The following is an 83,294-nucleotide window of genomic DNA, read 5'->3' as shown; positions in this document are numbered from 1 at the left end:
GTTTTTCCGTGCCGAATTCTTCGAACAGCAGCAGTTGTTGCGTGTACGGCAAGGCCCCGAACAACGGGCTGGGCTTGCCGTTGGTGGGGATCTTGAACGATGTCTGCAGGGCGGGCGGCAGCACGTTTTCGGCCCGGGGCGAGTTCCGGTCGCCGTACCCGCCGTTGGGATAGGCGATGGCACCCTGGTTGGTGTGCGGCAAGGTCAAAAGGGCATCCAGCGCGGCCTTGGGGTCGGCCGGCGGATTGGTAAACGCCGAGGGGTCGGTCGGTAGGGGGGGGCCGAAGTCATCCAGCGGCACGGCCTCTGCCGTGGCCAGGGAAAAGAACATCGCACAAGGCAGACCTGTTTTGCGCAGCAGATGGAGCGAATTGCTTGAGTGTGTTGCGCGTTTCATAGGTCACCCCTCGCTTGATGTCCCGCCGTCTCCATGGCCGGGACGACTGCTGTTTTTGGGCTCAAGCAGGGGTGTGCAACTAATGAGCCATTACCTGGCCAAGAAAAGATTCAGGTCAACGAACCGGTTTTTCCGGGTATTGCAGCCCAAAGAAGCGGGGGGGCAGAGGGGGATATTCCTCGAGTTTGGTGGTAAACACCCGGATGGGTGGGTGAAGAACCCCATTTCCGGGGGACGTGGCGGCCCCGGTCTGAGACTTAGGTCTGATATGATTGAGCAATTACAGGTTGAGCAGAACACCATGAATCGTCGCAAGAAACTGAATCAGATACTCAAGGCCAACGCGAAAAAGGCCAGTGCCAAACTGGCACCGAAAAGCAAGGATAAATACATCAGCAAGGCTGACCGGTTGAAGCTGGCTGCCGAATCCGCTCAAGATCCTGTCGTTGCCTGCGAAAGCTGATCCCGGCAGCCCAGCCCCCTGAACCAGCGGGGCTTTTTATCACCACGCACTCAACGAATACCGGTGCCCGCCATGGACTCCGGCACCCACTGCGCCGTCGATAAAGGCTCGATGTAGCGGATGCCGCCGTGAGGGCCCACTACGCCATTGATGTTGTAGGTGCCTTTCGACAGGTCGTAGGTCATGAACGGGGTGGCATCCGGGACCTGCTTGTCATAGCTCTGGCTGAAGAAGGCGAAGGACCCGCGATAAAGCTGGCCACGGGTGTCGTACTGGTCGGAGGCGACCGCTGCCCAGGTGTCTTCATCCAGGTAAAAGCGGCGCTTCTGGTAGATGTGCTTGGCACCGGGCTTGAGGTTGCCCTCCACGACGTAGACCCGGTGTTTTTCCCAGCGTACGAAGTCCGGCGCAATGAAATTCGGCGTGGTCAGCGATTTGGCTTCGCGAGCGTAGGTGAGCTTGTAGGTATTGTAGGGCACGATCATTTCCTGCTTGCCGATCAGCGTCCAGTCATACAGCTCGAGTGCACGGGCGGTACCGGGGTTGGGCGTGTCGTAGGCCAGGATCGAAATCTGTTTGACCCGGCGCTGGGCCGGCATGTACTGCCAGGCACGGCCGGGACGCTGCAACGGGTTGGTGGCGTTCTTGAGCATGATCGACTCGCCGGCACGCCGCGCAGGTCCGGTGTAGGACAGCTTCAACTGGTAGTAGATGTCGGAGTTGTTGATCGGTTTCGCCATGTTCTCGTAGATCGGGAAGGAGACGAACGCCTCGCCGGTGACAGCCAGGCTCGCCACGCCGGCCGTGTCGACGCTCCAGGAATCGTACTTGGAGTGGATGTTGACGCCCTGGTAACGCAGCAGGAAATTCCACATGGCCTCGGCGCCCGATTGCGGAATGGGGAACGGCACACCGGGCAGAACGTTGTCGAACGCTATCCCGCCGTTGAGGGACCGGGCGTTGGTGGCGTTGCTGCGACTGTTGTCGAGCACCGCCTGCGGCAGCGATGCGGTGCGGTGGGTCGGGTACACGTCGACGCGAAAGCCGGGGTAGCGCTTGGCCAATGCGACGGTGGTGGCGGTGAGCATGCCTTTGTAGGCATCGACGTTCCTGGCGTTGATCACCAGCAGCGGCTGTTCGCCGGCAAAGGGATCCGGGCGCATGCTGTCGCCGGACTTGAAGCTTGCGGGGGCAGTGGTCAGGCCACCGCTGTAGGGCGGAATGGAGCCGTCGGCATTACCGGCCTTTTCGGCCCCCACCCACGTCAGGCTGGCGCCGAGCCGGGCGGCTTCCTGGTTCGATACGGCGGCATGGGCATCGATGGCCAGCGCCATGAGCGGCACGGCGGCCAGAAGACGTTTCACTAATTTCATATTGTTATTCTCCTGCCTGGCGTACCAGGCAACTCGTGACACAGGCGCAACGGTCGTATCCGTCGGCTCGATGCCAGAGACTTTTTAGTGCCTCCATTAAAAAGCCCCCGGGTCGGGGGCGCTTTTCATTCGACGACAGTCCCTTGGCTATTGATGACAGGCTCCTTGTCGAACCGCTGAATCGGTTGTCTCGGCCAGGTCATTGCGAATAACTTGTGGCCTGTCTCAAAGTTGGCTTTAAAGTGAACAAATCGTTGAAAAAAACAGCTATAAGTTTTAAATGACAGTTTGATGGCATATTGATATCGGCCGGTCAGCACGTATCGGCAGTTTTCTGGCTCAGGGAGCCCTGATGAGTTTTCGTACATTGACCGACTCCCGACGGCAATCGAGCCATGGCGAAGTTGCCGCACTTCAATCCACAGTCAATCCGGATACTGTCGGCATGGCTTACGCTGGCAACGACGACACGATCGAACGCTTGCTGGACGCCGCGCGCAACTGGACCCATGGCACCGCCTGGGTGTTTTACCGCGCCGGTGAACAAATGCATCGGGTCGGGCAGGGCGACCCGCAGGTGCAATGGCCTTCAAGCATTGCCAATGAAGACTTCGACGCCTTTTGCCACGCCTCGAACCTGCACCGTTGGCCGACCGGCAAAGGCGAAAGCGTGCTGGGTTGGCTGCTGGCACCGCTCAACGATGCCGCAGAGCCGGCGCTCGCCGGGTTTGCCCAGCGCCTGGGCAACCAGTTGCAGACCGACACCCTGGCCCGTGCGCAGGTCACCCAGCGTGTGCTCTACGAAATTACCTACCTGGCCAGCTCGACCCGTGACCGCTCGGTGTTCCTGGTGGGGGTCCACCGTCTGCTGGCCAGCCTGATCGACGCCGAGAACTTCTATCTCGCGCTGTATGACCCGCACACCGGCAAGATCGATTACCCGTACTACGTCGACATCATTGACCCGGAAGCGCTCGAAGCCGAGAACTACGAATACCTCGATCTGTCGCACATGTCGCTGACCGGCCAGGTGCTGACCTCCGGCCAGCCATTGCTGATCGACGCCGCCGGGATTCTCGCAGCGCAAGCCGAGCGGCGTTTCTACTGTGTGGGCGAGCGTCCCGAGTACTGGATGGGCGCGCCGCTGAAAAATGCCTCGGACGACGTGTTTGGCATGCTGGCCATGCAGGTCTACGACGTTTCCCGCACCTACAGCGCTGAAGACCGTGCCTTGTTCCTGGTGGTGGCGCGCCACGTGGCCATGGCGCTGGACCGGATTCTGCACCGCGAGGACCTGGAACAAACGGTGATGCGTCGCACCCTGGAACTGTCGGCGCTCAACGACGCCTTGAGGCAGGAAGTGGCCGAGCGCGAGCGTGCCGAACATCTGCAGAGCGCGCTGTTCCAGATTGCCGAACTGTCGAGCAAGCCCGGTGACATGGCCGAGTTGTTTCAATCCTTGCATGGCATCGTCGGTGATCTGCTGTTCGCGCAGAACTTCTACATAGCGCTGTTCGACGACGCGACCGGTGAAGTGACGTTTCCCTATTATGTCGATGAACGCCAGACCACCTGCCCGGCGGCACGCCGCGGGCGCCGGGGCTTGACCGAGTACGTGATCCGTCAGCGCCGGCCTTGCCTGATCGACGTCGGCGAAGCTGAGCGACTGTCTGCGCAGGGCGAGATCGAACTTGCCCAGGAGTCCGTACGCTCGCACTCGTGGCTGGGCATTCCGCTGTTCGAAGACGACGTCGTGCGGGGCGTGCTGGCGGTACAAAGCTATACCGCGCAGGTGCGCTATACCCAGCGCGACCAGGAACTGCTGACCTTCGTCTCGCGGCACATCGACACCGCGTTGTCGCGTCGCACGGCCGCCGAAGCGATCCATGCCGCCAACCTCAAGCTCGAAGCCCGGGTGCAGAGCCGCACCCGCGAGCTCGATCATGCCAATGCCAAGTTGCAGCACGAAAACGCCCACGATGCACTGACCGGGCTACCGAACCGCACCTACCTGCAACAGCGCCTCAATGTGGCCTGGTCGCGTTTTGGCAGCGAAGGCGGGCATCTGGCGGTGATGTTCATCGACCTCGACCGCTTCAAGATGGTCAACGACAGTCTCGGCCACCATTTCGGCGACTTGTTGTTGATGCAGGCCGCTCACCGCTTGCGCGGTTGCCTGCGGGACACCGACATGCTGGCGCGCCTGGGCGGCGACGAGTTTTCGGTACTGGCGCCCGAAGCGCCGCTGGAGGTGTTGATCGAAATCGCCGAGCGCATCCTGGTGGCGTTCGACCTGCCGTTTTTCATCAACGGCTATGAGGTTTTCTCGTCCTGCAGCATCGGCATTGTCAGTGCCGACACTCAGTTCCACCACGAGCCCGCCGACTTGCTGCGCGATGCCGATGCGGCGATGTACCGGGTCAAGAGTGCCGGGCGCGACAGCTACGCGGTGTTCAACCAGGAAGTGCGCCGTGAGGTCTCCGACCAGGTCGAGCGTGAAGGCGCCTTGCGCAACGCGCTCAAGCGCACTGACGAACTGCTGCCGTATTTCCAGCCGATCGTCAGCGTCGAAACCGGCGAACTGTTGGCCCTTGAAGCGCTGATCCGCTGGCACCAGCCGGGCGGCCGGGTGATCGCGCCGGGCGAGTTCCTGCCGGACTTCGAGGGCCTGCGCCTGATCGGTCGACTGGACCTGTACATGCTGACCAGCATTGCCGCGATCCTCGCTCAACCCGAACACGCCAACTGGCCTGCGGTGCACGTCAATTGCTCGAGCTACAGCATGACGCGTCCCGATTTCGCCACTGAAGTGCTGGCCCTGTTGGCGCAGCACGGGGTCTCGCCCTCGCGGATCTGCCTGGAATTGACCGAAGGCGCGCTGGTCGCCGAGCCGGCCATCGCGCGCCAGACCATGCAGCAGCTGGCGGACAACGGCATGTCGGTGGTGCTCGATGACTTCGGCGCCGGGTTTTCGTCCTTGAGCTATGTGCATCAGTACCGATTCAGCGGTTTGAAAATCGACAAATCCTTCATCCTCGAGCTGACCACCAGCGCCCGCAGTCGTGCGATCGTCCGGGCGATCGTGCGCATGGCCGAATCGCTGGACCTGAGCGTGGTGGCCGAAGGTGTCGAGGATCAAGCGACGCTGGAGTTGCTGCGCGAAATGGGCGCAGGTCAGGCGCAGGGTTATCATTTTGCCAAGCCGATGGCACTGCAAGCGCTGTTGGCAAGTTCACTGCTCGGTCCCCAGGGGTAGCCTGGACCGGAATGGCTTCACCGTTGTCTGCTGGCTGGAGCATCCGATGCCACCCATCATCACGCCCCTGGTGACGCTGTTGGTTCTTTGCCTGGCGCTTGACGTGTCAGCCCAGAGCAACGGCTGCCCGGCCGGCGAGAAGCAGGTGTGCCTGGACGGCTGCATCTGCCTGCCAGACATGGTGCCCGAGGACATCTACCAGATCGCGACGCCGGCCCTGGCGCTGTGGCTGACCCAGGCGCGTGCCGAAGCCGCCAGCGCCGGCACCCAAGCCATTCCACCGCACATCCGCGAGCAACTGCTGGCCTGGTACGACCCGGGCGTGCTCGATGCCGCGCGCTACAGGATCAGCGACAACGGCCAGTTCAGCGCCGCCACCGCCATGCTGCAAAACCCCGATATCGGTGCCGTGACGCTGATCGACGTCATCCTCTTTCGCGACCCTCAGGCGGCAGAACAGGACGTCGCGCTCTGGGCTCACGAACTCAAGCACGTGCAGCAGTATCAGGAGTGGGGGGTCGGGGGATTTGCCCAGCGCTATACCCATGACTTCGATGCCGTGGAGGCACCGGCCTATGCCATTCAAGCCGAGGTCAGGCGGTCGCTGCGCCAGGTGACTGACTGAACCTTGCCGATCCATCCCATGTACTACCCCTTTGGGAGTACTCACTCCGAGTGATAGGAAGTTTTTCTGCGATCCGCATACTTGTCAGGCCTTTGACAAAGTCATCCGCCTCCTGGCCAGGACGCTTTTTTTACCTGATAGGTCTGATAATGAAAGTTGAGCTCGTACAGTTGGCGTGTCGTGATGGCGATGTCGCCTACAACCTGGAACGCATTCTGCGGGCGATTGCCGAAAGCGCGCCGGGCACCGATATCCTGATGTTCCCGGAGTCCTACATCACAGGCTTTCTCGACCACCATAATATCGCCCGGCTCGCCGAGCCCGTTTGCGGCCCCAGCGTCCAGGCCATCTGCGCTGCCGCGCGGGAACGGGATGTCGCGGTGGTCGTGGGGTTGATCGAGCGCGATGGCGAACGCGAACGCTTCTACAACACCACGTTGTTCATTACCCCAGAAGGCGTGGCACTGAGTTATCGCAAGACTCATCTGTGGGTCGGCGAACCGGGCCTGGTGCTGCCTGGCGAGCGGTTTTCCACGGTGCAATGGCGCGGCGTGCGTATCGGCTTGTTGATCTGCTACGACATTGAATTCCCCGAAGGCGCGTGCGTTTTGGCGGCGCTCGGCGCGGAGCTGATCCTGATCACGGACGGCAACATGGAGCCCTACGGCCACGTGCACCATACCGCCGTCGCCGCCCGGGCCCAGGAAAACCAGCTGTTCGCCGCCATGGTCAATCGCGTCGGCGAGGGCGCCGGCGAAGTCTTCGCCGGCGGCAGCAGCGTCGTCGACCCGTTCGGCAGGCGGCTGTTTGAAGCCGGCGCGCAGGAGTGCCGGCACGTCGTCGAACTGGACATGACGCAGATCGCCGAGGCACGGGCGCGATATGACTACCGCACGGAAAAGCGCTTGAAATTGCAGGGTGCATTCGATGAGCAGCCGGACGGTCTGCGTGAGTTCCTGATTCCCTGAGCCACGAACGCCGACTCGAGTTTGCATAAAAACAATATGGCGGCGATTGCCGATCGATGGCCAATTCGCCAGGAGCACCCCATGAAAGCAATGCGTTTGCTGCACCTTGGCCTGTTTACGTTGTGCGGGCTGGGCACGGCCGTCAGTTGGGCGCAGGCCCCCAGCGTTAACCTGTACAACTGGTACGACTTCATCGCCCCTGAAGCGCCCAAGGAGTTCGAGAAGGAAACCGGCACGCCCATGGTGCTCGATACCTTCGACAGTTCTGAAGTCATGCAGAGCAAATTGATGGTTGGCCGCAGCGGCTACGACGTGGTGGTGGTGACGAACAGCGCGCTGCCCAACCTGATCAAGGCCGGCGTCCTCGAGGAACTCGACGGCAGCCAATTGAGCAACCGCGCGCACCTCGATCCCGAGATCCTCGCCAAGGTCGCGCAGAACGATCCCGGCAATCGCTACGCCATCCCCTACATGTGGGGCACCACGGGGATCGGCTATGACGTCGACCAGGTGACCAAGGTGCTCGGGGCGGCTGCCCCGGTGGATTCCTGGGACCTGATCTTCAAGGAAGAAAACATCGCCAGGCTCAGCGAGTGCGGCGTCGCGATGCTCGACTCCCCCAGCGAGATCATTCCGATCACCTTGCACTATCTGGGCTTGCCGCCGGACAGCAAGAACCCCGAGGACTACGCCAAGGCCGAAGCGCTGCTGCTGAAGATTCGCCCGTACATCACTTATTTCGACTCATCACGGTTCATCACTGACCTGGCCAACGGCAACATTTGCGCCGTGGTGGCCTGGTCCGGCGGGGTGTACGACGCGAAGGTCAACGCCGAACGCGCCAACAACGGTCGCCGCCTGGCCTACAAGATTCCGCGCGAGGGCTCGTCGGTGTGGATGGAAACCCTGGTATTGCTCAAGGACGCCCCGCATCCGCAGCAAGGATTGAGCTTCATCAACTACATGATGCGCCCCGAGATCATCGCCAAAAGCTCCAATTACCTGGGCTATCCCAACGGCAACAAGAGCGCCACCGCCTATGTCGACAAGGGCCTGAAAAGCAATCCCGAGGTCTACCCGCCGGCCGCAACGCTGGCAACGCTGTTCCCCGACCAGCCACTGCCGCTGAAAATCGAGCGCCTCCGCACCCGGGTCTGGAGCAAGGTCAAAAGCGGCACTTGAGACCGGCTGAAACTCACACTGCCGCGAGCGCTTCATGCAATCCCGGGAAACCCCGACGACGCAATCCTTGTAGGAGCCGGCTTGCCGGCGATGGACTCAAGTGCGCCGCGTTTATCCGGTTTATACGCGTCATCGTTGACGACCATCGCCAGCAAGCCGGCTCCTACAAAAGTCCGCGTCAATCCCGGGAAACCCCGACGACGCAATCCTTGTAGGAGCCGGCTTACTGGCGATGGACTCATTTCCTGTCCCATCGCTTGAGCGCGCAAGGCAACCCCGGTCTTCATCCGCACCCCGAGAATGGCGAGCACGAGATGCGTGGTTTTCATGCGGGTCGTTCTTGATGGATCGTTGAGAAATTCAGGGTGAAAAACCACAGCATCAGGGCCGTCGCGCTGATCAAGGCGCCCAGCAGGCTGACGGCTGTCCAGCCCCACAGCGCATAGACCTGCGTCGCGGCCGCGGCGCCCAGGGCACTGCCCACCGAGTAGAAGCACATGTAGGCACCGACCATGCGGCTGTGGGCGTCGGGTCGTGCCGCAAAGACCAGGCTCTGGTTGGTGACGTGTACAGCCTGCACGGCGAAATCCAGCAAGACCACACCGCAAACCAGCGCGATCAGTGACGACTGGGCAAAACCGATGGGCAACCACGACAGCGTCAGGATCGTCAGCGACATGCCGGTCACGCGTTGCCCCAAACCCTGATCGACCCAACGACCGGCTCTTCGGGCCGCCAGGGCTCCGGCGACGCCGGCCAGGCCGAACAGGCCTATGGCCGTGTGTGAAAGCGACAGCGGCGGGGCGCTCAACGGCAGCACCATGGATGTCCACAGCACGGAAAAAGCGGCAAAGATCAGCAGGGCCAGCAAACCCCTGATGCGCAACACCGGTTCGGTCAGGAACAGCCTGAACAGCGAGCGGATCAGTGCCGGGTAGGTGTATCGACTGCGCGCAGGCACTGCACCAGGCAGCACCTTCCAGAACACCGCCGCGAGGGCCAGCATCAATCCCGAGGACACGAAGTACACGGCGCGCCAGCCTGCAAGGTCGGCGATCAGCCCGGAGGCAAAGCGCGCCAGGAGAATCCCCAGGACGATGCCGCTGGTGACGAAGCCCACGGCCTGGCCACGTTGTGACGGCGTCGCCAGCACGGCGGCATAGGCCACCAGTACTTGCACCACCACCGCCAGCAAACCCACAAGAATCATCGCCCCGAGCAGGGTCAGCCATTGCTGTGCGGCGCCGACCGCCGCCAGCGCAATCGCGGACAACAGCACTTGCGTCAGCACCAGGGCCTTGCGGTTCAACAGGTCGCCCAATGGCACGATGAACAGCAACCCCAGCGCGTAACCGACCTGGGTGGCCGTCACCACGACCCCGATCATCGATGGGGCAACCCCCAGGCTCAGGGCCATCGAATCGAGCAAGGGTTGAGCGAAGTAAACGTTGGCGACCGCCAGCGCGCAGGTGACGGAGAACAGTAAGGCAAGTGACGGGGAAAGCCCCGGGGACTGCGTGACGAAAGGGCGGATGGCGCAGTCGCAATCGACTGTCATATGAGTCTCCGAGGCGCTAAACTGGTTTCAATTAAAAACTTGATTGGATTGTTGCTGAATCAGGTTTCATAATGCAACCACTTTGCTCGGGGTCCCACGATATGGCCGAAGACACTTCATCCCAGGGCAGCGAATGCCCGGTCGCCAGAACACTCGAAGCCATTGGCGATCGCTGGTCGCTGATGATCATCCGCGACGCATTCGACGACATCCGAAGGTTCAGCGAATTCCAGAAAAGCCTGGGGGTGGCCAGGAACATCCTTGCAGCACGCCTGAAAACCCTGGTCGAGGTCGGTGTTCTCGACGTTCAGCCGGCGTCGGATGGCAGTGCCTACAAGGAGTACGTGCTCACGGACAAAGGCCGGGAGATCTTCCCGGTGGTGGTCAGCATGCGCCAGTGGGGCGAACGTCATCTGTTCAGGCGCGAAGAAACCCGCTCTGTGTTGCTGGACAATGCGTCCGGCCAGACGCTGATGCCGATGGAAGTGCGCTCTTCGAGCGGTCACACACTCGGGCCGTTCGATTGCCACCGAGTGCGAGTGGTGGCCGACGAGTCGTAATAACCGGGAATACTGCAGTCACTGTTGCATTCCCAACAGTAGTTCAACAGCAAGTGTCTGGCTGGCGATTGCATTATTCACTGAATTTTATAACCTATTGATATGTAACGATTAAATCTCATGGCATGGATCATGCTCTATCTGGTCAAGGCTTCGTACCGACAGTCATTTCCAGGACTGTGCGGCCGTTGGCGGAGCCACCGTTAGAGTGAGGAATCCATGTCAGTTTCAGCCGCCTACCCGATCAATCAACCTTCGGCCCACGTGATCCGTGACGATGCCGAGGCCATTCGCATTGCCCATGAAGTCGCGGCGCTGTTGCAGGTCGGCGCCAGCGAGCGCGATCTGACGCGCCAGGTGCCGGCCGAAGTGGTCGACGCCTTTTCCAACAGTGGGCTGTGGGGCATTACCGTGCCTCGGCAGTACGGTGGCGCCGAGGTGTCTTATGCGACGCTGGCGCGGGTCATTGCGATTGTCTCGGCGGCCGATCCTTCCCTTGGCCAGATCCCGCAGAACCATTACTGCCTGCTGGAAGACATCCGTTTGCAGGGCAGTCACGACCAGAAGCAGTTCTTCTTCGACCTGGCCCTGACGGGAAACCGGTTCGCCAACGCGCTGTCGGAAACCGGCGGCAAGAACGTGCAGGACATCCGTACCCGCCTGGTCGCGGACGGCGAGGGCTATCGCATCGATGGGCGCAAGGGTTACTGCACCGGCTCGCTCTATGCCCACTGGCTGGGCGTGTTGGCCCTGGACAGCGAAGACCGCGCTCAGCTTGCTTTCGTGCCGCGCCATGCCGAGGGTTTGCAGGTGGTGGACGACTGGGACAGCATCGGTCAGCGCACCACATCCAGCGGCACCGTGCTGGTGGAGGGGTTGTGGGTGCCGGCCTTCAACCTGTTCCCGACTTACCGCTCCTACGAGCGTCCGACCCTGGCCGGGCCCTTTGCGCAGATCACCACGGCGGCCATCGATGCCGGCATTGCCCGTGCAGCACTGCGTGACACCATCGCCTTTGTGCGTGAGCAGGCACGGCCATGGATCGACGCCGGCGTGGAGAAGGCCAGTGAAGATCCATTGACCATCATTCAGGTCGGTGCCCTGGACATCCGTCTGGAGGCCGCCGAGGCGATGCTCGAGCGTGCGGGGCTGGTGCTCGACCAGGCCCGCTCGGCGCCCGATGAGCAGTCCGTCGCCGAGGCATCGCTGGCCGTGGCCAGGGCAAAAGTGTTGACCACTGAAATCGCCATCGAGGCCAGCAACAAGCTGTTCGAGCTGGGCGGCACGCGCTCGACGCTGCGCAAGCACAATCTCGATCGCCATTGGCGCAACGCGCGGGTCCACACCCTGCACGACCCGGTGCGCTGGAAGTACCACGTGATCGGCAACTGGTTGCTCAACGGCATCAAGCCGCCTCGCCATGACTGGTCCTGAGGACGCGCAGATGCCCAAGCAAATTCGCCTCAACGCCTTCAGCATGAACACCGTGGGGCATTTGTCGCCCGGCCAGTGGCGGCACCCGCGCGATCAGTCGACGCGCTACACCGACATCCATTACTGGATCGAACTGGCGAAAACCCTGGAGCGCGGCAAGATCGACGGGCTGTTCATCGCCGATGTGCTCGGCGTCTATGACGTCTACCAGGGCAGTGCCGACGAGGCGCTGCGCAGTGCCGCGCAAGTGCCGGTCAACGATCCGTTGCAACTGGTGCCGGCCATGGCTGCGGCGACTCGTCACCTGGGGTTTGGCGTGACGGCGTCGGTGTCGTTCGAGCATCCGTTTCCGTTCGCCCGGCGCATGTCGACCCTTGATCACCTGACGTCGGGGCGTGCGGGCTGGAACATCGTCACCTCGTACCTGAGCAGTGGCGCGCGAAACATGGGCCAGCAGCGGCAGTTGTCCCACGATCAGCGTTATGCGCTGGCCGAGGAGTATCTGCAGGTCTGCTACAAACTCTGGGAAGCCAGCTGGGAGGAGGGCGCGGTGCAGGCCGACCGCACCAGTGGGGTATACGCCGATCCGCGCAAGGTGCACGGCATCGCTCATCAGGGCGAGTTTTTCAGCGTGCCGGGCTTTCACCTCAGCGAGCCGTCGCCACAGCGCACGCCGGTGATCTACCAGGCCGGCGCTTCGAGCCGTGGCCGGGTCTTCGCCGCCGCCAATGCCGAGTGCGTGTTTGTCGCCGCGCCGAGCAAGGCGGTACTCAAGCAACAGGTCGCGCAGTTGCGTGCGGCGGTTTCGGCTGCCGGACGTAAAGCCGATGAAGTATTGGTTTTCGAGCAGCTCACCGTCATCGTCGCCGCGACAGACGCCGAGGCCCTGGAACGCCTGCGCGAGTACCGCGAGTACGCCAGCGCGAGCGGCGCCCTGACATTGATGTCGGGCTGGACCGGGATTGATTTCGGCGAGTACGCACCCGATCAGGTGCTGCGTGAAGTGCCCAGCGATGCCATCCAGTCGGCTGTAGAGGCGTTCACCCGCGCCGACCCGAATCGAACCTGGACCACCGCGGAAATTGCCGATTACTGTGCCATCGGTGGCGATGGCCCGGTGCTGGTGGGCTCGGCGAAAACCGTGGCTGACCAGCTCCAGGAGTGGGTCGAGGAGACCGATGTCGACGGCTTCAACCTGGCCAGCGTGGTCGCACCCGAGACCTTTGAGGCGGTGGTCGACCTGCTCGTGCCGGAGTTGCAGGCACGCGGGCTGTTCAAGCGTGAATACGAAGACGGCACCCTGCGCCACAAGCTCTTCGGGCAGGGCGATCGCCTGTCCGCGCCGCATCCGGCGGCGGCCTTGCGTGTGGGAGAGCCGCGATGAACGAATGGTTCACTCACGTCAATTGGGGCGAAGTGGCCGAGGCTTGCCTGGATACGTCGAGCATGCTCGGCGTGGCCCTGGGCTGCACGGTGTTGCTCGGCTTGCCGCTGGGGGTGCTGTTGTACCTGACGGGCCAGCGCCAGCTGCTCGAATCGCCCAGGCTCTACCGGCTGTTGTCGGTGGTGGCCAACGTGCTGCGCTCGATGCCCTTCATCATCCTGCTGATCGTGCTGATCCCGGTCACTACCCTGGTCACCGGCACATCGCTGGGCGTGCGCGGCGCGATTCCGCCATTGGTGGTCGGCTGTACGCCGTTCTTTGCCCGGCTGGTGGAAAGTGCCTTGCGCGAAGTCGATCGCGGCCTGGTTGAGGCCGTGCAATCGATGGGCGCCAGTACCCCACAGATCATCCTGTTTACCTTGTTGCCTGAAGCCCGGACCGGGCTGATCGCCGCCGTCACGGTCACCGCCATCGTGCTGGTGGACTACACCGCCATGGCCGGCGTGGTGGGCGGTGGCGGCCTGGGGGACCTGGCGATCCGTTTCGGTTACCAGCGTTTCCAGACCGATGTGATGGTGGTCACCGTGCTGCTGCTGATCCTGTTGGTGCAGGCATTGCAGATGAGCGGCGATCGCCTGGTACGGCATTACACACGGCGCTAAGCGCCGGACCTACCCGAACGCAGTAGCCGGGTACCGCTGCTGCAGGCCCTACGTCCACCTCACGACGGCCACTTTCCGATCATTCTGGAGTCATGAGCATGAAAAAGACCCTGGCCGCCCTCGCTGCCGTTTTATCCCTGAGCGCCCACGCCAACGAAAAACTGGTGGTGGGCGCTACCCCGGTGCCCCACGCGGAAATTCTCGAGTTCGTCAAACCGGCGCTGGCCAAAGAAGGTGTCGATCTGGATATCAAGGTCTTCAGCGACTTCATCCAGCCCAACCTGCAACTGGCCGAGAAAAACCTCGACGCCAACTACTACCAGTACCGGCCGTTCCTCGATGACTTCAACAAGACCCGGCACACCGATCTGGTGCCGGTCGTGGGCGTGCACATCGAGCCGTTCGGCGCCTATTCGACCAGGATCAAGAAACTCGCCGATCTGCCCGAAGGCGCCAGTGTCGCCATCCCCAACGACCCGGTGAACACCGGGCGCGCCCTGGTGTTGTTGCACGAAGCCGGGTTGATCAAGCTCAAGGACCCGAGCAATACCCTGGCGACGCAACACGATATCGTCGAAAACCCGCACAAGCTGAAGATTCGTGAACTGGAAGGTGCGTTGCTGGCCCGTGCGGTCAGCCAGGTGGACCTGGCCTTCGTCTTTGCCAACTACGCACTGGAGGCCGGTATCGACACCAACAGCGCGCTGATCGTCGAGAAGGGCAAGGACCTGTACGTCGAGTTCCTGGTCGCCCGACCGGACAACATCAATGATCCGGGTATCCAGAAGCTGGCCAAGGCACTGAACTCGCCGCAGGTGCGCGACTTCATCCTGACCCGTTACAAGGGCCAGATCGCTCCCGGTTTCTGATTGGCAGCAGGCGTGCCGGCGGTGCCCTGAGGTGCCGCCAGCACGCGCTTTAGCGCAGGCCCCGCAGGTATCGGGGCATGCTCACTTTTGTTTGTGCAGGATTTTGTTCATGGTCAGTTTCAATCCACAGGCCCTGGCTGCCGCCGTGCATATACGCTTGGTGGGGCTGGGCAAGCATTACCGGGTCGGGCAGCAGGACGTGCAAGCGTTGCACGACATCAACCTGGACATTCGCCGCGGTGAAGTGTTCGGCATCATTGGTCGCAGCGGCGCCGGCAAGTCCTCGCTGCTGCGCTCGCTCAACCGGCTGGAGCAACCGAGCAGCGGCCAGGTACTGATCGAGGGCGAGGATATCGTCGGTTTCGATCGAGCACGTCTGGCAGGCTTGCGTCAGCGCACCGGGATGATCTTCCAGCATTTCAACCTGATGGCCTCGCAAACCGTCGGCGACAACGTGGGGTTGCCGCTGCGGCTGGCGGGCATCGGCCGTGCCGAGCGTGCGCGAAGAGTTGACGAGCTGTTGCATCTTGTGGGACTGCAGGACAAGCGTGACGCGTACCCGGCGCAGCTCTCCGGTGGGCAAAAGCAGCGGGTCGGCATTGCCCGTGCATTGGTGTTGCAGCCGGATCTTTTACTGTGCGACGAGGCGACCTCGGCACTCGACCCCGAGAGCACCCAGGCGATCCTCGCGTTGCTGCGCGATATCAATCGCCGCCTGGGGCTGACCATTGTGCTGATCACCCACGAAATGGAAGTGATCCGCGATCTCTGTGATCGTGTGGTGGTCCTGGAAAATGGTCGGGTGGTCGAGCAGGGCGATGTCTGGCAAGTGTTCGGTGACCCGCGACACGACGTCACCCGCTCCTTGCTTGGCACGCTGCAGCCTGCCGTGCATGACGCGCCGTCAGAGTCCGGGGCGCAGATCATGCTCGATCTGCATTACACCGGTGCCAGCGGCCACGAACCGGAGTTGTCGGCAATCGCTGCGCTGTTCGGTTGCCGGACGCACCTGGTGCAAGGCGGCATCGAGCGCATCCAGGGCCGGGCATTGGGCTGCCTGCGGGTGCGCGTGGAGGCTTCCGGTGGCGGGTTGGAGGCGTTGCTGCAACGGGCGCGACAGATCGCCGATCGGGTCGAGCGGGCGGGCGCGTGAGTCTGCCTTTGGCGGCGGCAGTGCCGGACAGTCATATCGATAGCTGGAGAACCCGATTGTCCGGCACGTCATCGACAACGCGGCGCTTGTTGACCACCAGCTCGCCGATGGCAATCAGGCGTGCGCGGGTGACGTTGCGCGACAGACCGAGCAGGCTGGCGGTGTGCACCTGGTTGTGATGGCAGAACTGATACGCGGCGCGCAGCAAACTGTCCTCGACCTTCTCGTACAGCGCGCCCTGGTGTTCTTCGAATAGCCGCCTGAATGCGCGATGCAGCAGCGCCTGGGCTGACTCTTCAGGGTTATTGACCTTTTCTTCCTGGCGCTCGATACGCAAGTTCGACAGGCGCAAATCCTCCTGTCGTACAAGGCCGTCGCGGCAGATCAGCAAGGTGTGGTGGATGACGTTTTCCAGCTCGCGAATGTTGCCGGGCCAGCCATAGCCGGCCAGCTTGCGTTCGGCGTCGGCGCTGAGGGCAATCTGTCCATAGCCCAGGCGTTCGCTGTAGGTACGGATGAAGTGGCGGGTCAGCGGCAGAATGTCGCCGGGGCGGTCACGCAGCGGATGCAAATGCAGGCTGACCACGTTGAGCCGGTAGTAGAGGTCTTCGCGAAAATGCCCGGCGTTGATCGCTTTCTCCAACTGCACATTGGTTGCGGCCAACACCCGTACGTTGATCGCAATGCTCTTGCGCGAGCCCAGCCGCACCACTTCACGCTCTTGCAGCACGCGCAGCAGCTTGACCTGGATGGGCATCGGCAGATCGCCGATCTCATCGAGGAACAAGGTGCCGCCGTTGGCCTCTTCGAACCAGCCGGGCTTGGCGCTGATGGCGCCGGTAAAGGCGCCTTTCTCATGGCCGAACAGTTCGGCCTCGACCAGGGATTCCGAGAACGCGCCGCAGTTGACGGCCACGAAGGGACCCTGGCTGCGGCGGCTGAGATTATGGATATGGCGGGCGACCAACTCCTTGCCGGTGCCGGTTTCACCGATGATCAGCACACTGGCCTCGCTTGGCGCGACCTGCTGCAAATGGGCGAGCAGGGCCTGCGACTTGGGGTCCTCGAAAACCTGGGCGGTGGCCCGGATCGAGGTGGCCAACGATGGGGATGGGGGCAGAGTCAGCAGTTGCATGGGCTCCCTCGCTCAGGAGTAGAAAGTGGGAGTGGTGCGGTTCTGGTTCAGCGCCCAGTCCCCCAGCTCGTGAATTTTGTAGTCCACCGGGTCATGCAGTGTCTGCGTGCGCAGGTTGCGCCAGTAACGGTCGAACCGCAGCGAGGCGTGAGTCGCGCGCGCCCCGGTGACTTCGAACAAACGGCTGCACAGGTCGAGGCCGGTACGGGTCGCCGCCACTTTGGCGCAGGCGATCGAGAGCGCCAGTTGCGCACGCTCTTCGCTGCCCAGGCTGTGTCCCTTGCGCCAGGCGTCGTCGAGTTGCGCGGCGGCGCGTTCAACCAGCACGCGCACGCTTTCCAGACCGACCCAGAACTCGCCGTAGTGGCGCAGGATGTAGGGGTCTTCACTGACGTGGCGGGCCTTGGAGGTGAACCACGGGCGTCCTTCCTTGAGCGTGTACTGACGGGCTTCCTCGAAAGCCCCTTCGGCGATGCCAAGGAAAATATGCGCGAAGTGCAGCTGGGCGATCAGGGGGCGCAGGCAGGCGAACGGGGTACTCAAGGGGCCCGGATCAAGCAGCAGCTCCGACTCTTCCACCCGTACCCGTTCGAATGTTGCGCTGCCGCTGTCGGTCTGGCGCTGGCCCATGTTGTCCCAGTCGCCGTGCAGGGTGATACCGGTGCGGCCACTCGGAATGGCGGCGATCAGCAGCTTGCCGCCGGCACTTTCGTCGACCGCCGAGGCAATCAGCATTTCCGAGTCGCTGGCCCCGGAGCAGAAACTTTTCTTGCCGGAAAACTCACGCCAGCCATCGAACTTCTTCACCACGGTGCGGGTGTCGAGCGGGTTGAGTGCGTTGCCCCAGAACCAGTTGTTGCGCGCGGTCTGCTCAAACCAGGGTTGCCATTGCTCGGGCCTCGAGAACAGACGCACGGTGGCCAGCATCAAGTGCTGGAAACCGAAGACGTGGGCGATGGAGCTGTCGACCTTGGCGAACTCGCGGACCACGCTGAGTGTCTCGCTCCAGTCGGCACCGAGGCCACCGAACTGGGTGGGGATGCTCAGGGCCAGCAGGCCGCTGTGGCGCAGGGCGTCGCGTTCGGCCTTCGGCGTGCCGCCGAGCTCGTCCCGTTCGGCGGCGGTCTCGGCAAAGGTAGCGGCCAGTTTGCGCGCGATCTGCAAGGGGCTGAGGACAGCAGTCTGTAGTTGGGTGCTCACGCGCAATTCCTCGATAGTTCTGGGGTGACTGCCAGGTGGGTCGTTGGCGACAGGCTCATGCGGTTTGTGTCCGTGGCAGGACATCGTTGGCGATCATTTCGCCAAAGGGTCCGGTGAGATTGGTCACGCCGCGACCTGCCAGGCTGGCATAGGGTTCGGGTAACAGGGGGAAGACCAGCTCGGCAAAGCGGTAGGCTTCTTCGAGGTGCGGGTAACCGGAGAAGATGAAGCTGTCGATGCCAAGGTCGGCGTACTCCTTGATGCGTGCCGCCACCTGTTGCGGGTCGCCGACCAGTGCCGTGCCTGCGCCACCGCGCACCAGGCCGACGCCGGCCCACAGGTTGGGGGCGATTTCCAGGTTGTCGCGGCGACCGTCATGCAGGGCGGCCATGCGCCGCTGGCCTTCGGAGTCGAAGCGGGAGAATGACTTTTGCGCCGCGGCAATGGTCTCGTCGCAGATGTGCTCGATCAGTCGGTCGGCGGCCTGCCAGGCGTCTTCGGCGCGCTCGCGCACGATGACATGCAGGCGGATGCCGAACTTCACGGTGCGCCCATGCCTGGCTGCCCGGGCGCGGACATCGGCGATCTTTTCAGCCACCGCGGCCGGCGGCTCACCCCACGTCAGGTAAACGTCCAGTTGCTCGGCCGCCAGGTCATGGGCCGCGTCCGAAGAACCGCCGAAATACAAGGGCGGGTAGGGCTTCTGCACCGGTGGGTAGAGTGCCTTGGCGTTTTCCACCTGGAAGTGCTTGCCATGGAAATCCACGGCTTCGCCTTGCAGTACACGGCGCCAGATCTGCAGGAATTCATCGGTGACTTCGTAACGCTCGGCATGGCTTTGGTGGATGCCATCGCCACGGTTTTCGTCCGGATCGCCACCGGTCACCACATTGATCAGCAAGCGCCCGCCGGACAACCGGTCAAGGGTGGCGGCCATGCGGGCCGATACCGTCGGCGAAATGATCCCCGGACGAATCGCCACCAGATAACGCAGGCGTTCGGTCAGCGGGGTCAGGGCCGAGGCGATGACCCAGGAATCCTCGCAGGAACGTCCGGTCGGAATAAGCACCCCGTAGTAACCCAGGCCATCCGCCGCCTGGGCAATCTGCTTGAGGTAGTTGAGGGTCACCGGGCGAGCGCCCTGGCTGGTGCCAAGGAAGTGCCCGTCACCGTGGGTCGGGAGGAACCAGAATACATTCATCGTCATGCTCCTCAGGCGCTCTGGCGCAGGCGTTGGTGGCTGCTGAAAAAGGGCAGGGCGCGTTCAACGGCCAGACCGATGCGCGCCTGCAGCAGGTCGCAACTGATGCGGTAATTGCTGAAGTCGGATTCGCTGGCGTACACGCCCAGTGGCAGGGTCAGCGCCTGGAAGAAGCTGAACAGTGGCCGCAGTTGGTGATCGATCACCAGCGCGTGGCGAGGGCTGCCTCCCGTAGCTGCGAGCAGCACCGGCGTATCGATCAGGGCGTCCTGGTCGATCAGGTCAAACAGGTGCTTGAGCTGACCCGGGTAAGAGCCGCGATAGACCGGCGACGCGACGATTAATAAGTCGGCGTTTTCGATGGCTTGCAGTTGTGCCTCGATTTCGTCAGGCAGCTCTTTGCGGCTGAGGGCGCCGCCCACGTCGCGGGCGAGATCGGCCAGCTCGATCACCCGGCCAACAATATTCAGATGGCTGGCGACCTCGTCGAGGATGGCCTGGCTGAGCACCTGGGTACGCGAAGGACGGTAGGCACCGCCGGATACTGCGATAACGTTCAAGGGGGCATTCATGGGTTCGATTCCTGTGCTGTCGCTCTACAAACAGAGTCGGTGGCAGTACTCAGCAAGAACCGAACCAGTTTTTATCTATATGAAACCAAAGGGTTTTATTTGGTTTCTTGGGTTGGTGTGTTGCTGCCGGGCAACTTTTGTTGAAGTGCTGTTGGCCAGGGAACACTTGTGAGGTGTTCCATTTCGGACAGTTATAGGGGAATGTTTATATTCTTTAAAGGAATCAAATAGCATTTTGATATTCGATAAAGTTTTATGTGGGTGATTCAATCGAGCAATGACACCAGCTGCGGTTCGATCGTTTGGGCGTTTATTTGAAGCAATGCCAACGTGACAGGCAACTTGAAGCGTCGACGCCCGGCGCTACCGGGATTGACGAACAACCGCTCACCGCGCCATTCAATGCACGGCTTGTGCGAGTGTCCGGTGATCACCAGCTGGATGCCGTCATCGAGCCTGGCCGCCACGTCGGCCATGTCATGCACCAGCAAAACCGTCCAGCCATTGAGCTCCAGGCGCAGGCAGTCGGGCAACTCCCGCGCCCAGGGCGCGTCCAGATCGTTGTTGCCGCGCACTGCATCCACCGGCGCGATCGCGGCCAGTTGGTCGAGGATCTGCGCGCTGCCGATGTCGCCCCCGTGAAGAATGCGCTCACAGCCTTGCAGGGCGGCAAGGGCTTCGGGGCGGAGCAAACCGTGGGTGTCGGAAATGACGCCGATTTTCATTGCAGTCGACTCGAGGGGCATAGTGGCACGTGCCGGGCTTTGAAGTCGGGTTCTATCATGACCGTTGGGGGAAACACCAATAACGCAACACTTGTAGGAGCCGGCTTGCCGGCGATGGACTCAAGTGCGCCGCGTTTTTCCTGCTTACCCGCGTCATCGTTGACGACCATCGCTGGCAAGCCAGCTCCCACAAGGACCGCGTCAATCCCGGGAAACCCCGACGACGCAGAACCTGTAGGAGGCGGCTTGCCGGCGATGGACTCAAGTGCGCCGCGTTTATCCTGTTTACCCGCGTCATCGTTGACGACCATCGCCGGCAAGCCGGCTCCTACAAGGGACCATGTCCACGCTGCCGTCCACGCCGCCCCCTAACTCAGGGTAATCGCCCAGGTGATAAAGCCGGCAATGCCGGTGGTACAGGTCAGCGCAATCAGGAAAAGCGCATCGGTCAGCTTTTCCAGAAAGGGACTGCGCTGCATTTTTCGGGTGCGCAGCGTCCAGTAGGACAGCAGGGTGGTGATCAAATACAAGATGGCGTTGATCGCAAGAAAGTCATCACCCAGCGAGTTTTCACTCCTCAACGTGGTGATGACCTGGAATATCCCGATCACCGTGATGCAGACGCCCACCATGGCGGCGGAGGCGGTGAAGACATGAACGCAGATGTCTTCATCGAGACTGACAGGCGACTTGTTCTCGCTCATCGGGTGTCACCCCTTCAAGGGTCAAGACCGATATCTGCATCCATTACCCCGGACGCCACTAGCTTTGTGGCACTACCCGCGCTTCGTTGCCGGAACCCTCGACATAAACGTTCATGCCTTTTTTCAACGCGGGGTTGATCGGCTGGGTCACCTGGACCAACACGCCGCTGTGGGTGCGGACGATGATCTGCTGGGCGTCCATGGGCTGATCATATTTTTTCTTTTCGACGTAGTTGCCGCCTACACCGCCGGCGAGGGCTCCCGCGACCATTGCCACATCACGGCCGGTACCCTGGCCGATCAGGCTTCCCAGGGCTAAACCGCCGATACCACCCAATATGGCCCCGACGCCGCTATCGTGATTGGTCTGCATCTGGGTCTGGGTAATCTGCTCGATCTTGCCCGAACGAATCTCCGTCTCGCCTGCGCCTCCACTCACGGAGTCGACCGCGGAACAGGCACCAAGCACTAAACCAAGCAGCGTAATCGTCAGCCAGGAAACGATAGTTTTCATCGTCGAACTCCATTTTCAGAGGAAGTGGTTCATGCAAAAGCATCCATTGACGTTAGACGAAAAAGCGGCCTCTGCTGTCAATGTGGCGCCAGGGGCCATTCAGTCATCGATAGACATCGCTTCATCCAGGTGATCGATGTGCTTGAAACGCTCAACCAGAAAATCGATAAGACTGCGCACTCGCGCCGACAGGTGTAACTGTTGTGGGTAAACCGCATAGACATCGGCGCGGGTCGGTGTCTGGTCTTCCAGCACTAATCGCAAGCGACCACTGCGCACATACCTGGCGATGTCCCATTCGGCCCGCAGCAGAATGCCGTAGCCTTCCAGTGCCCAGTTCAAGGCCACTTCACCGTCGTTACAGCCCAAGGCACCGCGCACCTTGATGTTTTGCGTGCGCCCCCCGTTGGTGAAGCTCCAGACGCCGTAGGGCGTTTCGTTCTGCCGCAGGAAGATGCAGTTGTGTTGCTGCAAATCCGTCAAGCGTTGCGGCACGCCGTGCTTTTCCAGGTACAGCGGTGACGCGCATAACAAGCGGCGATTGGAGGCGATCTTTCGCGCATGGAAAGCCGCGTCCGGCAGTGTGCCGAAGCGAATGCCCAGGTCAAACCCGTGAGTAGTCAGATCGAGCGGGTGATCGCTGATTTCCAGCTGTACTTCCACTTCCGGGTACTGCGCGAAAAACGCGCCCAGGGCAGGGCCGATGTAACGACGGCCAAACCCCAGCGAAGCGTTGACCCGTATCAGGCCTTTGGGCGTAGCCCGACTGCTGTTGATCAACTGCTCGACCTCATCGATCTGGGTCAGGATCCGGGCGGCATGGGAAAAAAGCAGTTCACCTTCCGAGGTCAGACTCATCGAGCGCGTGGTGCGATTGACCAGGCGCACACCCAGTCGTGCCTCCAGCGCGGTGAGACGCTTGCTCACCGCCGGCGGCGTGATGCCCAGCTCTCGTGCCGTCGCGGCGAGGCTGCCTTTGTTGGCCAGGAGGTAAAAAAATGACAGATCCAAGGCTTGGTTCATTCGTAACTCAAAGTTATTTATGTAGTGATTCTGAGTAACTCACACCTATTTGTTCACTACATATACTCCGCTCACACCCTGATTGAACAGCCCGTTCGACAGGCAAAACAAGAACGTCAAGAGAGTGGAGTTGACCATGAGTGCATACAAGATTGCAGCGGTTCCAGGTGATGGCATCGGTGTTGAAGTGATCGCCGCAGGCGTCGAGGTGCTGCAAGCCCTGTCGAAAAAATCCGCCTTCGAACTGGATTTCAAACACTTCGACTGGAACTCGGATAACTACCTGAAAAACGGTTACTACATTCCTGAAGGCGGTCTGGAAGAACTGAAAACCTTCGACGCGATTTTCTTCGGTGCCGTGGGCGCGCTCAACGTACCGGATCACATTTCCCTGTGGGGCCTGCGCCTGCCGATCTGCCAGGGCTTCGACCAGTACGCCAACGTACGCCCGGCCCGCGTGTTGCCAGGGGTGAAAAGCCCGCTGCTCAATGGCGAGCAGATCGACTGGGTGGTGGTGCGGGAAAACTCCGAAGGCGAGTACTCCGGCAACGGTGGTCGAGTACACCGGGGTTTGCCGGAAGAGGTCGCCACCGAAGTGTCGGTGTTTACCCGTGCCGGGGTGGAGCGTATTCATCGTTTTGCCTTCGAACTGGCGCAGAGCCGCCCACGCAAACACTTGACCATGGTCACCAAGTCCAATGCCCAGCGTCATGGCATGGTGTTGTGGGACGAGATTTTCTACGAAGTCGCCAATGATTTCCCCGACGTCAGGATCGACAAGGAGCTGGTCGACGCCGTGACGACGCGCATGGTGCTCAAACCCTCGACGCTGGACGTGATCGTCGCCACCAACCTGCACGCTGACATCCTGTCCGACCTGGCCGCTGCACTGTCCGGCAGCCTGGGTATCGCGCCGACCGCCAACCTGAACCCGTCGCGCAAATTCCCCTCAATGTTCGAACCGATCCACGGTTCGGCGTTCGACATCACCGGCAAGGGTGTGGCCAATCCGATTGCGACCTTCTGGACGGCGGCCATGATGCTCGAGCACCTGGGGGAAGCGGCTGCGGCGAAACAGCTGATGTCGGCCATCGAAGCCGTGACCGAAAGCGGTTTGCATACCCCTGATCTGGGCGGTACGGCCACCACCCGCCAGATCACGGATGCGGTCATCGCGCTGATCAACCGCTGATATTTTCCAGTGATTCAAAGTAGTACTGCGGCACTACGCCAAGGGGCGGATCTCTGGACCCGGCTCCTTGGCATTTCCTGACAACAATAAAAAATCAGGGCCCTGTCATGAAAAGAATATTAGGCAAACTCTACGTACAAGTGCTCATTGCGGTCGTCCTCGGCGCCATCGTCGGGGTGTTCGTTCCGGAAACCGGCGTTGCGCTCAAACCCTTGGGCGACGCGTTCATCAAGTTGATCAAGATGCTCCTCGCACCGGTGATTTTCCTGACCGTGGTCACGGGGATCGCCCGCATGGAGAACATGAAGGAGCTGGGCCGGGTCGGCTTTCGCGCGCTGCTGTATTTTGAAGTGGTGTCGACCCTGGCGCTGGTGGTCGGGCTGGTGGTGGTCGATGTGTTCAAGCCCGGCGCGGGCATGAACATCGATGTCGCCACCCTCGACACCTCCAGCCTGGCGACGTACACCTCGGCGGTGAAACATGCCTCGTTCATGGATTTCGTCATGAACATCATTCCCGACACCATTGTGGATGCCTTTGCCAAGGGCAATGTGCTGCAGATCCTGCTGTTTTCCATCCTGCTGGGCATTGCCCTGGCGCATGTCGGGCCGCGCGGGAAAGTCTTTGTCGACACACTGGACAGCCTGATGCAGGGCATGTTCCGCATCGTCAACATGGTCATGCGCCTGGCGCCGATCGGTGCCTTTGGCGCCATTGCATTCACTATCGGCAAGTACGGCTTCGGCTCGTTGTTCTCCCTCGGCAAACTGATGGCCTGCGTCTATCTGACCTGCGCAGTGTTCGTGATCTTTGTGCTCGGGCCTATCTGCCGCTACAGCGGTTTCAGCCTGTGGAAGTTCCTCAAGTTCATCAAGGAAGAATTGTTCACGGTACTGGGCACCAGCTCTTCGGAATCGGTGCTGCCGCAGATGATTTCCAAAATGGAAAAGGCCGGTGTATCCAAACCCGTCGCCGGGATGATCATTCCATCCGGTTTGACCTTCAACCCGGACGGCCAGGCGATCTACTACACCATCGCCGCGATCTTCATCGCCCAGGCAACCAACACGCCGCTGACCCTGACCGACCAATTGATCGTGCTGGCCGTCTTGATGTTCACCTCCAAGGGATCGGCAGGCGTCACCGGGTCAGGGTTCATCATCCTGGCCGCCACCTTGTCGTCCCTGGGGACCATTCCGGTAGCGGGCATGGTGCTGCTGCTGGGCGTCGATCGCTTCATGTCCGAGGCTCGGGCGATCACCAATACCATCGGCAACGGTGTCGGCACCATGGCGATTGCCAAATGGGTCGGGGCACTGGACACGGTGAAAATGCACAAGGCGCTCAACGGCGAGATAGCAGAGCAGAAGCCTGAGGTTGTACAGGCGCAGGCTGTCCATGTCCCTTCTTCAGTGACGGGCAGTCCCTTGCTGCCCAGCCTTGAAAAGGCCTCGAGGGTGTAATTGCAGGGCCCCTCGGGGCCCTTTTGTATTTCTGCACGTTTTTACAGCGCCCTGCATGGCATCGTGCACCAGGCGGATGCAGCCCAATGGACTTTCGCCTGCATCCACCCAAGCGCACTCAGGATCAGGAGTCTGCTGGCGACTGGCACAAAGGCTGCAAGGTTCACGTCGGACTCACCTGCAGTGCCTGCCTCGGGACACCCTCGGTCAACGACGACCGATTGGCCGGGCAGAGCGTGGGTGACACTGCAAAAGAACAGGCAAAGGCGCCTGAAACCGAAGGGTTTCAGGCGTTTTTTTTTGCTTTTTCAACCGATCTCGGGGGCACTTATGAAAACAGCCGCACAATTGCTCAAACTGAAGGTCATGCAAAACCAGCATGTCCATAGCATCGCACCTGATCAGATGGTGCTTGAAGCGCTGAAGTTGATGGCTGAAAAGAATGTGGGGGCGCTACCCGTGATTGAAGAAGGGCGGGTGGTGGGTGTCATCAGCGAACGCGACTACGCGCGCAAAGTCGTTCTACAGGGCCGCTCTTCGGTCGGTACGCCGGTGCGGGCCATCATGAGCGCGCCCGTGGTGACGGCAGACAGCAGGCAGAGCATCGAGCGTTGCATGGTGGTCATGACCGACAGTCATCTTCGACATCTGCCGGTGGTGGACGGTGATCAACTGATTGGCCTGCTGTCGATTGGTGATCTGGTGAAGGAAGCCATCGTCGAGCAGGCCGACCTGATCCGGCAGCTGGAGCACTATATCCGTGGACAATGAAGCGACCCGGGCTGAAACGGATGGCGGCTATGGTGTGCCGGGTTCGGATGGAATAAGGATGACCAGATCCGTATCACCGATGTCGACACCTGCTTGTGAAAGCAAGGTCGTGACTTGCCCGCGGTGGTGGGTCTGGTGGTTGAAGAAGTGCATGAGCAAGCCATAAAAATCCTTGTCGGCGGGCACTCCCTTCATGCTTGAGTAGTTGAGGATGTGATCCAGGTCCGACTCGGTAATGGAGCGAGACCAATCAACAATGACCTGGTCGAGCCACACTCGATGTGCCGACAGCTCGCGGATATTCGAGAACAGCAACTCGTTGAGGTTCCTGGGGGCAGGCAGCTGTCGAATCGGCTCCAGCGCCGGATAGTTCGCCGGGTGCGTCGCGAAGCGCTTGAGCCAGACGGTGTCCCCGGCCACCAGGTGATTAAGCGTGCCGAGAATGGAGCCGAAGAATGCTTTGCGGTCCACTGCGAGCTCTTCATCGGACAGGCTGTTGGCCGCTTGATAGATCTTTGCGTTCATCCACTGGTTGTAGGTCGCCATCAGGCAGGTATGGCGGGTGCGGCTCATGGTGTTACTCCTTTCAGGTCACCCATATTGAAGTCTGTTTTCCAAACAGTCTCTGCGTTTTTACACACTCTGGGTCGGGAGCGGCCGCATCTTTACCTGTAGGCCTGGGTTCTGGCCCGGTTCAGTGCCAAGGCGCTCCGCATCAGGCTGCGCAATCGGAGAGTTGCCTGCGCAATCGGGGAGGTTGGCAGGCAGTGCAATCGCTAGTTTAGGGCTCATCCACTACCACGACGTCGGTGCCGGTTTGCGCAATGCCGGTGGTGTGGACTAAGGGAAACCTTTAGCCGGGTTGGAGATTACCCCTCAACGGATGCTGTTCATCTTGATACCCGCGCGGGGCCTACTGACTTACCTTGCACAGGCACGAAGCGTGTCGTCGTAGCGGATTGCACCATTGAGCCCCCAGGCGCTTTACCCGATAACAACAAAAGACCAGCGCTTTTAGTTTTTAGTTTAATTCTGCTCCTATAAATACAGTGCCCAGCACATACAGATGTGGAGAAGTTAGATGCATGAAGTAAAGCAGCCTTGCCGTGGGCTCAGTATTGCCAGCGTGTTGGGGATGATCTGTTCGCCATTGGCAGTACATGCCGATGTTATTGATGACAGTCACTTCAAAGTCGATACGCGTAACTTCTACTTGCACCGTAATTACACCAATACCAATGCGCCGGTTTCTGAAGTGCATAGTTGGTCTCAGGGTTTCGATGCGCAGTTCACCTCCGGTTACACCGACACGGCCCTGGCCATCGGTCTTGATGTGGACGCGCAATACGCCGTGCGCCTGGATTCGTCGGGCAACGACGGTTCGCTGCCGTACAGCGTCAGCGACCAGCAGACGGCCGATGACTACAGTCGCGCCGGTGCAACCTTGAAGATGCGCTACAGCAAGACCGAGTTGAAGGTGGGTGACCTTCGTCCACAACTGCCGGTGGCCTACGATGACACCAGTCGGCAGTTGGATACGATCTATCAAGGCGCTGTGGTCGAGTCCAGGGAAGTCGATGGGTTGACGCTGACCGGCGGTCGTTTCTGGTCGGCGGCGACACGGGAATCTTCCAACCACGAAAAACTGTACAAGTTTGGCTCCACCGATAATCTCGACAGTGACGGCCTGGACTTTGGCGGCGCCACTTACGACATCACCAAAAACCTGCAAGCCAGTTATTTCTATGGCGTGTTGCACGATATTTATCAGCAACACTATTTCGGCCTGATGCACATGGTTGACTTGGGTAATGGCTACAAACTTAAAACCGACTTGCGCTACTTCAACAACAATGAAGACGGCAATGCCTTGAATGGTGAAATCGACAACCGTTCCTACGGTGGCTTGTTCACCTTGCTCAAAGGCGCCCACATGTTTGGCCTCAGTTACCAGCGCATGCTCGGTGACAGCGTGTTCCCGACGATGAACGGTTATATCCCGCAACCCTACCTGGTGCACTGGTCGTCCCTGGGGTTCGTCCGCCCGGGTGAAAAGTCCTGGGGCGCTCGCTACAGCTATGACTTTGCCGGCATGGGCATGCCGGGGCTGAAGCTCTACACCCGCTACATCAAGGGCACCCACTGGAACCGCGGCAACAACCTCAGCGACAACCAGGAAAGCGAACGTTTCCTCGGGCTCAGCTACGTGGTCCAGAGCGGGGCGCTGCAAGGCCTGGGGCTGGACGTGCGCAACATCGACGTGAAACAGAAGTACGGCTACGACTACAACGAATTCCGAGTCGCCACGACCTACACCTGGAAGTTCTGGTAAGCCCGGTCCACCCAGTGATTGACCCCATAACAATAAGAGGCCTGACCATGTTCGAACCCTATGTCCTTTGCATCTGCCCCGCAACTTTCCAGTCGTTGTTCTGCGCATCGCTACGCGCATGAGCGGATTCCAAGAGGAGCAAACACTAGTGAATATCCAGGTCGATAACGCGGTCCTGCAAAAGAAAAAAACCTACCTTTACGAGTGGTACGTGGTCGGCCTGTGCATGGTCGCCTACATCTTTTCATTTGTGGATCGGCAGATCCTGGCGTTGATGATCGAGCCGATCAAGGCCGACCTGCAGATCAGCGACACCCAGTTCAGCTTGCTGCACGGGCTGGCCTTTTCGTTGTTCTACGCCTTCATGGGCATGCCCATCGCCTACCTGGCCGACCGCTTTTCGCGACCGAAGATCATCGCCGTCGGCGTCGTGTTCTGGAGCCTGGCGACAGCGGCCTGCGGCCTGAGCAAGAACTTCCTGCAGATGTTCCTCGCGCGCATTGGTGTCGGCGTCGGCGAAGCGGCCCTGTCGCCCTCGGCCTACTCGATGTTCAGCGACATGTTCCCCAAGGAGAAACTCGGTCGCGCCGTGGGCATCTACTCGATCGGCTCGTTCGTCGGTGGTGGCCTGGCCTTCCTGGTGGGCGGCTATGTGATCGCGATGCTCAAGGACATGAACACCATCGAGGTCGCTTTTCTCGGCGCGATGAAGGCCTGGCAGCTGGCTTTCTTCATTGTCGGCCTGCCCGGCATCGTCGTCGGCCTGTTGATCTGGCTCACGGTGCGCGACCCGGCGCGCAAGGGCCTGCAGGTCGATGCGCAGGGTAAGGCGAAGAAGGTCGCGATGACCGATGGCTTGCGCTTTCTCGGCCGGCACCGTGCCACCTTCACCTGCCATTACCTGGGTTTTTCGTTCTACGCCATGGCCCTGTTCTGCATGATGAGCTGGAGCCCGGCGCTGTACATCCGCAAGTTCGGCCTGTCGCCAATGGAGGCGGGCTACATGCTCGGCACCGTGCTGCTGGTGGCCAACACCGCCGGGGTACTGTTCGGTGGCTGGCTCACCGACTATCTGGCCAAGAAAGGTCATCAGGATGCGGCCATGCGCACCGGCGTCATCGGTGCCCTCGGCATGGCGGTGCCGGCCGTACTGTTCCCGCAAGCCGATCAACTATGGCTGTCGGTGACGCTGTTGGTGCCGGCGATGTTCTTCGCCTCGTTCCCGATGCCAGCCTCCACGGCGGCGATGCAGATCCTCGCGCCGAACCAGGTGCGTGCACAGGTTTCTGCCGTGTTCCTGCTGATCAGCAACCTGCTGGGCCTGGGCCTGGGCACCACGCTGGTGGCGTTGCTGACCGACCGCTACTTCGGCTCGCCCGCGGCGGTGGGCTCGTCGATGTCACTGGTAATCGCCGGCGCGTCGGCCTTGACCGTACTTCTACTGTGGCGCGGTTGCCGTCGCTTCCGTGAAAGTTATGCCCGGGAATATCCGACCCGGGCCTGATCAGCCACAGACCGCAATCGGCACCTCGGCCTCGCTCCTTCAACGGATGCGGGGCTGATGTGCTTCAAACAGGGGGAACCCTTGATGTTGAATGACGTACACCTGCTGGAACGGCACAGCCTGCTCAGCTCGGCCGATTACCGCGAGATCAAGGACAAGGTCAGCCACTACCTGTGCCCGCACAGTTTCAACGTACTGCGTGACGAGCCGATGTACACCCGGCTCAACGGCGTGTTTTTCGGCGATTCGGCGCTGCTCGACTTGAGTTATGGCGCGCCGGTGGAGATCACCATCGGCGACATCGCCGATCAGTACCTGTTCCGGATTACCTTGCAGGGGCAGTGCGAAGTCGCCCACGGTCGGCGCAGCGCGGCGATGCAGTCGGGCTACCTGAGCGTGTCCTCGCCGTTCGCGCAAAGCCGCATCGTCACCGATGGCGAGTGCCGCAACCTGATCCTGCGAGTCGACCGTGATGCCCTGGAGACGCAACTGCAACGCCTGCTCGGCCGCAGCCTGCGGCAGTCGGTGATCTTCGATGTCAGCGTCGATCACCTGGGCGCCGGCGTCGTCAGTCTCTATCACACCCTGGATTACATCTGCCGGCTGTACGGCAGCGGCGTCGACGGTTCGCGCCTCGCCGGCGGGTTGTCCGAATACCTGATGCAACTGCTGCTCACCCAATTGCCGCACAACTACTCGGCGGATCTTTTGCTCGATTCGCGCGCGCCGCTGCCGCACCACGTGAAAAAGGCCCGTGACTACATCGAGGAGCACCTCGACCAACCGATCAGCCTGACAACCTTGAGCGAGCTATGCGGCGTCTCGGTGCGCACCTTGCAGAACGGCTTCAACCAGTTCCTCCAGCAAGCGCCGGTCGAGTACATCCGTGACCGCCGGCTGGCGATGATCCACGAGTCGCTCAAACAGGGCGGGGGCGGTGAAACCGTCACCGATATCCTGCTGCGTCACGGCATCAACAGTTTCGGGCATTTCTCCAGTGCCTATCGGCAACGCTATGGCTGCCTGCCGTCGGATACCCTGCGGCGGCAGAAGCATTGAGACTCCTGCGCAATCCGTCATTCGGCTGCGCAATCGGATGAGTCTGTGGCGGTGCGGCTCGATAGGATCGAGTCTCCAACAAAAAGGAGTATCTGCATGAATATTACCGTGCTGGGTGGTGGTCACGGCTGTTACGCCGCTGCTGTCGAAATGGCTGAAAAAGGGCACCAGACCCGCCTGTGGCGCCGAGACTGCGCCGCGCTCAAGGAGCTGCTGGCCATCGGCAGCCTGACCATCAAGGACTACAAGGGCACTCGCCAGTTGTCCGTCGGCCAGCAGGGCGACAAGCTGTCGTTCACCGACGACCTGGCTGAAGCCCTGGCCGACGCGCAACTGGTGATCATCCCGTTGCCGTCGACCTCCCACGAAGACCTCGCCAGGCATGTTGCGCCACACCTGCACGATGGTCAGGTGGTGTTCCTGCCGCCGGGTACGTTCGGCAGCTTCGTGTTCGCCAAGGCCATGGCCGATGCGGGCAACCGCAGCCAGGTCGCCTTCGCTGAAACCGGCACGCTGCCGTACCTGGTCCGCAAGCACGGCGCCAGCGACCTGGTGATCAGCGGCTACGCTACCCGCCTGCCAACCGGTGTATTCCCCAGCAACCTGTCCGAGCACGCCTTCTCAGTGCTGCGCGAGGCCTACCCGAGCGTCGAGCCGATTGAAGACGCCCTGAGCGGTGCGTTGATGAATGCGGGCCCCATCATTCATCCGCCGCTGATCATGATGAACGCCGGTCCCCTGGAGCATTTCGAGTCCTGGGACATTCACAACGAAGGCACCCAGCCGTCGATTCGCCGCGTGACCAACCAGCTCGATGCCGAGCGCATGGCCGTGCGCGAAGCACTGACCTACGGCGCGCCGCACTTCCCGCTGGCCGATCACTACAACACCACCGAGGGCGAGGAGTGGATGTACGGTCGCGGTGCCCATGGCAAGCTCACCGACAGCGGCGACTGGCGCGAAGACATTGACCTGCAAAAGCATCGCTACATGCTCGAAGACACCCGCCTGGGCCTGTCCTTCCTGGTGTCCGTCGGCCGCTGGGCCGGTGTGCCGACCCCGGTCGCGCAGGGCTTGTTGAGCATTGCCTCGGTCGTCGCCTGTCGTGACCTCTACGCCGAAGGCCGTACCCTGGAAAACCTCGGCTTGGCCACGCTGAGTCGGGCGCAGATGACCGAACTTCTGACCAAGGGCTACAACTGATGAACGCCGCGCTGCCTCAAGTGAGCGTGGTCGGCGCCGGCCGGATGGGCGAGGGCATAGCCCTGGCGTTCATCCATGCGGGCCTGCCGGTAACCCTTATCGACATCAAGGACCGTGCCGAGGATGAGCGGCAAGGCTACTTCGAGCGAGTGCGCAACAACATCCGCAGCGAACTGCAGACGCTGGTGCGCCTCGGCATGCTCCAGCTGGAACAGGCGGACATCGCACTATCGCGGTTGACGCTGCAAGACCGATCCGAGGCTGCGGGGACATTGCGCCAGTGCGACCTGGTGTTCGAAGCGGTGCCGGAAGTCATCGCGGTCAAGCAGCAGACTTTCGCCTGGGTCAGCGAACATGTCCCGGCGTCGACCATCATCGCGTCCACCACCTCGACATTCCTGGTCACCGAGTTGAGCGAAATGGTCAGTGAGCCGCAGCGCTTCGTCAACGCGCACTGGCTCAACCCGGCCTACCTGATGCCGCTGGTGGAAGTCAGCCGCAGCGCAGCGACCTGCCCACAGGTGGTCGAGCGGCTGCTGCAACTGCTCAAGCGCATCGGCAAGGTGCCCGTGGTGTGCAATCCGGTGGCTGGCTACATCGTGCCGCGCATCCAGGCATTGGCGATGAACGAAGCGGCACGGATGGTGGAAGAGGGCGTGGCCAGCGCGGAGGATATCGACACTGCGGTACGCGTCGGCTTTGGCCTGCGTTTCTCGGTGTTGGGCCTGCTCGAGTTCATCGACTGGGGCGGCGGCGACATTTTGTACTACGCCTCGCGCTACCTGAGTGGAGCGCTGTCACCGCGTTTCGAGTCGCCGCAGGTGATTGCCGACAACATGCAAAACGGCCGCAATGGCTTGCGCGATGGCCAGGGTTTCTATGATTACCGTGACCTGGACGTGGACGCCTACAAGCAGCAGCGTCTCGGCGAGTTTGTGCGCAAGCTGGAGTTGTCGGGGCTGACGCCGCAGTTCGAGGGAGCGCTGGAGCAGGGCTGAGCATCAGGCGGGGAATCGGGTTATCCAGTGCCTCTCCCGGCCAATGCGGGTGGGGCGGGCAGCCGCCATAACCGGTCAAGTCGCGGGCGGACATCAGCCCAGCTCGAAGGTGGTGACGCCGAACACGCGTTCGTGCGCGATCGCCGGGGGAGGGCCGAGGTACATGCGTGCGCAGCCCAACACCTCGGTCATGGCCTGTTGCTGCACCAGTGCCATTGCTGCGGGGTTGTTCTGCGGGGCATCGAGAAACAGCGGGCCACCCTGCGCAAATTGCGCCAGGCGCACGTACAGGGCATTGGCTGCCCGGGCGTCATCGGCGAACAAAGGGCCGACCTTGCAGCCTTCCCGGCAGCGCCTGACTACGCCATAGCCGCTCAGCCTGCCGTCGCGCCGACAACCCACGGCGAGTGCATCGGGCTGGGTTATCCAGCCGCTCAGGAAGGTCGCGCGCTCGGCGGGGAAACAGGTGCGGTCGTAATCGACAACCTGATCGAACGGCACGCTGGCCAACGGCACGATGTCCTCGTCGCCTGCCGGCGAGGAGCGTTGGCTGATCCCGGCACGAAAACGCATGTTGCGATGGGAGAAGACGAAACCACCCTTGGCGTAGTAGTCCTGCATCGCGAAGACGCCGTCCATGCCGATGCTCGCGCCAGGGCGCAGGCGGGCGAGGAGGCGCTCGCGGCGTGCGTGCCAGAGGGTATTGCCCAGGCCTTGACCGCGATATTCAGGCCGGACGATGAAAAACCCCATGAAACCGAAATCGCCATGGTAGGAGGTGATGGCGCCGCCGCCGATCAGTTCGTCGCCCCGGCACGCCGCGATGAAGGCGTCAGGGTCCGTGGCCCAGAACAGCTCGGCATCGTGAAAACCGGGATTCCAACCCTCGCGGGCAGCCCAATCGACGAGCTCGTCCAGCTCGGGACGGGTCATGTTGCGTATGACCAGCTGATTCGACACCGCGAAGTTCTCCTCAGTCGCTGACCAGGCCTGTGGTCAATCCCCACGCCGAACCCTTTGGGTATAGCTTCAAGCCGGGTATTGAGCCAGGTCGTCACGTCAGCTCAAGGCGCTCATCGGGGCATTTTCAGGAAGCGCTGTTCATGATCGGGATCAGGCAACAGGCAGGTGTCGTACTTGCCGAAGAGTCGATAACGGTTTAGCGCAATGCGGTCGTAGGCCCAGTCCAGCAGTTTGCGCGGGAAGATGCGCAACAGATTCACCGGGCGCCAGCGTGCGGGCAACTGGGCAAAGACTTCGAAATACGCATCCGAACGGTCCCAGTAGTGCCGGTCGCGGATCACCGCCAGGGTGTCGAATCGGTCCAGGGGCAAACCCGCCCAGGCGAGCAGAGCCTGCCCCTCGGGCGACTGAACCGCCGCCAGCCGCAGGCGCCGCTGGCGGTCATGGCGAATCAGGAACCGCACCCAGCCGTTGCACAGCTTGCAGACACCGTCGAACAAGACCACCGTCTCTCCGGGTTCGAGCAGTGGCGCGGGCGAGGGGCGGACTTGCGAGGCTGGCATTGGCGTGGGTCCGAGGGAACCTGGTGATCCCGGATCATAACCGTGTGCCAGCGTTAGCGTCTGCATCGGGCCGATGAGCTAGGCGCCGGTGTGGGTGGCGGCGCACTGTTTTACGCGTTTGTGGTTTTTTGGCGCCCTCATCAGCAGCGGGCCGAATGTTGCCAGCAGGCCCAGCATGATCAACGGGAAGAACATCAGCGAATCCAGACCGAAATGGCTGACGATCACGGTGATGGCGGCGGGCCCCACGAGCATGCCGGAGAAACCGATGCAATTGACGATGCCGATGTTGCGGCCCGCATGTTGCGGGTCCCGGCGTCCGGCGGCGGAAATCATCAGCGGCGCGATGCAGGAAAGGCCGAGGCCGAACAACGCGAAGCCGAGGATGCCGGTAACGGCCGTGCCGCCGACGATGGTGAGGGTCATTCCAAGGACGCAGATCGTCCCGCAGGCGAACACCACTTGGGCATTGCCGAAGGTTGCCGCCAGCCGGTCGCCGAACAGACGCCCGATGAACGCCGCACCGACGAATATCGACACCGCCATGCCCGCGGTGGAAGTCGAGGTCGAGAACTCGCGGCGAATGTATTCCTGGCCCCAGTCGGCGATTGCGTTTTCACCCATCATGCTGCCCAGCAGCAGGGTACCGAGCGCAATCATCACCAGAAACGTTTTGGTCGACGGCCCCTTGCCGATTTCATCTGCGGTCTGAGCGCCCGCTTGCCAGTCGCCCAGGGCAGCGTCGGGGACGTCATGCTTGCCCAGCAGCCACCGGCTGAATATGCAGCCGATGATCAGCATGGCGATACCCAGCACGGTAAAGGGCACTTGTACGCTGTCGGTGTAGAACCCCGTCAGCCAGCTGCAGGCCATCCCCAGCAGAAAACCACCCAGCGAATAGAACGCATGGAAGCCGGACATGATCGAGCGCTGATAAAACCGCTCGACCTGCACGCCATGGGCATTCAGCGCCGTATCCAGGGCGCCGCGCAGCAAACCCAGGACAACGCCAAAGCACATCGCGAACCAGAAACCGCTGACGAAACCCAGCGGGATAATCGACAGCGGGTAGGCGAGGGCGCATACGGTGATCACCGGTTTTGCACCGAAGGAGTCCAGCAGACGGCCGACCAGCAGTGCGCCTGCCGCCGAGCCGACGCCGACCCCGAGTGCGATCAGGCCGAAGTTGGCGTCACCCAGCTCACCGGTAAAGCCCAGTTGTGTCCTGAACACACTCACCCCGGTCGACCAGATGTACATCATTGCGCCGATCATCATGAATCCGAGAAAGGTCGCGATACGCGCCTTGCGGATGCGTTTGGGCACTGGAGTTTTTTTAACGTTGTTCATCACGCTGCATTGTCCCTGTTGTTTTTGTTGGGTGTGCATGCAAAAGCTGGATAAGACGAGAAAGAGTTATACGTATAACTCCAGCAAAAATAACATTGGTGGCGCCACTGATGTCAACTGTTTCGAGCGTCATTCTCAAGTCAGGCGACGTATAGCATGCGGCCTGGTTCACCGAGGCTGCCGGTTTTGAATGGATCCTGTGGCCGAACGGATTATTTTGAGTTATACGTATAACTCGAAAAAATCCGAGCACAGGGGTGTCCGTGTCGTCTCAAGAATTGCTACTGCCGTGCGCTACGCCTCATCTGCCGGCCTATCGATCGACGTTCCTGTTGTCTGGGGTGTGCATGGGCGCCTGGGCGCCGTTGGTGCCCTATGCGCGCACGAGGGCGGGGATCGACGACGCGGCGCTGGGGCTGCTGTTGCTGTGCCTTGGCCTGGGTTCACTGGTGATGATGCCGCTGGCGGGCATTCTCAATGCGCGCAGGGGCTGTCGCTTTACGATGCACGTGGGTATTGCCCTGGTGCTGCTGACCTTGCCCTTGTTGGCGACGACGCATTCCTTCGCCGGCTTGATGTTCAGCCTTGTCGTGTTCGGGGCGGGGTGCGGGTCGGTCGACGTGACGATGAACGTTCAGGGCGTGATGGTCGAACGCGCGACCGGACGCTCGCTCATGTCCGGCTTTCATGGGCTGTTCAGCCTTGGAGCGATTATCAGTGCGGCAGGTATCACCGCATTGTTATGGCTGGGCGCCACGCCTTTGGTGGCAAGCAGTGCGGTCATGGCGATCCTGGTCGCCTTCGTCCTCACGCATGGCCGCCAGTTGCTGGGGCGCAGTGGTGACGAAGGCGCCCCGATATTTGTCAGGCCAACCCGAAAGGTTTTACTGCTGGGTATGCTTTGCCTGTTCGCCTTCCTTGCGGAAGGGGCGATCCTCGACTGGAGCGCGGTGTTCCTGGCCGACGAGCGAGGTGTCCAGCACTCGCTGGCCGGCCTGGGCTACGCAGTGTTTGCGGTCATGATGGCGCTGGGCCGATTGAACGGAGACCGGATACTGTTGAAGCTGGGCGCGCGGGTGGTGCTCATTGGCGGTGGACTGGTGGTCATGTCCGGGTTCGCGATGGTGGTGTTGGCGAATGACTGGCTGTTGAATCTCGTGGGGTTCGCGGTGATAGGCGCAGGTCTGGCCAACATCGCTCCGGTCTACCTGTCGCTGGCAGGCGCGCAAACGTCGATGCCCGGTGAGCTGGCCATTGCCGCCGCCACCAGCCTGGGCTACCTCGGCATATTGATGGGGCCGGCGGCCATCGGGTTCGTCGCCCATGCAAGCAACCTCTCGCTGGCATTGCTCGTCGTTGCCTCGTTGATGATCGCGATCATTTTCAGTGCCACTCGACTGGTTCCGAAGGTTTCGCCGCAACGGTTACACTGAGCACATGGCGTTTTTTTACTGACCTCTCACGAGGTTTTCAAAACAGATCGGGAAGCAAGCGATGGCATCCGTTTCAATGAAAGATGTAGCACTGGCGGCGGGGGTGTCTCAGCCTGCGGTGTCTTACGCCTACAATCGCCCATCCAAACTGTCCGAGGCCCAACGTGAGCATATCCTTGCCATAGCCGCGTCCCTGGGCTACCCGGGACCCAATGTGCTTGGCCGCAGCCTTCGCTCGGGCAAGATCGGGGCGATCGGGTTGATGATGATGGACAAGTTGTCCCTGGCGTTCGCCGACCCTTGCACCGTTGCCTTGCTGCGCGGGATCAGCGAGGTGGGCGAACTGGAGAACGTCGCGCTGACGTTGTTCCCGCTCAACAACAATCGGATCATTGGCCGCACACCCGCAGCGAACCACGGCAGCCTCGCGCTGCGCGGGCTGGTGGATGGATTGATCATCTCGACCCTGCCTGACGACCATCCAGCCGTGCTGGCCGTGGTGAAACAGAACATTCCGTTTGTGGTGATCGATTCGCCGTTGGTGGAAGGTTCTTTTTTTGTCGGGATCGATGACCGCGGTGCCGCACGCGCGCAGATGCGTCACTTGCTGGACCTGGGGCACCGCAAGATAGGGGTCATCATTGACCGGCTGAACCCGGACGGCTATCGCGGCCCTATCGACCGGCACCGCTTCAAGAGTGCCAGCGAGCGTATCGTCAGGGAGCGGCTGACCGGCTATGTGGAGGAGGCCAGTGCAGCGGGCCTGGCGTTCGAGGACCTGAGCATCATCGAGGCTGGCGGGCTGGATTCGACGTCCGGGCAAGCCGCGGCCTTTACCTTGCTGACATCCAGCGACGTCACGGCAGTGGTTGCCTGTTCGGATGTCATGGCGATCGCGTGCATGAAAACCGCTCACGCGCTCAATCGCGAGGTTCCACAAGCCCTTTCGGTGATTGGCTTCGACGATATTCCCGAGGCGGTGCAACTGGGCCTGACCACCATTGGCCAGCCCATCGTCGAGAAAGGCGTCTATGCGGCAAGGCTGTTGACCGAGCAGTTGAATGCGCCGGCCGATGCTCCGCTGGCGCCTGAACAGAAGATTTTCGCCACCAAGCTGATCGTGCGCACTTCGACGCGCAAGGTGCAGGACGCTTGACACCGTTCGATGAACAAGGCTGCGGTGACAACCGCAGCCTTCACTTTCACCCTATGCCGTTCACGGCGCCAATTGGCTGAAGTTCGCCGCGACCCGCAGGGCGTTGGCGGCGATGGTGAGTGCCGGATTGACCGCGGCCGATGACGGGAAGAAAGAACTGTCGACCACCCAGACATTGTCCAGGTCATGCATCTTGCAATTGGTGTCCAGCACGCTCGACGCCGGGTCCTTGCCCATGACCGCCGTACCGCATTGATGCGAATTGGTGGCAATGCCCATGCGCGCTTTCAGGATCAGCGGGTAGCCAGCCGCCCGCATGACCTGGCTGGTCTTGCTCACCAGGCCTTCATGGGCCTTGAGGTTGTTGGGTTGCCAATGGACCTTGATCGCACCGCGCTCTGCGTCATAGGTGACCCGGTTCTCCCGGGTCGGCAGGTCCTCCGACGTCAGGTACAGGTCGACGCTGTGATCGGTGATGTAGCGCGAGGCGAACTTTGGCAGCCACGGACGCATGGAGGTGATCATCGGTTCGCGGATTTTCCCCAGCATCTGCACGTTCCCCAGGGGGAACGAGTTGTTCGCACCGGCGCTGTACCAGTCGTTGATGGCCAGGGTCTTCTGGAAGATCACCTTGTTTTTGCGTCGAGGGTCGACCGCCAGCATGAACGTACTGTTGTGCACCATGTAGTTGCGACCCACTTGCCCGGAACTGTTGCCCAGGCCTTCGGGGTGCTGTTCGTTTGCCGACTTGAGCAACAGCGCGGCGCTGTTCACCGCTCCGCAGGCCAGAACGAAGCGCTTGGCGTGCAGCGTCACGGCGCGACCATCGATCAGGCCGTGGGCGTGCGTGACCGTGCGCCCGTCCGCTGCGGTTTTCAGTTGCTTGATCGTGGTACGGGTCAGCAACCTGACGCTTGTGCTGCGCAAGGCCGGCCGCAATGCAGAAACTTCAGCGTCAGCCTTTGCGTCCAGCAGGCAAGGGTAACCATCGCACGTTGAGCACAGTACGCAGTCACCGCCATTGCCATAGTCCACGGCCGCAGGCATCACGAAAGGCTTGAGGCCTGAGCGGCGCATGCTCTGTTCCAGGGCAGCCAGGGCAGGGTCGTGCTCGAGCGCCGGTTGTGGGTAGGGGCCCGAGCGCCAGGGCTCGCTGGGATCGACGCCTGCCTGGCCGTGTACCCGGTAGAGTTTTTCCGCCTCGGCGTACCAGGGTTCCAGATCCGCATAGCTGATCGGCCAGGCCGGGGAGAGGCCTTCGGCGTGGCGGATTTCGGCAAAGTCTTCTTCGCGAAACCGTGGCAGCATCGCGCCATAGAATTTGGTGTTTCCGCCGACGTAATAAAACACCCCAGGCGAAAAGGGTTGGTTGGCTTCGTCCAGCCATTGCTCGGCATTGCGGTAACGGCCTTGTCCGAAGACCGATTCGGCACTCCAGTTGTGTATTTCTCGCGGCAGGAAATCCCCGCGTTCGACGATCACGATGTCCAGCCCGCTGTCACGCAGCGCATGGGCAAAGGTCGAACCGCCCATGCCCGAGCCGATAATCACCACATCACAATTGATATTGCCATCTGCATCAGGTGTCACCACGTCGAGGGCGCGCGGTTCGCGCGGCGCCCCCGATTGTGGATTCAGCTCTGCATGATGCGAAATCAATGCATCACTCATTTGAGCTGCTCCAGTTCTTACAGGTGTTGTTCGGAGTTGCGGATTTGCCAGTACTCGTCCTGACGTTCGTCAGTGATGTATTCGGGAATCGGGAAGTCCCACCAGCCCGGTACCCAAGGGCCGGCGGCGTCGCGGTCGGTCGGGATTTCGATCAGCACCGGAGCGTTAAGGTCCAGGGCCTCCTGGAGGATCGGCTCAAGGTCTTCCGGGCGCTCCACACGGTAAGACTTCAGGCCGAAGGCTTCGCCCACCGCTTTGAAGTCCGGGCTGTATGGCGTGCCGTCCGGATGGTTGAACTCGGTGCCGATATGGCGGCTGGTCTGCTTGCGCTGGCCACCGCGAATCGACATGTACCCGGCGTTGTTCTGGATCATGAACACGACCGGAATGTTGTTGGTCACGCAAATCGCGATTTCCTGCGACGTCATCAGGAAATCACCGTCGCCCAGGATGCAGACCACCGGCTGGTTCGGCGCCGCCAGTTTGGCGCCGATGGCGGCAGGCACGGCCCAGCCCATGGAGGAGAACCCGCCGGAGGTCAGGTGCGTGCGCGGGGTATAGACCGGGAAGGTCTGCTTGACCGCGCCCTGGGTGTTGCCGGAACCGACCACGACGATGGTGTCGCGCGGGAAGATCTTGCGCAACGCGCCCAATGGACGTTGCGAGGTGAACGGGAAGCGGTCGGAGTCACGACGGCCGGCCAGTTTGGTTTCCCATTCGTCCTGATAACCGCGCAGGTCGCTGAGGTACTCCTCGCGATCGACAGTCTGGCCTTTCAGGCCTTCGACGATATGGGCCAGCGCGTGTTTGGCGTCTGCACAGATGCCCACGGTGACGGGGTAGTTCTTGCCGATTTCGTGCGGGTCGATGTCGATGTGGATCAACTTCGACGGCGGAATGGCGAAGGTCACGCCCTTGGCATAACTGGACGACGACCAGTCGGTGAAGCGACAACCCACGGCGATAATCACATCGGCCGTGGAAGCCACTTTATTACCGCACATGGTGCCGGTCTGGCCGACGCTGCCGGCGAACAACGGGTGGTCTTCGGGGAAGCCGCTTTTGCCGTTCCAGGTGGTGACCACCGGAATTTTCCAGGCCTCGGCCAGGGCGAGCACTTCAGCGCTTGCCTCGCCCGTGATCACACCGCCACCGATGACCAGCACCGGGCGCTTGCAGGCCTGCAGTTCTTCAACGGCGCGGGCCGTGGCCGCCGGATCCGGGAAGCACTTGCCGATCGGCGTGCGTTCTTCCAGGGCATGCAGGGTCACTTCCGCGGCTTCGGCCTGGACATCCATCGGGATTTCCAGATGCACCGGCCCCGGGCGGCCGGTGACCATCGAGCTCCAGGCCCGATGCATCATGAACGGCAACTCTTCAACGCGCGTCGCGACCCAGTGGCGCTTGGTCACGGCTTCGGCGATTTTCGGGAAATCGTTGTCGGTGTAGCGTTCCAGCTCCTGCAGCAGACCGTGGCCACGCATGTGCGTGGGCGGCCCACCAGTGATCAGCATCAGGCTGGTGGAGTCGGTGAACGCGGTGGCCATGCCGATCACGGTGTTGGCAGCACCGGCACCGATGGAGGTGACCGCCGCCATCGGCTTGCCGGCCACGCGGTAGTAACCATCGGCCAGATGCACGGCGCTCTGTTCGTGGAAGACCTGGATGAACTTGAGTTTCGAGTCTTCTTCGAGGAAGGCGTCGGTGAGTGTCCAGATACCGTGGCCGGGAATGCCGGCGACATACTCGACGCCGTAGTTTTTCAGGGTTTGTGCGACGATCTGGCTGCCGGTCAATTTGCTCATGACAGGACTCCTTGGGTTGATGAAAGCGGGGTGGATGCGGTGGTTTTGCCGTGACCTTCAGCTCGTCCGCGCGTTGCCCAGTTCAGGCCCTGTTTGGTCAGGCGACGGATATTGGGGTCGGCCAGGTTGCTGGTGTCGTGCCCGATGGAGTGGTAGAAAACGCGCCCCAGGCCCCACTGGCGTACCCAGGCAACCGGGCTGCGATGGCCCTTGATCCACGGGAACGGGTTGCCATCGAACGTGGTTTCGGCGAGCACATGGATGTTCGGGTCCACCTGCATGTAGTACTGCTCGGAACGCACCTCGAAATCCTCGACGCCTTGAGTGACTTCATGCGTGCGGTCGATGACGTTGACCTGGTAAGGATGGGGAAAGCCTTCGCCCATCGGATGCTCGAGAAAGGAGCCGCCCAGGACCCAGTGGTACTTGAGGCTTGCGCGAAAGGCCGCTCCCGCACCGTGCCAACCCACCAGGCCGGTACCGCTTTCGATCGCTTCGAGCAGGCGGTTTTCCTGCGAGGCGGTCAGCGTTTCAGTGGTTACCGCGTTGTTCCAGCCAATCACGATCAGGTCGTAACCGGTCAAATCCCTGTCCAATGTGAAGATGTCGGTCGACTCTTCAACGTCGAAATCCAGCTCCTGGAAAACGGTCCGGGCCCATGCGGCGATTTCATAGGGGAAATGGCCGGGCCAGCCACCGTATAGATACAAGACTCGACTCACGGTTGGTCACCTCTTAAGTTGGGTGTGATTATTAGGTTATACGTATAACCGCTTATTTAAGCTATCACTCAAAACGGCGCTGTCAATGCCTTGATCAAATATTTAATGGAATAGCCAGGCCGGCTTGGGTTTGCGTGGAGATGCGGTGAACAAGCACGGACAGTAGAACGGTTTTGTTCAAGTCGGTTTTGATAATAAAAGGTTATACGAATAACACGATCGCCCGCGCCAGAGCGGCTGCGCTGCCGCAAGTGCTTCAACTTTGCGTCTGTGCTGCGTCAGATCGCGTCAGCAATAAGGCGGCTGCGAAATTGCCCGGAGCAGGGGGGTGCGAAAAGATGTTTGCCAATGCTGAGTGCATGTTGCGTGCATCAAGAACCACCAGGAGCAAATTGATGATTCGTTATCTGAAAAAAAGTAAGCCGGTCGAAGCCCAAGCCGAAATCGCTGCGCAAGTGCGCGATACGGTCGAGCAGATCATTGCCGATGTCGCCAAAAACGGCGATGCAGCCGTTCGCGAGTATTCGAAGAAATTCGATAAGTGGGAGCCTGCCACCTTCCGCTTGACCGACGAAGAAATCGCCGCGTGCGTCGCCAGTCTTTCGGAACAGGAAATCGGTGACATCAAGTTTGCGCAGGCACAGGTGCGGCGATTTGCCGAAGTGCAAAAAGCCTCGATGCACGACGTCGAAGTCGAAACACTCCCGGGCGTGATCCTCGGGCATCGCAACATTGCGGTGAACTCGGTGGGCTGCTACATCCCCGGCGGCAAGTATCCCTTGCTGGCCTCGGCACACATGAGCGTATTGACGGCCAAGGTGGCGGGCGTCAAGCGCGTGGTTGCAGCGGCGCCACCGTTCGACGGCAAGCCTCATCCGGCCATCGTGACGGCCATGTACCTGGCCGGCGCCGATGAAATCTATTGTGTTGGCGGCGTCCAGGCCATTGCTGCGTTGGCGTTGGGCACCGATGCCTTCAAGCCGGTCGATATGATCGTCGGCCCGGGCAACGCCTATGTCGCCGAAGCCAAGCGTCAGCTGTTCGGCAAGATCGGCATCGACCTGATTGCCGGCCCCACCGAAACGCTGGTGATCGCCGATGACAGTTCCGACGTCGAAATCATTGCCGCGGACTTGCTCGGGCAGGCCGAGCACGGCGTCAACTCGCCAGCGGTGTTTTTGACCAACAGCGCTGAGCTGGCGGAAACCCTGCCGGCGGAAATCGAGCGCCAACTGGGCATTTTGTCGACCGCGCCTGTCGCCTCCGTCGCCTGGCGTGACTATGGCGAGATCATCCTGTGCGACACCGTGGACGAACTGGTCGAGGAAGCCGACCGCATTGCCTCCGAACACGTCCAGGTCATGACCCGTGACCCTCTGTACTTCCTGGAACACATGACCAACTACGGCGCGTTGTTCCTCGGGCAGCGCACCAATGTCTCCTACGGCGACAAGGTGATCGGCACCAACCACACACTGCCCACCACCGGAACCGCGCGTTACACCGGCGGCCTGTGGGTCGGCAAGTTCATCAAGACCTGCACCTATCAGCGCGTCCTGACTGACGAAGCGTCTGTGCTGGTCGGCGAGTACTGCTCGCGCTTGTGCGGCATGGAAGGTTTTGCCGGGCACAAGGAACAGGCGGATATCCGGATTCGCCGCTACAAACAGGCCGTCTGATCGTCCAGTGGTAAAAAAGGCTCCCCATTCGGGGAGCTCTTTTTTGGCTTTCAGCGATGGTCGTTAACGATGACGCGTGTGAACCCGGATTTACGCGGCGCACTGGAGTCCATCGCCGGCAAGCCGGCTCCTACAGGTATCGCGTATTTCCCGGGATTACATGATTCTCGGGGCACTTGTAGGAGCTGGCTCGCCAGCGATGGTCGTTAACGATGACGCGTGTAACCCGGATAAAACGCGGCGCACTGGAGTCCATCGCCGGCAAGCCGGCTCCTACCCGAGCGACGCCACGCTGTTGAGCAGTGTCTTGACCAGTTGCGCCTGGCGGGTGGCGCCGGTCTTGGCGAACACTCCGCGCAGGTGGGCGCGCACCGTGTTGCGGGAAACCCCGAGGGCCAGGGCTGTTTCGTCGAGGGTTTGCCCGTCCATGACGAGCATGGCCACTTCGGTTTCCGTGGGCGTCAGCTGGAACAGGCTGCGCAGCAGGTTTCGCGATGCCTGCGGTGAATCCGACGGGTCGCGGATGAACACCGCCACGGCGGGCCGTCGTGCGCCGTTGCGGGCTTGATAGCTCATGGGGATGGGGCGCAGCAGCAAATTGAGTGGCATCTCACCGCTTGGCCGGGTCAGGGTCAACACTTCGATGTCATCGAGGCCACGCTGGCGTTGTTTCAATACGGCCTGGATGGCTTGTTGCACCCTGCGGTTCTGTTGGCTGGTGAAGGCACAGAGCTTGTCGTGCCGGCATTCCAGGCCATCACGGCTGTCAAACAGGCGCTGGGCCGCGCGGTTGCAACGCATCATGGTGCCGTTATCGTCGAGGATCGCCGTGCCCACCATCAGACGGTCGATGGTCGCGGCATAGAGTTGGCGTTCGGAGTCCAGTTGCTCTACGGCCGAATGCAGGTCCACCGCTTGTTGCAGGTGGGGCAGGAGCAGGCGGATCAAGGCAATCTCCGCGGCATCGAAGTCGCGGCTGGCGTGGTTGCGGCAAGCGAACAACGCGCAATGCATGCCCGTGGGCGTGCGCATGTTGGCGACCAGGACGTGGCGCAAATCCAGCGGCTGCAGATAATTACGGTAGAAGTCGTGGGCCAGCCAGGCCTCCGTTCCCAGCACCTGATCGGCACTGGCCACCTGCTCGACAGGCCATTCGATGAAGGGGCAGATCGAGTAGTACTGTTCGCTGTAGAACGGCTCGCCGGGCAGCAGCGGACCATGAATCGACGCGTTGACGATCAGCCCCGGCCGTTCATGGTCGGGGTTGCGCAGCACCAGGGTGAAGAAGCTTGCCTCGAAACGCTGGCGCAATGTTTCCAGCAGGCCGGACCAGGGTGTCGACTCAAGGGGGCCTTGATAGACCAGGGCAAGCAAGCTGCTGAGCTCGGCAGACGGGATGTCGGTAGTGGGCTGAAGGTCCTTGCAGGCCGGAAAAGGGAGGGTCATGGATGCGCCTCACTACTGTTTGTTATTGTCGTTCGAGTATTGATCGCGCCCATGGCGGGAAAATCGTCCGTATGGCTTAGGCTGGTGATCGAGTTATGTGATAAGGCAGCGCCACACCGGTACAGGTCGGTATGGCGCTGCGCTCATGGGCTTTTACAGTGCCAGCAGAGCCTCGACGATACGCTCGGCGGCCGTTTCGGCCGACTCATGGCGGGTATCGATGTGGATGTCCGGCGCTACCGGCGGCTCATAAGGCGAGTCGATCCCGGTGAAGTTCTTCAACTCACCGCGCCGGGCTTTCTGGTACAGGCCCTTGGGGTCGCGCTGTTCGACCAGGGCCAGCGGCGCGTCGACGAAAATCTCGAGGAAATTGCCGTCTCCCGCCAGCCGGCGTGCCATTTCGCGCTCGGCACGGAACGGCGAGATGAACGACACCAGGGTGATCAGGCCGGCATCGAGCATCAGCTTCGCCACTTCCGAGACCCGGCGAATGTTCTCCACCCGGTCGGCTTCGGTGAAGCCCAGGTCGCGATTGAGGCCATGGCGGACATTGTCGCCATCGAGCAGGTAAGTGTGCCGGCCAAGGGTGTGCAGCTTGCGCTCCACCAGGTTGGCAATGGTCGACTTGCCCGCACCGGACAACCCGGTGAACCACAGGATTCGCGGTGACTGCCCCTTGAGCGTCGCATGGGCTTCGCGGTTCACGTCGATGGCCTGCCAGTGCACGTTCTGTGCGCGACGCAAGGCAAAGTGCAGCATGCCGGCGCCGACCGTGCGGTTGCTCAAGCGGTCGATAATGATGAACCCACCCGTATCACGGTTCTCGGCATAGGCATCGAAGGCGATCGGCCGGTCCAGGTGCAGGTTGCACACGCCGATACCGTTCAGCTCCAGGGTTTTCGCCGCCAGGTGTTCCAGACTGTTCACATCGACCCGGTGCTTGAGGTTGGCGCAGCTCATGCTGACGGTCCGGCAGCCGATCTTCATCAGGTAGGGACGCCCGGGCAGCATCGGCTCTTCGTCCATCCACACCAGCGTCGCCTCGAACTGGTCGGCAACGGCCGCCGGTGCATCGGCCAGCGCAATCAAGTCGCCGCGGCTGATATCGATTTCATCCTTGAGGGTCAGGGTCACGGCCTGGCCGCAAACGGCTTGCTGCTGTTGCCCGGCGCTGCCGAGGATGGCAGTGACTTCACTCTGCTGTCCCGAGGGCAGCACGCGGATACGATCACCGACGCTGACGCTGCCGGCCGCGACATTGCCGCAGTAACCACGGAAATCGAGGTTCGGCCGATTCACCCATTGCACGGGCAGGCGAAACGCGGCGTCTACTTGTCGAGCCTGCTCAAGCGGGACGTTTTCCAGATGCTGGAGCAGGGTAGGTCCCTGGTACCAGGGCGTGTTAGGGCTGGCTTCAAGCATGTTGTCGCCACGCAGAGCCGAGAGCGGGATGCACTGGATGTCATGCAGGCCAATCTGCTTGGCGAACGCGCGATAATCCGCTTCGATGCGCTCGAACACCGCATGGGAATAGTCCACCAGGTCCAGCTTGTTAATGGCGACCACAACCTTGCGGATGCCCAGCAGCGACACCAGGTAACTGTGCCGGCGGGTCTGGGTCAGTATGCCCTGGCGGGCATCGATGAGGATCACCGCGAGGTCGGCGGTCGAGGCGCCGGTGACCATGTTGCGGGTGTATTGTTCGTGGCCGGGGGTGTCGGCAACGATGAACTTGCGCTTGTCGGTGGCGAAAAAACGGTACGCCACATCGATGGTGATGCCTTGCTCGCGCTCGGCACTCAAACCATCGACCAATAGGGCGAAATCCAGTTCGTCACCCTGGGTGCCGAGCTTTTTCGAGTCGGCTTCCAGTTGGCCCAACTGGTCCTCGAACAGCACCTTGGACTCATACAGCAGGCGGCCGATCAGGGTGCTTTTGCCATCGTCAACGCTGCCACAGGTAATGAAACGCAGCAGCTGCTTGTTCTGTTGCTGTTGCAGATAGGGCGTCAGGTCGTCATTGAAGGTTTCGTTCAGCGCGCTCATCAGAAATACCCCTCTTGTTTCTTTTTCTCCATGGAACCGGCCGAGTCGCTGTCGATCAGTCGCCCCTGACGTTCAGACGTACGGCTGACCAGCATCTCGCTGATGATCGCCGGCAGGTTGTCGGCGTCGCTGTCGATGGCACCGGTCAGCGGGTAACAGCCGAGCGTGCGGAAACGCACCTTGCGCATCTGCGGGGCTTCGCCTGGCTTGAGCGGCAGTCGCTCGTCGTCGACCATGATCAGCGTGCCGTCGCGCTGCACGACAGGACGCTCCTTGGCGAAATACAGCGGCACGATGGGGATCTGTTCGAGGTAGATGTACTGCCAGATATCCAGCTCGGTCCAGTTCGACAACGGGAATACCCGCAGGCTTTCGCCCTTGCGCTTGCGTGTGTTGTACAAGCGCCAAAGCTCGGGACGCTGTTGCTTGGGGTCCCAGCGATGCTGTTCCGAGCGCAGGGAAAACATGCGTTCCTTGGCCCGCGACTTCTCTTCATCGCGGCGGGCACCGCCGAAAGCCGCGTCGAAACCATAGTGGTCCAGGGCCTGCTTCAGACCTTGGGTCTTCCACACGTCGGTGTGCAGGGACGAGCCGTGGGTAAAGGGATCGATGGCCTTTTCCACGCCCTCGGGATTGATATGCACCAGCAGTTCCAGGCCCAGGCGTGCAGCGGTCTGGTCGCGGAAAGCGATCATTTCGCGGAATTTCCAGGTGGTGTCCACGTGCAGCAAGGGGAAGGGCGGCTTGCCCGGGGCGAAGGCTTTCATCGCCAGGTGCAGCATGACGGCGCTGTCCTTGCCGATGGAGTAAAGCATCACCGGGTTTTCACATTCGGCGACCACTTCGCGGATGATCTGGATGCTTTCCGCTTCCAGCCATTGCAGATGAGTCAACATCGGATACCTCCTCGAGTTCTGCCGGGTTGGGCTCCGGCTGGACATCACGGTAGGTAAAGCGCCACTGGCGCTTCTTCGTCTGCTCGGACGAAGAGGGCGCCAGCGGCTGAGGGTCACGCGACGGACGCGTAAAGCGACTCGGCGCGGACCTTGAGGGCCCGGGCAACGGCGTCGAAACCCTGTTGCACCCAGGGACCGTGGTTGGCCATGACCTGGTCTGCGGTCGCGCCGAGGAACTGGTCGGTGGTGTGGTAACGGCAACTGTTCGCGCCGGTGCGTTCGATCAACTGCTCGCGCCGGGCGGCGTCGGGATTGTCGGCGTTGGCGTACATCTCCCAGGCGAGCAACCGGTGGGGCTCGAAGTCCGCCAGGTACTCGATCACGTGCAGCAGCTCACCTGGCCGGCGTGGGTCAGGCAGGAACAGATTGACCGCTTCGCCCATTTGCAGGCTCGACTCGACCTTGACGGTGTACGGGTTCCACTGCGGATAACGGGCAAGGTCGATCAGTATCGACCAGACAAAATCGGCCGGGGCGGCGATGTCCACGGTCACTGAACGGACCAGGTTTTTTTCTACGCTCATGGGTAACTCCTCTGAGGATGACGGCGCACCGCGAACAGCGGCGCGAACAAGCCTTGGGCTCAGGCGCGATCCTCACCGCTCAGGGTCAGACCGATCCTCGTCCAGGCGGACTAGGCGGGCACTTAGTCCGCTCGGACGAAGAACCGGCAAGCGGGTACTCCCTAATGTCACTGGCAGAGGCGGGATGTCCGCCGGCAGAGGAGTGCGACATGGTTACAGACAGGATCGATCAGGAAGTTGTCAGCGGTGAGAGCTGGAACCTCTTTTGCGAGCAATTGCGCCGCAGCGGCGAGCAGATACTGCGCCGCGAAGCGCCGGCCGATGTGCAGACCCGTGCCGAAGGCTTTCGCTATCTCACCCGGTTACTGCGCATTGCCCTGGAAATGCACCTGGAATTCGCTGACCCGGACTTTCCGGGTTTCATCACGCCGTCCCATGAAACGGCGAAAATCGGCGCTGACAACCCGGACAACCTGTACAGCTATGCACGCCTGAACGGCGAGCATGAATACCGGGTCAGCGGCCACCGTGGCAGCGTTGCCTACCTCAGCTTCGGCTCCCAGAAGGGTGGCTACGAGACGGATGGCAAGATGATCCAGACCGGCTTCCTCGATGCCGGGCTACTGGCGCTGGATGCCGAGGGTAACTTCGAAATCATCCTCAGCCAGCGCCCGCCGGCCCAAGGCAACTGGCTGCGACTGGAGCCGCAGAGCAATGCCCTGATCGTGCGCCAGACGTTTCTCGACCGCAGCACCGAGCAACCGGCACAACTGCGCATAGAGCGCCTGAATGCTGGCCTGGCACCCGAGCCGCTGACCGCACAACGCTTGCAGCAAAGCCTGCAAAGGGTGGGCAGTTTCGTCGAGAACACCGCCCGACTGTTTGCCGATTGGGCCCAGGGTTACCAGGCCCACCCCAATCAGCTGCCGGCCGCTGACCAGGCGCTGTGCCAGTCAGTGGGGGGCGACCCGAACATCTTCTATTACCACTCCTATTGGGCCCTGGCCGCAGACGAGGCGTTGCTGATCGAGGTCGACCAGGTGCCCGACTGCGACTTCTGGAATCTACAGATCAACAACTACTGGATGGAGTCGCTCGACTACCGCTACCACCGCATCTGCCTGAACAAGCATTCGGCACGCCTGGACGCCGATGGCCGCTTGCGCATGGTGCTCTGCGGCACTGATCCCGGCCTGGCGAACTGGCTGGAAACCGCCGGCCATCCGCACGGCACCCTCTGTCTGCGCTGGGTGGGGGCCAAGCATCCGGTGCACCCGACCACACGCGTGGTCAAGCTCGATGAGTTGCAGGAGAGTGTGCGATGAGCGCCGATGATTTCACCCTGGATGCCTTGCTGGCCGAAGCCAGCGCCCGTGCGGGGGGGCTCGATGATTTCGGTCCCGGCGAGTTCCGCCAGGGTCTGCTGGTATTGGCTGACGCCCTGAACAATGAAGCGTGCCTGTCGTCCTCCGGGCGCGAGCTGTTGCGCGAAAAACTGCTCGGGCAACTGGTCAACCGCCTGGTCAAGGAGGATCACCTTCGGCGTTACCCGGACATCCTCGAGCAACCCATCGATGACCCCTTGGTGATCGTCGGCCTGCCGCGCACCGGCACCACGTTGCTGCAGCGCACACTGGCGGTGGACCCGCAGTTCAGCAAGGCGCAGTGGTGGGAAACCCGTTACCCCGCACCCTTGCCCGGAGAAACACTGGAGCAGCCACTCAAGCGCATCGCCCGGGCACGCGCCGAAGTCGCGGGAATGATCGAGTTCCTCCCGCAGTTGCTGGCCATCCACCCGTTGGACGCCGAGCAGCCCGACGAGGAATTCATGCTCATGGAACACTCGTTCCTGTGCGCCATGGATTCCTACGTCAATGTGCCGAGCTATACCGCCTGGCTTGACGCTCAGGATCAGACGCAGGTGTATCAGTACCTCAAGCGAACCCTGCAGTTCCTGCAATGGCAGCAGGCTCGTCGCGGCATCGAGCCTGGTCGCCGCTGGTTGCTCAAAAGCCCGCAGCATCTGCATACCCTGGAGCTGCTGTTCGAGGTTTTTCCCAAGGCGCAGGTGGTCCTCACTCACCGCGAACCGGCGAAAACCATTCCTTCGCTGGCCAGCTTTATCCATACCCTCTGGTTGCTCTACAGCGACAAGGTCGACGCCGAGGCCGTGGGCGAGCAGTGGAACCGCCGTATGGCCCGTGCATTGCGCCATGCGATGGCCGTGCGCGAGCGCATGCCCGCAGCGCGTTTCCTTGATGTGCACTTCGAAGACACCGTGGCCGAGCCGCAGGCGGTAGTCGAAAGGATCTATCAGTTTGCCGGTCTTGAATTGACCCCGCAGACCCGATCGGCCATGGGGCAATGGCTGCAGGCGAACGGCCGTGAAAAGCGTGCGGTTCATCACTACAGCCCCGGCCAGTTCGGCCTCAGCGAAGCGATATTGCAACGCGACTATGCCGAGTATCGAGCCCGGCACATTCAGGCCTGAAACCCGTGCAGTTCATAACGATAAGAGGAGTTTCCCCATGCTGTTGAAAGACAAGGTCGTGATGGTCTCGGGTGTCGGCCCGGGTCTGGGTATCAAGTTGGCACTGGAGGCCGCGCGCGAAGGTGCGCGCGCCGTCGCCATAGGGGCGCGGGACAAGGGACGGCTGCTCGAGGCGCAACAACGCATCCTCGCGCTCACCGACTCCTGCGAGGTGTTGTGCGTTGCCACGGACATTACCGATGCCGACGCCTGTCACCGCTTCGCCGCCAACACCCTGGAAAAATTCGGCCGTATCGATGCGTTGCTCAACAGTGCCTTTTCCCATGGCGGCTTCCAGGCCGTGGAGGAGGGCGACAACGACCCGTTGCGCGAGGCCCTGGAAGTCAATCTGCTGGGCTCGTTGAACATGAGCCGCGCCGTGCTGGGACCAATGCGCACCCAGGGCGCCGGCGCCATTGTCATGATCAATACCCTGGGCGTGCGCAAGCCTTATCAGGGCGGTGCCGCCTATGCCGCATCAAAAAGCGCGCTGGCCGCGACGGTGCGCTACCTGGCGAGCGAGCAAGCAGTGCATGGCTTGCGGGTCAACGGCCTGGCGTGTGGCTGGATGTGGGGCGAACCGGTCCAGGCGCTGGTACACCAGACCGCCGCCGCACGGGGCGTCAGTGAAGAACAGGTGCGTGCCGAATTCAGTGCCGGGATTCCGGGCGGGCGCATGCGCACCGATGACGAATGCGCGCGGGCGGCGCTGTTTCTTGCATCGGACTACGCCAGTGCAATCAACGGTGCGCAACTGGATGCCAACGGCGGCGAGGTGATGCACTGAGGAGCCTGACAGATGATTGATCACTGCGCTTTTAATGGCGATGCGGATGGCCTTTGTGCCCTGCAACAATTACGTCTGGCCGGCGAACTGGACCACGAGGTGCGCCTGATCAGCGGGGTCAAGCGTGATATCGCACTGCTGCGCCGGATCACCGCCGCCCATGGAGAGCGTGTCACCGTGCTGGACGTGGCTCACGAACAGAACCGCGAAGACACGCAGCGCCTGCTCGACGCCGGTGCCCGGGTGCGTTACTTCGATCACCACTATGCCGGTGAGCTGCCGCGACATCCGGCATTCGAGTCGTTTATCGACACTGCGGCCGACGTCTGCACCAGCATCCTGGTCGACAAGCACCTCGCCGGACGCGAGCACCGCTGGGCGGTGGTCGCCGCGTTTGGCGATGGCCTGGCCGGTCCGGCGCGTGCACTGGCCGAACGACACGGTTTGACCGCGGATGAGCAGGTGGCGCTGGAAGAACTGGGTCAGCTGTTGAACTACAACGCCTACGGCGACAATCTCGAGGACCTGCATTTCGATCCGTTGGCGCTCGCCGGCGAACTGTTGCCTTACCGCAATCCAATGGATTTCATCCGCGAAAGCACCAGCTTCAGCACCTTGAGAGAAGGGCATGCCGCCGACATGGCTGCCGCCGCAGACCTGACGCCGTGGTGCGAGGGCCACGGCGCGCGGCTCTATCGCTTGCCGGCGCAACCCTGGGCGCGAAGGGTCAGCGGGGTGCTGGCCAATCAACTGGCCGCACAGGCTCCGCACCTGGCCATCGGTCTGCTCAGTGCCAGGGCCGATGGTGAGTGGGCGTTCAGCGTTCGTGTACCTGAAGGCGCTGAACTGACGGCGGATGCGTTCTGCCGTCAGTTCCCGACGGGGGGAGGGCGTAAGCGTGCGGCCGGGATCAACCGGTTGGCTGAGGCGGATCTGGCTGGGTTTGCGCAGCGGTTGCTTGCGAGTTATCCGTGAAACCAATAGTCCTCATCCATGGTAGCAGCGCAACTTTCCAGTCCGTTCGGGCGAGGCAGATTGTCGCTGCTGTTTTAAGTCTGACAATATTTTAATGCGGTTAAAGACAGTCAAAACTTAACTCAACTAAATAGATGTTTAGTGTAGTTATAGCTCATGATTATTAGTGGAGTAGGGTAGCTCACCAGATGATCTACGGGTAGCTCATCCTTGTTCGTTATCTTCCAAGCATGTTCGGTATCTTTCAAGCACACGTCTAATCGGTAAAAGCCCCGTAAATCAAGGGCTCTAGCCATCTGAGGTGCCTATTCAAAGGAGTATTCAATGGGTCATTTTCCAAGCTGGATGCTTCAAAGCGCTCATAATTACCTGAAAGCTTGTGAGGTTCTGGACGCGCAGAACCTACCGCACGTTGCCCAGGTCAATGCGGCGATTGGTATGGAAATTCTGCTCAAGAGCTTTATTTCCGTGCCTGACCAACATCAAGGTACATCCGGCGAGACCTACAAACTCGACTCTGTAGCGTTGGCCGCGGCTCACCAACATCTGAAAAACGTCGGCAAAACCAACCGTAAAACGGCTGATAAGCACGATCTGTTGACGTTGTTTCATGCGATGCCCGAAGCGATTCGTAGCAGCTTGTCCCTGGACAGCCAGGAAGATTCCTTCGAGAGATACCGCGACGTGTTCACCAACAGCCGGTATCCGTATGAGTCGAGCAGCTGGAAATTTTCCGACCCGGTGCTGATGAGGTTGCTGCGGTGGACGCTGGCCAATGTGGTTGGCTATTACAAGGCGCAAGGTTCTCAGGATCAGTTCGTCCTGAATTACATCGTTGAGGTGCAGGCACGAGCTGCGGCAGAGTGAATCGAGGCCTGGGCGTGGCTTCAAATCTGAACACCAGAGCCCCCCAGTTCTGTATAGGTCAGTACGCATAATGTATATTATGTTAAATCATACATCGGGATCAGGATAGAGCATCTGCCCTTTGGAGCGCACCGAACTAAATATCAAAAAGTCCGGCCACTAAATGTCCAAAATTGTGCGTCCGCACACCTTTTTTGACTTTTACTCCATTGAATAAATAGTACCTCTATTACATTGATTGCGCCGCCTAGGCTTGGCGATTTGGCGTTAACGGTCTATCTTGGCAAAGCCCTAGCGGAGAAATTCAAATGACCAAGACATTCGCTCAGATCGATTTGGTGTGGGTTGATGATGAGTCCCAATCCCTTTGCGTCCATGCAATTTTGTTCGATGGAAAACTTGCATCAGAAAAAATGTATTGCCACCTTCGCGAATGGAACGGCCAAGAAGATGAAATATACCCCGGGCTCCTCGTCGATCAAGACGGTAAACGCTGTATGTATTCTGCAGAATGGGGATTCGACCAAAAATGGATCGATTTTTTTGTTTTTTTAGACCAGCCTCTCGCTGTTGGTCAGTCAGTTAGTCGGACTCTCGTGTTGAGCACTCCGGATACTCTCACTTACAGAATCACCGCAATTATTCAACTGCTCACCTGAGTGCTAATTTACGTGGTTGTTAATTGCTGGGTATTTGTCCGTTGCCGGCTCGGATATCTATTAAACCTATGAAGCTAGTCAAGCAAAACGAAACCATCGATAAGCAGCGCCATCCGCCTACGAACGAATAGCAGGCGTAGCCTGGGTGCAACGCAGAAGCCGATAATGATCGGGTACAAAACAGCCCATCTACGATTTCATGACATAGAAATTTAGTTCTTGGACTTCCGGCGACTGGATACCGCGGGACTACGTCACTTCCTTTGGCGAGGCCCTCGCGGACCTAGCCATGCATGACAACGCTAGCTTCTTCGTGTGCAGCTGAAACCACGCGGCTTGGCTCGGTGGAAAGGAGGTCCTGTGGGCGCTTGCCTCCAAGCCATCCGTTGGGAGAGATAAACCAGAATGAAACTCGCCAACCATCTTTCATGGGACAGAGAACAGATAATACATCTCTAAGCCCGGGAATCGGGCTGGCGCCGCCTTGTGATGGGAACGCGTAAGCTGGAAAAAACCTGTAACCATCGTGATCGATCGAGAAAATTCGGTGGTCCGCTTCCCACTCCTTGAGTGCGGGACTCAGGAGCTCAACGTGAATACCCAGATGGTTAGCCAGTTCCTGAACTAGCAGAAAGTCTCCGCACGTCAGAATATGAGCTCTGGCAAGGGCAGCCATCTCATCTTCTCTTTCTTCGATAGTCCGACGCTTTTCATTTCTTCCTGCAGGCGCCGCCCCTGGACGAGGACACACGTCTATTCCATGTTCCTTTAGTGGTTTACCCGCAGGAGCTGAGCTCTCGACCCGACTGAATGCCTCGATCGCGGTAGCTTTGACATCTTTATCGGGATCAATCGTCATGGGTTGGCCTCCTAGTTACCTTCCAATTCTCCTGATGCACGAAGCGCGCTGCTGGTGAGCAGCGGGAGAATTGCCTGACATCTCAGGCGTCAACATTGGTATGGCTTGATTATAAACGCCAAAGTCAATGATTGCTGTTTAAGCTTGGCTCTCCTTCGCTGTGAAAATACGATTCCAATCTCGAGCCACCAATGTCCGACACGCGATCTCTGATCCCCCGAAGCAGCGTCTTGAGACCGTCTGCATGTTTGCTTCTGTTACATAGCAAATTGACTCACCATTTTCATTGAGCAAAATGCCACCCGCACCTCGCAACAACGCGTGTCCCGCGACGACGTCATGTGCAGAAACCGCGTACAGAGAAACTCCGCAGACGCCATCTCCTGCGGCGACTTTTGCAAGCCTATAGGCAATTGAGGGCATCGCAACAAAACTGCTGGGGGTACAGAGCTCACGATTGATCTCTGGCTTGAAAAACGCGGCAGCACTCACCATCACGTAGGAGCTGCTTGACAACGCCAGTCCAGAGAGCTTTCTTGCTACTGGCTGTCCATTGCGTAACAAATCGGGTAGTCCCTCAGACCAGGCGATGCAATCAGGCGAGCCCTCAACAGTGACTGGTGCGTAGACCACGCCCAACACCGGAATTTGCTTATGCAGGAGGCCGACAGAAATGGCAGACCCTTTGAGACCCTTGAGAAAATCACTCGTACCGTCATTAGGATCGACGACCCAACACCAGGAATGTCCCGTGAGGCTATGTCCGGTTTCCTCGCCCCAGAAGTCACAAGAAAAAAGTCCTAGAAGTTGCTGGCGTAGAACGCGTTCGATTTCTATGTCTACTATGGCCTTATCGCCCTTCCCTCGTGGTCCATTCACCCTCGCCCATTCCGCAATAAGTAGCTGCCCCGCGCGGATAACTACCTCGATAGTCTGAGTGAGTAGCACTGGAAGATCTGATTTGTGCATGGGGCTCTCAATATCGGAAGAAATACTGGGACGCTTGATGAGGGTTAGGCTGTCAGCTAGGCAATTCAGATTTGTCTATACATCCCGGGGGCATTATCTGACCACATGTAACGGGTCGAAAATAGGTGTGTGGAGCTTCGGTCACCTTGAGGATTAGGGTTATGCTAGCCACCCGCAAGGCGCCCAGTAGGTTCATGTTCTATTCCGAATTGCGAGGCCGCATCAAGAAATCTATGTGCTACTTCATTAGATCTATTTGCCAGCATGCGCTGAGCTTCGGCCTCAAATTGAGCCTTTAAAAACCACTTAGACGTTTTGACTTTACGTCTTCCTTTCATGGCCGCCTCTCGTGAACACTGTTGGGTAAGGGGGCTTCGTCGTTGCGCTCGTCGTGGCCTAACGCCGGCAGCGATGATTAGCGTGGAGGTCGATAAGTTTGAAAGCCAGAAGAATCCGTACCCTCCTCCCCGGTTTGATCTACAAAAATGTCTCCGTTGGGATTGAGCTACGGTACCAATGGAGAATCGACCACTACTCAGGGACATCCTCGTCATCAGGTAGATTTACTGCGTTGACCATTCGAGTGATGACGATAGACAACCATGTTTGATGGGCGACAAGCTCTGGGTCATCGTCACCATCCGCATTGGACGTTTCATAGAGTGATCTCCAGCCCAGGATATCTGCTGGGTCGACCTTAGCGTTGTCTCTGAATACAGCTTTTGACGCAAGCCGGTAGGCGTATGTATCCAAGCAAGTGTCATCCGCCAACCTTAGCTCGACTCGGCCAACATTAAGCACATTCTCAGCGATCCAACGTGGAGAGCCGTTAAGTTTTGGAGGAATTGCCAGCAGGACACCAACGATGGCCTTATCTGAATCAGGCCGATCCATTTCGTTGAACAGGTCGATCAGCTGTTGGCCGGAGAACCGTTTGACTATCTCTATGCCCTGCTCCGGCTGCGCAACGTTCGCCACCGCGACTATCAGCATGGTTGAAGGACTGTGCTCATTACTCGTCGCAGATAACTGACGGGCGCTAATCTGAAGTGCGGGCATAAATCCCTCTCAAAATGAACACTATAGATTGTAGCTCTATAGAGCTCAAAAAGGCTTCATCGTTCCTTTTGTGGGTTATGCAAAATGGAACTGAAGGAAGCGTTTGCCATTGCGTTACGTAACACACGGCTTCGCCGGGGTTTGACCCAAGAAGATTTTGGAATCGTCAGTAGCAGGACATATTTGAGTACGCTTGAGCGCGGCCTTAAGAACGTGACATTGGAAAAGGCATCGGAGCTTGCCGACAGAATGGGTGTGCATCCACTCACCCTCCTCCTTGAGAGCTTTTTGCTCCTCGATCCGGATACAGATTTAGACTCGCTGCTTGAACGAATTCGACGTGAGATCAATACGGACCAAAACTCTTAGCTAAGCGCCGGTGATGTCGAACTATTGCAGAGCGTTGACTGGCGTCTCGTACTGAGTCAAGTAATCTCGACCTTGAGCAAATTGAGTGTTTTAGGGAAGTTCCCTATTCAGTACTCAAGGTATACGAAAATCTCCAGCATGGCCCCGATGGCATGCAGGCTAGGTAAACGATTGGTTTTCCGGCGATATACCCCTAACGTTGACCAGCCCTTCCCCCGCGGCCTGTGATATTTGCAAAGGTACCAATGCGCCACAGGATCAAAATGCAAACCCTTCTGCTGTCTGAATCAGCAGCTCCTCAATCAGTCGGGTGCCCTGGGTGGTGGAAAGCATCGCAATAGGGCTTTTGCCCGAAAAGCGATCCTTGGACTTGGAGAGCCAGTGCTTGGCCTTTTCGTCGTCCCCGAAGAGCGTCTGGGCCATGGCCATGATGTGTGCAACACGGAACAGGCGATCGCTCTCCTCCACCGTCAATCGCTGGCCGCGCGCCAACCTCGTTTTGAGAGCTTTGAGTGGAATGATCTGATCGCGCTCTAGCGAGCTTATTGCGCCAAGGTCGCAAAGGGCTTTGACACTACCAGCCGAGAAACCCGCCTCGATCAGTTCATGGATATCCTGATCTGAAGCGTCCGTTGGGATGTAGAGAAGTGCTTCCAGCCGTACACGGTAGGCACCATAGGCATTCTCGCGCAGAATTTCAGCAAACATAGGGCACCCTCTTGATTCGGCATTTGCTTTGGACCTTTCGCGACAGGCAGCGACCGTCGATGACCAGCGGGTAATATTCGTCCGAGTAGAACTCAGCACGAGCATAATGAAACGTCTCCAACGATGGAATGAGAGTCAAACGTTTATGAGCGAAAGCGAACGCTGGACAGTCAAATGCCAGGAAGCCGCGGATGGAACTGGCGACGTCATCGTAGATCTGCCGCCAGAACTGCTTGCGAAATTAGGTTTAGGCCTTGGGGACGAGTTGACCATCGAGGTGGTAGATGGCGCGATTGTCCTGGAGCCGAAGCGCAATACATCGCCATCTTCCTGAACTCTGCCCTACCCCGGTGCACAACCTAAATTCCCAGCTGGTTTACTCAGAGTACAGCGTCTTGAAAGCAGCCCGCGCGACTGGATTTGCGGCCGATTTTAAAGGTGCAAGTTCTGCGCAACTGAATTTGGCGGGACCACCTGATCGCCGCCAAACCAGTCTCTCGGTCAGAACGCTATTAGTTTAGTAGCCAAGCGATAAACCAGTGTTACGTCGCGGGTCATTTGCACCGTAGAAGCGGTTGTTGCCGACCGGCTTGACCGTCCGCTCCTGGCCGAAAGCGGCCGGTCGCTTCTGACCATTATCGAGCCAAACCTATCAGTCGCGGTCAGCGAGTGCTTTGAGGAGAATTGTCCTAGCATTGACTAATCCAATTCGGCATCTACAGTGATGGCCATACGATTTCACGGTAGGGACATCATGCAGATCGAGCGCGTTGAGATTCAAAATTTCAGACTGCTTCAGAACGTCGGCCTTGGCCTAGAAGATGGCACGACGCTGATCGTAGGACGCAACAACTGTGGCAAAACCTCCATCGCTGAGGTGTTCCGCCGGCTCCTTTCAGATCGGACTCCCTCATTCAGGCTTGAGGATTTCTCCCTGGGGAGTCACGAAGAGTTTTGGACGGTATTCAATGCGTTCCACGGCGGAATAGCTCGCTCCGACGTTGCTGCCATGCTTCCCGTTATCAGGGTCACATTGGACATTTCCTATGACTTAGATGCCCCAGACTTGGGGCCTCTCAGCGAATGCATAGTAGACCTAGATCCAGATTGTTCTTGCGCGCGCATCGTCTTGACGTATGGACCGCGTGCGACAGGCCTCGAGTCGCTTTTCGCGGAAATGAATGTCCCCGACGCTGAGCAGGAGGATCAACGTCCTAGCTTCTTCAGCCTGGTCAAGAAACGTTTGGCGGCGGCCTACGAGCCCCGTCTGGAAGCGGTTGACCCCAACGATCCTACGAACCGCAAGGACCTCGACCTAAAATCACTTACTACGTTGATCCGAGGCGGATTCATCAATGCGCAACGGGGCCTTGATGACGATACACACCGAGAGCGCGATGTTCTTGGGAAGGTGGTGGAGGTGCTGTTCCAATCGGCATTGACTGACCCCACAGATCCCGATAAACGAAGCACAGCCGAACAGCTCCATGGTGCGGTGGAGAAAATTCAAAAGGAATTGCATGACGGTTTCAACGCGGGACTGACTTCGCTGCTCCCTACGTTCGAGCTTTTCGGCTACCCAGGGTTAGATGACCCAGGCCTCACCACGGTGACGACCTTCGATGTCGAGCGCCTGCTTAAGGACCACACGCAGGTTAGATACCGCGGTGTAAACGGCCTAACCCTCCCGGAAAGCTACAATGGACTCGGCATCCGCAACCTGGTGTACATACTTCTGCAATTATTGAAATTCTTCAGGGAGTTCCAAGCTACACCGGCAGCAGCAAGCGTACACCTCATCTTCATTGAAGAGCCTGAAGCTCATTTGCATCCGCAAATGCAGGAGGTCTTCATCCGACAATTGCATCTGATCAAGGGCGCGTTCGAGCAGCAACTGAATGACAGCCGTCCTTGGCCAGTGCAGTTTGTAATTTCCACCCACTCTCCACACATGGCCAACGAAGCGCGCTTCGAAACCATGCGTTACTTTCTCTCGGTGACCGACGAAAACGGGATCCGGCAGTCCAAGATCAAAGACCTGAGGCAGGGTATGGGCGGGGCTCCCGCGCCGGACAGAGATTTTCTATATCAGTACCTGACGCTCACCCGCTGCGACCTATTCTTTGCAGACAAAGCCATCTTGATCGAGGGGACATCCGAGCGCTTGCTGCTGCCAACCATGATCGCCAAAACTGACGCGGCGGCGGTCGGTGAGCCTCAGCTGGCAAGTCAGTATTTGACGGTTATGGAAGTTGGCGGCGCATATGCACACCGATTCCATGACCTGCTTACTTTCTTGGAACTGCGTACGCTGATCGTGACTGACATTGATTCCGTTAAGCCGAACGCAGATAGAAAACGAAAAGCCTGTCCTGTTGCGGAGGGGCTGTTCACGAGCAATGCCTGCCTCAAAGACTGGTTTGAGGCCGAAATCACTCCTGCTCAACTGCTGGCGAAAACGCCAGCAGAGAAGACCATAGGGTTAACGCGTCTCGCCTACCAAATTCCGGAAGGGGTTGAGCCAGGGCCCTCAGGTAGAAGCTTTGAGGACGCATTTATCCTTGCGAACCTTAATCGATTCGAGCTGGGGCAGGGTGATGTTGCATCCCTAGCTTACGAGCATGCAGCAGATCAGAAAAAGTCAGCCTTCGCATTGAACTACGCGATCGATGATACGAACTGGAGCGTACCTAAATACATTGCTGAGGGATTGCGTTGGCTCGCAGTTGGGGCGCCGGTCGTCGATGCCCAAATGGCTACTCGGGCCATGGCCGCAGTGGTTGAAGCTGCTGGCGAAGCAGTGGCCGCTGAAGGGGAGCAAGGCGATGCCTAACAATCACGAAAGCCCCGCGGACAGAGCCGGGCGGGAAGCGTTGGAACGTATGTTCGCCTGTTTGGAAGAAGGTGAAAGCTTTCGCCTGGAAGCAGGTGCTGGAGCTGGTAAGACGTACTCACTGGAGAAGGCTCTGAGCCGATTGATTGAGCACAGAGGTCAGGCATTGGTCCGGGAGCGTCAGCAAGTCGCGTGTATCACTTACACCAATGTGGCAAAAGAGGAGATCATCTCTCGGTTCCAGGCGCACCCTGCGATCCGAGCCGAGACCGTGCATGGTTTCTGCTGGTCATTGCTCAGAGATTTTCAAACATCACTGAGAGAATTCCTTGGTGCTGAATCTTTTTGGCGAGAGCGCCTTGAAACGGTTGGTGGCGTAGGCAATAGGCGCATCCATTACGAAATGGGTATTCCACGCATATCCGAGGACGAGGTCTCGATTCGGCATGAAGATGTCCTGACCTTGATGGTTCAGGCGCTTCCGTCTCCGAAGTTCAGGGCCGTATTTACCTCCCGATATCCCATCTTGTTTATCGACGAGTATCAGGACACGGATGAACATTTTGTCGGAGCACTGAAATCGTGGTTTCTAGATCGCGGTGAAGGGCCGATGATTGGTCTATTTGGTGACCATTGGCAAAAAATTTACGATGAGGGCTGCGGCCTGGTAGAGCATGAGGCACTCAAGCCGATCGAAAAAAATGCGAATTTTCGCTCAGCATCGCGGATTGTCGATGTGTTGAATCAGATGCGACCAGGTTTGCATCAGGAGGTAAGAGATCCGGACTTGATCGGTGAAGCTCGGGTGTTCCATACCAATCGCTGGCCTGGAACAAGGCGCACAGGAATCGGGGGTGGGCACTGGACTGGCGACACCAGTCCTGAAGCAGCTCGTGCTTATTTCGAATACTTGAAAGCTAAACTAAGCGTCGAAGGATGGGACCTCTCTCCCCAGAAGACCAAGATTCTGATTTTGAACCACAAGGGTATTGCTCGTGAGCAGGGGTACTCCTCGATCCCTCCAATTTATGGACAGTTCAACGATGCGTGGCTGAAGAAGGAAGATCCGCACATTAAGTATCTTGCAGATCAGCTTGAACCAGCATGTGTCGCATATCAACAGCGTAGATACGGCGCCATGTTTGGGCACCTGGCAAGTGATCGGCCAACGATTCGAAGGCACAGCGACAAAGTCGCTTGGACTGAGGCAATGGATACGCTCCTCGAACTGAGGTTGACCGGAACCATCGGCGAGGTGATTGACCACATCATAGCCGTACCGCAGATGCAACTCCCCAATGCGGTGCTACGAAATGAGCAAGGGTTACAGTCCGCCGGTGTTGAACCAGGTGAGGACGAGCCACGCAGGATTACTCAGCTTCGAAAGCTAAGGGAAGTTCCTTACTCGGAGCTGATAGCGCTAGACCAATTCATTGATGGGCATACGCCGTTCGCGACAAAACACGGGGTAAAGGGAGCGGAGTTCGAAAACGTGATCGTTGTGCTGGGCCGCGGCTGGAACCAATATAATTTTGCTGAAATGCTCGAGTGGTTTCGGCCGGGGCCACCGGCAAACAGGCGTGAAAAATTCGAAAGCAATCGGAATCTCTTTTACGTTGCGTGCTCTCGTCCCAAGGTCCGTTTGGCTCTGCTTTTCACTCAACTACTGAGCCAGGCAGCGCTGGTTCAGATCACCGCGTGGTTCGGCGCTGAGCATGTATTTGAGTTGCCTGCTGACCCTGGGTGAGAATTTTCGTGCTGCTCTCATTGTGTAGGTTAGTCGGTGCATGTCACATCCGACTAACCGTCATCCCGTCCTCGTAATCATTCAGAGCCCCTGCTCAACGATTGGTCCAAGGTACAACAGTAAAGCGAAATTTCGCAGTGCTGCGCGTCCTGATGGCCGCTCATGCCCGATTGCTTCCTTTTGGCAAAGGCAGCTTAGGGTCGACTGCTGCCCTTCACGACAGGCAGAAAGCGGCCAAAAGCAGCCTATCGCTGCCGTCAGCCGTCGGCCAGATGCAATGAGACCCTCAATGTAATCATGGAGGGAGTGCCCGCCTACATGAGCAAGGCGATGATCGACTGCAGCCTCAGCCGGCCTCGCCGCTTAACGAATGTTTATGGCGCTTGAAGGATTCGATTAAGCTCGGAAAGGTGGATGCGCCTGGCATCGGGATCAAGCTCATCAGCAGCGTTCCAAATCGCTTCGATCTTTAGCCTCACTGACTTCTCGATCCGCTGACGATCCACTTGGAGAAGCCGCCGACCAAGCAACGTAGTTAATGGTTTGGCGAGATCGACCCAACCATCCTTATTGCTTTCCTCATAAATGAAATTTAGTTTTGTACCTGTCATACGACATGCACCGTCAACGGTGACCCCACCGTTCTCGTTCCAGATAATGCAGAGGTATTCATTCTTCTCTGTAGTGTCGAGAGAGTCTGGCCAAGTCTCAAACGACCAGCGCTCTACGCCCTCACCGCCCTGCCCGTTGCTTCCATGCTCAATGAGTTCTTCGTCTTCGTGCTGCTTGGCCCGGGCTTCGGCCTCAGGTCCAGGTCTTGAAGTGTACAAAAGGGCGTAGGCATTCCGGCCTTCTAGATCGGCCACTGAATAGTTATCGAAAGCGAACGGCCCCTTCCGGCTGTAATCAGGGCGGCTATCCCGATTCTTCTCATAAGCCTCGGTTGCATCGGCCAGGTCCTGGTCTGTGATTGGCCTGCTGTCGGTCGATAACCACAGCCGATTAAACCACTCCTGTGCTGACTCGACTTCATCTCTGTCGACGGTTTGAATTGCCGCTTCGAGCCAGTGCGCAACTTCAACCCCTTCAAATCCCAACCCATTCGCGGAAACGTTTGCAGAGCCGATGATTGCCGAGGTGGGTCCTACCACCAGTTTCGCGTGTAGCTGGTCGCACTGGCGGATCTGGACATGAGCCATTGCCTTTGCTCGATCAACTAGCAGTTTGATCACCGCAGGGTTCGTCCCCCCGCTTCTGAGATTGCAGATGACTCTCAACGGCTTTCCGTCGTCAGGATGGATGGTTACATCTGCACCATCGCCCCAGAATGCTACAGCCACATCCAACGAAGCCTCTTGGGCAACCATCGCGCGAAGAGCCTTTGGGTACTGCTCCGGACCAATGAACATCAAGTACTCCTTTCCTTGCAGTCAGAGGTGCATCATGGGAATCGAGCGACGGACACATGATGATTCCGCTCTCAGACTTTCGTTACAGCAATCCCACAATGCGTTGAGTAGAAAAATATGATTCGCGAAATTGAAAATTCGCTGATGGCAGCATTCGATCAAACCATGTGCAAATATCGCCAAATCCTGAACAACTATTACCCTGCGCATAAAAGCACCGGTTTCACCGAGAGAAACCTGACCAATAATTTCGTCAGGGCGTTGGAGAATCTATTAGGCGAGGACGCTTTTGCGTGGTTTGAGGCCCCATTGAGCGCCGAGGAAAAACTGCACCTTGATGCAATCGTTTTTGACCCCACCACGAAAAGCTGCTTTCTCATTGAAGCCAAGAGATTTTCCAACCTCAACAAAAAAGTCGCCGAAACCATACATGATATCCAGCGGATGTCGTATCAGGCCCATCACGCCACGCTGGAGCTAGGATTAGGCAAATTGAAAATAGAACACCGGTACGCCATCGTACTGGTCGATATCTGGACAGAGGGAGAAGCAAAACAGGTGACCTTCGAAAACTGGCCCGCCTGTCTGGATAACGCATCATTTGACATATTTCGTACCGGCGGCTTTGAAAACCTCATGATTGAAAAAGAATGGAAGCACCGTTACAAGATCATGATGGCCGCCAAGAAGCTTTGATCCACCTCACGTAGCGCGATGAGGTTGATTGACAGCTTTGGCTCGGATGCGGCCCTTCGCGACGGGCAGAAATCAACCCAAACCGGTCTGTCGTGACAGGCAGAAAACGCCCCAGGCTGTGAAAAAAAACGCCGGCACAGTATTGAAGGCTGCGTTGCTACGCAAAATCTGTCGGCGCTGGGTTGATCAGCAGACCAAAAATTTGCGTAGAAACGCGACTCTCGTCCCGATCCTGACAGTCAAACCTGCTCTTAGGTCCCATTGTGTGTCCGGGGTCGAGCGGCCATTTTCGAGCGGGGCGTCAAGATGGCCAAGGCAACCGCCACGATGAAGAGCGCCGGCACATCACCTGCCAAGTGTCCCATTTGCGTCGGCTGGGTGACCGCCTGGACGGCCATGATTCCTCCGTGTACGGCGCTAGACCACACGGTGAACCAGATTAGGCTCAGATTGGCTAATGGATCACGTGCGGCCAGGATCAAGAACACGCCAAGTGTGGCGTAGATGCCAACAATCATCATCGGGTAGTCCGAGTGACCGGCGTGCCAGGCCCAGCCGGACGGCCAGAACAACATAAGTGGGTAGAGAGCAAGGCACGCGAGGCCAGTCAAAACCAGAACGACGCGCAAATACCTGAGGCGATCAAGTACGGTCATGACGGATCCTCTTTGGGCCTAACTCTAAATTGACCCCAGGTGGGTGATAGCGCCTTCACGGGCTTGGTGGATAACATTTCTTGTTTTGTCGTCTAGCCCTGACTAGGCCGGGCATTGTGACAGTCGGGTGACCGCTGAAGGTTTTACACCATGGACGGAAAGCCCAATCTGCTCAATCAGTTCCGGCAGTAGACCAAGCATAGCTACTCATTAGCTATCGCTTCGTCCAGACGCTAGGAAGCAACTGCTCCAAATCTGCCAAGCGTGTCTCGTTGGTATGGCGCGCTGCCAGCGCGTCCGTCACGTGCTGCCGAGCCTGCGCAATGTCTTTTCGGGTCACGTCCTCAGCCGTCGTGAAGCCGTGCTTAGTGGTCTGGCCAGCCTCGGGTAACGCGATATCTCAACTCTTCGCCAGACTACGTTCCGTCAGGTTGATTCGTGCTTTGTCGCAGCTCTGTGACCTCCGCGGAACATTGTTCCAGCTGGCGCTTGGTCTCGAAGACTTGATGATTGGCTTGCGCTATCGCTTCTTCGAGCCTTTTAACTTCATCATGTGATGAACCCAATTGCTCTTGCAGCATTTCCTTGGCTCCTTCTACCTTGGCGACGGCCGTTTTCATGCCGGCGATTTCACCCGTCAGACGTTGCATGGCATCCGCTTGCACAGCCATAGACCTGGTCTGTTGGCGAGCCTCGCTCAGCAGGCGCTCGTTATCCCGGTTCAATCGAGTGAGCTCATCCTGCTTGAGGATCAGGGTTTGCTGGAGGTGGCGCAGCTCAACCTGAACCTGCTGCACCTGTCCTTCGTGCCGTTGCTGTTCCTGATCTCGCTGTTCCTTGACCGCATTGCGGTAATGCTCCAATGCGTCTCGGGAGTGAAGGTGTTTTTCTTCCAGGGAGCGGATCTGCTCATCCTTTTCTAGGACACGAAGCTCCAAGTCACTGCAGCTTTGGCTTAAACGCGCGTTACGAGTGAGCTCGGCTTGCAGGCTTGTCTGGCTGGTCTGTAACTCGGCTACTTGCACTGCCAGCGCGCTGCTTTGGCTATCGAGCTCACGCCGCAACGAAGCGAGCTCTGACTGCGAAACTTCAAGCTGTTTCTCGAGTTCGGCCTTTTGCTGGTCGAGCATCGCTTGGGCATCGGTGATGGCTGCCCCAGACTCTTGGGTCATCCGCTCCAGCAGTCGTGACACGAGATTGGTCAACTCTGCACTGAAGCGCTCACTAGGCTCTCGAGGAGCGCCAAGGGGAACTTCAGCTTCTTCTATCTCCTTCAAATATCGATGAATAGTAGTTCTAGAGCCGGTATTTCCCAACTCAATGCGCATGGCATCGATGCTTGGATTCTGGCCGCGGGCGAGCAATGCATTCCTAGCCTCCAGGACAATTGCCTTGTTAATTCCGCCGCGAGCCATGTTCTCTCCTACGATTTCGTACTGTGTGATGTATCACGTACATACATAATACCCTTAGAGTAAAAACAGATCAAAAAATAACAATATCACTGATAAAATAATCGAGCGTTATCGCATCATAGATGCCTTTTTTGCCTTCTCCGATGCTGGAATAGGTACGTTTGAAGTGGATGGGTCGAGATGAACAAGGCGGATCAGTACCTGCAGGCCGGCACGCGGGACAACACCCGGCGCAGCTACCGTGCGGCGGTGGAACATTTTGAAGTGACCTGGGGCGGTTTTTTGCCGGCGACCGGGGATGGCATCGTGCGTTACCTCGCCGAGTACGCGGACAAGCACACCATCAGCACGCTGAAGCAGCGCCTGGCCGCCCTCGCCCAATGGCACATCACGCAGGGATTCCCCGATCCCACCAAAACACCCACAGTGCGCCAGATGATCAAGGGCATTCGGGCGTTGCATCCCGCCCAGGAAAAACAAGCCGCTCCCCTGCTCCTGCAGCACCTCGAACAAGCCGTTCGGTGGCTGGAGCGAGACGCCGAGCAAGCGACCGCCCGTCAGGATCTGGCCGGCCTGCTGCGCAGTCGGCGCGACATGGCCTTGGTGTTGATCGGATTCTGGCGCGGCTTTCGCGGGGATGAGTTATCGCGCCTGCAGGTTGAGCACACCCAGGCGCAAGCCGGCGTGGGCATTACCTTTTACCTGCCGCACAGCAAGGGCGATCGCCAGCACCGCGGCACGACGTACCGTACACCCGCGCTGAAGAAGCTGTGTCCGGTGCAGGCTTACATCAACTGGATTACCGTCGCCGGCATCGCACAGGGTCCGGTCTTCAGGAAGCTCGATCGCTGGGGGCATCTAGCGGAAGACGGCTTGAATGCCAACAGCCTGATTCCACTGCTGCGACGAATTTTTAATCGCACGGGCGTGTCTGGTGATCTGTACACCAGTCACTCACTGCGTCGCGGCTTCGCCACTTGGGCGGCGGCGAATGGCTGGGACATTAAAGCGCTGATGACCTACGTCGGCTGGAAGGACATGAAGTCCGCCATGCGTTACATCGACACGACAGATTCCTTTGGGGAGTTGGCGACAGGTCGGCCGCTCACTTCATCAGCTATTCCCCAAGTGCAAGCGTTTACAGTGGCTGAAAATCCGAATGACCGGATGAGGTGTCGCGAGTAAATTTGTTTCACCGTTGATGAAGCGGTGGACTCGGTTCGCGTGATTGTTTTATGACACCTGGGGCTGGTTCGCCCTGCGTCTGATCAACGGCTGCGCCACGGTCGGCGTATTTCTGGTGATCGAAAGCTGGCTGCTGCTAGCGGGTGACGCGAAGATTCGCGGGCGGTTGCTCGCGCTGTACATGATCGTGTTGTACGGCGCTGGTGTCCTGGGACAGGCAACGCTGGGGAAAATCACTGGGTTGAGCGACAGCGCACCGTTCATGGTCGCCGGCATGCTCCCGTCGTTGTCGGTGCTGCCGATCGTGATCCTGCCGCGAGTGTCGCCGCTGCTCGATCAGGTTGAACCGCTCAAGCCACGGCAACTGTTGGGCGTGACGCCGACCGGGCTGGTCGGGTGCTTCGGCTCGGGCGTCACCAACGCGGCGATTTACACCTTGCTGCCGCTGTATCTGCAACACACCGGCCTGAATGTCGGTGAAGTCGGCCGCATGATGGCCTGGACAATCCTCGGTGCGATGCTCCTGCAATACCCGGTCGGACGCTGGTCCGACCGCAAGCATGGTCACATTCTTCTTCTGGCGACGCGGCAAACGCCCGGTTCCGGCCAACCCCGCGCCTTTCGCAGCGGCAGCCACTTTCTCGCCGACGGGCGCGGAACTGCGGGTTACCGAAGATTTGCGTCAGGCCGCTCAGGATCACCCGCCCATGGTTGATGCGTTGAGCGGCGAGCCTGCGTCGCAGTGTGAAACGCGCTGAGGTGCCAGTATGCTATCTGCGCAGACTGGCCAGCGTCACCCGGTTGTCACGCTGATCCGCTAAAGTGGCGCGCCTGAGCCTTTCACGAGGCGCAGAGATCTGTAGTTTTTTCGAGGTGAAAGCAGCGGTGTATTCGAGCACGACACGCAAGTCCATCATTCTCAGATCCAGCAACTTCCACAGCGACGATTTCGATGCGCTGTTCACCCACACCTTCGGCCCGCTTTACAGTGACATGCCACCCTTGTCGCGCAGCATCAGCGTCAGTGGTGTGTATGGCCGGCACAACGGCGTGAGCTGGCGGCGCATGCGTTATGGCGGCGACTTCACTCTGGCCCTGCCTGAGGGCGAGGATGAAATCACTTTCGTGATGCCTGTTGCCGGCAAGGTCATCTATCGCCACGCGAGCGATACCGTTGGCCTGACGCAGGTCGGATTGGCGCTGGACAAGGTTGATCTGCGCTCGGTGCGCTACTCCGAAAATCATGCCGAAATCGGCACGTCGATTCGCCGCAGCCACTTCACTGAACGGCTGTCGACGCTACTGGGAAAGCCCATCATCAATCGCATACGTTTCGAGCCTTTAGTGGATCTGAACATCGCAGCGTTTCAAGGCATCAAGGCGTTACTCGAACTGGCGACCGGCAACGAGTTCGACCAGTTGCTCAACAGCAGCGCGCTGATGCCGGCGCGCTTGCAGGAAATGCTTGTCGATGCCTTGCTCGAAACCTGGCCGCATAACTATTCGCCAGCATTGCAGCAACCCGCCCCCTCCATCGCACCGCGGCATGTGAAGCTTGCGGTCGAATACATTCAGGAGCACCCGGAAAACGTGGTCAGTGGAGCGCAGCTTGCCGAATTGACCAACGTCAGTTTGCGCGCGTTGCAGCTGGGATTTCGTCGCTTCGTCGGCACCTCGATCAACGGCTATCAACGGCAAGTGCGCCTGGAACGCGCACACACAGAACTGGCCCAGGGTGGTGCGTCTTCAATAAGCGAAGTAGCGTTGCGCTACGGCTTCAGCCATGTCGGACGGTTCAGCCAATACTTTCAGAATGCTTACGGGTTAAGTCCTGCACAAGTGAAGCGGTCTGCCGATCGCGGCTGAGATTATCTTTGGTGGTGGTCAGCCCCGGGTCACCCCGGGGCTGAGACTTGAGGCTTGGTCAGAACTGATAGCTGGCATTGAGGCTGCCGCTCACGCCATGGCTGTCACCGCCACCGCTGGCACCGAGGTCTGCGCCAACGCTAAAGGCGCCCAGATTGGCCATGAGATTGACACCGCCAGTGAACTGGTCGCGATTATCGAATGCTGCTCGCTGCTCGACATCCAGCCCCAACAAATGTCCCTGACTATCGACGTCATGATCGCCGAGTGCGTGTTCGTAACCCACGCGCACGCCCGGCACCAGTTGCCATGCGCCCATCGCTACCGAAGCGAATGACACATCGAAGTTGGCTACCGCGCTACGTCGGGTGGCGGTGTTGTCGTCGACGTCCAGTGACAGTTCGCTACCCTTCTCCTGGAAGCCGTTGAGGTTGAGGTGACTGATGCGGAAACCGAGGCTTGGCTCGAAAGTGATGCCGTTGACTGGGACGCGGTAGCCCAGCGCCAGGGTAGCGCCGGTGAGGTTGCCGTGAGTGTCGCTCTTCGCGGTGCCGAGGCCGCCGCCGAGCTCGCGTTTGCTGTCGTAGTCGACGTAGCCGGCGCTGGCGTTGGCGTCGAGGAACATGCCACGATCCAGACTGGTGAAGCCATAACGGGCGCCGACGTTGAAGAAGGTGAAATCGGTATCGGCTTCGCCACCCGCGCCGCCTACACTGCCGCGGCTGTAACCAAAACCGGCATGGGCACTGAGTTGTTCGGTAAAGCGCTGGGTCATGCCGATCATCAGGCCTTGACTGTGTTCGTTGCTGCTCGCAGCATGCGACGAGCCGTCGGTGCCGAGGTAGCCAGCGAGTGCGGTGCTCCACAGCCGATACTGGCCACTCTTCAAATCAGTCCCGCGGGTGAACGGGGCCGCGGCCTGATCGATCATCGCGCCTTGACGCAGCAGATAGCTGGCGGCATCGGCGTGCACCTGTCCGCCGACCGTTGACTCGACACCACCCAAGGTGCCGGCGTCGATGGCTGATTGCAGGTAATAATTGTAGGCGCTGTAAGTGCCGGACAAGCGAGTGTTCTGCAATTGCTGCAGCAGGCCCGCACCTGCGGCGGCGTTGCCGATCAGCCCAGCCTGGCCAGGCAGGCCCTGGAATTCGACCATCTTGCCGCGCAGTACATAGATCGTTTCCTGGGACAGACCCAGCCCCTGTTTGAGGTAGTTGTCCATGCTGCCGTACTGCGCGGTGACCTGATCCAATGCCGCCTGCAAATAGCTGGCCCGGACAAAGTTCAACGGTTCGAAGATCGGCTGCAAATCGCTGGGCAATTGCGCCAACTCTGCCGACACGCGCTCAGCGGTGTAGACATTGGTGGCGAGGTAGTCGCTCATGATCGTGGCGTTGTCGACACCGGCGATGCTCTGCAACATGGCCGCGGCCCAGCCGGTGCGATCCTTGCCATGAGTGCAATGGAACAGAGCAGCCTCATCGCCGTTGGCCATTGCCGTGAGCAACGTGCCGAACTGGTTGCGCATCGCTGCGTCGGAAACAAGACCACGGTTGGAATTTTCCATCATGGCGGCAACTTGTGAGCCATTGGTGGCTGACCCGACCAGGTCACTTTCATGCTGGTACGACGCCTCGCCGATGATATCGATGTGAATGTTGCTCGCACCCGCCAGTGGCGCATCCGGCTTGACCGCCACTTCCGTATCCGTGCGCAGATCGTAGTTGGCCTTGATGCCTAACGTGTTGAGCGTGGCAAGGTCTTCTGCCGAGGGCGTGACGGCGTTGGCACGATAGAACACGCCGGCGCGCATCACCCCGTCGTGTACGGTGGTATAGGCGTTTTGAGTACCGGCGACATCACGGAAATTGTCCATGCTTCGCAGGTGCGGTGTATTGATTCGGTAAGTCTCTGCGGCGTGGGCGGCAGTGATTGACAGGCTGAGCAGAGAAAGCGAACAGATAATCCGTTGAAACACGATAAAGCCTCAGTGATGACAGGTTGGGCTGATCACTATTCGCAACGGATATGAAATCGAATGTTACAGAATGGATGGAAAACCAAATTAATTCGCGTACTGTCCTGCGCGTTCGCTTACTGACAGTTCTACTACTTTTCTGAGCAAAAAAAACTCGTATAAACGGGTCTTTTTGCACTTTGAAGTCTCAATGCCCGTAAACCCCAGAGGTCGGTCCGAGAACTCCTTGGCGTTTTTGGCTACGACAGATCAACAGCATCAGCAGCATGGGCAGGCAACCGAGTAACACAGCACTGGCGGACATAATGAAGATTGTCTGGCGACCGTTATTGCCTATCAGCACCATCAACAGGGCCGGTGCCGCGGCGGCGATGACCTGCACACTGCCGACCATTCGCGTCAACCGCCCGCTCGGGTCATGGCTGTTCCCGCACAAATCCGGCGGTGCCTCGGTCTACGGCGCGGTGGCCTGGGTGCGTTACAGCAAACTGATCGCACCGGTCTCGGTGTGGTGCAACTGGCTGGCCTGGTCACCGGTGCTGTCCATTGGCTCAGGGCTGGCGGCGGGTTACATCCTCACCGCCCTGTTTCCCGCCGATGCGCTGATCAACACCTGGCAACTGACCCTGGTCGATCTGGGCTGGATCAAGAGCGGCCTGTCGCTACGGATCAACGCAACATTCGCCATCGGTCTGTTGATCCTGCTGACGGTCTTTGCCGTGCAACATGGTGGCATCCTGCGCTCGGCACGCCTGACCCTGGTGCTCGGTGTAACGTCACTGATTCCATTGCTGCTGGTGGGTGTAGTGCCTTTGTTCACCGGGGATGCGGCCCAGGCCAATTTCCTGCCGTTGTACCCGCTCGCACATGATGCGGCCGGACAAGTCATCGACGGGCCCTGGGACATTTCCGGCTGGTCGCTGATGGCCGGCGGACTGTTCATGGCTGCGTGGTCGACCTACGGTTTCGAAACGGCGGTGTGCTACACCCGGGAATTCAAGGACCCCAAGCGCGACACCTTCAAAGCGATCTTCTATGCCGGGCGGTCATCACCCCTGCGGTCTACAGCGGTCTGTTAGCGCCGGCGATCTACAGCGGCATGGGGGTTGGCCAGGTCATGGCGGACAGCATTGGCGGCGGCAAGGTGGTCGCCAACATAGTGCTGATCATGCTGGTCCTGGCCACCTTGCTGGCGATCATGACCTCGATGTCCGGTTCCTCGCGCACCCTGTATCAGGCATCGGTGGACGGCTGGCTGCCAAAATACCTGGGGCGCACCAATGAACACGGCGCCCCCACCGCGGCGATGTGGACAGACCTGTCATTCAATCTGCTGCTGTTGCTGATGTCCGATTATGTGTTCGTGCTCGCGGCGTCCAACGTCAGCTACATCATCTTCAACTTCCTCAACCTCAACGCCGGCTGGATCCATCGCCTGGATCGCCCTGACTGGGCACGCCCGTACAAAGCGCCCACCGTATTGTTGGCAGCCGGTGGCGTGTTGAGTTTCGTCAACCTGGCCTGCATGGGACTGGGCGCCGATATCTGGGGGGCGGGAACCCTTGTGACGGGCCTGCTGCTGGCGTTACTGATCCTGCCGGTGTTCTGCTTCCGCCACTATGTGCAGGACAAGGGGCGCTTCCCGCAAGCGATGCTCGACGACTTGTACGTTCAAGCCGATGCTGGCCTGAAACGCGCCGGCTGGTTGCCCTATGCCACGCTGATCGCGGGCATGCTGGTGGTATACGGCTGCCATCAACTGGTAGCCTGAGCGTCCTTGCCCGCAGGTCTGTGATGAATCATCGGGGTGCAACGGCGCCTCGATGATCGCATCGTCCCCATACAATCAAGACAACGGTGACTCTTTTGATCAGCACCATCCCCGCACTTGCCCGCGATATCGACGGCAAAGCCATCGCTGCCCAGGTTCTCGAGGAGGTTCGAGAAGAGGTTCAGGTCCTGGCGCGACAACAGATCTACCCTGCCCTGGCCGTGCTGCTCGTCGGTGAAGACCCGGCCAGCGAGGTTTATGTGCGCAACAAGGTGCTGCGGGCCAAAGAGGTCGGCATCCGTTCCCTGGAGTACCGTCTGGCAGAAAACGCCAGCCAGCACGATGTGCTGGAACTGATTGCGCAACTGAACGCCGACGTCACGGTGAACGGCATCCTGGTGCAATTGCCATTGCCGATCCATATCGACGAGGCGGCGGTGATTCATGCCATAGATCCGATCAAGGACGTGGACGGCTTTCATCGGGAAAACGTCGGTGGACTGGTCCAGGGCATCGAGGTCCTGACGCCCTGCACACCCAGCGGCTGCATGCGGCTGCTGCACGAAACCTGCGGTGACCTGAGTGGCTTGCACGCGGTCGTCATCGGCCGTTCGAACATTGTCGGCAAACCGATGGCGACACTGCTGTTGCAGGCCAACTGCTCGGTCAGTGTGGTGCACTCGCGCAGCGTCGATGCTCCAGCATTGTGCAGGCTGGCAGACATCGTCGTCGCTGCGGTGGGTCGCCCCCAGCTGATTGATGCCAGTTGGCTCAAACCCGGAGCGGTGGTGATCGACGTCGGCATCAATCGCATTGCCAGCGAATCGGGCAACCGATTGGTCGGCGATGTCGATTACGAGAGTGCACGCACCGTGGTCAGCGCGATCACGCCGGTACCCGGTGGTGTGGGGCCGATGACCATTGCCTATCTACTGAAGAACACCCTGATTGCCAGCCAGCTACAGCGTGCTGCCCAGACGCGCGAGCAGTCGGCAGTCAGTCACCTGGCGTTGAGCTGAACCCAATTGTAGGAGCGAGCTTGCTCGCGATGGACTCAATAGCGCCGCGTTTAGCCAGTAAACACGCGTTATCGTTAACGACCATCGCGAGCAAGCTCGCTCCTACAATAATGGGCCTGGCGATCAACAGTAACGATCAGTGGTTGTAGGCACGCTCGTTGTGCTCGGCCAGATCCAGGCCCATCTCCTCTACCGATTCATCGGCGCGCAAGCCGACCAGGGCATTGACCACTTTGAGAATGATCCAACTGATGGCAAAGCAGTACACCGTCGTCAACAGCACACCCTTGATTTGGGCCAACACCTGGCCACCCATGGTCACCCCTTCTACCAGCCCGCCCAGGGACGGTACGCAAAAGACCCCGGTCAATACCGCGCCGATCATCCCGCCGATACCGTGCAAGCCGAACACATCGAGGCTGTCGTCGTAACCGAAACGCCGTTTGAGCACGGTAACGCTCAAGTAGCAGAACACCCCGCACAGCAAACCGATAGCTAGGGCGCCACCCACACCCACATAGGCACACGCCGGGGTAATGCCCACCAGACCCGCCAGGGCACCACTGGCCAGACCCAGCGCACTCGGCTTGCCGACCTTGAGCCACTCGGTGAACATCCAGCCGAGAATCCCGGCGCAGGCGCCCAGTTGAGTGTTAAGCATGACGATACCGGAGGTGCCGCTGAGGCCGCCGCCGGAACCGATGTTGAAACCGAACCAGCCGACCCAAAGCATGGCCGCGCCGGCCATGGTCAGGCTCAGGTTGTGCGCCGGCATCGGCGTATTTTCGTAGCCCTTGCGCTTGCCGAGGATCAGGCAGGCGGCCAGCGCGGCCACACCGGCATTGATGTGCACCGCTGTACCGCCAGCAAAATCGAGAACGCCCCAGTTATGCATCAACGCCCCCGCACCGCCCCAGACCATATGCGCCACCGGGGCATAAACCAGGGTGAACCACAGGGCCATGAACAGCAGTGCCGCGGAAAATTTCATGCGCTCGGCGAACGCACCGGCAATCAGCGCCGGCGTGATGATCGCGAAGGTCATCTGGAAGGTTACAAACACCCCTTCCGGTATCTCGCCGACCAGGCTTTCCGGGGTCATTCCGGCGAGAAAGGCCCGACTCAGCCCGCCGACAAAACTGTTGAAGGTCACCTCCCCTTCAACCATACCGGTGGTGTCGACCACCATGCTGTAACCGTAGATCACCCACAAAACGCCCACCAGACCGGCGATACCGAAGCATTGGGTGAACAGCGACAACATGTTTTTCGCCCGCACCAGACCGCCATAAAACAACGCGAGACCCGGCAGACACATGAACAACACCAGCACCGCCGCCGTCACCATCCAGGCGGTGCTGCCGGTGTTCAAGGTTGGTGCATCGGCTGCCTGCGCCAGCGGCACGAGCGCGCCGGCCGCCAGTAAGCCGAGAAGGGATTTGCCGAGAAGACGATTGACCATGTTCAAAGCTCCTGCAAAAGAATGGAAAGTGTCTGGCAGTGAGCAATTGCTGATTCGTGCGCCTCTTTTCGGGCGCCTTGATCTGTGGCGAGGGGGCTTGTCGGAACGCCGCATCGCCCCGTTCGACCGCGCAGCGGTCGTAAACTGGCAGATTGAGTCCATCTGAAGGACCGCGTTAGCCGGGTTCAGGACCGCTGCGCGGTCCGACGGGGGCAAGCCCCCTCGCCACAGGTTATCTCACCGATTTCAATAACCACCCGAACCCGGAATCCAGCTGGTCCCCGCCAGCGGTACCCGGGCCATGGCCGCCGATTCTACGGTCAGCGCCACCAGGTCTTCAGGATCCAGATTGTGCAGGTGTGACTTGCCACAGGCCCGTGCCATGGTCTGGGCCTCCAGCACCAGTACGCGCAGGTAGTTGGCCAGACGGCGACCACCTTCCACCGGGTCCAGACGCTTGGACAGTTCCGGGTCCTGAGTGGTGATACCGGCCGGGTCGCGGCCGTTCTGCCAGTCGTCGTAAAAACCTGCCGCCGAACCAATCTTCTGCAGTTCTTCATCCAGTCGCGGGTGGTTGTCGCCCAGCGCAATCAACGCCGCCGTGCCTATCGCCACGGCATCGGCGCCCAACGCCATGGCCTTGGCCACGTCGGCACCGTTGCGAATCCCCCCCGAAACGATCAACTGAACTTTCCGATGCATGCCCATCTCTTGCAAAGCCTGTACCGCTTGCGGGATCGCAGGCAAAATCGGAATGCCCACGTGTTCGATAAACACTTCCTGGGTCGCCGCGGTGCCGCCTTGCATGCCGTCGAGCACAATCACATCGGCCCCGGCCTTCACCGCCAGTTTGACGTCGTAGTAAGGCCGGCTCGCCCCGATCTTTACGTAGATCGGCTTTTCCCAATCGGTGATCTCGCGGATCTCGGCAATCTTGATCGCCAGGTCATCCGGGCCGGTCCAGTCCGGGTGACGGCAGGCACTGCGCTGGTCGACGCCGATCGGCAAGGTGCGCATGCCGGCCACCCGCTCGGTGACTTTCATGCCCAGCAACATGCCGCCGCCACCGGGCTTGGCACCCTGCCCCAGGACGATTTCAATGGCGTCGGCCTTGCGCAGATCGTCCGGGTTCATGCCATAGCGCGACGGCAGGTACTGATAGACCAGATGCTGCGACTGCCCGCGCTCCTCCGGGGTCATGCCGCCGTCACCGGTCGTGGTGCTGGTACCGGCGATGGTCGCACCTCGGCCCAACGCTTCCTTGGCATTGGCCGACAACGCACCGAAGCTCATGCCGGCGATGGTCACCGGAATCTTCAGGTGGATCGCCTTCTTGGCGAAGCGGTTGCCGAGGATCACGTCGGTGCCGCACTTCTCCCGATAGCCTTCGAGCGGGTAGCGCGACACGCTGGCGCCGAGCAGCAGCAAGTCGTCGAAGTGCGGCACCTTGCGTTTGGTGCCTCCACCGCGGATGTCATAGATACCGGTCTCGGCGGCACGCTGGATTTCCTGGATGGTCAGGCGGTCGAAAGTCGCGGACTCGCGCAACACTGGAGGGGCGGCTTTTTGGCTGATTGGGTCGCTCATATCTGTTCTCCTCGCGTGGATCAGTACGCGGACGCGTTATCGACTTTGAAGTTGTACAACTGACGGGCCGAGCCGTAGCGCTTGAAGTCAGCCGCCTTGTGCTCAAAACCGGCGCGATTGAGCAGAACTTGCAGTTCCTCCAGGTGTTCGGCGCGCATCTCTTTTTCGACGCAGTCCGAGCCCAGGGACGCGACGGTGCCCCGCACATAGATGTGGGTTTCGTACAGCGAATCACCCAGGGCATCGCCCGCATCGCCACACACCACCAGGCGCCCGGCCTGGCCCATGAAGCAGCTCATGTGGCCGATGCTGCCGCCGACCACGATGTCGATGCCTTTCATGGAAATTCCACAACGGGCACCGGCATCGCCTTCGATCACCAATAACCCGCCATGAGCGGTGGCGCCTGCGGCCTGGGACGCACTGCCCTTGATCCGCACCATGCCCGACATCATGTTTTCCGCGACACCGACACCGGCATTGCCATGTACGGTGATGCACGCTTTCTGGTTCATGCCCGCGCAGTAGTAGCCGGCGTGCCCCTGGATATCGATGGACACGGCCTGGTTCACCCCAACCGCAAGGTTGTGCTTGCCGTTGGAATGAGTCACCACCCACTCGCGGTCTTCAACGTTGTTGACCTGGTCATGCAGCGCCTGATTGAGGTCACGCACGGTGGCAGTGGAAAGATCGATGGTTTTCATGTGTGCGCTCCTTAAGCTGACTCGCGTTCCCAGATGTACAGGGTGGCCGGTGCCGGCTCCCAGATCCTGGCGTGCTCGATACCCGGCAGGCTCGACAGCGCCTGATATTCGGAGGCCATGGCAACGTAATCGTCGGTCTCGGCGAGAATTGCCGGTTTACAGGCAATCGGGTCGCGGATCACCGCAAAGCCGTTGCGGGTGCCAATGGCGAAAGTGAAGAAGCCGTCCAGGTTCTCCAGCGAATGATCCAGCGCCTCCTTCAGCGAGTCGCCTTGTTGCAGGCGCCAGGTCAGGTAGCCGGCGGCCACTTCCGTGTCGTTGTCGGTTTCGAAATGGATGCCTTCGCGCTTGAGTTCCTGGCGCAGACGAAAGTGATTGGACAACGAACCGTTGTGCACCAGGCACAGGTCGGCGCCGGTGGAAAACGGGTGGCTGCCTTCCATGGTCACCGCACTTTCGGTGGCCATGCGGGTGTGGCCGATGATGTGGCTGCCCTTCATGCTGGCCAGGCCGAAGCGTTGGGAAATTTCCTGGGGCAAGCCCATGCCCTTGAGGATTTCGATGCTCTGCCCGGCGCTCATGATGCGGATGCTCGGGGCCAGTTCGGCGAGGGCCAGACGGACTGGCGTTTCTTCAGCATGGATTTTCAAGACGGCGGCGCTGGCGTTCTGAAACCAGTCCAGCGAACAGCCGAGACGGCCTTCGAGTTCACCCATCAGGGTTTTCCAGTCGAAGGCTTCGGTGGTCGCCTGCAGGGTCAGCTTGACCCAGCCATCGGTCACTTCATCGCCATAGATGGCGAAGCCGGCACTATCCGGGCCACGATCGGTCATGGCCTGTAGCATCGGTTCGAAGAGCTGGCCGAGCCGGGATTCCAGCTGCGGATTTTTCAGGTAAAGGCCTACGATTCCACACATGACAACAGTCCTCACTACGTTCGGCAGCCGCAAGTTTCAAGCTGCAAGATGGTTCGTTTGAGCGCGCCGGTGGCGCCTAGAAAAATTCGGTGTAGCGCTGCACTTCCCAGTCGGAGACATGGCGGCTGTATTCCACCCACTCCATGCGCTTGAGCTTGATGAACTCGCCAACGATCTGCGGGCCCATGACCTCGGCGAACAGCGGGTCGGCTTCCAGCGCGTCGCAGGCTTCCTTGAGCGATTGCGGCAGGGTCTTGATGCCGCGCGCGGCAATCTGCTCCAGGCTCAGGCTGTAGAGGTTTTCGTTGCAGACGTGGTCGATTTCCAGCTGACGGTCGATGCCATCCAGGCCCGCCGCGATGATCGCCGCGCTGACCAGATAGGGATTGCAACCGGCGTCCGGCAGGCGGAACTCCAGGCGGCCATAAGGCACCCGCACCATCGCCGAGCGGTTGTTGGCGCCGAAGGCAATAAAGGCTGGCGCCCAGGTCGCGCCGGACAACGAATTGCCCACCACCAGACGCTTGTAGGAGTTGACCGTCGGTGCGGCGAAGGCGCAGAGCGCCGGGCCATGGGCGAGCAGGCCGGCGGCGAAGTGATAGGCCATTTTTGACAGGCCCATGCCGCTCGGGTCGCTGGCGTCATGGAACAGGTTTTTGTTCTCGGCGCTGCTGATCGACAAGTGAAAGTGCATGCCGTTGCCGGCGCGTTTCGGGTCGGGCTTGGGCATGAAGGAGCAGATCATGCCCAGGTCATTGGCAATCTCGCCGGCGGCCATGCGAAAGAACGTGAATCGATCCGCCGAGGTCATGGCGTCGCTGTAGGTGTAATTGATCTCGAACTGGCCGTTGGCGTCTTCGTGGTCGATTTGATAGACCTCGAAATCCACCGCCTGCAACGCTTCGGTCAGGCGTTCGAGGAACACCCGGGAGCGCGACAGGCCTTTGTAGTCGTAGCAAGGCTTGTCCAGGTTGTCGCTGGCGTCGACCAACTGCAGTTTGCCCTGCTCGTCACGGCGCATCAGATTGAACTCGGGCTCCAGGCCGGTGTTGAGCGTCCAGCCCTTGTCTTCCAGGCGACGAACCTGCTGCTGCAGCACGTAACGGCTGTCATAAGGATGCGGCTTGCCGTCGACATGCCCGATGCATACGATCCGGCCATAACCCGGTTGCCAGGGCACAGGCATCAGCGTGGACAAATCGCCACGGGCCATGAAGTCCGGACCGTGGGGTTCCATGCCCATGCCGCTGATGGCGAACCCGGCAAAACCCGCGCCGTCCTCGGCCACGGCCTTGAGTCCACAGATCGGCACCGATTTGGTCTTGGCCGAACCATGGATATCGACAAACTGCGCAAGCACATACTTGATCCCGTGCTTGTCGATGATGCGCTGGGTTTCTGCTGGCAACATTGCTCGTCACTCCTCGCGAAAAAGGGCAAATCATTGTGGAAAGGCCGTCACTTCCTTTGGATATTCCTGAAAAGAAAGTTAGTTTCCCAATAGGAATGCAAGGCCCTTGCCAGAATCGCGAATGAAAAGCTGAAGTACCGTAACCAGCGCTTTTGTGCTGTATATATGGGAATATTCTTTTCCCGGTGGGAATACCGCCCAATGGGCTGGAGAGGAACGCCGGGATTTGCACTTTCTCAGTGCGAAACTAATATTACTGAACAGAAAGTGTGCAGGATCTAAATACTATGCCGACCGAAACCGCCCCGCGCCTCAAGCTCGAGCAATACCTGGGTTTGCAAATCAAACGCCAGCGCCAGGCGCAGGACCTGAAATTGTCCGATGTGGCGAAAATTGCCGACATCAGCCAAGGCATGTTGAGCAAGATTGAAAACGCCCAGGTCTCCACCAGCCTCGATACCCTGAGCCGCCTGTGCGATGTGCTCGGCCTGCCGCTGTCGAAGCTGTTCAGTGAATACGATCAGCAAGACGGCAGCGCGCAGCTGGTCAAGGCCGATCAAGGCATGGAAGTGGTTCGTCGCGGAACCGAGAAAGGCCATACCTACCATCTGCTCAATCACACACGCGGGCCGAAGAAGAGTTTCGAGGCCTACATGGTGAGCATGGATGACGCCAGCGAAGAGTTTCCGACCTTCTCCCATCCGGGCACCGAGTTTCTCCACCTGCTCGAAGGCGAATTGATTTATCGCCACGGCAATCAGCTGTACCGCATGGAAGCCGGTGACAGCCTGACCTTCGAAGGAGAAATCCCCCATGGCCCGGAACAACTGGTGCAAGTGCCGATCCGCCTGCTGTCGATCATGAATTACGGCAACGACAAAGAATAATCCCCGCCCCACGCCCCGTTCGATTCCAACCCTGAGGCCGACCTATATCGGCCTCAGGCGTTTTCCTGCCAGTTAAAAAACTTTCACAAAAATTCTGGACGCGACGCGGGCATTCCCCTATAAAGCCAACATCAGGAATAAATTATTCCCCATAAGAAAATTCGCTCATGGA

At 59.7% G+C, this 83,294-nt stretch carries 73 protein-coding genes and 4 pseudogenes; 40 read left to right on the top strand and 37 right to left on the bottom strand.

Going from position 1 to position 83,294, the window contains the following annotated elements:
• Positions 1–397: pseudogene (locus EI969_RS08040) on the bottom strand (copper oxidase); the annotation flags it as partial.
• A gap of 301 nt (positions 398–698) precedes the next feature.
• Between EI969_RS08040 and EI969_RS08035 the strand changes: the two are divergent.
• On the top strand, positions 699–860 hold the full coding sequence (locus tag EI969_RS08035) for a DUF2986 domain-containing protein (RefSeq protein WP_160386998.1): 162 nt from the start codon (positions 699–701) through the stop codon (positions 858–860).
• 50 nt (positions 861–910) lie between these two features.
• Here EI969_RS08035 and EI969_RS08030 read toward each other — a convergent pair whose 3' ends face one another.
• Positions 911–2,233 (bottom strand): DUF1329 domain-containing protein, encoded by a 1,323-nt coding sequence (locus EI969_RS08030; RefSeq protein WP_160386982.1) that lies wholly within the window; start codon positions 2,231–2,233, stop codon positions 911–913.
• Positions 2,234–2,585: 352 nt separating this feature from the next.
• On the opposite strand from EI969_RS08030, the gene EI969_RS08025 reads away from it, so the two are divergent.
• The 4 genes from EI969_RS08025 to EI969_RS08010 all read left to right on the top strand — a co-directional run bounded on the left by EI969_RS08025 (position 2,586) and on the right by EI969_RS08010 (position 8,264).
• Positions 2,586–5,489 carry an EAL domain-containing protein gene (locus EI969_RS08025; RefSeq protein WP_160386981.1) on the top strand — a complete coding sequence of 968 codons (2,904 nt, stop codon included), beginning with the start codon at positions 2,586–2,588 and terminating at the stop codon, positions 5,487–5,489.
• Positions 5,490–5,535: 46 nt separating this feature from the next.
• Entirely contained in the window at positions 5,536–6,114 is a 579-nt protein-coding gene (locus EI969_RS08020; RefSeq protein WP_160386980.1) for a DUF4157 domain-containing protein, read from the top strand.
• 149 nt (positions 6,115–6,263) lie between these two features.
• Complete coding sequence (locus EI969_RS08015) at positions 6,264–7,082, top strand: carbon-nitrogen hydrolase family protein (RefSeq protein WP_160386979.1); 819 nt, start codon at positions 6,264–6,266, stop codon at positions 7,080–7,082.
• An 81-nt stretch (positions 7,083–7,163) separates the two neighbouring features.
• Positions 7,164–8,264, top strand: coding sequence for a polyamine ABC transporter substrate-binding protein (locus tag EI969_RS08010; protein WP_160386978.1), 1,101 nt, complete (start codon positions 7,164–7,166; stop codon positions 8,262–8,264).
• A gap of 32 nt (positions 8,265–8,296) precedes the next feature.
• Here EI969_RS08010 and EI969_RS30240 read toward each other — a convergent pair whose 3' ends face one another.
• Positions 8,297–8,593 (bottom strand): hypothetical protein, encoded by a 297-nt coding sequence (locus EI969_RS30240; protein ID WP_178120582.1) that lies wholly within the window; start codon positions 8,591–8,593, stop codon positions 8,297–8,299.
• Positions 8,590–9,822: an MFS transporter gene (locus EI969_RS08005; RefSeq protein WP_160386977.1), complete on the bottom strand. Its 1,233-nt coding sequence runs from the start codon at positions 9,820–9,822 to the stop codon at positions 8,590–8,592. The genes EI969_RS30240 and EI969_RS08005 overlap by 4 nt, the downstream gene beginning before the upstream one ends.
• 101 nt (positions 9,823–9,923) lie before the next feature.
• On the opposite strand from EI969_RS08005, the gene EI969_RS08000 reads away from it, so the two are divergent.
• The 6 genes from EI969_RS08000 to EI969_RS07975 all read left to right on the top strand — a co-directional run bounded on the left by EI969_RS08000 (position 9,924) and on the right by EI969_RS07975 (position 15,884).
• The gene (locus tag EI969_RS08000) at positions 9,924–10,382 is read left to right on the top strand and encodes a helix-turn-helix domain-containing protein (protein WP_160386976.1); all 459 of its coding nucleotides are present in this window, start codon (positions 9,924–9,926) and stop codon (positions 10,380–10,382) included.
• 219 nt (positions 10,383–10,601) lie between these two features.
• A complete protein-coding gene (locus EI969_RS07995; protein WP_160386975.1) occupies positions 10,602–11,816 on the top strand; it encodes an SfnB family sulfur acquisition oxidoreductase in 1,215 nt (404 codons plus the stop codon).
• 10 nt (positions 11,817–11,826) lie between these two features.
• On the top strand, positions 11,827–13,200 hold the full coding sequence (locus EI969_RS07990) for an LLM class flavin-dependent oxidoreductase (protein WP_160386974.1): 1,374 nt from the start codon (positions 11,827–11,829) through the stop codon (positions 13,198–13,200).
• Positions 13,197–13,862 carry a methionine ABC transporter permease gene (locus EI969_RS07985; protein ID WP_160386973.1) on the top strand — a complete coding sequence of 222 codons (666 nt, stop codon included), beginning with the start codon at positions 13,197–13,199 and terminating at the stop codon, positions 13,860–13,862. Before EI969_RS07990 ends, EI969_RS07985 begins: the two co-directional genes overlap by 4 nt.
• Positions 13,863–13,960: 98 nt before the next feature.
• Positions 13,961–14,731 (top strand): MetQ/NlpA family ABC transporter substrate-binding protein, encoded by a 771-nt coding sequence (locus EI969_RS07980; RefSeq protein WP_110657897.1) that lies wholly within the window; start codon positions 13,961–13,963, stop codon positions 14,729–14,731.
• A gap of 109 nt (positions 14,732–14,840) precedes the next feature.
• The gene (locus tag EI969_RS07975) at positions 14,841–15,884 is read left to right on the top strand and encodes a methionine ABC transporter ATP-binding protein (protein ID WP_160386972.1); all 1,044 of its coding nucleotides are present in this window, start codon (positions 14,841–14,843) and stop codon (positions 15,882–15,884) included.
• A 31-nt stretch (positions 15,885–15,915) separates the two neighbouring features.
• Here EI969_RS07975 and EI969_RS07970 read toward each other — a convergent pair whose 3' ends face one another.
• The 8 genes from EI969_RS07970 to EI969_RS07935 all read right to left on the bottom strand — a co-directional run bounded on the left by EI969_RS07970 (position 15,916) and on the right by EI969_RS07935 (position 22,958).
• Positions 15,916–17,019, bottom strand: a complete 1,104-nt coding sequence (locus EI969_RS07970) for a sigma-54-dependent Fis family transcriptional regulator (RefSeq protein WP_160386971.1) — start codon at positions 17,017–17,019, stop codon at positions 15,916–15,918.
• A 12-nt stretch (positions 17,020–17,031) separates the two neighbouring features.
• Positions 17,032–18,219: an acyl-CoA dehydrogenase family protein gene (locus tag EI969_RS07965; protein WP_160386970.1), complete on the bottom strand. Its 1,188-nt coding sequence runs from the start codon at positions 18,217–18,219 to the stop codon at positions 17,032–17,034.
• Positions 18,220–18,274: 55 nt separating this feature from the next.
• Positions 18,275–19,420 (bottom strand): FMNH2-dependent alkanesulfonate monooxygenase, encoded by a 1,146-nt coding sequence (ssuD, locus tag EI969_RS07960; protein ID WP_160386969.1) that lies wholly within the window; start codon positions 19,418–19,420, stop codon positions 18,275–18,277.
• A gap of 11 nt (positions 19,421–19,431) precedes the next feature.
• On the bottom strand, positions 19,432–19,992 hold the full coding sequence (gene msuE, locus EI969_RS07955; RefSeq protein ID WP_160386968.1) for an FMN reductase: 561 nt from the start codon (positions 19,990–19,992) through the stop codon (positions 19,432–19,434).
• A 266-nt stretch (positions 19,993–20,258) separates the two neighbouring features.
• Entirely contained in the window at positions 20,259–20,717 is a 459-nt protein-coding gene (locus EI969_RS07950; RefSeq protein ID WP_160386967.1) for a metallophosphoesterase family protein, read from the bottom strand.
• A 368-nt stretch (positions 20,718–21,085) separates the two neighbouring features.
• Positions 21,086–21,421 (bottom strand): hypothetical protein, encoded by a 336-nt coding sequence (locus EI969_RS07945; RefSeq protein WP_160386966.1) that lies wholly within the window; start codon positions 21,419–21,421, stop codon positions 21,086–21,088.
• Between the two features lie 58 nt (positions 21,422–21,479).
• Positions 21,480–21,935 carry a glycine zipper 2TM domain-containing protein gene (locus EI969_RS07940; protein WP_110657647.1) on the bottom strand — a complete coding sequence of 152 codons (456 nt, stop codon included), beginning with the start codon at positions 21,933–21,935 and terminating at the stop codon, positions 21,480–21,482.
• 99 nt (positions 21,936–22,034) lie between these two features.
• Entirely contained in the window at positions 22,035–22,958 is a 924-nt protein-coding gene (locus tag EI969_RS07935; protein ID WP_160386965.1) for a LysR family transcriptional regulator, read from the bottom strand.
• A gap of 136 nt (positions 22,959–23,094) precedes the next feature.
• Between EI969_RS07935 and EI969_RS07930 the strand changes: the two genes are divergently transcribed.
• The 4 genes from EI969_RS07930 (at position 23,095) to EI969_RS07915 (ending at position 26,384) form a co-directional block, all read left to right on the top strand.
• Positions 23,095–24,150: a tartrate dehydrogenase gene (locus EI969_RS07930; RefSeq protein WP_160386964.1), complete on the top strand. Its 1,056-nt coding sequence runs from the start codon at positions 23,095–23,097 to the stop codon at positions 24,148–24,150.
• A gap of 107 nt (positions 24,151–24,257) precedes the next feature.
• Positions 24,258–25,613 carry a dicarboxylate/amino acid:cation symporter gene (locus EI969_RS07925; RefSeq protein ID WP_160386963.1) on the top strand — a complete coding sequence of 452 codons (1,356 nt, stop codon included), beginning with the start codon at positions 24,258–24,260 and terminating at the stop codon, positions 25,611–25,613.
• Positions 25,614–25,699: 86 nt separating this feature from the next.
• Positions 25,700–26,002, top strand: a complete 303-nt coding sequence (locus EI969_RS07920; protein ID WP_160386962.1) for a hypothetical protein — start codon at positions 25,700–25,702, stop codon at positions 26,000–26,002.
• Positions 25,944–26,384, top strand: coding sequence for a CBS domain-containing protein (locus EI969_RS07915; protein ID WP_160386961.1), 441 nt, complete (start codon positions 25,944–25,946; stop codon positions 26,382–26,384). Before EI969_RS07920 ends, EI969_RS07915 begins: the two co-directional genes overlap by 59 nt.
• A gap of 27 nt (positions 26,385–26,411) precedes the next feature.
• Here EI969_RS07915 and EI969_RS07910 read toward each other — a convergent pair whose 3' ends face one another.
• Positions 26,412–26,957 carry a DinB family protein gene (locus EI969_RS07910; RefSeq protein WP_160386960.1) on the bottom strand — a complete coding sequence of 182 codons (546 nt, stop codon included), beginning with the start codon at positions 26,955–26,957 and terminating at the stop codon, positions 26,412–26,414.
• 508 nt (positions 26,958–27,465) lie between these two features.
• On the opposite strand from EI969_RS07910, the gene EI969_RS07905 reads away from it, so the two are divergent.
• The 5 genes from EI969_RS07905 (at position 27,466) to EI969_RS07885 (ending at position 33,480) form a co-directional block, all read left to right on the top strand.
• Positions 27,466–28,716: an OprD family outer membrane porin gene (locus EI969_RS07905; RefSeq protein WP_160386959.1), complete on the top strand. Its 1,251-nt coding sequence runs from the start codon at positions 27,466–27,468 to the stop codon at positions 28,714–28,716.
• 148 nt (positions 28,717–28,864) lie between these two features.
• The gene (locus EI969_RS07900) at positions 28,865–30,220 is read left to right on the top strand and encodes an MFS transporter (RefSeq protein ID WP_160386958.1); all 1,356 of its coding nucleotides are present in this window, start codon (positions 28,865–28,867) and stop codon (positions 30,218–30,220) included.
• Positions 30,221–30,304: 84 nt separating this feature from the next.
• Positions 30,305–31,279, top strand: a complete 975-nt coding sequence (locus tag EI969_RS07895) for an AraC family transcriptional regulator (RefSeq protein WP_160386957.1) — start codon at positions 30,305–30,307, stop codon at positions 31,277–31,279.
• A 96-nt stretch (positions 31,280–31,375) separates the two neighbouring features.
• A complete protein-coding gene (locus tag EI969_RS07890; RefSeq protein WP_160386956.1) occupies positions 31,376–32,482 on the top strand; it encodes an NAD/NADP-dependent octopine/nopaline dehydrogenase family protein in 1,107 nt (368 codons plus the stop codon).
• Complete coding sequence (locus EI969_RS07885) at positions 32,482–33,480, top strand: 3-hydroxybutyryl-CoA dehydrogenase (RefSeq protein WP_160386955.1); 999 nt, start codon at positions 32,482–32,484, stop codon at positions 33,478–33,480. Before EI969_RS07890 ends, EI969_RS07885 begins: the two co-directional genes overlap by 1 nt.
• Positions 33,481–33,573: 93 nt before the next feature.
• On the opposite strand, the gene EI969_RS07880 is transcribed toward EI969_RS07885, so the two are convergent.
• The 3 genes from EI969_RS07880 to EI969_RS07870 form a co-directional block, all read right to left on the bottom strand.
• Positions 33,574–34,440 carry a GNAT family N-acetyltransferase gene (locus EI969_RS07880; protein WP_160386954.1) on the bottom strand — a complete coding sequence of 289 codons (867 nt, stop codon included), beginning with the start codon at positions 34,438–34,440 and terminating at the stop codon, positions 33,574–33,576.
• Between the two features lie 113 nt (positions 34,441–34,553).
• Positions 34,554–35,006: a thiol-disulfide oxidoreductase DCC family protein gene (locus EI969_RS07875; protein WP_160386953.1), complete on the bottom strand. Its 453-nt coding sequence runs from the start codon at positions 35,004–35,006 to the stop codon at positions 34,554–34,556.
• 78 nt (positions 35,007–35,084) lie between these two features.
• Positions 35,085–36,356 (bottom strand): MFS transporter, encoded by a 1,272-nt coding sequence (locus tag EI969_RS07870; RefSeq protein WP_160386952.1) that lies wholly within the window; start codon positions 36,354–36,356, stop codon positions 35,085–35,087.
• Between the two features lie 347 nt (positions 36,357–36,703).
• Between EI969_RS07870 and EI969_RS07865 the strand changes: the two genes are divergently transcribed.
• Together EI969_RS07865 and EI969_RS07860 are read left to right on the top strand one after the other, a co-directional pair.
• Positions 36,704–37,789 (top strand): MFS transporter, encoded by a 1,086-nt coding sequence (locus EI969_RS07865; RefSeq protein WP_256678274.1) that lies wholly within the window; start codon positions 36,704–36,706, stop codon positions 37,787–37,789.
• 61 nt (positions 37,790–37,850) lie between these two features.
• Entirely contained in the window at positions 37,851–38,945 is a 1,095-nt protein-coding gene (locus EI969_RS07860; RefSeq protein WP_160386951.1) for a LacI family DNA-binding transcriptional regulator, read from the top strand.
• Between the two features lie 60 nt (positions 38,946–39,005).
• On the opposite strand, the gene EI969_RS07855 is transcribed toward EI969_RS07860, so the two are convergent.
• The 3 genes from EI969_RS07855 to EI969_RS07845 are packed head-to-tail and all read right to left on the bottom strand — an operon-like array spanning position 39,006 to position 43,143.
• Positions 39,006–40,616, bottom strand: coding sequence for an FAD-dependent oxidoreductase (locus EI969_RS07855; RefSeq protein ID WP_160386950.1), 1,611 nt, complete (start codon positions 40,614–40,616; stop codon positions 39,006–39,008).
• A gap of 17 nt (positions 40,617–40,633) precedes the next feature.
• Positions 40,634–42,421 carry a thiamine pyrophosphate-binding protein gene (locus tag EI969_RS07850; RefSeq protein WP_160386949.1) on the bottom strand — a complete coding sequence of 596 codons (1,788 nt, stop codon included), beginning with the start codon at positions 42,419–42,421 and terminating at the stop codon, positions 40,634–40,636.
• Positions 42,418–43,143: a ThuA domain-containing protein gene (locus EI969_RS07845; RefSeq protein ID WP_160386948.1), complete on the bottom strand. Its 726-nt coding sequence runs from the start codon at positions 43,141–43,143 to the stop codon at positions 42,418–42,420. Before EI969_RS07845 ends, EI969_RS07850 begins: the two co-directional genes overlap by 4 nt.
• Positions 43,144–43,538: 395 nt before the next feature.
• Between EI969_RS07845 and hisD the strand changes: the two genes are divergently transcribed.
• A complete protein-coding gene (gene hisD, locus EI969_RS07840; protein WP_160386947.1) occupies positions 43,539–44,822 on the top strand; it encodes a histidinol dehydrogenase in 1,284 nt (427 codons plus the stop codon).
• A 273-nt stretch (positions 44,823–45,095) separates the two neighbouring features.
• On the opposite strand, the gene EI969_RS07835 is transcribed toward hisD, so the two are convergent.
• The 4 genes from EI969_RS07835 to EI969_RS07820 all read right to left on the bottom strand — a co-directional run bounded on the left by EI969_RS07835 (position 45,096) and on the right by EI969_RS07820 (position 49,794).
• Positions 45,096–46,268 carry a helix-turn-helix transcriptional regulator gene (locus EI969_RS07835; protein WP_160386946.1) on the bottom strand — a complete coding sequence of 391 codons (1,173 nt, stop codon included), beginning with the start codon at positions 46,266–46,268 and terminating at the stop codon, positions 45,096–45,098.
• Between the two features lie 153 nt (positions 46,269–46,421).
• Positions 46,422–48,314 carry a sulfate adenylyltransferase subunit CysN gene (gene cysN, locus EI969_RS07830; protein WP_160386945.1) on the bottom strand — a complete coding sequence of 631 codons (1,893 nt, stop codon included), beginning with the start codon at positions 48,312–48,314 and terminating at the stop codon, positions 46,422–46,424.
• A complete protein-coding gene (gene cysD / locus EI969_RS07825) occupies positions 48,314–49,255 on the bottom strand; it encodes a sulfate adenylyltransferase subunit CysD (RefSeq protein WP_160386944.1) in 942 nt (313 codons plus the stop codon). The genes cysN and cysD overlap by 1 nt, the downstream gene beginning before the upstream one ends.
• A 68-nt stretch (positions 49,256–49,323) precedes the next feature.
• Positions 49,324–49,794 carry an SRPBCC domain-containing protein gene (locus EI969_RS07820; RefSeq protein WP_160386943.1) on the bottom strand — a complete coding sequence of 157 codons (471 nt, stop codon included), beginning with the start codon at positions 49,792–49,794 and terminating at the stop codon, positions 49,324–49,326.
• 209 nt (positions 49,795–50,003) lie between these two features.
• Here EI969_RS07820 and EI969_RS07815 point away from each other — a divergent pair, with 209 nt between their 5' ends.
• From EI969_RS07815 to EI969_RS07790, 6 genes are all read left to right on the top strand, one after another.
• A complete protein-coding gene (locus EI969_RS07815) occupies positions 50,004–51,119 on the top strand; it encodes a DUF1214 domain-containing protein (RefSeq protein WP_160386942.1) in 1,116 nt (371 codons plus the stop codon).
• A complete protein-coding gene (locus EI969_RS07810) occupies positions 51,116–52,285 on the top strand; it encodes a sulfotransferase (protein ID WP_160386941.1) in 1,170 nt (389 codons plus the stop codon). Before EI969_RS07815 ends, EI969_RS07810 begins: the two co-directional genes overlap by 4 nt.
• A 37-nt stretch (positions 52,286–52,322) precedes the next feature.
• Positions 52,323–53,111, top strand: a complete 789-nt coding sequence (locus tag EI969_RS07805) for an SDR family oxidoreductase (protein ID WP_160386940.1) — start codon at positions 52,323–52,325, stop codon at positions 53,109–53,111.
• A gap of 12 nt (positions 53,112–53,123) precedes the next feature.
• Complete coding sequence (locus EI969_RS07800; protein WP_160386939.1) at positions 53,124–54,086, top strand: acetyltransferase; 963 nt, start codon at positions 53,124–53,126, stop codon at positions 54,084–54,086.
• Positions 54,087–54,410: 324 nt separating this feature from the next.
• Positions 54,411–54,953, top strand: coding sequence for a hypothetical protein (locus tag EI969_RS07795; RefSeq protein ID WP_160386938.1), 543 nt, complete (start codon positions 54,411–54,413; stop codon positions 54,951–54,953).
• A 308-nt stretch (positions 54,954–55,261) separates the two neighbouring features.
• Entirely contained in the window at positions 55,262–55,612 is a 351-nt protein-coding gene (locus EI969_RS07790) for a hypothetical protein (protein ID WP_160386937.1), read from the top strand.
• A 283-nt stretch (positions 55,613–55,895) separates the two neighbouring features.
• On the opposite strand, the gene EI969_RS07785 is transcribed toward EI969_RS07790, so the two are convergent.
• The 3 genes from EI969_RS07785 to EI969_RS07775 all read right to left on the bottom strand — a co-directional run bounded on the left by EI969_RS07785 (position 55,896) and on the right by EI969_RS07775 (position 58,499).
• The gene (locus tag EI969_RS07785) at positions 55,896–56,471 is read right to left on the bottom strand and encodes a hypothetical protein (protein ID WP_160386936.1); all 576 of its coding nucleotides are present in this window, start codon (positions 56,469–56,471) and stop codon (positions 55,896–55,898) included.
• Between the two features lie 138 nt (positions 56,472–56,609).
• Positions 56,610–57,440, bottom strand: coding sequence for an inositol monophosphatase family protein (locus EI969_RS07780; protein WP_160386935.1), 831 nt, complete (start codon positions 57,438–57,440; stop codon positions 56,610–56,612).
• A 531-nt stretch (positions 57,441–57,971) separates the two neighbouring features.
• Positions 57,972–58,499 (bottom strand): hypothetical protein, encoded by a 528-nt coding sequence (locus EI969_RS07775; RefSeq protein WP_256678272.1) that lies wholly within the window; start codon positions 58,497–58,499, stop codon positions 57,972–57,974.
• A gap of 84 nt (positions 58,500–58,583) precedes the next feature.
• On the opposite strand from EI969_RS07775, the gene EI969_RS07770 reads away from it, so the two are divergent.
• Positions 58,584–58,868 (top strand): helix-turn-helix domain-containing protein, encoded by a 285-nt coding sequence (locus tag EI969_RS07770; RefSeq protein ID WP_019649822.1) that lies wholly within the window; start codon positions 58,584–58,586, stop codon positions 58,866–58,868.
• A 258-nt stretch (positions 58,869–59,126) separates the two neighbouring features.
• On the opposite strand, the gene EI969_RS07765 is transcribed toward EI969_RS07770, so the two are convergent.
• Positions 59,127–59,576 (bottom strand): antitoxin Xre/MbcA/ParS toxin-binding domain-containing protein, encoded by a 450-nt coding sequence (locus tag EI969_RS07765; protein WP_160386934.1) that lies wholly within the window; start codon positions 59,574–59,576, stop codon positions 59,127–59,129.
• Positions 59,577–59,682: 106 nt separating this feature from the next.
• On the opposite strand from EI969_RS07765, the gene EI969_RS07760 reads away from it, so the two are divergent.
• The gene (locus tag EI969_RS07760; RefSeq protein ID WP_305989798.1) at positions 59,683–59,910 is read left to right on the top strand and encodes an AbrB/MazE/SpoVT family DNA-binding domain-containing protein; all 228 of its coding nucleotides are present in this window, start codon (positions 59,683–59,685) and stop codon (positions 59,908–59,910) included.
• A 183-nt stretch (positions 59,911–60,093) separates the two neighbouring features.
• Here EI969_RS07760 and EI969_RS30945 read toward each other — a convergent pair.
• Positions 60,094–60,168, bottom strand: a pseudogene (locus tag EI969_RS30945) (gamma-glutamyltransferase); the annotation flags it as partial.
• Between the two features lie 162 nt (positions 60,169–60,330).
• Here EI969_RS30945 and EI969_RS07755 point away from each other — a divergent pair.
• Together EI969_RS07755 and EI969_RS07750 are read left to right on the top strand one after the other, a co-directional pair.
• Positions 60,331–62,409 carry an ATP-dependent endonuclease gene (locus tag EI969_RS07755; protein ID WP_160386933.1) on the top strand — a complete coding sequence of 693 codons (2,079 nt, stop codon included), beginning with the start codon at positions 60,331–60,333 and terminating at the stop codon, positions 62,407–62,409.
• Positions 62,402–64,156 carry a UvrD-helicase domain-containing protein gene (locus EI969_RS07750; protein WP_160386932.1) on the top strand — a complete coding sequence of 585 codons (1,755 nt, stop codon included), beginning with the start codon at positions 62,402–62,404 and terminating at the stop codon, positions 64,154–64,156. The genes EI969_RS07755 and EI969_RS07750 overlap by 8 nt, the downstream gene beginning before the upstream one ends.
• 374 nt (positions 64,157–64,530) lie before the next feature.
• Here EI969_RS07750 and EI969_RS07745 read toward each other — a convergent pair whose 3' ends face one another.
• Positions 64,531–65,565 (bottom strand): phospholipase D family protein, encoded by a 1,035-nt coding sequence (locus tag EI969_RS07745; protein WP_160386931.1) that lies wholly within the window; start codon positions 65,563–65,565, stop codon positions 64,531–64,533.
• Between the two features lie 117 nt (positions 65,566–65,682).
• Here EI969_RS07745 and EI969_RS07740 point away from each other — a divergent pair, with 117 nt between their 5' ends.
• Entirely contained in the window at positions 65,683–66,261 is a 579-nt protein-coding gene (locus EI969_RS07740) for a hypothetical protein (protein ID WP_160386930.1), read from the top strand.
• A gap of 251 nt (positions 66,262–66,512) precedes the next feature.
• On the opposite strand, the gene EI969_RS07735 is transcribed toward EI969_RS07740, so the two are convergent.
• Positions 66,513–66,917: a DUF6632 domain-containing protein gene (locus EI969_RS07735; protein WP_160386929.1), complete on the bottom strand. Its 405-nt coding sequence runs from the start codon at positions 66,915–66,917 to the stop codon at positions 66,513–66,515.
• 416 nt (positions 66,918–67,333) lie between these two features.
• Complete coding sequence (locus EI969_RS07730) at positions 67,334–68,332, bottom strand: DNA-binding protein (protein ID WP_160386928.1); 999 nt, start codon at positions 68,330–68,332, stop codon at positions 67,334–67,336.
• Between the two features lie 180 nt (positions 68,333–68,512).
• Here EI969_RS07730 and EI969_RS07725 point away from each other — a divergent pair, with 180 nt between their 5' ends.
• The 3 genes and pseudogenes from EI969_RS07725 to EI969_RS07715 all read left to right on the top strand — a co-directional run bounded on the left by EI969_RS07725 (position 68,513) and on the right by EI969_RS07715 (position 71,383).
• A complete protein-coding gene (locus EI969_RS07725; RefSeq protein ID WP_160386927.1) occupies positions 68,513–69,517 on the top strand; it encodes a site-specific integrase in 1,005 nt (334 codons plus the stop codon).
• 43 nt (positions 69,518–69,560) lie between these two features.
• A pseudogene (locus tag EI969_RS07720) lies at positions 69,561–70,275 on the top strand (MFS transporter); the annotation flags it as partial.
• 127 nt (positions 70,276–70,402) lie between these two features.
• Positions 70,403–71,383: an AraC family transcriptional regulator gene (locus EI969_RS07715; RefSeq protein WP_160386926.1), complete on the top strand. Its 981-nt coding sequence runs from the start codon at positions 70,403–70,405 to the stop codon at positions 71,381–71,383.
• A 58-nt stretch (positions 71,384–71,441) separates the two neighbouring features.
• On the opposite strand, the gene EI969_RS07710 is transcribed toward EI969_RS07715, so the two are convergent.
• Positions 71,442–73,364 carry a tyrosine-protein phosphatase gene (locus EI969_RS07710; RefSeq protein WP_160386925.1) on the bottom strand — a complete coding sequence of 641 codons (1,923 nt, stop codon included), beginning with the start codon at positions 73,362–73,364 and terminating at the stop codon, positions 71,442–71,444.
• Between the two features lie 422 nt (positions 73,365–73,786).
• Here EI969_RS07710 and EI969_RS30775 point away from each other — a divergent pair.
• Both EI969_RS30775 and folD read left to right on the top strand, forming a co-directional pair.
• Positions 73,787–75,135: pseudogene (locus EI969_RS30775) on the top strand (APC family permease); the annotation flags it as partial.
• A 95-nt stretch (positions 75,136–75,230) separates the two neighbouring features.
• Positions 75,231–76,154 (top strand): bifunctional methylenetetrahydrofolate dehydrogenase/methenyltetrahydrofolate cyclohydrolase FolD, encoded by a 924-nt coding sequence (folD, locus tag EI969_RS07700; protein ID WP_178120586.1) that lies wholly within the window; start codon positions 75,231–75,233, stop codon positions 76,152–76,154.
• A 136-nt stretch (positions 76,155–76,290) separates the two neighbouring features.
• Here the strand turns inward: folD and EI969_RS07695 are convergent, their stop codons facing one another.
• The 5 genes from EI969_RS07695 to glnT form a co-directional block, all read right to left on the bottom strand.
• Complete coding sequence (locus tag EI969_RS07695; protein ID WP_160386923.1) at positions 76,291–77,616, bottom strand: ammonium transporter; 1,326 nt, start codon at positions 77,614–77,616, stop codon at positions 76,291–76,293.
• 246 nt (positions 77,617–77,862) lie between these two features.
• Entirely contained in the window at positions 77,863–79,203 is a 1,341-nt protein-coding gene (locus EI969_RS07690) for an FMN-binding glutamate synthase family protein (protein WP_160386922.1), read from the bottom strand.
• 20 nt (positions 79,204–79,223) lie between these two features.
• Entirely contained in the window at positions 79,224–79,907 is a 684-nt protein-coding gene (locus EI969_RS07685; protein WP_160386921.1) for a protein glxC, read from the bottom strand.
• A gap of 11 nt (positions 79,908–79,918) precedes the next feature.
• Positions 79,919–80,824 (bottom strand): glutamine amidotransferase family protein, encoded by a 906-nt coding sequence (locus tag EI969_RS07680; protein WP_160386920.1) that lies wholly within the window; start codon positions 80,822–80,824, stop codon positions 79,919–79,921.
• 76 nt (positions 80,825–80,900) lie between these two features.
• Complete coding sequence (glnT, locus tag EI969_RS07675) at positions 80,901–82,235, bottom strand: type III glutamate--ammonia ligase (protein WP_160386919.1); 1,335 nt, start codon at positions 82,233–82,235, stop codon at positions 80,901–80,903.
• A gap of 287 nt (positions 82,236–82,522) precedes the next feature.
• Between glnT and EI969_RS07670 the strand changes: the two genes are divergently transcribed.
• Entirely contained in the window at positions 82,523–83,122 is a 600-nt protein-coding gene (locus tag EI969_RS07670) for a helix-turn-helix domain-containing protein (RefSeq protein ID WP_008003699.1), read from the top strand.
• The last annotated feature ends 172 nt before the right edge of the window (positions 83,123–83,294 follow it).

This window comes from Pseudomonas sp. PB101 (assembly GCF_009764265.1).
In the GTDB taxonomy this organism is placed as follows: domain Bacteria; phylum Pseudomonadota; class Gammaproteobacteria; order Pseudomonadales; family Pseudomonadaceae; genus Aquipseudomonas.
The sequence above is the reverse complement of the archived record's forward strand: the minus strand, read 5'-3'. Positions and strand labels throughout refer to the sequence as shown.

Bases quoted from the DNA above. Each gene is read 5' to 3' on its own strand.
- EI969_RS08030 (WP_160386982.1), bottom strand. From the start codon at position 2,233: ATGAAATTAGTGAAACGTCTTCTGGCCGCCGTGCCGCTCATGGCGCTG.
- EI969_RS07925 (WP_160386963.1), top strand. From the start codon at position 24,258: ATGAAAAGAATATTAGGCAAACTCTACGTACAAGTGCTCATTGCGGTC.
- EI969_RS07885 (WP_160386955.1), top strand. From the start codon at position 32,482: ATGAACGCCGCGCTGCCTCAAGTGAGCGTGGTCGGCGCCGGCCGGATG.
- EI969_RS08010 (WP_160386978.1), top strand. From the start codon at position 7,164: ATGAAAGCAATGCGTTTGCTGCACCTTGGCCTGTTTACGTTGTGCGGG.
- EI969_RS07670 (WP_008003699.1), top strand. From the start codon at position 82,523: ATGCCGACCGAAACCGCCCCGCGCCTCAAGCTCGAGCAATACCTGGGT.
- EI969_RS08035 (WP_160386998.1), top strand. From the start codon at position 699: ATGAATCGTCGCAAGAAACTGAATCAGATACTCAAGGCCAACGCGAAA.
- EI969_RS07905 (WP_160386959.1), top strand. From the start codon at position 27,466: ATGCATGAAGTAAAGCAGCCTTGCCGTGGGCTCAGTATTGCCAGCGTG.
- EI969_RS07835 (WP_160386946.1), bottom strand. From the start codon at position 46,268: ATGACCCTCCCTTTTCCGGCCTGCAAGGACCTTCAGCCCACTACCGAC.
- EI969_RS07735 (WP_160386929.1), bottom strand. From the start codon at position 66,917: ATGACCGTACTTGATCGCCTCAGGTATTTGCGCGTCGTTCTGGTTTTG.
- EI969_RS07815 (WP_160386942.1), top strand. From the start codon at position 50,004: ATGGTTACAGACAGGATCGATCAGGAAGTTGTCAGCGGTGAGAGCTGG.
- EI969_RS07985 (WP_160386973.1), top strand. From the start codon at position 13,197: ATGAACGAATGGTTCACTCACGTCAATTGGGGCGAAGTGGCCGAGGCT.
- EI969_RS07755 (WP_160386933.1), top strand. From the start codon at position 60,331: ATGCAGATCGAGCGCGTTGAGATTCAAAATTTCAGACTGCTTCAGAAC.
- EI969_RS07995 (WP_160386975.1), top strand. From the start codon at position 10,602: ATGTCAGTTTCAGCCGCCTACCCGATCAATCAACCTTCGGCCCACGTG.
- EI969_RS07805 (WP_160386940.1), top strand. From the start codon at position 52,323: ATGCTGTTGAAAGACAAGGTCGTGATGGTCTCGGGTGTCGGCCCGGGT.
- cysN (WP_160386945.1), bottom strand. From the start codon at position 48,314: ATGAGCGCGCTGAACGAAACCTTCAATGACGACCTGACGCCCTATCTG.
- EI969_RS07855 (WP_160386950.1), bottom strand. From the start codon at position 40,616: ATGAGTGATGCATTGATTTCGCATCATGCAGAGCTGAATCCACAATCG.
- EI969_RS07865 (WP_256678274.1), top strand. From the start codon at position 36,704: ATGGGCGCCTGGGCGCCGTTGGTGCCCTATGCGCGCACGAGGGCGGGG.
- EI969_RS07795 (WP_160386938.1), top strand. From the start codon at position 54,411: ATGGGTCATTTTCCAAGCTGGATGCTTCAAAGCGCTCATAATTACCTG.
- EI969_RS07945 (WP_160386966.1), bottom strand. From the start codon at position 21,421: ATGAGCGAGAACAAGTCGCCTGTCAGTCTCGATGAAGACATCTGCGTT.
- EI969_RS30240 (WP_178120582.1), bottom strand. From the start codon at position 8,593: ATGAAAACCACGCATCTCGTGCTCGCCATTCTCGGGGTGCGGATGAAG.
- EI969_RS07970 (WP_160386971.1), bottom strand. From the start codon at position 17,019: ATGCAACTGCTGACTCTGCCCCCATCCCCATCGTTGGCCACCTCGATC.
- EI969_RS07930 (WP_160386964.1), top strand. From the start codon at position 23,095: ATGAGTGCATACAAGATTGCAGCGGTTCCAGGTGATGGCATCGGTGTT.
- EI969_RS07695 (WP_160386923.1), bottom strand. From the start codon at position 77,616: ATGGTCAATCGTCTTCTCGGCAAATCCCTTCTCGGCTTACTGGCGGCC.
- EI969_RS08000 (WP_160386976.1), top strand. From the start codon at position 9,924: ATGGCCGAAGACACTTCATCCCAGGGCAGCGAATGCCCGGTCGCCAGA.
- EI969_RS07950 (WP_160386967.1), bottom strand. From the start codon at position 20,717: ATGAAAATCGGCGTCATTTCCGACACCCACGGTTTGCTCCGCCCCGAA.
- EI969_RS07875 (WP_160386953.1), bottom strand. From the start codon at position 35,006: ATGCCAGCCTCGCAAGTCCGCCCCTCGCCCGCGCCACTGCTCGAACCC.
- EI969_RS07730 (WP_160386928.1), bottom strand. From the start codon at position 68,332: ATGGCTCGCGGCGGAATTAACAAGGCAATTGTCCTGGAGGCTAGGAAT.
- EI969_RS07780 (WP_160386935.1), bottom strand. From the start codon at position 57,440: ATGCACAAATCAGATCTTCCAGTGCTACTCACTCAGACTATCGAGGTA.
- EI969_RS08025 (WP_160386981.1), top strand. From the start codon at position 2,586: ATGAGTTTTCGTACATTGACCGACTCCCGACGGCAATCGAGCCATGGC.
- EI969_RS07685 (WP_160386921.1), bottom strand. From the start codon at position 79,907: ATGAAAACCATCGATCTTTCCACTGCCACCGTGCGTGACCTCAATCAG.
- EI969_RS07810 (WP_160386941.1), top strand. From the start codon at position 51,116: ATGAGCGCCGATGATTTCACCCTGGATGCCTTGCTGGCCGAAGCCAGC.
- EI969_RS07765 (WP_160386934.1), bottom strand. From the start codon at position 59,576: ATGTTTGCTGAAATTCTGCGCGAGAATGCCTATGGTGCCTACCGTGTA.
- ssuD (WP_160386969.1), bottom strand. From the start codon at position 19,420: ATGAATGTATTCTGGTTCCTCCCGACCCACGGTGACGGGCACTTCCTT.
- EI969_RS07800 (WP_160386939.1), top strand. From the start codon at position 53,124: ATGATTGATCACTGCGCTTTTAATGGCGATGCGGATGGCCTTTGTGCC.
- EI969_RS07990 (WP_160386974.1), top strand. From the start codon at position 11,827: ATGCCCAAGCAAATTCGCCTCAACGCCTTCAGCATGAACACCGTGGGG.
- EI969_RS07770 (WP_019649822.1), top strand. From the start codon at position 58,584: ATGGAACTGAAGGAAGCGTTTGCCATTGCGTTACGTAACACACGGCTT.
- EI969_RS07915 (WP_160386961.1), top strand. From the start codon at position 25,944: ATGAAAACAGCCGCACAATTGCTCAAACTGAAGGTCATGCAAAACCAG.
- EI969_RS07910 (WP_160386960.1), bottom strand. From the start codon at position 26,957: ATGAGCCGCACCCGCCATACCTGCCTGATGGCGACCTACAACCAGTGG.
- EI969_RS07895 (WP_160386957.1), top strand. From the start codon at position 30,305: ATGTTGAATGACGTACACCTGCTGGAACGGCACAGCCTGCTCAGCTCG.
- EI969_RS08005 (WP_160386977.1), bottom strand. From the start codon at position 9,822: ATGACAGTCGATTGCGACTGCGCCATCCGCCCTTTCGTCACGCAGTCC.
- EI969_RS07760 (WP_305989798.1), top strand. From the start codon at position 59,683: ATGAAACGTCTCCAACGATGGAATGAGAGTCAAACGTTTATGAGCGAA.
- EI969_RS07980 (WP_110657897.1), top strand. From the start codon at position 13,961: ATGAAAAAGACCCTGGCCGCCCTCGCTGCCGTTTTATCCCTGAGCGCC.
- EI969_RS07725 (WP_160386927.1), top strand. From the start codon at position 68,513: ATGAACAAGGCGGATCAGTACCTGCAGGCCGGCACGCGGGACAACACC.
- EI969_RS08020 (WP_160386980.1), top strand. From the start codon at position 5,536: ATGCCACCCATCATCACGCCCCTGGTGACGCTGTTGGTTCTTTGCCTG.
- EI969_RS07790 (WP_160386937.1), top strand. From the start codon at position 55,262: ATGACCAAGACATTCGCTCAGATCGATTTGGTGTGGGTTGATGATGAG.
- EI969_RS07940 (WP_110657647.1), bottom strand. From the start codon at position 21,935: ATGAAAACTATCGTTTCCTGGCTGACGATTACGCTGCTTGGTTTAGTG.
- cysD (WP_160386944.1), bottom strand. From the start codon at position 49,255: ATGTCCAGCCGGAGCCCAACCCGGCAGAACTCGAGGAGGTATCCGATG.
- EI969_RS07975 (WP_160386972.1), top strand. From the start codon at position 14,841: ATGGTCAGTTTCAATCCACAGGCCCTGGCTGCCGCCGTGCATATACGC.
- EI969_RS07860 (WP_160386951.1), top strand. From the start codon at position 37,851: ATGGCATCCGTTTCAATGAAAGATGTAGCACTGGCGGCGGGGGTGTCT.
- glnT (WP_160386919.1), bottom strand. From the start codon at position 82,235: ATGTTGCCAGCAGAAACCCAGCGCATCATCGACAAGCACGGGATCAAG.
- hisD (WP_160386947.1), top strand. From the start codon at position 43,539: ATGATTCGTTATCTGAAAAAAAGTAAGCCGGTCGAAGCCCAAGCCGAA.
- EI969_RS07785 (WP_160386936.1), bottom strand. From the start codon at position 56,471: ATGACGATTGATCCCGATAAAGATGTCAAAGCTACCGCGATCGAGGCA.
- EI969_RS07850 (WP_160386949.1), bottom strand. From the start codon at position 42,421: ATGAGCAAATTGACCGGCAGCCAGATCGTCGCACAAACCCTGAAAAAC.
- EI969_RS07820 (WP_160386943.1), bottom strand. From the start codon at position 49,794: ATGAGCGTAGAAAAAAACCTGGTCCGTTCAGTGACCGTGGACATCGCC.
- EI969_RS07920 (WP_160386962.1), top strand. From the start codon at position 25,700: ATGGACTTTCGCCTGCATCCACCCAAGCGCACTCAGGATCAGGAGTCT.
- EI969_RS07690 (WP_160386922.1), bottom strand. From the start codon at position 79,203: ATGAGCGACCCAATCAGCCAAAAAGCCGCCCCTCCAGTGTTGCGCGAG.
- msuE (WP_160386968.1), bottom strand. From the start codon at position 19,992: ATGAATGCCCCCTTGAACGTTATCGCAGTATCCGGCGGTGCCTACCGT.
- EI969_RS07750 (WP_160386932.1), top strand. From the start codon at position 62,402: ATGCCTAACAATCACGAAAGCCCCGCGGACAGAGCCGGGCGGGAAGCG.
- EI969_RS07745 (WP_160386931.1), bottom strand. From the start codon at position 65,565: ATGTTCATTGGTCCGGAGCAGTACCCAAAGGCTCTTCGCGCGATGGTT.
- EI969_RS07680 (WP_160386920.1), bottom strand. From the start codon at position 80,824: ATGTGTGGAATCGTAGGCCTTTACCTGAAAAATCCGCAGCTGGAATCC.
- EI969_RS07740 (WP_160386930.1), top strand. From the start codon at position 65,683: ATGATTCGCGAAATTGAAAATTCGCTGATGGCAGCATTCGATCAAACC.
- EI969_RS07775 (WP_256678272.1), bottom strand. From the start codon at position 58,499: ATGCCCGCACTTCAGATTAGCGCCCGTCAGTTATCTGCGACGAGTAAT.
- EI969_RS07890 (WP_160386956.1), top strand. From the start codon at position 31,376: ATGAATATTACCGTGCTGGGTGGTGGTCACGGCTGTTACGCCGCTGCT.
- EI969_RS08015 (WP_160386979.1), top strand. From the start codon at position 6,264: ATGAAAGTTGAGCTCGTACAGTTGGCGTGTCGTGATGGCGATGTCGCC.
- EI969_RS07935 (WP_160386965.1), bottom strand. From the start codon at position 22,958: ATGAACCAAGCCTTGGATCTGTCATTTTTTTACCTCCTGGCCAACAAA.
- EI969_RS07870 (WP_160386952.1), bottom strand. From the start codon at position 36,356: ATGAACAACGTTAAAAAAACTCCAGTGCCCAAACGCATCCGCAAGGCG.